The sequence below is a fragment of the Streptomyces sp. NPDC048481 genome (genome assembly GCF_043200075.1).
Lineage (GTDB): Bacteria > Actinomycetota > Actinomycetes > Streptomycetales > Streptomycetaceae > Streptomyces.
The window spans coordinates 57,672-173,014 of the sequence record NZ_JBICXC010000008.1 but is presented as its reverse complement, the minus strand read 5'-3'; the positions used below and the strand labels follow the sequence as shown (position 1 = coordinate 173,014).

The 115,343-nt window shown below is 71.7% G+C and carries 90 protein-coding genes, 3 pseudogenes and 1 riboswitch (1 of these 94 only partly in view); of the genes and pseudogenes, 28 read left to right on the top strand and 65 right to left on the bottom strand.

From position 1 onward, the window contains the following. The first annotated feature begins 49 nt into the window (after positions 1-49). The 3 genes from modA to ACGFSH_RS24120 are packed head-to-tail and all read left to right on the top strand — an operon-like array spanning position 50 to position 2,906. On the top strand, positions 50-886 hold the full coding sequence (gene modA / locus ACGFSH_RS24130) for a molybdate ABC transporter substrate-binding protein (RefSeq protein WP_393351939.1): 837 nt from the start codon (positions 50-52) through the stop codon (positions 884-886). Continuing rightward, positions 883-1,761, top strand: coding sequence for a molybdate ABC transporter permease subunit (gene modB, locus ACGFSH_RS24125; RefSeq protein ID WP_393351937.1), 879 nt, complete (start codon positions 883-885; stop codon positions 1,759-1,761). Before modA ends, modB begins: the two co-directional genes overlap by 4 nt. Continuing rightward, complete coding sequence (locus ACGFSH_RS24120) at positions 1,758-2,906, top strand: ABC transporter ATP-binding protein (RefSeq protein WP_393351935.1); 1,149 nt, start codon at positions 1,758-1,760, stop codon at positions 2,904-2,906. The genes modB and ACGFSH_RS24120 overlap by 4 nt, the downstream gene beginning before the upstream one ends. Before the next feature lie 60 nt (positions 2,907-2,966). Here ACGFSH_RS24120 and ACGFSH_RS24115 read toward each other — a convergent pair. Next, positions 2,967-3,880: pseudogene (locus ACGFSH_RS24115) on the bottom strand (ABC transporter ATP-binding protein). A gap of 377 nt (positions 3,881-4,257) precedes the next feature. Between ACGFSH_RS24115 and ACGFSH_RS24110 the strand changes: the two are divergent. Next, positions 4,258-5,667, top strand: coding sequence for a non-reducing end alpha-L-arabinofuranosidase family hydrolase (locus ACGFSH_RS24110; protein WP_393351933.1), 1,410 nt, complete (start codon positions 4,258-4,260; stop codon positions 5,665-5,667). Between the two features lie 108 nt (positions 5,668-5,775). Here ACGFSH_RS24110 and ACGFSH_RS24105 read toward each other — a convergent pair whose 3' ends face one another. Together ACGFSH_RS24105 and ACGFSH_RS24100 are read right to left on the bottom strand one after the other, a co-directional pair. Continuing rightward, positions 5,776-8,427 carry an RICIN domain-containing protein gene (locus ACGFSH_RS24105; RefSeq protein ID WP_393351931.1) on the bottom strand — a complete coding sequence of 884 codons (2,652 nt, stop codon included), beginning with the start codon at positions 8,425-8,427 and terminating at the stop codon, positions 5,776-5,778. A gap of 740 nt (positions 8,428-9,167) precedes the next feature. After that, positions 9,168-9,773: a helix-turn-helix transcriptional regulator gene (locus ACGFSH_RS24100; protein ID WP_393351929.1), complete on the bottom strand. Its 606-nt coding sequence runs from the start codon at positions 9,771-9,773 to the stop codon at positions 9,168-9,170. Positions 9,774-9,871: 98 nt separating this feature from the next. Here ACGFSH_RS24100 and ACGFSH_RS24095 point away from each other — a divergent pair, with 98 nt between their 5' ends. Next, a complete protein-coding gene (locus ACGFSH_RS24095; protein WP_393351927.1) occupies positions 9,872-10,576 on the top strand; it encodes an ABC transporter ATP-binding protein in 705 nt (234 codons plus the stop codon). Next, positions 10,576-13,407: an FtsX-like permease family protein gene (locus ACGFSH_RS24090; RefSeq protein ID WP_393351925.1), complete on the top strand. Its 2,832-nt coding sequence runs from the start codon at positions 10,576-10,578 to the stop codon at positions 13,405-13,407. The genes ACGFSH_RS24095 and ACGFSH_RS24090 overlap by 1 nt, the downstream gene beginning before the upstream one ends. A gap of 224 nt (positions 13,408-13,631) precedes the next feature. On the opposite strand, the gene ACGFSH_RS24085 is transcribed toward ACGFSH_RS24090, so the two are convergent. The 4 genes from ACGFSH_RS24085 to ACGFSH_RS24070 all read right to left on the bottom strand — a co-directional run bounded on the left by ACGFSH_RS24085 (position 13,632) and on the right by ACGFSH_RS24070 (position 17,888). Beyond that, positions 13,632-14,024: a type II toxin-antitoxin system death-on-curing family toxin gene (locus ACGFSH_RS24085; RefSeq protein WP_393351923.1), complete on the bottom strand. Its 393-nt coding sequence runs from the start codon at positions 14,022-14,024 to the stop codon at positions 13,632-13,634. Further along, complete coding sequence (locus ACGFSH_RS24080; RefSeq protein WP_007445201.1) at positions 14,021-14,215, bottom strand: ribbon-helix-helix protein, CopG family; 195 nt, start codon at positions 14,213-14,215, stop codon at positions 14,021-14,023. Before ACGFSH_RS24080 ends, ACGFSH_RS24085 begins: the two co-directional genes overlap by 4 nt. A 78-nt stretch (positions 14,216-14,293) precedes the next feature. After that, positions 14,294-15,634 carry a class I SAM-dependent RNA methyltransferase gene (locus ACGFSH_RS24075; protein ID WP_393351921.1) on the bottom strand — a complete coding sequence of 447 codons (1,341 nt, stop codon included), beginning with the start codon at positions 15,632-15,634 and terminating at the stop codon, positions 14,294-14,296. Between the two features lie 136 nt (positions 15,635-15,770). Beyond that, on the bottom strand, positions 15,771-17,888 hold the full coding sequence (locus ACGFSH_RS24070) for an APC family permease (protein ID WP_393351919.1): 2,118 nt from the start codon (positions 17,886-17,888) through the stop codon (positions 15,771-15,773). A gap of 448 nt (positions 17,889-18,336) precedes the next feature. Between ACGFSH_RS24070 and ACGFSH_RS24065 the strand changes: the two genes are divergently transcribed. Together ACGFSH_RS24065 and ACGFSH_RS24060 are read left to right on the top strand one after the other, a co-directional pair. Then, a complete protein-coding gene (locus tag ACGFSH_RS24065) occupies positions 18,337-19,008 on the top strand; it encodes a TrkA family potassium uptake protein (protein WP_329414447.1) in 672 nt (223 codons plus the stop codon). Beyond that, positions 19,005-19,685, top strand: coding sequence for a potassium channel family protein (locus tag ACGFSH_RS24060; RefSeq protein WP_393351917.1), 681 nt, complete (start codon positions 19,005-19,007; stop codon positions 19,683-19,685). The genes ACGFSH_RS24065 and ACGFSH_RS24060 overlap by 4 nt, the downstream gene beginning before the upstream one ends. A gap of 292 nt (positions 19,686-19,977) precedes the next feature. On the opposite strand, the gene ACGFSH_RS24055 is transcribed toward ACGFSH_RS24060, so the two are convergent. The 8 genes and pseudogenes from ACGFSH_RS24055 to ACGFSH_RS24020 all read right to left on the bottom strand — a co-directional run bounded on the left by ACGFSH_RS24055 (position 19,978) and on the right by ACGFSH_RS24020 (position 25,652). Then, positions 19,978-20,751, bottom strand: coding sequence for a DUF3159 domain-containing protein (locus ACGFSH_RS24055; protein WP_393351915.1), 774 nt, complete (start codon positions 20,749-20,751; stop codon positions 19,978-19,980). 3 nt (positions 20,752-20,754) lie between these two features. Beyond that, positions 20,755-21,153 (bottom strand): OB-fold nucleic acid binding domain-containing protein, encoded by a 399-nt coding sequence (locus tag ACGFSH_RS24050; protein ID WP_393351914.1) that lies wholly within the window; start codon positions 21,151-21,153, stop codon positions 20,755-20,757. A gap of 73 nt (positions 21,154-21,226) precedes the next feature. Further along, positions 21,227-21,646, bottom strand: a pseudogene (locus ACGFSH_RS24045) (winged helix-turn-helix domain-containing protein); the annotation flags it as partial. Positions 21,647-21,726: 80 nt separating this feature from the next. Next, positions 21,727-22,015, bottom strand: a pseudogene (locus tag ACGFSH_RS24040) (response regulator transcription factor); the annotation flags it as partial. A 323-nt stretch (positions 22,016-22,338) separates the two neighbouring features. After that, entirely contained in the window at positions 22,339-23,520 is a 1,182-nt protein-coding gene (locus tag ACGFSH_RS24035) for an alginate lyase family protein (RefSeq protein WP_393351911.1), read from the bottom strand. Between the two features lie 233 nt (positions 23,521-23,753). Continuing rightward, on the bottom strand, positions 23,754-24,518 hold the full coding sequence (locus ACGFSH_RS24030) for a DUF3710 domain-containing protein (protein ID WP_256915510.1): 765 nt from the start codon (positions 24,516-24,518) through the stop codon (positions 23,754-23,756). Position 24,519: 1 nt separating this feature from the next. After that, entirely contained in the window at positions 24,520-25,071 is a 552-nt protein-coding gene (gene dut, locus ACGFSH_RS24025) for a dUTP diphosphatase (protein WP_393351908.1), read from the bottom strand. After that, positions 25,068-25,652: a PaaI family thioesterase gene (locus ACGFSH_RS24020; RefSeq protein ID WP_393351905.1), complete on the bottom strand. Its 585-nt coding sequence runs from the start codon at positions 25,650-25,652 to the stop codon at positions 25,068-25,070. Before ACGFSH_RS24020 ends, dut begins: the two co-directional genes overlap by 4 nt. 58 nt (positions 25,653-25,710) lie before the next feature. Here ACGFSH_RS24020 and ACGFSH_RS24015 point away from each other — a divergent pair, with 58 nt between their 5' ends. Further along, positions 25,711-26,175, top strand: coding sequence for a DUF3093 domain-containing protein (locus tag ACGFSH_RS24015; RefSeq protein WP_393351902.1), 465 nt, complete (start codon positions 25,711-25,713; stop codon positions 26,173-26,175). A gap of 96 nt (positions 26,176-26,271) precedes the next feature. On the opposite strand, the gene ACGFSH_RS24010 is transcribed toward ACGFSH_RS24015, so the two are convergent. The 4 genes from ACGFSH_RS24010 to ACGFSH_RS23995 form a co-directional block, all read right to left on the bottom strand. Further along, positions 26,272-27,219, bottom strand: a complete 948-nt coding sequence (locus tag ACGFSH_RS24010) for a hypothetical protein (protein ID WP_393351901.1) — start codon at positions 27,217-27,219, stop codon at positions 26,272-26,274. Between the two features lie 13 nt (positions 27,220-27,232). Further along, a complete protein-coding gene (locus ACGFSH_RS24005) occupies positions 27,233-27,529 on the bottom strand; it encodes a DUF4193 domain-containing protein (RefSeq protein WP_003993510.1) in 297 nt (98 codons plus the stop codon). A 394-nt stretch (positions 27,530-27,923) separates the two neighbouring features. Beyond that, positions 27,924-29,171 carry a sensor histidine kinase gene (locus tag ACGFSH_RS24000; protein WP_393351898.1) on the bottom strand — a complete coding sequence of 416 codons (1,248 nt, stop codon included), beginning with the start codon at positions 29,169-29,171 and terminating at the stop codon, positions 27,924-27,926. A 5-nt stretch (positions 29,172-29,176) separates the two neighbouring features. Continuing rightward, entirely contained in the window at positions 29,177-29,830 is a 654-nt protein-coding gene (locus ACGFSH_RS23995; protein ID WP_003993508.1) for a response regulator transcription factor, read from the bottom strand. Positions 29,831-30,244: 414 nt separating this feature from the next. Here ACGFSH_RS23995 and ACGFSH_RS23990 point away from each other — a divergent pair, with 414 nt between their 5' ends. Then, positions 30,245-30,418 (top strand): hypothetical protein, encoded by a 174-nt coding sequence (locus ACGFSH_RS23990; RefSeq protein WP_167467697.1) that lies wholly within the window; start codon positions 30,245-30,247, stop codon positions 30,416-30,418. A gap of 86 nt (positions 30,419-30,504) precedes the next feature. On the opposite strand, the gene ACGFSH_RS23985 is transcribed toward ACGFSH_RS23990, so the two are convergent. Beyond that, a complete protein-coding gene (locus ACGFSH_RS23985; RefSeq protein WP_393351895.1) occupies positions 30,505-31,320 on the bottom strand; it encodes an inositol monophosphatase family protein in 816 nt (271 codons plus the stop codon). A gap of 8 nt (positions 31,321-31,328) precedes the next feature. Further along, positions 31,329-32,456, bottom strand: coding sequence for a ferrochelatase (locus ACGFSH_RS23980; protein ID WP_393351893.1), 1,128 nt, complete (start codon positions 32,454-32,456; stop codon positions 31,329-31,331). 234 nt (positions 32,457-32,690) lie between these two features. On the opposite strand from ACGFSH_RS23980, the gene ACGFSH_RS23975 reads away from it, so the two are divergent. The 3 genes from ACGFSH_RS23975 to sepH all read left to right on the top strand — a co-directional run bounded on the left by ACGFSH_RS23975 (position 32,691) and on the right by sepH (position 36,731). Further along, on the top strand, positions 32,691-33,929 hold the full coding sequence (locus ACGFSH_RS23975) for an MFS transporter (protein ID WP_393351890.1): 1,239 nt from the start codon (positions 32,691-32,693) through the stop codon (positions 33,927-33,929). Next, positions 33,889-35,208: a D-arabinono-1,4-lactone oxidase gene (locus ACGFSH_RS23970; RefSeq protein ID WP_393351887.1), complete on the top strand. Its 1,320-nt coding sequence runs from the start codon at positions 33,889-33,891 to the stop codon at positions 35,206-35,208. Before ACGFSH_RS23975 ends, ACGFSH_RS23970 begins: the two co-directional genes overlap by 41 nt. A 485-nt stretch (positions 35,209-35,693) precedes the next feature. Beyond that, entirely contained in the window at positions 35,694-36,731 is a 1,038-nt protein-coding gene (gene sepH / locus ACGFSH_RS23965; RefSeq protein WP_393351884.1) for a septation protein SepH, read from the top strand. Between the two features lie 188 nt (positions 36,732-36,919). On the opposite strand, the gene ACGFSH_RS23960 is transcribed toward sepH, so the two are convergent. Further along, positions 36,920-37,771, bottom strand: coding sequence for a sulfurtransferase (locus tag ACGFSH_RS23960; RefSeq protein WP_393351882.1), 852 nt, complete (start codon positions 37,769-37,771; stop codon positions 36,920-36,922). A 220-nt stretch (positions 37,772-37,991) separates the two neighbouring features. Here ACGFSH_RS23960 and ACGFSH_RS23955 point away from each other — a divergent pair, with 220 nt between their 5' ends. Then, a complete protein-coding gene (locus ACGFSH_RS23955) occupies positions 37,992-38,795 on the top strand; it encodes a VOC family protein (protein ID WP_393351880.1) in 804 nt (267 codons plus the stop codon). A gap of 115 nt (positions 38,796-38,910) precedes the next feature. Here the strand turns inward: ACGFSH_RS23955 and ACGFSH_RS23950 are convergent, their stop codons facing one another. From ACGFSH_RS23950 to ACGFSH_RS23935, 4 genes are all read right to left on the bottom strand, one after another. After that, on the bottom strand, positions 38,911-39,558 hold the full coding sequence (locus ACGFSH_RS23950; RefSeq protein ID WP_393351878.1) for a thymidine kinase: 648 nt from the start codon (positions 39,556-39,558) through the stop codon (positions 38,911-38,913). 59 nt (positions 39,559-39,617) lie between these two features. After that, positions 39,618-40,811, bottom strand: a complete 1,194-nt coding sequence (locus ACGFSH_RS23945; protein ID WP_393351876.1) for an alkaline phosphatase family protein — start codon at positions 40,809-40,811, stop codon at positions 39,618-39,620. Then, on the bottom strand, positions 40,811-41,398 hold the full coding sequence (locus tag ACGFSH_RS23940) for a DUF5998 family protein (protein ID WP_069767461.1): 588 nt from the start codon (positions 41,396-41,398) through the stop codon (positions 40,811-40,813). The genes ACGFSH_RS23945 and ACGFSH_RS23940 overlap by 1 nt, the downstream gene beginning before the upstream one ends. Positions 41,399-41,553: 155 nt before the next feature. Then, the gene (locus tag ACGFSH_RS23935) at positions 41,554-44,364 is read right to left on the bottom strand and encodes a GNAT family N-acetyltransferase (protein WP_393351873.1); all 2,811 of its coding nucleotides are present in this window, start codon (positions 44,362-44,364) and stop codon (positions 41,554-41,556) included. A gap of 177 nt (positions 44,365-44,541) precedes the next feature. On the opposite strand from ACGFSH_RS23935, the gene ACGFSH_RS23930 reads away from it, so the two are divergent. Then, entirely contained in the window at positions 44,542-44,823 is a 282-nt protein-coding gene (locus ACGFSH_RS23930; RefSeq protein ID WP_007385204.1) for an HPr family phosphocarrier protein, read from the top strand. Positions 44,824-44,967: 144 nt separating this feature from the next. Here ACGFSH_RS23930 and ACGFSH_RS23925 read toward each other — a convergent pair whose 3' ends face one another. The 4 genes from ACGFSH_RS23925 to ACGFSH_RS23910 all read right to left on the bottom strand — a co-directional run bounded on the left by ACGFSH_RS23925 (position 44,968) and on the right by ACGFSH_RS23910 (position 49,730). Beyond that, on the bottom strand, positions 44,968-45,663 hold the full coding sequence (locus ACGFSH_RS23925) for a GntR family transcriptional regulator (RefSeq protein ID WP_393351870.1): 696 nt from the start codon (positions 45,661-45,663) through the stop codon (positions 44,968-44,970). Between the two features lie 188 nt (positions 45,664-45,851). Then, positions 45,852-46,595: a M23 family metallopeptidase gene (locus ACGFSH_RS23920; protein ID WP_393351867.1), complete on the bottom strand. Its 744-nt coding sequence runs from the start codon at positions 46,593-46,595 to the stop codon at positions 45,852-45,854. Between the two features lie 14 nt (positions 46,596-46,609). Beyond that, a riboswitch (cyclic di-AMP (ydaO/yuaA leader) is annotated at positions 46,610-46,776 on the bottom strand. 219 nt (positions 46,777-46,995) lie between these two features. Then, positions 46,996-48,384, bottom strand: coding sequence for a M16 family metallopeptidase (locus ACGFSH_RS23915; RefSeq protein WP_393351864.1), 1,389 nt, complete (start codon positions 48,382-48,384; stop codon positions 46,996-46,998). Beyond that, on the bottom strand, positions 48,381-49,730 hold the full coding sequence (locus tag ACGFSH_RS23910) for a M16 family metallopeptidase (protein ID WP_393351861.1): 1,350 nt from the start codon (positions 49,728-49,730) through the stop codon (positions 48,381-48,383). The genes ACGFSH_RS23915 and ACGFSH_RS23910 overlap by 4 nt, the downstream gene beginning before the upstream one ends. A 271-nt stretch (positions 49,731-50,001) precedes the next feature. On the opposite strand from ACGFSH_RS23910, the gene ACGFSH_RS23905 reads away from it, so the two are divergent. Continuing rightward, entirely contained in the window at positions 50,002-52,467 is a 2,466-nt protein-coding gene (locus tag ACGFSH_RS23905; protein WP_393351859.1) for a DNA topoisomerase (ATP-hydrolyzing) subunit A, read from the top strand. Between the two features lie 139 nt (positions 52,468-52,606). On the opposite strand, the gene ACGFSH_RS23900 is transcribed toward ACGFSH_RS23905, so the two are convergent. Then, the gene (locus ACGFSH_RS23900) at positions 52,607-53,833 is read right to left on the bottom strand and encodes a GTP-binding protein (protein ID WP_393351856.1); all 1,227 of its coding nucleotides are present in this window, start codon (positions 53,831-53,833) and stop codon (positions 52,607-52,609) included. 239 nt (positions 53,834-54,072) lie between these two features. Between ACGFSH_RS23900 and ACGFSH_RS23895 the strand changes: the two genes are divergently transcribed. From ACGFSH_RS23895 to ACGFSH_RS23880, 4 genes are all read left to right on the top strand, one after another. Then, entirely contained in the window at positions 54,073-55,320 is a 1,248-nt protein-coding gene (locus ACGFSH_RS23895) for a citrate/2-methylcitrate synthase (RefSeq protein WP_393351854.1), read from the top strand. A 431-nt stretch (positions 55,321-55,751) separates the two neighbouring features. Then, positions 55,752-56,693 (top strand): sucrase ferredoxin, encoded by a 942-nt coding sequence (locus tag ACGFSH_RS23890; protein WP_393351851.1) that lies wholly within the window; start codon positions 55,752-55,754, stop codon positions 56,691-56,693. A gap of 223 nt (positions 56,694-56,916) precedes the next feature. Beyond that, positions 56,917-58,626, top strand: a complete 1,710-nt coding sequence (locus ACGFSH_RS23885) for an ATP-binding protein (protein ID WP_393351849.1) — start codon at positions 56,917-56,919, stop codon at positions 58,624-58,626. Then, a complete protein-coding gene (locus ACGFSH_RS23880) occupies positions 58,623-59,303 on the top strand; it encodes a response regulator (RefSeq protein WP_393351847.1) in 681 nt (226 codons plus the stop codon). The genes ACGFSH_RS23885 and ACGFSH_RS23880 overlap by 4 nt, the downstream gene beginning before the upstream one ends. A gap of 14 nt (positions 59,304-59,317) precedes the next feature. Here ACGFSH_RS23880 and ACGFSH_RS23875 read toward each other — a convergent pair whose 3' ends face one another. The 3 genes from ACGFSH_RS23875 to ACGFSH_RS23865 all read right to left on the bottom strand — a co-directional run bounded on the left by ACGFSH_RS23875 (position 59,318) and on the right by ACGFSH_RS23865 (position 62,288). Then, positions 59,318-60,376, bottom strand: a complete 1,059-nt coding sequence (locus tag ACGFSH_RS23875; protein ID WP_393351845.1) for an ABC transporter substrate-binding protein — start codon at positions 60,374-60,376, stop codon at positions 59,318-59,320. Positions 60,377-60,619: 243 nt separating this feature from the next. Further along, on the bottom strand, positions 60,620-61,483 hold the full coding sequence (locus tag ACGFSH_RS23870) for an ABC transporter permease (protein WP_393351843.1): 864 nt from the start codon (positions 61,481-61,483) through the stop codon (positions 60,620-60,622). Beyond that, a complete protein-coding gene (locus ACGFSH_RS23865; protein ID WP_393351840.1) occupies positions 61,473-62,288 on the bottom strand; it encodes an ABC transporter ATP-binding protein in 816 nt (271 codons plus the stop codon). Before ACGFSH_RS23865 ends, ACGFSH_RS23870 begins: the two co-directional genes overlap by 11 nt. A 160-nt stretch (positions 62,289-62,448) precedes the next feature. Between ACGFSH_RS23865 and ACGFSH_RS23860 the strand changes: the two genes are divergently transcribed. Next, complete coding sequence (locus ACGFSH_RS23860; protein ID WP_393351838.1) at positions 62,449-63,141, top strand: response regulator; 693 nt, start codon at positions 62,449-62,451, stop codon at positions 63,139-63,141. A gap of 54 nt (positions 63,142-63,195) precedes the next feature. Here ACGFSH_RS23860 and ACGFSH_RS23855 read toward each other — a convergent pair whose 3' ends face one another. From ACGFSH_RS23855 to ACGFSH_RS23830, 6 genes are all read right to left on the bottom strand, one after another. Continuing rightward, the gene (locus ACGFSH_RS23855) at positions 63,196-64,788 is read right to left on the bottom strand and encodes a cation acetate symporter (RefSeq protein ID WP_393351835.1); all 1,593 of its coding nucleotides are present in this window, start codon (positions 64,786-64,788) and stop codon (positions 63,196-63,198) included. Beyond that, on the bottom strand, positions 64,785-65,363 hold the full coding sequence (locus tag ACGFSH_RS23850) for a DUF485 domain-containing protein (RefSeq protein WP_393351833.1): 579 nt from the start codon (positions 65,361-65,363) through the stop codon (positions 64,785-64,787). Before ACGFSH_RS23850 ends, ACGFSH_RS23855 begins: the two co-directional genes overlap by 4 nt. 80 nt (positions 65,364-65,443) lie before the next feature. Then, the gene (locus tag ACGFSH_RS23845) at positions 65,444-66,127 is read right to left on the bottom strand and encodes a response regulator (RefSeq protein ID WP_393351830.1); all 684 of its coding nucleotides are present in this window, start codon (positions 66,125-66,127) and stop codon (positions 65,444-65,446) included. Further along, positions 66,124-67,275 carry a sensor histidine kinase gene (locus ACGFSH_RS23840; RefSeq protein WP_393351829.1) on the bottom strand — a complete coding sequence of 384 codons (1,152 nt, stop codon included), beginning with the start codon at positions 67,273-67,275 and terminating at the stop codon, positions 66,124-66,126. The genes ACGFSH_RS23845 and ACGFSH_RS23840 overlap by 4 nt, the downstream gene beginning before the upstream one ends. Next, positions 67,272-67,796 carry a DUF1453 domain-containing protein gene (locus ACGFSH_RS23835; protein ID WP_393351827.1) on the bottom strand — a complete coding sequence of 175 codons (525 nt, stop codon included), beginning with the start codon at positions 67,794-67,796 and terminating at the stop codon, positions 67,272-67,274. The genes ACGFSH_RS23840 and ACGFSH_RS23835 overlap by 4 nt, the downstream gene beginning before the upstream one ends. A 455-nt stretch (positions 67,797-68,251) precedes the next feature. Further along, on the bottom strand, positions 68,252-70,372 hold the full coding sequence (locus ACGFSH_RS23830; RefSeq protein ID WP_393351825.1) for a type IIA DNA topoisomerase subunit B: 2,121 nt from the start codon (positions 70,370-70,372) through the stop codon (positions 68,252-68,254). A gap of 446 nt (positions 70,373-70,818) precedes the next feature. Here ACGFSH_RS23830 and ACGFSH_RS23825 point away from each other — a divergent pair, with 446 nt between their 5' ends. After that, entirely contained in the window at positions 70,819-71,049 is a 231-nt protein-coding gene (locus tag ACGFSH_RS23825) for a hypothetical protein (RefSeq protein WP_069767438.1), read from the top strand. Positions 71,050-71,181: 132 nt separating this feature from the next. Here ACGFSH_RS23825 and ACGFSH_RS23820 read toward each other — a convergent pair whose 3' ends face one another. The 7 genes from ACGFSH_RS23820 to ACGFSH_RS23790 all read right to left on the bottom strand — a co-directional run bounded on the left by ACGFSH_RS23820 (position 71,182) and on the right by ACGFSH_RS23790 (position 83,100). Continuing rightward, on the bottom strand, positions 71,182-72,048 hold the full coding sequence (locus ACGFSH_RS23820) for a serine protease (protein WP_393351822.1): 867 nt from the start codon (positions 72,046-72,048) through the stop codon (positions 71,182-71,184). A gap of 134 nt (positions 72,049-72,182) precedes the next feature. After that, positions 72,183-73,727, bottom strand: coding sequence for an RNA polymerase sigma factor (locus tag ACGFSH_RS23815; RefSeq protein ID WP_393351820.1), 1,545 nt, complete (start codon positions 73,725-73,727; stop codon positions 72,183-72,185). Positions 73,728-74,188: 461 nt separating this feature from the next. Beyond that, positions 74,189-75,076 (bottom strand): FadR/GntR family transcriptional regulator, encoded by an 888-nt coding sequence (locus tag ACGFSH_RS23810; protein WP_393351818.1) that lies wholly within the window; start codon positions 75,074-75,076, stop codon positions 74,189-74,191. A gap of 163 nt (positions 75,077-75,239) precedes the next feature. After that, positions 75,240-77,579, bottom strand: a complete 2,340-nt coding sequence (locus tag ACGFSH_RS23805) for an ATP-binding cassette domain-containing protein (RefSeq protein ID WP_393351815.1) — start codon at positions 77,577-77,579, stop codon at positions 75,240-75,242. A gap of 106 nt (positions 77,580-77,685) precedes the next feature. Continuing rightward, the gene (locus ACGFSH_RS23800) at positions 77,686-78,444 is read right to left on the bottom strand and encodes an NUDIX domain-containing protein (RefSeq protein WP_393351813.1); all 759 of its coding nucleotides are present in this window, start codon (positions 78,442-78,444) and stop codon (positions 77,686-77,688) included. Positions 78,445-78,583: 139 nt separating this feature from the next. Further along, positions 78,584-80,503, bottom strand: a complete 1,920-nt coding sequence (locus ACGFSH_RS23795) for a glycogen debranching N-terminal domain-containing protein (RefSeq protein ID WP_393351810.1) — start codon at positions 80,501-80,503, stop codon at positions 78,584-78,586. Positions 80,504-81,213: 710 nt separating this feature from the next. Further along, positions 81,214-83,100 carry a DUF4192 domain-containing protein gene (locus ACGFSH_RS23790; RefSeq protein WP_393351807.1) on the bottom strand — a complete coding sequence of 629 codons (1,887 nt, stop codon included), beginning with the start codon at positions 83,098-83,100 and terminating at the stop codon, positions 81,214-81,216. Positions 83,101-83,262: 162 nt separating this feature from the next. Between ACGFSH_RS23790 and ACGFSH_RS23785 the strand changes: the two genes are divergently transcribed. Together ACGFSH_RS23785 and ACGFSH_RS23780 are read left to right on the top strand one after the other, a co-directional pair. Continuing rightward, complete coding sequence (locus ACGFSH_RS23785; RefSeq protein WP_393351804.1) at positions 83,263-85,428, top strand: RecQ family ATP-dependent DNA helicase; 2,166 nt, start codon at positions 83,263-83,265, stop codon at positions 85,426-85,428. 461 nt (positions 85,429-85,889) lie between these two features. Further along, on the top strand, positions 85,890-86,510 hold the full coding sequence (locus ACGFSH_RS23780; RefSeq protein ID WP_393351801.1) for a hypothetical protein: 621 nt from the start codon (positions 85,890-85,892) through the stop codon (positions 86,508-86,510). A 239-nt stretch (positions 86,511-86,749) separates the two neighbouring features. Here the strand turns inward: ACGFSH_RS23780 and ACGFSH_RS23775 are convergent, their stop codons facing one another. The 4 genes from ACGFSH_RS23775 to ACGFSH_RS23760 all read right to left on the bottom strand — a co-directional run bounded on the left by ACGFSH_RS23775 (position 86,750) and on the right by ACGFSH_RS23760 (position 89,474). Beyond that, the gene (locus ACGFSH_RS23775; RefSeq protein ID WP_393351798.1) at positions 86,750-87,211 is read right to left on the bottom strand and encodes a GNAT family N-acetyltransferase; all 462 of its coding nucleotides are present in this window, start codon (positions 87,209-87,211) and stop codon (positions 86,750-86,752) included. 144 nt (positions 87,212-87,355) lie between these two features. After that, positions 87,356-87,988, bottom strand: a complete 633-nt coding sequence (locus ACGFSH_RS23770; RefSeq protein WP_393351795.1) for a hypothetical protein — start codon at positions 87,986-87,988, stop codon at positions 87,356-87,358. Between the two features lie 68 nt (positions 87,989-88,056). After that, the gene (locus ACGFSH_RS23765; protein WP_393351792.1) at positions 88,057-88,758 is read right to left on the bottom strand and encodes a ribonuclease HII; all 702 of its coding nucleotides are present in this window, start codon (positions 88,756-88,758) and stop codon (positions 88,057-88,059) included. Between the two features lie 92 nt (positions 88,759-88,850). Continuing rightward, positions 88,851-89,474: a TetR/AcrR family transcriptional regulator gene (locus ACGFSH_RS23760; RefSeq protein WP_393351790.1), complete on the bottom strand. Its 624-nt coding sequence runs from the start codon at positions 89,472-89,474 to the stop codon at positions 88,851-88,853. 185 nt (positions 89,475-89,659) lie between these two features. Between ACGFSH_RS23760 and ACGFSH_RS23755 the strand changes: the two genes are divergently transcribed. Continuing rightward, complete coding sequence (locus ACGFSH_RS23755; protein ID WP_393351788.1) at positions 89,660-91,207, top strand: MFS transporter; 1,548 nt, start codon at positions 89,660-89,662, stop codon at positions 91,205-91,207. A gap of 549 nt (positions 91,208-91,756) precedes the next feature. Here the strand turns inward: ACGFSH_RS23755 and ACGFSH_RS23750 are convergent. The 3 genes from ACGFSH_RS23750 to ACGFSH_RS23740 form a co-directional block, all read right to left on the bottom strand. Beyond that, on the bottom strand, positions 91,757-92,662 hold the full coding sequence (locus tag ACGFSH_RS23750) for an ADP-ribosylglycohydrolase family protein (protein ID WP_393351786.1): 906 nt from the start codon (positions 92,660-92,662) through the stop codon (positions 91,757-91,759). Beyond that, positions 92,659-93,336: a histidine phosphatase family protein gene (locus ACGFSH_RS23745; protein WP_393351784.1), complete on the bottom strand. Its 678-nt coding sequence runs from the start codon at positions 93,334-93,336 to the stop codon at positions 92,659-92,661. Before ACGFSH_RS23745 ends, ACGFSH_RS23750 begins: the two co-directional genes overlap by 4 nt. 118 nt (positions 93,337-93,454) lie before the next feature. Beyond that, positions 93,455-94,060, bottom strand: a complete 606-nt coding sequence (locus tag ACGFSH_RS23740) for a YdbC family protein (protein ID WP_393351782.1) — start codon at positions 94,058-94,060, stop codon at positions 93,455-93,457. Positions 94,061-94,216: 156 nt separating this feature from the next. On the opposite strand from ACGFSH_RS23740, the gene ACGFSH_RS23735 reads away from it, so the two are divergent. Next, on the top strand, positions 94,217-94,750 hold the full coding sequence (locus ACGFSH_RS23735) for a TerD family protein (RefSeq protein WP_393351779.1): 534 nt from the start codon (positions 94,217-94,219) through the stop codon (positions 94,748-94,750). A gap of 133 nt (positions 94,751-94,883) precedes the next feature. Here ACGFSH_RS23735 and ACGFSH_RS23730 read toward each other — a convergent pair whose 3' ends face one another. Both ACGFSH_RS23730 and nrdR read right to left on the bottom strand, forming a co-directional pair. Beyond that, positions 94,884-97,784: a vitamin B12-dependent ribonucleotide reductase gene (locus ACGFSH_RS23730; protein WP_393351776.1), complete on the bottom strand. Its 2,901-nt coding sequence runs from the start codon at positions 97,782-97,784 to the stop codon at positions 94,884-94,886. Positions 97,785-97,945: 161 nt separating this feature from the next. Continuing rightward, positions 97,946-98,515: a transcriptional regulator NrdR gene (gene nrdR / locus ACGFSH_RS23725; RefSeq protein ID WP_393351773.1), complete on the bottom strand. Its 570-nt coding sequence runs from the start codon at positions 98,513-98,515 to the stop codon at positions 97,946-97,948. 582 nt (positions 98,516-99,097) lie between these two features. Between nrdR and lexA the strand changes: the two genes are divergently transcribed. Then, the gene (lexA, locus tag ACGFSH_RS23720) at positions 99,098-99,877 is read left to right on the top strand and encodes a transcriptional repressor LexA (protein ID WP_329414333.1); all 780 of its coding nucleotides are present in this window, start codon (positions 99,098-99,100) and stop codon (positions 99,875-99,877) included. A gap of 199 nt (positions 99,878-100,076) precedes the next feature. Here the strand turns inward: lexA and ACGFSH_RS23715 are convergent, their stop codons facing one another. The 4 genes from ACGFSH_RS23715 to ACGFSH_RS23700 form a co-directional block, all read right to left on the bottom strand. Next, positions 100,077-102,110: an ATP-dependent DNA helicase gene (locus tag ACGFSH_RS23715; RefSeq protein ID WP_393351771.1), complete on the bottom strand. Its 2,034-nt coding sequence runs from the start codon at positions 102,108-102,110 to the stop codon at positions 100,077-100,079. A 177-nt stretch (positions 102,111-102,287) separates the two neighbouring features. Then, complete coding sequence (locus ACGFSH_RS23710; RefSeq protein WP_393351769.1) at positions 102,288-102,887, bottom strand: GNAT family N-acetyltransferase; 600 nt, start codon at positions 102,885-102,887, stop codon at positions 102,288-102,290. Positions 102,888-102,908: 21 nt separating this feature from the next. Then, positions 102,909-104,876 carry an IucA/IucC family protein gene (locus ACGFSH_RS23705; protein WP_393351766.1) on the bottom strand — a complete coding sequence of 656 codons (1,968 nt, stop codon included), beginning with the start codon at positions 104,874-104,876 and terminating at the stop codon, positions 102,909-102,911. Between the two features lie 246 nt (positions 104,877-105,122). Further along, positions 105,123-106,700, bottom strand: a complete 1,578-nt coding sequence (locus ACGFSH_RS23700; protein ID WP_393351764.1) for a diaminobutyrate--2-oxoglutarate transaminase family protein — start codon at positions 106,698-106,700, stop codon at positions 105,123-105,125. Between the two features lie 286 nt (positions 106,701-106,986). On the opposite strand from ACGFSH_RS23700, the gene ACGFSH_RS23695 reads away from it, so the two are divergent. Continuing rightward, positions 106,987-108,213, top strand: a complete 1,227-nt coding sequence (locus ACGFSH_RS23695) for a trypsin-like serine peptidase (protein ID WP_393351763.1) — start codon at positions 106,987-106,989, stop codon at positions 108,211-108,213. Between the two features lie 87 nt (positions 108,214-108,300). Here the strand turns inward: ACGFSH_RS23695 and hflX are convergent, their stop codons facing one another. The 5 genes from hflX to ACGFSH_RS23670 all read right to left on the bottom strand — a co-directional run. Then, positions 108,301-109,794: a GTPase HflX gene (gene hflX, locus ACGFSH_RS23690; RefSeq protein WP_393351761.1), complete on the bottom strand. Its 1,494-nt coding sequence runs from the start codon at positions 109,792-109,794 to the stop codon at positions 108,301-108,303. A 179-nt stretch (positions 109,795-109,973) separates the two neighbouring features. Continuing rightward, positions 109,974-111,518, bottom strand: coding sequence for a M1 family metallopeptidase (locus ACGFSH_RS23685; RefSeq protein ID WP_393351758.1), 1,545 nt, complete (start codon positions 111,516-111,518; stop codon positions 109,974-109,976). 158 nt (positions 111,519-111,676) lie between these two features. Next, positions 111,677-113,863 carry a RelA/SpoT family protein gene (locus tag ACGFSH_RS23680; RefSeq protein WP_393351754.1) on the bottom strand — a complete coding sequence of 729 codons (2,187 nt, stop codon included), beginning with the start codon at positions 113,861-113,863 and terminating at the stop codon, positions 111,677-111,679. Positions 113,864-114,163: 300 nt separating this feature from the next. Beyond that, positions 114,164-115,033: a diaminopimelate epimerase gene (gene dapF / locus ACGFSH_RS23675; RefSeq protein WP_393351752.1), complete on the bottom strand. Its 870-nt coding sequence runs from the start codon at positions 115,031-115,033 to the stop codon at positions 114,164-114,166. A gap of 119 nt (positions 115,034-115,152) precedes the next feature. Then, positions 115,153-115,343, bottom strand: the 3' end of a protein-coding gene (locus ACGFSH_RS23670) for a hypothetical protein (protein ID WP_393352284.1). It continues 319 nt past the right edge of the window; 191 of the gene's 510 nt are visible here — the last part of the coding sequence; its start codon lies beyond the right edge, outside the window — the gene reads right to left on this strand; it ends in the stop codon at positions 115,153-115,155.

Genomic DNA, 115,343 nt, shown 5'->3' with positions numbered 1-115,343 from the left:
TCGGGAGACAGCAGCCGCGTCCGTCAGGAAGAGAGAGGGAGCACCCGTGATGACCCGTTCCGCGCGCCGGAGCCGCCCGACCCGCCGGACCCTGCGGGCGGCCGGCACGTGCGTAGCGGCCCTGCTGGTCCTGAGCGCCTGCTCGTCGTCCGGCTCCGGCTCGGCCGGGAAGTCGGACGGCTCGGGTTCGGCCTCCGCCTCGGACGAGCTGTCCGGCACGATCACGGTCTTCGCCGCCGCCTCGCTGAAGGAGAGCTTCACGACGCTGGGCGAAAAGTTCGAGAAGGCCCACCCGGGCACGAAGGTCGCCTTCAGCTTCGGCGGCAGCGACACCCTCGCCGCGAGCATCACCGCCGGCGCCCCCGCCGACGTCTTCGCCTCGGCCAGCCCGAAGACCATGGCGATCGTGACGGACAGGGGCGGCGCGGAGGGCACGCCCGCCACCTTCGTGCGCAACCGGCTGGAGATCGCCACCCTGCCCGGCAATCCGGCCAGGATCACTTCCCTGAAGGACCTCACGAAGTCCTCGCTGAAGGTCGTGCTGTGCGACAGGACGGTGCCGTGCGGGGCCGCCGCCCGGAAGGCCCTGGACGCGAGCGGGCTCGAGCTCACTCCGGTCTCCTACGAAGAGGACGTCAAGTCGGCCCTGAACAAGGTGGTCCTGAAAGAGGCCGACGCCGCGGTGGTCTACAGGACCGACGTGAAGGCCGCGGGTGACAAGGTGGAGGGCGTGGACTTCCCCGAGTCGGCCCAGGCCGTCAACGCGTACCCGATCACCCTGCTCAAGGGCTCGGAGAACACCGGGACCGCCAAGGCGTTCATCGCGCTGGTGCGGTCCGCGGCCGGCCAGAAGGTCCTGACCGGCGCCGGGTTCCTCCGGCCGTGACCTCCCCGCCCCCGGACAAGGCCGGCGCCACGGACACCGTGACCGATGGCCCGCGCCGCCGCCGCGTCCGCAGATCCCCGGCGGGCCGCGGCCTCGGCGGCGGCGCCCCGCTGCCCCTGCTGCTGCCCGCGCTGATCGGGCTGGCGTTCCTGGTCCTCCCCCTCGTCGCCCTGCTGATCCGCGCCCCCTGGCGGAGCATGCCCGACCTGCTGACGAGCACCGAGGTGTGGCAGGCGCTCCAGCTGTCCCTGGTCTGCGCGACGGCGGCGACCGCGGTGAGCCTGGTGCTCGGGGTGCCGCTGGCCTGGCTGCTGGCACGGGTCGAGTTCCCGGGGCGCGGCCTTCTCCGGGCGCTGGTCACCCTTCCGCTGGTGCTGCCGCCGGTGGTCGGCGGCGTCGCCCTGCTGATGGCGCTCGGGCGCAACGGGGTCATGGGCCGGTGGCTGGACTCCTGGTTCGGGATCACGCTGCCGTTCACCACCGCCGGGGTCGTCGTCGCGGAAGCCTTCGTGGCGATGCCGTTCCTCGTCATCAGCGTCGAGGGCACCCTGCGCGCCGCCGACCCGCGCTACGAGGAGGCGGCCACGACGCTCGGCGCCTCGCGCTTCACCGCGTTCCGCCGCGTCACGCTGCCGCTCGTCGCCCCCGGCATCGCGGCCGGCGCGGTGCTGGCGTGGGCCCGGGCGCTCGGCGAGTTCGGCGCGACGATCACCTTCGCCGGCAACTTCCCCGGCCGTACCCAGACCATGCCGCTCGCCGTGTACCTGGCGTTGCAGAGCGACCCGGAGGCCGCGATCGCCCTCAGCCTGGTCCTGCTGGCCGTCTCGATCGCGGTGCTGGCCGGGCTGCGCGACCGATGGATGGCCGCCTCATGAGCGACACCGGGAAGACCGCACGCGCCGCGCGCCCCGCACCGGGACCGGCCGACGAGCCCGCCGCGGCCGGGGAGGGACTCGACGCCCGGCTGCTGGTCGAGCGCGGCTCCTTCCGCCTCGACGTGGCGCTGACCGCGGCGCCGGGTGACGTCGTCGCGCTCCTCGGCCCCAACGGCGCCGGCAAGACGACCGCGCTGCGCGCCCTCGCCGGTCTCGTCCCGCTCACCGGCGGCCACCTGCGCCTGGACGGGGCCGAGTTGCACCGCACGCGGCCGGAGTCCCGCCCGGTCGGCGTCGTCTTCCAGGACTACCTGCTCTTCCCCCACCTCACCGCGCTGGACAACGTGGCCTTCGGGCCGCGCTGCCACGGCGCGACCAAGGCGCAGGCACGCGCGCAGGCCGCGAGGTGGCTGGAGCGGATGGGCCTCGCGGGCCACGCCGGCAGCAAGCCACGCAAGCTCTCCGGGGGCCAGGCGCAGCGCGTCGCCCTCGCCCGGGCCCTGGCCACCCACCCGCGCCTGCTGCTCCTCGACGAGCCGCTCGCCGCCCTCGACGCCCGCACCCGCCTCGACGTCCGCGCGCAACTCCGGCACCATCTGGCCGAGTTCGAAGCGGTGGCCGTGCTCGTCACGCACGACCCGCTGGACGCGATGGTCCTGGCCGACCACCTCGTCGTCATCGAGGACGGCCGTATCGTCCAGCAGGGCGGCCCGGCCGACATCGCCCGCCACCCGCGCACCGACTACATCGCCCACCTCGTCGGCCTCAACCTCTACCAGGGCGAGGCACGGGGCCACACGGTCCACGTCGAGAGCGGCCCCGGTACCACGACCGGGATCGCCACCGGGACCGGGACGACCATCACGACCACCGAGGACCTCACCGGCCCGGTCTTCGTCGCCTTCCCGCCCAGCGCGGTCACCCTGCACCGGGACCGCCCCACCGGCTCCAGCGCACGCAACCTCTGGCGGTGCGAGATCGCCGGCCTGGACGCCCGCGGCGACCGGATCCGCGCCGACCTGACCGGCGAACTCCCCCTCGCCGCCGACCTCACGACGGTGGCGGCGGCCGAACTCGGCCTGCATCCCGGTGTCGCGGTCTGGGCGACGGTCAAGGCGGCCCAGACCCACGCGTACCCGGCCTGAGCGTCCGGGCGGAGGCGCGGGGTCCGCGGCCGCACCGGACCGCCGCCCGGGACGTGCGGTTCACGGGCGCGGCCCCGGAGCGGGCGGAGGCTCACGCCGGTGACGGGCTTGCGGCACGGCCGTGGACCTGGCGTACCAGCGGCCGTCGTGGGCTTCGACGCGGATGGGCGGCCCGAAGCACCCGGTGAGGTTCTCCGACGTGAGCACGGATTGCACGGGGCCGGAGACCAGTTCACGGCCTTCCTTCAGCAGGAAGGCGTGCGAGGTGGAGGGCGGCAGCTCCTCCGGATGATGGGTGACGGCCACCGTGGACAGGCCCGGCCTGCCGCTCGCCAGGCGGTGCAGTGCGTCCACCAGATCCTCCCGGGAGGGAAGGTCGAGGGCGTTGAACGGCTCGTCGAGCAGGAGCAGCGACGGGTCGGACATCAGGGCGCGCGACGAGGATCCTGGCGCGCTGCCCGCCCGAGCAGTCGCCGAACGCGCGCCCGGCGAGTTCCTTGCAGTCCAGCTCGGCCAGGAGAACCCGGGCCCGTTCCCGCGTCGTGGCGTCGTAGGCCCCCCACAACGGCTGCACGGTGCCGGTCGCGCCGGTGAGGACGACGGTGTGGGCGGTGGCCTCCGGGGGAACCTTCTGCGCGGCGTCGACGAAGCCGATGCGCGCGCAACTCCCGCACGTCCACCCGGCCGAGGCGGGACCCGAGGACGTCCACGGTTCCGGCCGTGGGATGGATCAGGGCTGCGGCCAGGCCCAGCATGGTGGTCTTGCCGGCCCCGTTCGGCCCGAGCAACGCCCAGTGCTCGCGCCGGTGGACCGTCCAGTCGACCGAGTCCAGGACCACTTTCTGGCCGGTCGTACGACGGTGAACGCTCACCCCCGACAGGGCGATGACGGGGGGCGACGACCCGCGCCGCCACCTGAACGAGGACCTGCTACGGCCGGTACCCGGACGCGCTGGCCGGCTCAGCGCTCCCATAGGTGAGGTGACGTCAGAAGCATGGGTCGCACGAAAACCCGCCGGTAGCAAAGTATTTCGTGTCACGAGGCTAGACACGAGCAACGTCCGTATCCGTTAATCCATCCCATGTATCACTCGAGAGGGTCGATCGAATCGAGACCGCGGCGGATGAGCCCGTGACACGCCATGCCCGCCGGGGCCGTACGCGGCACTGACGTTCGCCGGAACCAGATGATCATCACCCTCTCGACTCTTTGCCCGACACTTCGACCATTGTTCGAGATGACGAACGGATCGTCGATCGGACGACCCCGAGGCCGAGGTGGGGCGCAACAACAGTCCGGAGCCTCCGACGGGGCCGGCCGGAACCGCTCACCCAAGGAATGAGACCCCCCATGCGCAGACGTGGATTCAGCCGCAGGCCCGTGTTCGTGGCGCTCGCGGCCCTCGTGGCTTCGGCGGCCACGATCGTTTCCCACCCGGCTCAGGCGGCCACCAGCGGCGCCTTGCGCGGCGCCGGGTCCGGCCGGTGCCTCGATGTGTCGGGCGCCAGCCAGACCGACGGCACGAACGTGCAGATCTGGGACTGCTACGGCGGTACCAACCAGCAGTGGACGCTGACGGACGCCAACCAGCTGACCGTGTTCGGAAACAAGTGCCTGGACGTCCCCGGTCACGCCACCACGGCCGGCACCCGGCCGGTGATCTGGTCCTGCAACGGCGGTACGAACCAGCAGTGGCGGGTGAACCCCGACGGCACGGTCGTCGCCGTGGAGTCCGGGCTGTGCCTGGACGTCAGCGGCGGCGCCACGGCCAACGGCACGGCGGTGCGGCTGTGGAACTGCACCGGCGGCGCCGGCCAGAAGTGGTCCGGCCTGTCCGGGGCGTCCAACTCGTGTGCCCTGCCGTCGGCATACCAGTGGACGTCGACCAACGCGCTGACGCAGCCGGCGAACGGGTGGGCCTCGCTCAAGGACTTCACCACCGTGACGTACAACGGCAAGCACCTGGTCTACGCGACGTACTCCGACGGCAACTGGCACTCGATGGGCTTCACCCCCTTCACGAACTGGTCGGACATGGGCTCGGCCGGCCAGACCGCGATGAGCCAGTCGGCGGTGGCGCCCAAACTGTTCTACTTCGCGCGCAAGAACATCTGGGTCCTGGCCTCCAACGGGTGGGGCACGGCCTGGCCGTTCGTCTACCGCACGTCGAGCGATCCCACCAACCCCAACAGCTGGTCCGCGGCGCAGCCGCTGTTCACCGGCAGCCTCCCCGTCGGCGCGCCGATCGATCCGACCCTGATCGCCGACGACCAGAACATGTACCTCTTCTTCGCCAACGACAAGGGCGGCATCTTCAAGTCGACCATGCCGGTCGGCAACTTCCCGAGCAGCTTCGGCTCGTCGTACACGACGGTCATGAGCGACACGGAGAAGAACCTGTTCGAGGCGCCGGAGGTCTACAAGGTCCAGGGGCAGAACCAGTACCTCATGATCGTCGAGGCTCGCGGCGCGAGGGAGGACCGCTTCTTCCGTTCGTTCACGGCCACCAGCCTGAACGGCCCCTGGACCCCGCAGGCCGCCACCGAGAGCAGCCCCTTCGCGGGCAAGGCCAACAGCGGCGCCACCTGGACCAACAGCATCAGCCACGGTGACCTGGTCCGCAACAACCCCGACGAGACCATGACCGTCGACCCCTGCAACCTTCAGTTCCTCTACCAGGGCCTGTCCCCCGACGTCCCGCAGGGCACCGACTACGTGAAGCTGCCGTACCGGCCGGGCCTGCTCACCCTGAAGCGCTGACCCGCTTCACCTGGTCACCCGCTCGCGACCGGGCGCCCGAGGCCCGCACAGCGCCTTCCGCCGTGCGGGCCGGGAGGGAACTCCCCCGCCCGGGTGTCCGGGGTCAGGTCAGGACGGGTCGCCGTACTGCAGGCCGCGTCCGTTGGTGCCGACGTAGACCCGGCCGTAGGTGTCGGGGTCGCCGGTGATGACGCCGACGCCGCCGATGGCGCCCCACTGGTGGGCCTGGTCGTTGACGCGGAGCCAGGTGGCGCCCTGGTCGGTTGAGCGGAAGACCCCGCTGACGTCCTTGACGGACCCGATCAGGTACAGCGCCTGGTAGTCGGCGCCCGGCTTGGCCTTGCCGAAGCCCAGGGCGGAGGCGGACTGCACCGTCTTGAGCGTGGTGAAGGTGCGGCCGCCGTCGGTGGAGTGCAGCAGCCCCTTGCCGGAACCGGCGATCCACAGGTCTCCGGCGATGCCGGGGACCGCCGTGAGCCGGCCGGAGGGCAGGCCGGTGGCGCGAGCGGTGAAGGTCGCGCCGCCGTCGGTGCTGGCGTGGAGCGTGCCGCCGGACAGGGAATAGAACGTCCTGGCCGAGGAGCGGTCGGCGACGACTGCGTCGTCAGTGCCCAGGCCGCCGACCCTCGACCAGGTGGACCCCTTGTCGGTCGAGCGGTAGGGGGCCTGGCCGGCCTGCGTCCAGACGATGGTGGAGCCGTCCGCCGCGAGCGCGACACGGCCGTCCTGGGCACTGGCGACCGGCTCAGCCCTGAAGCCGTTCCAGGTGCTGCCGCCGTCGGTGGAGTAGGCGCCGTCCTGAGCGCCGCCCCGGCCGACGCGGACCATGACGGAGGGCTTGGACTGGGCGAAGTCGATGTCGGTGCTGTTGGTCATCATCGGGTTCTGCAACCGCCCGGAGGGCACCGTGGTCAGGGAGTCGTGCCGGAAGCCGCCCTGGTCGCCCATGGACGTGATGACGCTGGCGCCGCCGGGCGGGGCGATCGCGTCCAGCAGCGCCGTCTCCTCCAGTCCCCGGGCGCCCATGCTCCAGTGGCTGGTACCGCCGGTGTCGGACGCGGCCGCGTCCGTGCTGCGCAGGATGCCGTTGCCGGTGCCGTACAGCACATGCCCGGAGTCGAAGGGATCGATGGCCAGGGCGGTCATCCAGTGCCCGGTGTGGGTGCCGACGTAAGGAGCGGCGGAGGCGTCGCGCACCGACCTGTCGGCCAGCGCCTTCCAGGTCGTGCCGCCGTCGGTGCTGCGGTACAGCTCGTCCTGGGGATACCAGCGGCCGAGGGTGGTGACCATGACCGTGGACGGCTTTCGCGGGTCGACGGCCAGACCGGAGAAGCCGTAACTGCCGCTGGACGGCGAGATGTTCTTCCACGCGCCGCCGGCCGGCGTGTACTTCCACACCGAGCCCCCCGTCACGCCGTTGGGCCCGAGGTTGTCGGTGTACGTCAGGTACAGCGAGCCGTCACCGGAGAGGACGCCGTGCTGCGGCAGCCGGCCGGTGGGCTGCCCGGCGACGGCCTGCCAGCTGCCGCCGCCGTCGGTGGAGCGGTACAGGGAGGTGGACCTGTCGCCGACACCGACGTAGACCGTCTTGCTGCCGGCCGGGCCGAACGTCACGAAGGAGATTCCCCCGCCGCTGCTCGCGCCGTCCTTGACCGGGAACGAGGAGACCTGACTCCATGTCACGCCGAAGTCGGTGCTGCGCCACAGGCCGTTCCTGCGGGTGCCCAGCAGCAGGGTGCCGTGGTTCGCCGGGTCGACCACGAGCCGCTCGCCCGCCCCGCGGCCGTCCTCGTTGCCTCCCACCTTGAACGGCAGATCGGTGCGCTGGAAGGTACGGCCCCGGTCGGTGGAGCGCAGGATCGCCCCGTTGCCGGCCCAGTCGTTCGTGTAGGTGCCTGCCCCGAGGTACAGCCGGCCGGGGTCGACGGGGTCGGTGGCCACCGAGTCGATGCCCAGCAGGTTCCAGTCCTTCTCGCCGATCCAGTCGGTGAGCGGGATCCACTCCTCGGCCCCGGTGTCCCAGCGGTAGGCGCCGCCCATGTCGGTGCGCGCGTACAGCAGGCCCTTCTCCTTCGGGTTGAACACCAGACCGGTGACGTAACCGCCGCCCACCACCTGGGCGTTCTTCCACCTGTACGGTCCCGTCGCGGCCGTCGTCCGCGCGCCGCCGGTACCGGCCGCCCCGTCCTCGTCCGCCTTCACCAGCTTCCACTGCTGGTTGGCGGTGCCCCGGCTCGGATACTGGATGAGCCCCGCGCCCTGGGCCGTGGAACCCCCGGAGACGTCCAGGACCAGACCGCTCCTGCGGGAGGTGAGGGTGACGGCGTCGGAACCGCTCACCTCGCTGATCTTCCACTCCTGCGAGGGGGCGGAACTGTCGGTCTGCTGCTCGGCGGCGGCCCCCTGAGCGGTCGAGTCGCCCGCTATGCCGAGCACCTTGCCGCTGTTGCGGTTCACCAGCTCGTAGTAGCCGTCACCGGCCGACCTCAGCTTCCACTGCTGGTTGGCGGTGTTCTGGTCGGTCCACTGCTGGATCCGGGTGCCGTCGGCGGTGGAGAAGCTGCTGACGTCCATCACCTTGCCACTGCGCACGGAGACCAGCCGGTAATAGGCGCCGCCGTCGACCGTCGCGGCCTGCGAGTCCTCCTGCGCGAACAGGAGATACGGCACGAGGACGGCGGGCACACCGAGCACCAGGCCGGTGGCGGTCCAGCGGCGGCGGTGACGCCCGCGGCGCCCGTCGTTCGTGGGGTGGTTCATGGGGCGGCGTTCTCCTTGCATGCTGTTCACGGGGAAATCCGGATCCCTGCCGCCGAACCGGCCGGATCCGCTTCCTTGTGGTCACAGGCCACGCAAAGGGTTGCCATGATCTTGAACCTCTTTCCGGGCCGCCCCGTGATGCGGCGGGAAGACGGCCAGTGCGCGAGGTGTCCAACACCTGGAGGGGTAACCGGCGTCCGGCGTCGACGGCGATGCCCCTGGCCAGGGGCCGAGGACCGAGCCGGCATCCTGACCGCCTCGCTCACCGACCGATCCATGGAACGCGGGGCCGAACCCACTGTTCAGAGACGGAAGGTGACGGGGCGTATGGAAACCTGCGGCACTCGGGGGCCGAGCGCCCGCTCTGCACCGGCCCGTCTCCGCAGGCGCCCCCCACCCCGCGAACCGGCGGGGGGACACAGCCTCTCGGATGGCGACGTTGCGCCTACCAGCAGGCACGCATGATCGTGTCAGGCAGTCGCCCCCGCCGTTCGCCCTCCTGAAAAATCGCCGATGCCGCGATCAGGAAAGCGCGGCGGAACTCCGGGTCCGGCCCGGGGTTTTCCGCCTTCCCGACCTACATCCGTCCACCGCGACCCGAAGAGGCAGGGGCTCCGCTCACCGCCGACGCCGTCCCGCTCCCGGACAGCCGAGCACGTCGCCGCGCGGACGTCGGCAGCCCGCCGACGTCACCGGCGGAGTCCCGGCGTTGCCTCCGAGCGGACTCGCCGGGGCCTCTCTCATCCCGCCCTGCCCCTCGGAGCCTCGTCGGTGCCGGTCCGCGCCTGTGCAGGTGAGTGCTCCTCCGCCTGTGCGGCCTGTGCCGTGGCGAGCGGGCCCAAGTGCTGGGCGGCGCTGTCCAGCAGTCCGAGGTCGGCTTTGGTGTGCGCGATGGCGGCGTCGATCAGGACGGCGACCAGCGGCTCGTCGGCGTGGGCGCGGCGCTGCCGGCCCAGGCCCGCGAGCTCGGACAGGTACGTCTGCCGCTGCGCCTCGATCAGGGTGGCCAGGGCCTGCGGACCCAGCGCGACAGCGCCGAGGAGCTTGAGGAACAGCTCGTCGCGGAAGCCGCCGACGCGCACCCAGGCGGTGGTCGCCCACGAGCGCAGCTCGGCCTCGCCCGCCTCGGTGAGCGTGTAGAGGTTCTTGTCGGGCCGGTCGGTCTGGGCGACCTGCGAGCGCGAGACATAGCCGTCACGGACCAGCCGTTCGAGGATCTGGTAGAGGTGACCGATGTTCAGGCCGCCCCACTGCGGGCCGACGGCCTCCTCGAACCGGGCCTTGAGTTCGTATCCGTGATTCGGTCGCCGGGTCAGCAGCGCGAGCACGGCGTGATGGAGCGGCATACATGTCCCTTCTACATTGTGACAACATACCCCTGAATTGTCGCAATGCAGGGACGGCGACGCAGGTGCCGCTGATGTATGAGGGCGAGGTTGCATCCATGGCTGTGAGCGTGGCGTTACGCGGGGTGAGCCGCCGGTATCCAGGGCTGACCGCCCTGGACGGGATCGACCTGGAGGTCGCGGCCGGCGAGGTGGTGATGCTGACCGGGCCGTCCGGCGCCGGCAAGTCCACCGTCCTGCACGTGACGGGCGGCATGGACCAGCCCGACGAGGGGCACGTCGAGATCGACGGCACACGACTGATACCCAGGGATCTGGACCGTCACCGGCGGCGTGTCGGCTTCGTCTTCCAGCGCTTCCACCTGCTGCCCGCGCTGACCGCGCTGGACAATGTGCTCGCCCCCGTCCTGCCGCGCAGAGTGGACTTCGACCGGCGTGCGCGCGGTATGGAGCTGCTCGAAGCCGTCGGCCTGGACCAGCGGGCCGACGCCCTGCCCTCGCAATTGTCGGGCGGCCAGCAGCAACGCGTCGCCGTGGCACGGGCGTTGATCAACCGGCCGGGACTGTTACTGGCCGACGAGCCCACGGGCAACCTGGACAGCGTCATCGGGCGGGAGATCATCGACCTGCTGATGTCGCTGCGCGAGCGGTACGGGATGACGATGCTGATCGCCACGCACGACGTCGAGGTCGCCGCGGGCGGCGACCGGGTGGTGCGGTTGCAGGACGGCAGGATCACCTCCGACCAGCGGATCACCCCGTCCGGCGACGTGCTGCACCGGCTGGGGGGCCTGCGCCCGTGATGGCGATGATTCTCGACCAGCTACGGCGGCGGCGCGGGCGCGCGCTGGCCCTGGCCGCCGGGATCCTGGTGGCGGCGACCAGCTTCACCCTGCTGACCGCGACCGTGAGCACGAGCCAGGCGGCCACCGTGGGCACGGTACGGAAGAACGCACGCTCCGCGTACGACGTCCTGGTACGGCCGCCCGACTCGCAGACGGACGTGGAGCGGCGCAGCGGTCTGGTCACGCCGAACTTCCTGTCCGGCACGTTCGGCGGCATCACCGTCGACCAGTACCGGCGCATCCGCGGCATGGCCGGGGTCGACGTGGCGGCGCCGGTCGCCAACATCGGCTACCTCATGGTGGCGAGCACCGTCACGGTGGACGTGTCCCGCTTCCTGGACGGCAAGGCGTCCCGGCAGATCCTGCGCATCCGCCCCACGCTCACCTCCGGACTGGGCAGCTACCGCACCTCGGACGAGTACGTCTACCTCACCCGCTCCCCCCTGACCTCGGCCTCGGAGTCGGACGGCCTCTTCGAGTCCGACACCCTGGAGACGGGTGCGGTCGACAAGAGCACTCGGCGGTACCGCATCAAGGGGAAGTACGACGTGTGCTTCTACTTCAACCGGGACAAGACCGAGCAGACCCAGTTCAACCTGGACCTGCCGCTGAAGCCGAACATCATCGCCGAGGACCTCAGGGACAGGTCGCCGTTCGACCCCGACCTGAGTTCGCACATGAACTGCCAGTCCGGGCAGGACAAGGCCACCATCGACATCCCGGTCAGCTACCCCGTGCTGCTCGCCGCCATCGACCCGGTGGCCGAGGACCGCCTGGTGGGCCTCGGCGACACCATCGCCTCGGGCCGGATGCTCACCGAGCAGGACAAGCCGTGGAGGGTGTCCGGCGCCAGGAGCGTCCACGGACAGCACGACCGCTACATCCCGGCGCTGCTCAGCGACACCCCGCTGACCACCGGCACCCTCGACGCCACCGTCGAGCGGCTCGACGTCGGCGACCCGGCCGGGCTGCCGTCGAAACTGGGCAACCCGACAGCCGCCGGCTTCGTCCGGAACCTGCACGGCACCACGGTGGGCCGAACCCGCGTCGACCTGGGCAAGGGCTACCGGAAGGCACTGACCGAGGACTCGGTCGACACCGGCAGCTACTGGACGGTCGGCCCGGTCACCTACCGCCGGACCTCCGACGGCGACCTCGCCGCGCAGTCGCAGCCCCCGCAGAAGCCCGGCCTGTGGATCACCAACTCCAACCGGCAGCCGTTCCCCAACGTCCCCGAGGAGAACCACCAGGGCACCCAGTACCGGAAGGTGACCAGTCACGCCGCCACGAACTGCATCGGACTGGGCACGTGCGACGGCGTCGACTCCGGACGTCTGCCCAATCCCTTCGTCCACCTGGTCGGCCGCTACGACACCGGCAGACTGCCCGGCTTCTCGCCCTTGTCCGACACCCCCCTGGAGACCTACCAGACGCCGCAGGTCACCGGCGCGGACAGCGCGACCCGAGCGAAACTCCACGACCGGCCCCTCCAGCCCGACCGCAACCTCGGCGGCTACGTCAGCCCGCCGCCCACCATGCTGACGACGATGGACTCCATCACCGCGCTCACCAAGAGCCGCCGGGTCCCGAGCCTCCAGGACAAGGCGCCGGTCAGCGCGATCAGGATCCGGGTGGCCGGAGTGACCGGCGTCGACACCGCCTCCCGGGCGCGGGTGAACGCGGTGGCCGGGAAGATCCGGGCCACCTACCCCCGGCTCCAGGTCGACGTCACCGTCGGCAGCTCGCCCGCGCCGCAGACGGTGGCACTCGGCGACACGGCACAGGTGACGGAGCGTTGGGTCGCCAAGGGCGTGGCACTGCGCATTCTCCGGGCGGTGGACACCAAGAGCGCGGTGCTCTTCGTGCTGGTCCTCGTCGTGTGCGCCCTCTTCATCGGCCAGGCCGCGCTGGCCTCGGTGCGCTCACGGCGCACGGAGATCGGCACGCTGCGCTGCCTGGGCTGGAGCGGTGGGGAAGTGCTCCGCCTGGTCCTCGCCGAACTGGCGCTGATCGGCCTCGCCGCGGGAACCGTGGGCACGGTGCTCGCGTACGTGCTGGGCCGGATGCTCGGCCAGCCCGAAGCCGGCGCCAAGTCACTCCTCGTACTCCCGGTGGCGCTCCTCCTGGCCACCGCGGCGGGCCTGATCCCCGCCTGGCTCGCCACCCGGCTGGGCCCGATGGAAGCCGTCCGGCCCCCGGTGACGGCGGCCCGCCGCGCGCACCCGGTGCGCTCGGTGGCCGGACTGGCCATGCTCAACCTGCTGCGGGTGCGGGGCCGCACGCTGCTGGGTGCGGCCGGGCTGGCACTGGGAGTGGCCGCCTTCACGGTGCTGCTCGCCCTGACACTGGCCTTCCGGGGCGAGGTGGCCGGGTCGCTGCTCGGCAGCGCCGTGGTGGCGCAGGCGCGCGAGGCGGACTACCTCAGCGTCGCCCTGTCCCTGCTGCTGGGCGCCGCCGGCGCCATCGACGTCCTGGTCATCTCGCAACACGAACGCGCCGCCGATCTCGCGGTGCTGCGCGCGACCGGCTGGACCGACCGCGAGCTGGCCAAGCTGACCCTCTACGAGGGAATCGGCCTGGCTCTGCTGGGCGGCCTGTCCGGTGCGGTGGCCGGCCTGGCCGGGGTGGTGGCCCTCGGCCGGGGCGTGCTGCAAGGCCACCTGTTCCCGGTCGCCGGCGCCGCCCTGCTGGCCACGCTCGCGGCGACCGCCCTGGTGGTGACGGCCCTGGCGGTGCCGATCCGCAGACTGTCCCGGATCGCCCCCGCCCACCTGCTCGCCACCGACTGAGCCGAGCCGGCACCGTCGGCCGCTTCACAACCGACCCCGGCCCATGATCTCGGGCCGGGGTCGTCCGGTGGTGTCCCGGCCGTGCCGGCGACGGGACAGGCGCGGTCCGTGGCCCGGTGACGGACTCGGGAGGCGGCGGCCGTGACCGAACGCATCGGTGAACGCGGCCGGACGTCATCACCGCACGAAGCCTCGTTCCGCCCCGGACCTCACGGCGTCGAACGTCAGGAGACCGGGAACCAGGTCGAGAGGCGCTTGGCGATGGCCGGCACATCGATGTCGTCCTGCGCGACGTCCTCGACGAACGGGCCGGCGACGGAGACAGGCGGCGGGACGGCACCGGCGCTGACGCCGTTGAACCGCAGGAAGACACGCATGGCGAGCCAGGCGGTGCGCTTGTTGCCGTCGATCAGCGCGTGGTTGCGGGCAACGGAGTGCAGCAACGCCGCCGCCTTCTCGTGCAGCGCGGGATACAGCTCGGCCCCGAACACGTTCGTCCGGGGTCGCTCGATCGCCGACACCAGAAGCCCCATGTCGCGCACGCTGTGCTCGGTGCCGTTGACCATGCGGGCGATGGCCAGGATCTCGTCGACCTGGACGTAACGCACGGTCGTCACTTCAGGTAGTCCAGAATTTCCGCATCGCTGTCCATCAGCTCGGCCAGAACGTCATCGACCTTCAGCTCGGCCCGGTCCTGGGCGTCACGGATGGCCTCGATGGCCAGCTCCTGCTTGCTGCGCCCCTCCCGACGAGCCCGCTCGGTGAGCTTCGCGTCAAGGTCGTCGGGGAGTCGAAGTGTCATCGCCATACAGCCATGATACCTGAGCGGTATCACACTCGTCCGAAGCCGTCGCCCACACAGGCACCTCGCTCACGCATCCGCAGGTCAGAGCGCCTTGTCAGCAGGCTCCAGGATCGCGACACACTCCACGTGATGCGTCATCGGGAACAGGTCGAACGCCCGCAGCGTCCGCACCCGGTAGCCGCCGTCGCGGAAGTACGCCAGGTCCCGGGCCAGCGCGGCCGGGTCGCAGGCGACGTAGGCGATCTTGCGGGCGCCCAGCGACGACAGGTGCTCCACCGTCTTCTTGCCCGCGCCCGCGCGCGGCGGGTCCAGGACGATGAGGTCGACCTCGGTGATCCCGGTGCGCGGGAGGACGCTCTCGACCTTGCCCTGCTCGATCCGCACCCGGTCGAAGCCCGCGAGGTTGTGCCGGGCGTCCTCGACGGCGCGCTTGCCGGACTCGATGCCGAGAACCGCGCCCTTGTCGCCGAGGCGGTCGGCGAGCGCTCCGGCGAAGAGGCCGACGCCGCAGTACAGGTCGAGCGCCATGTCGCCTTTGCGCGGCAGCAGGCCCTGCATGACGGCCTTGACGAGGGTGTCGGCGGCCTGCGGGTGGACCTGCCAGAAGCCGCCGCTGCCGACGCGGTAGGTCCGGCCGTCGGCGCGCTCGCGGACGAAGGCGCGTCCGTGGACGCGGTGGATGCCACCGTCGTGCTCCTCGACGCGCATGACGGAGACCGGCCGGTCGAGTTCGACGAGCGGCAGGCGGGCGCCGGGCCGCGGTTCGAGGATCACCATGCGGTCCTGGGAGCCCGTCGCAGCGATGGCGTCGACGGATCCCATCCCCGACCAGTCGCGCTGCTCGATCCCCAGCTCGCTGACGCCTTCCGCGGCGATCATGCAGCGCTCGATCGGCTCGACCTCGTGCGAGCGGTGGCGTCGCAGGCCGGCGTTGCCGTCGGCGTCGACGGCGTACTGCACGCGGGTGCGCCACTGCGGGACCTGTCCGGCGGGCAGCTTGTCGCCCTCGGCCGGCATGACGGTGCCGTCCCAGCCGGCTTCCTCGGGCGTGAGGCCCGCGAGCCGCTGCAACTGCTCGGCGATCACCTCGCCCTTGAGGCGGCGCTGCGCGCCGGGCTTGGCGTGCTGCCAGTCGCAGCCGCCGCAGCGGCCGGGCCCGGCGTAGGGGCAGGGGGCCTCGACGCGGTCCTTGGACGGCTCCAGTACGCGCACGGCGTCCGCCCGCAGGAAGCGCGCGCCCTCCTCGCCGTCGGTCACCCGCGCCACGACCCGCTCGCCGGGCAGCGTGTGGCGGACGAACAGCACCTGTCCGGCCTCGGTGCGGGCGATGCAGTGGCCGCCGTGGGCGACGGGCCCCACCTCGACCTCGTACTCCTCGCCGACGAGGGACGCCGCCTGCGACTTCTTCGGTTCTGCCTGCATGGCGGGGGGACTCCACAACGTCGAACGAGGAACGGCCGGACAACAGCCCACCAGTCTACGTGGCTGTGGTCCGGCCGTTCACCACGCGCCGATGCGGAGGGCGGGGTGCGGGGCGGGTGTCAGTGCGGGGCGAGGGTCAGTTCTTGTCGTCCGGTCCCGGGGCGCCCGGCCTCGGCGCGCTGCCGGAGCCCGGCGCGGGAGCCGACGCGGAGCCCGACGGTTCCTTGGGGCGGCCCACCTGCGCGGGGCCGCGCCGCACCGAACCCGGGGCGTTCCACTCCGAGCGCCTGCGGGCCCGCTTCTTCGCCGCCTCGGACGACTGAAGCTGGTAGGGGACGGACGTGACCATGACGCCCGGCGTGAACAGCAGCCTGCCCTTGAGCCGCAGCGCGCTCTGGTTGTGCAGCAGGTGCTCGTACCAGTGACCCACCACGTACTCGGGGATGATCACCGACACGGCATCGCGCGGCGACTCCCGGCGCAGGCTTTTGACGTACTCGATGACCGGCCGGGTGACCTCGCGGTACGGCGAGTCGAGCACCTTGAGCGGTACGTCGATCCCGCGCCGCTCCCACTCCGCGCGCAGGGCCTTCGTCTCGGTCGGGTCGACGTTGACGGTGAGCGCCTCCAGGGTGTCGGAGCGCATCAGCTTGGCGTAGGCGAGAGCGCGCAGCGTCGGCCGGTGGATCTTGGAGATCAGCAGCACCGAGTGGACGCGCGAGGGCCGGACGCTGTCGTCGCTGGGGCCCTCGGGGGCGGCGATCTCGGCGGCGACGCCGTCGTAGTGGCGGCGGATCGCGGTCATCACCCCGTAGAAGATCACCATGCCGAGCAGGGCGACCCAGGCACCGTGCGTGAACTTGGTGATGAGGACGACGACCAGGACCAGCCCCGTGAAGAAGGCGCCGAAGGTGTTGATGGCCCGCGAGCGGACCATGTGACGTCGCTCGGCCTGGTCGGTCTCGGTGGACAGGAGCCGGTTCCAGTGGCGGACCATGCCCGTCTGGCTGAGGGTGAACGACACGAACACGCCGACGATGTAGAGCTGGATCAGCCGGGTGGAGTCGGCGCCGTAGATGACGACCAGCAGCATGGCCGCGCCGGCGAGCAGCACGATGCCGTTGGAAAAGGCCAGGCGGTCGCCGCGGGTGTGCAGCTGACGGGGCAGGTAGCGGTCCTGGGCGAGGATCGAGCCGAGCACCGGGAAGCCGTTGTAGGCGGTGTTGGCCGCGAGGAACAGCACCAGGGCGGTGGCCGCGGCGAGCACGATGAAGAAGAAGCTGTTCTTGCCGAAGACGGCCTCGGCGACCTGGGTGATCACCGGGTTCTGCACGTAGTCGGCGCCGACGCCGACCCCGTTCTTCAGCAGGTCCGTGGCCGGGTTCTCGGCCATGCGGACCTTGGTGACGAGCGCCAGCACGATGATGCCGCAGAACATGGTGACCGCCAGCAGCCCCATCGCCGCGAGCGTGGTCGCCGCGTTCTTCGACTTGGGCTTGCGGAAGGCCGGCACGCCGTTGGAGATCGCCTCGACTCCGGTGAGCGCGGCGCAGCCGGAGGAGAACGCGCGCAGCAGCAGGAAGACCAGCGCGAAACCGGCCAGGCCCTGGTGCTCGGCCTTGATCGTGTACTGCGAGGTGGGCGCGCGCATCGTGTCGTCGAGCACCAGCCCGCGGAAGGCGCCCCAGGCGATCATGATGAAGACGCCCGCGACGAACACATAGGTGGGGATCGCGAAGAGCTTGCCGGACTCCTTGACGCCGCGCAGGTTCATCAGCGTCAGCAGCACGATGACGGCGACCGCGCAGGCCACCTTGTGCTCGACGACGAAGGGGATGGCGGAGCCGAGGTTCTCGATGCCGGAGGAGATCGAGACGGCGACGGTGAGGACGTAGTCGACGAGCAGCGCGCTCGCCACCGTCAGGCCGGCCTTGGGGCCGAGGTTGGTGTTGGCGACCTCGTAGTCGCCGCCACCGCTGGGATAGGCGTGGACGTTCTGCCGGTAGGAGGCGACCACCGTGAACATCAGCACGACGACCGCGAGGGCGATCCACGGGCTGAAGTGGTAGGCCGACACGCCCGCGATGGACAGGACCAGCAGCACCTCCCCGGGCGCATAGGCCACGGAGGACAGCGGGTCGGAAGCGAAAACGGGAAGGGCGATGCGCTTCGACAGGAGCGTCTCTCCCAGTCGGTCGCTGCGCAGTGCACGCCCGATCAGAATCCGTTTGGGCACGTCGGTCAGTTTGGACACAACAGAGGATCGTAGGCCTTCGAACACGGGACCGCCCACCCTCCCCCGGGCTCAGCCGGGTGACAGGTCCCCGCGTCTGCCTCCCGGGTGAAATCCGCCGGGCCCGGGTTGCGGATTCCGCAGCCTCGCGGATCGTCATGGCTATATGACAATCCCCCGCCCGCTGACGCCCCCCGGAGGCTCCATGCACACCACCGCGGAGATCATCGGCGCCGTCGGCACCCTCGTCGGCCTCGGAATCCTTACCTTCCTCAGCGTCTGGAGCATCAGCAGGCGCTAGCCGGGCCCGGAGCGGGCGAACCGCGCGCCGACCGTGCACGGGGGTGCCCTGCGAGGACCGCGCCTGTGTAGCTTGGGCGGCGGTCTGAGACCCTGTTCAGGGCCGAGCGCCATGGCCAGGCCGAAAAATTTATGGACTTCTTTACTTGTTGACCTCGGAAGGACGGTCGTGCACATCGTCATCATGGGCTGCGGCAGAGTGGGTTCCGCTCTCGCGCAGACCCTGGAGCAACAGGGGCACACGGTCGCGGTGATCGACCAGGACCCCACCGCCTTCCGACGACTCGGCTCCGGTTTCGGCGGCCGCCGTGTCACCGGCGTCGGCTTCGACCAGGACACCCTGCGCGAGGCGGGGATCGAGGAGGCCGGCGCGTTCGCCGCCGTCTCCAGCGGTGACAACTCCAACATCATCGCGGCCCGCGTGGCCCGCGAGATGTTCGGCATCGAGAACGTCGCCGCGCGTATCTACGACCCGCGCCGCGCCGAGGTCTACCAGCGGCTGGGCATCCCCACCGTCGCCACCGTCCGCTGGACGGCCGACCAGATGCTGCGCCGGCTGCTGCCCTCGGGCGCGGAGCCGCTGTGGCGCGACCCCACCGGCGGCGTCCAGCTCGCCGAGGTGCACACCGCCGCGTCCTGGGTCGGCCACAAGATCAGCACGCTTCAGGAGGAGACGGGCGTGCGCGTGGCGTTCCTGACCCGCCTGGGCGAGGCGATCCTGCCCAGCTCGCAGACGGTCCTCCAGGAGGGCGACCTGGTGCACGTGATGCTGCGCACCGACGAGGTCGAGAAGGTCGAGGCCTCGTTCGCCGAGGGTCCCAAGGAGGACGGTCACCGATGAGGGTCGCCATTGCCGGAGCCGGCGCCGTCGGACGTTCGATCGCCGGCGAACTGCTGGAGAACGGCCACGAGGTTCTCCTCGTCGACAAGGCGCCGACCGCCATCTCGGTCGAGCGCGTCCCCCAGGCCGAGTGGCTGCTGGCCGACGCCTGCGAGATCACCTCGCTGGACGAGGCCGCGCTCCAGCGCTGCAACGTCGTGATCGCCGCCACCGGCGACGACAAGGTCAACCTGGTCGTCTCGCTGCTGGCCAAGACGGAGTACGGCGTCCCGCGCGTCGTCGCCCGCGTCAACAACCCGAAGAACGAATGGCTCTTCAACGAGTCATGGGGCGTGGACGTGGCCGTGTCGACCCCGCGTTTGATGTCGGCCCTGGTCGAGGAGGCGGTGAGCGTCGGCGACCTGGTCCGGCTGCTCCGCTTCAGCCACGGCGACGCCAACCTCGTCGAGCTGACCCTGCCCGAGGAGTCGGCCCTGGCCGGCACCCAGGTCGGCGACGTGGAATGGCCGGAGGACACCTCCCTCGTCACGATCATTCGCGGCACCCGCGTCCTGACCCCGACCCGCGAGGACTCGCTGGAACCGGGCGACGAACTGCTCTTCGTGGCCGCCCAGGCCCGAGAGGAGCAATTGGAGGACCTGCTGTCGGTCCGCAAGGACGACAACACCAGGAGCTGAGCCCGGCGGTCCGTTCCTGTCCGTTCCCTACGACGACGGGGACGGCCGAGGGATCGACTTGGGGGGCGCCTGGAGATCTCCGGGCGCCCCCAGGTGGTTGCCATGGCAGCCGCAGTCGCGCTGTGCGCCGCGCCGTCGAGCCTTCAGCCGCGCGATTGCGCTGTCAGCCCGACGGTTGCGCTGGAAGTCGGTTGGTCGCCCCGTCAGTCGGTTGGTCGCGCTGTCGGCCGGACGGCTGAGCTGTCGGCCAGACGGCAGTTCCTGAGGCGATCGGCCACCCCGGCGCCGGGAACTATCCCTCCCGGCGGTGCCGCCCGCCGGCCTCCGACGCCTCAGCCGCAGTCCCCGCGGCAGCGGCGGCGGCCTCTGCCTTCTCCGCCGCCTCCATCTCCGCGAACACGTCGATCGGCGCGGGCGCCTTCGCCAGGAAGACCCAGGTCAGCCAGACGGCGAGCAGGAACGGCGGGATCTTGAGGGCTACCAGCACCCAGCCCAGCTGCTCGGTGTCCGCCCACAGGTAGAGGGGGAAGAGGATCGCGCACTTGGCGAGCAGGATCAGCCCCCACGCCCAACTGGCCTTGGCGTAGGCCTTCTTGCGCCCCGGGTTACGGGTCCGCCAGGAGAGGTTCTCCTTGAAGACCGGCCCCAGGATCAGCCCGATCAGGGGGACCCCGCACAGGGTCGTGATGATGTAGGCGAGCGCCAGGCCCAGCGTGTAGAGCATGCCGGGCAGGTAGAAGGCCTTGGCGTTGCCGGTCATCATCGCGAAGACGACGCCGAACGCGACGCCGAAGACGCCGCTGAACGCGTGCTTGACCGTGTCCTTCATCACCAGGCGGACCACGACCAGGACCAGCGACACCGCGAGCGCGGCGATCGCGGACATGTGCAGGTTCTTGTTGATCGTGAAGATCGTGACGAAGACCAGGCCCGGCACCACCGTCTCGACCATTCCGCGGACCCCGCCGAACGCCTCGAACAGCGCGGCCTCGGTCACCGCCCGGGCATCGGCCGCGGCCGTGTCCTCCGCGGTCGTGTCTTCGGTCGGCTTGTCGAGCGACGTCACCGGCTACTCCCTACCCAGGGGTCTCAGTTCGTACTTGGGGTTGAACAGCACCCGGCGGCCCCGGCTCATGGAGACCCGGCCCGATGCTATGAGCTTGCGCCCCGGTTCTATGCCCACGATGGAGCGCCTGCCCAGCCACACCACGTCGAGTGCCGCGGTACCGTCGAACAGCTCGGCCTCCAGGGCGGGGACTCCGGCGCGCGGCCGCAGGGTGACCGTGCGCAAGGTACCAGTAACGGTGACGATCTGCCGGTCCCGGCAATCCCCGATCCGCGTGCAGCCCGCCGTCTCGGCGTCCTCACGCAGCTCCTCGGACTCCAGGTCCTCCTGCGACGTGGAGAGCCGGTCGAGCATGCGCCGGAACCGGCCCACCGGCTTTTCGGAACGAGGAACAGCGCTCATATCTGAAGCGTACCGGGGCCTGCCGACAGACCCGTACCCGCGCCGGTCGCCCGCCTCCCGGCCCAGGTGGGACCTACCGTTCGAACCGGTACCCCGTGCCGGGTTCGGTGACGAGATGCCTCGGATGCGAGGGGTCCTCCTCGAGCTTGCGTCTGAGCTGCGCCATGTACACCCGCAGGTAGTTCGTCTCCCTCCCGTATGACGGCCCCCACACCTCCTGGAGCAACTGCCTCTGTCCGACCAGACGGCCGGTGTTGCGCACCAGCACCTCCAGCAGCCGCCACTCCGTGGGCGTCAGCCTCACCTCCTTGCCGGCCCGGTGCACCTTCCTCGCGGCGAGGTCGACGGTGAACCCGTCGGTCTCCACCAGGACCTCGGCCCCGCTGCCGTCGGCGGCTTCGGCGCGGTGGACGGCGGCCCGTAGCCGGGCGAGCACGTCGTCCACGCCGAACGGCTCGATGACGTAGCCGTCCGCGCCCGCCCCGAGCGGCTCGGCCCGCGCCTGCTGGGCCTCGCCCTCCCGGTCGTCCTGGCCCCCGCCCTCGCCGACGCCTCCACCCGCGTCGTCAGCCTTGCCCGAGGAGTGGCCGGCGGACAGGAGCAGGATCGGCGCGCCGGTCCGGGCGCGCAGCTTTCTGATCGCCTCCGGTCCGTCCATGTCGGGCAGGCCGGGATCGAGGAGGACCACCTCCGGGGGGCGGGCCGCGGCGAGCCGGAGCGCGGTGACGCCGTCGTGCGCGGTGTCGACCTCGTAGCCGCGGGCCCGGAGTCCGGCCACCAGGGCACGCGCGGTCTGCGGCTCGCCGTCGACGACGAGCACCCTCGCAGGGGCCTGGGGCGTCCCCCCGGCCGGGCTCTGCATGCGGCCTGCCTCTCGGGTGTCGCGGGTGTCATGCGTTCCACGGGCGCTACGGATGGTGCGGGTGTCGCGGATGGTGAGGCGCCACAAGGGACGCGGGTGTCGGGTGGGTGCGCATGCGGAGGCCTGCTGACGCCTTCCGTGTGCCATGGGCTCATTGTCTTCCTGTCTTCGCTGTCCGTGCGGCGTGCGGCGTCTGCCTGGCGACCGGCGCCTGCGGTACGGGGGGGGCGGGCCGAGGGGCGGGGCGCGCCGCCGACGCACCCTCGACGCCGGCGGACGTCGTGGCCCCTCAGCCCTTCATCGGACGAGCCCCCCGCATCGGTTCACGCGGGGTTGTCCCCGTGGGTCAGGGTCTCCCAGGCGACGAAGAGGTTGTTGCTGCCGGCCGGGCGGTTCCGCAGGGTCAACGTCTGGGTGTTGCTCATCACGATGCCCAGCCGGTTGTGCAGCGCGTTGTAGCCGACCTCGGTGACGGGGCCGAGTTCCTGATTCAGGGATCCGCCGCACAGCCAGCTCGGGACGGCGGCGCCGAGCTGGTACTTGGCCTGGAAGCCGAGCGCCTGCCTCAGGCGCTCGCCGACGTCGGTGCCGTACAGGTCCTGGCCCTGGATCCGGCTGGTCTCGGCGACGTGGGAGATCGCGGAGACGCCGTACCCGGTGTGGGTGAGATCCCGGCAGGTCTCCTGGGTCAGCCCGGTGACGAAGGTGCTCTGTCCCTGCCAGTAGGCGACGATCTTGGCGCGGGTGTTCAGGTTCTGGCTGGGCACGGTCTTCGGCAGCTCGCCGTCGGAGGCGAGGTAGACGTAGGCGGCGGTGCGGGTGCGGAACTTCGCCATGGCCTTGTCGTACGAGGCCTTGTCCTCCAGGAAGACGGAGATGCCGACGGCGGCCTCCGTCATCGACAGCTCCCAGTTGCCGTTGGAATTCGAGCCGTTGATCACCTCGGGCAGGTACACGTCGCGCAGCATGGCCGCGAAGCGCGCGGAGTTCGCCCAGTTGCCCGGGTACGTGTACTTGACGATCTCGGCGGCCCTCGGCCAGGTCGAGCCCGCCCAGCCGGTCTGCAGCGGGGCGTTGCTGTTCGTGTGGTCGGTGATGACGCCCGACCAGGCGTCCATCAGCGCGATGGCCTTCCTGGCGTACCGCTCGTCCCGTGTGATGTACCAGGCGAGGGCGTCGGTGTAGGCGGCGAGAGCGTCCTCGCGTTCGTCCGTGCAGCCGTAATTCGGGTTGGAGTAGGACCCGCACTCGACGACGGCGCGGGGCTTGGGGGTGCGGTTCAGGTCGGCGTACTTGCTCGCCAGGAGCTGGTCGAAGGCTCCCTTCCACGGCTGGGCCGAGGCGTCGACCTTGGCCCGGACGAAGTCCAGTTGCGCCCGGGAGACGGTCACTCCGGGGTGGACGAACGTGGCGGGGGCGGCTTGCGCCGGCGGCGAGTTCGGGGACGCCAGGGCGCCCACGACGGCCAGCGAGGTGAGGGTCACGAGGAATGCGGCTCGACGCACGGAGGCTCCGTTCTTGTTCCTGTATGTGAACACCGAGCGCCCTTATGAACTCAGGCGTTGAGCGGAGACCGTAGGTCCAGACCAATGAGGCGTCAAGCCTTCCTGCACGCGGAAGTGTGGGCGGCGAGGGAACGACGAAGGGCCGCACCCCGGTGAGGGGTGCGGCCCTGTCGGCCGTGCGTTCCACCGAGGCGCCGGGCGTCGGCGCCTTCGGCGGGTCGGTCAGGTGCGGGTCAGCGGACCTCGGTGATCTCCGGTCCGCGCTGGAGCTGGCCCATGCCGCCCGAGAAGCGGGAGCTCTCGTCCTGCTGCTGGATGCCTTCGGGGACCATCTGCGCGTCGTTCGGCAGCTTGAGGACGATCGGGTCGCGGGGCGCCATCGGCCCCTCGCCGCGGACCACGACCGTGTCGCGGAAGATCTGCTCCAGCAGCCCCGCCGCCTGCGGCTGCACCGCGCCCTGGCCCGAGATCACCCCGCGCAGGAACCAGCGGGGGCCGTCCACGCCGACGAACCGCACGACGTGGAAACCGCTCGTGCCGTCCGGCAGCTGCACGGGGACCTGCGCCCGCAGTTCCCAGCCCAGCGGGCCCTCGACCTCGTCGACGATGCCACCCTGCTGGGTGATGCCGGAGCCGATCTCCTCGCGCACCTCGCCCCAGATGCCCTCGCGCTTGGGGGCGGCGAAGGCCTGCAACTGGATGGCGCTGTCGCGCAGGACGACCGTCGCGGCGACGATCGCGTCACCGGCGACCTCGACCCGCAGCTCCATGCCGTCGACCCCGGGCACGAAGAGACCGCCGAGGTCCACGCGGCCCTCGGCGGGGTCGCGCACCTCAGAGTCGTCCCAGGGCCCGTCGGGCCGCGGCTCCGGCTCGAGCCGTACGCGCTCGCGCTCGCCCTCTACGTCGTCCGCCTCAGTGTCGACACTGTCGACGACCTGCTCGGCCTCGCCGGCCGCGTCCTCGGCGGCACCCTTCTTGTTGCGACGTCCGAACACGTCACTGTCCTTCCCGGTCGGATACGACCGAAGCGTATCGATTCCCACCCGTCGCGCCGCCCACGGCGGCCTGACCGCTTGTACCGCTTGCGCCGCCCACGGCGGCATGGCCGCCGGTGGACCCGAAGCCCCCTGCGGCCCGCGCCGAACCGGGAAGCTCCGCCACCTCCTGGAAGCGGACCCTCTCGACCTGCTGGACGACCAGTTGGGCAATCCGGTCGAAGCGCTCGAACCGCACGGATTCGCGCGGGTCGAGATTCACCACGATCACCTTGATCTCCCCACGGTACCCGGCATCAACCGTCCCCGGGGCATTCACGAGGGCCACACCGCATCGGGCGGCCAGCCCCGAACGGGGGTGCACGAAGGCCGCGTACCCCTCGGGCAGGGCGATCGACACCCCCGTGGGCAGTACGGCCCGCTCCCCCGGCGCCAGTTCCCGGCTCTCGGTGGTGCGCAGATCGGCCCCCGCGTCCCCGGGGTGCTCGTACGCCGGAAGCGGTACATCGGGGTCGACGCGCCGGATCAGGACGTCCAGCGGGGGGCGGCTCACGGGTTCACCTCGAAGGCACGGGCCCGCCTGATCTGGTCCGGGTCACTCATGGCGGCCCGGATCTCCTCCTCGCGGCCGTGCTGCACGAAGTGCTCGACCGCTACCTCCACGAAGAGCGCCTCGGCACGGACGGCAAGGGGCCCGTCGGGGCCGCCGATCCGGCCGGCCGCACGCGAGTAGATCTTGCGGCGGGCCACGGCCGTCACCTCGGCCTCCAGGTACAGCGTGGCGCCGACGGGAACGGGCCGCACGAAATCGGTCTCCAGCCGTCCGGTCACCGCGACCGTGCGCAGCAGCCAGTTCAGGGAGCCGAGCGTCTCGTCGAGGGCCGCCGCAAGGATCCCGCCGTGCGCGAGTCCCGGCGCACCCTGGTGGGCCTCCCGCACGGTGAACTCGGCGGTGACGCTCACCCCGTCGCCGACCCGCGTCTCCAGGTGCAGCCCGTGGGCCTGCCCGCCGCCGCATCCGAAACAGTGTTCGTAGTGGGCGCCCAGAAGCTCACCGGGCGCGGGAGCATCGGGGTGGCGCACGGGTTTCACGGCGTCGGCCGGAGGCTCTAGAGCTGCGGAAGTACCACTCACAGCCGCAGACCTTACCCGCGCGTCCGCGATATCCGGACACCGTGCCAAGCTTGGCTCCATGCAGCTCTCCGCCGCCCCCTACGAAGAACGCCTCACCGCGCCCCGCTCGTGGTGGTTCGTCTCGTTCCTCGTGGGCCTGTCCATGGCCCTGATCCTGTTGCCCTTCGGCACGCTGCCGTTGCTCGGCGGCCTGGTCGGCGGCACCGCCGTCGCGGCCGTGGTGGCCAGCTCCTACGGTTCGCTGCGCATCCGGGTGGTGGGCGACTCCCTGATCGCGGGCGAGGCGAAGATCCCGGTCGCCGCGCTGGGAGAGACGCAGATCCTGGACGCCGAGGAGGCGCGCGCCTGGCGCACCCACAAGGCCGACACCCGCGCCTTCCTGCTGCTGCGCTCGTACATCCCCACGGCTCTGAAGGTGGAGGTCACCGACCCGGACGACCCCACCCCGTACCTGTATCTGTCGACCCGGGAGCCGGAGCGCCTGGCGCAGGCCCTCGCGGCGGCGCGGGAAGCGGCGGCGTAGCGGACGGCTTGAGCGGCGGCGCAAGAGGGGGCACAGCCCCGGCCGCCGCCTACTGGACAAGGTCGTCGGCGCAGCGGCTCCGGGCCGGCGGCGGGGTCAGCGCCCGGGCTCCTCGGGGCTTCCGGGGATCTCTCCCATGATCAGCGGGTCCGCCGGTTTCTCCAGCGCGGGAAGTCCCTTCAGCTCGTCCCAGGGGACCTGCATTCTGCGCAGGTCGGCCCGGACTTTCGCGGCGACCCTTCTGGTGTCGCGCCGGTTCATGACCGCGCCGACGACCGCGCCCACCATGAACGGCATCAGGTTCGGCAAGTCGCGGACCATCCGCTTCATGATCTGCTGGCGCAGCTCGCGTTTCATCTGGCCGCCGAGGGCCGAGTTGATCGTGGACGGCTTCAGCACGTCGACGCCGCGTTCACCCGACCACGAGCGCAGGTAGGCGGTGCTGCGGTCCTTGAGACCACCCGGCGGGCGCAGGCCGTAGACCTCGTGGAGTTCGGCGATCAGTTTGAGTTCGATGGCCGCGACACCGGTGATCTCCGCGGCCAGCTCGGTCGGCATCGCGGGCGGCACGGGCAGCATCGCCGCCGCTCCGATGCCCGCGCCGACGGTGGACGTGGCGTTCGCCGCGCCCGTCACGAGTTTGTCGGCGATCTCTTCCGGCCCGAGCCCCGGGAACTGCCGTCGAAGCGTCTGAAGGTCCCGTACGGGGACCCGGGGGGCGAGGTCGATGATCCGGTCGGCCAGGTGTCCCAGGCCCGCCCTGGCCCGTTTGCCGCCCTGTCGGGCGCCTTCCCGGGCCAGGCCCGTGGCCTTGTCCCGGATGACCGCCGCCCGCCGCCTTGCGACGGGGGCGGCGTTCCGCGCCGGCGCCGGTAGGTCACCCCTGTCCGCCGCGGGTTCGAGCGAGGCAGATCCCGCCGGGACTGCTCCCGTGCCGGATGAGCCTCGCTCGTCGTCACGCACGCCGTGAGGGCCGTCGGACGGCCCTTTGTCCGTTCCCCACAGGGGGAAGCGGCGCTTCCGAGGTGGGGTCGAGCCAGTCACGGCCGACCCCGCCTCAGTCGCAGTCGCGGCAGATCGGCTGGCCGTTCTTCTCCCGGGCCAGCTGGCTGCGGTGGTGCACCAGGAAGCAGCTCATGCAGGTGAACTCGTCCTGCTGCTTCGGCAGCACCCGGACGGCCAGCTCCTCGTTCGAGAGGTCCGCGCCGGGCAGTTCGAGGCCTTCGGCGGCCTCGAACTCGTCGACGTCGACCGCGGAGGCGGACTTGTCGTTCCGCCTCGCCTTCAGCTCTTCAAGGCTGTCTGAGTCGACGTCGTCATCGGTCTTGCGTGGGGTGTCGTAATCGGTAGCCATTTCGCCTCTCCCCCTCTGGGTTTTTGCGGTGTCTCCAGCGCACGTAACGCGTGAGAGGCCGGACTTGTGCCCGCCTCGAGGCGGAGATTTTGCCTCACATCAAGGTCTGTTACTCAATCGACACCCAACCGAACTCCTCACGAGTGATCGGCTTGGATGGCGAACGGGACCGTACACGGTCCGATTGCCGCACTTCAAAGGCGCCTCACCGTGTACTTCCCGTGATCAGGACCCTCGAAAACCCGGATTTTCCGGGCTTTACACGGGCACCATGATCACGGAGAGTAGATGGCCGGAAATTCGCCCCTGTGATCGATCACACATGAGGCGGCCCGCTGTCAGCCCGGAAAATTCCGCGCAAAGCGAACATCCCCGTGTGTGTCGCGACATGATCTCAGACAGGGAAGGTGACTCGCATCACGAGTCCACCCCCCTCACGCGGCTCGGCCACGATATGGCCGCCGTGCGCCCGGGCCACGGACCGCACGATGGACAGACCGAGCCCGACCCCCTTGTCGCTGCCCGTCCGCTCGGTACGGAGCCGACGGAACGGTTCGAAGAGATTGTCGATCTCGTACGCCGGAACGACCGGACCGGTGTTCGACACGACCAGAACCGCCTGGCCGTGCCGGACGTCGGTGGTCACCTCGACCCAGCCACCCTCGGGCACGTTGTACCGCACGGCATTCTGCACGAGATTCAGCGCGATCCTCTCCAAAAGGACGCCGTTGCCCTGAACGACCGCGGTTTTCTGCTCACCGCGGATCGTCACGCCCTTCGCCGCCGCCTCGGCGTGCACCTGGTCGACCGCCTGCTCCGCGACCTCCGCGAGGTCGACCGGCCTGCGTTCGACGATCTGGTTGTCGCTGCGGGCGAGCAGCAGGAGGCCCTCCACGAGCTGCTCGCTGCGCTCGTTGGTCGCCAGCAGTGTCCTGCCGAGCTGCTGGAGTTCCACGGGCGCGCCGGGATCGGAGAGGTGCACCTCGAGCAGCGTGCGGTTGATCGCCAGCGGTGTTCTCAGCTCGTGCGAGGCGTTGCCCACGAAGCGCTGCTGGGCGGTGAAGGCGCGCTGGAGGCGCTCCAGCATGTCGTCGAAGGTGTCGGCCAGCTCCTTCAGCTCGTCGTCCGGGCCGTCCAGCTCGATACGGCGGGACAGGTCCGAGCCCGCCACCGCGCGCGCGGTGCGGGTGATCCGACCGAGCGGGGACAGCACACGGCCGGCCATGGCGTAACCGAACGCGAAGGCGATCACGGCGAGGCCGAGGAGGGCCAGCAAGGAACGACTTAGGAGATCATCGAGGGCCGCCTGCCGCTGGTGATCGATGCAGGCGCTGACCGCGGAGTTGAACTGGGTCAGCCCCGACTCCGCGGTGAGCCCGGAGCAGGTCGTGCTGGCCACCTTGATCAGACCGGTGGCGCTCACGATCTTGAAGGGCGGCTGGTTGCCCGTGCTGATGGCCTGCGCCGCCAGCAGGTAGATGATCGACAGCAGCATGATGCCGGCGATCAGGAACATGCCGCCGTACAGCAGGGTCAGCCGTATGCGGATGGTCGGGCGGAGCCAGGGGAAGGGCAACTGGGGGGTTCGGGGGTCCCAGGTGGGCTTGGGGGGCGCCTTGGGGGGCGCGGGCATGGACGTCACGGCGGTCAGATCCGGTAGCCCGAACCGGGAACGGTGACGATCACCGGCGGTTCGCCCAGCTTGCGGCGGAGCGTCATGACCGTCACGCGCACGACGTTCGTGAACGGGTCGGTGTTCTCGTCCCACGCCTTCTCGAGGAGCTGCTCCGCGGAGACGACCGCGCCCTCGCTGCGCATCAGCACCTCCAGGACGGCGAACTCCTTGGGCGCGAGCTGCACCTCCTTGCCGTCGCGGAAGACCTCGCGGCGGTTGGGGTCGAGCTTGATGCCGGCCCGCTCCAGGACGGGCGGCAGCGGAACGCTGGTGCGCCGGCCGAGCGCGCGCACGCGGGCGATCAGCTCGCTGAAGGCGAAGGGCTTGGGAAGGTAGTCGTCGGCGCCGATCTCCAGGCCCTCGACCCGGTCGCTGACGTCGCCGGAGGCCGTCAGCATCAGCACGCGCGTGGGCATGCCGAGTTCGACGATCTTGCGGCAGACGTCGTCGCCGTGCACGAGGGGGAGGTCGCGGTCGAGGACGACCACGTCGTAGTCGTTGACGCCGATGCGCTCCAGGGCGGCCGCACCGTCGTACACGACGTCGACGGCCATGGCCTCCCGGCGCAGTCCGGTGGCCACCGCATCGGCGAGCAGCTGCTCGTCCTCGACGACGAGTACGCGCACGTCGCAGTCCTTCCTGTGTCCACCCGGGCAGCCTTGTCGGACGCACGCGGGCGGGGGTCTCGGTGAGTGTTGCGTCCATCCTGCCCTTTTCGGCCGTAAGTCGGCGGTAAGACGGGTGGGAGGTGGATGAAGGGCGGGTGTGAGGCCCGGGAATGCGAGATTTTCTCGTGCGGTTGAGGTTTCCGTGGAGGGACGCAGGGGGAGGACGGCTTTACACCCCGCGATCACGCTCTGCATGTGCCGCTGCACCATGTGGCACTCCGCGGTCCGCTTGCCGCAGAGCGGGCGTGGGTGTCCGGCACCGTCGCCGCCCGGCAGGGCAGCGCTGGGCACCTGTGAGAGACGTGATCGCCCCTTCCCAACCCGGCACACCCCCGTGCCAACGACCCACGACCCAGGACGAGGGGGCGCAGCATGGACGCATTCACCGCAGGACTTCTGCAGCGCATAAGGGCGACCGAGACCGACCTGACGCGGGCTCGCGACGAGGGCGACGACTTCCTCGTCGAGGTGGAGCAGGCCGAGCTCGACGACCTGCGTCGCCTCGCCGCCGAGCACGGTGTGGAGGTCGGCGCGACGAGCGTCTAGCGGTAGGCGCGCACGCGCCTGGGGCCCCGGCGAATCCAGCGCCGGGGCCCCTCCGCGTGTCCGCCCGGGGCCGGGCGGGTCCGCGCTCAGTCGTGCCAGGCTCCGAAGTCCTCCAGCAGGCGCTGGAGGGGCTCGAAGACGCCCGGGGTGGCGGCGATCGCCAGATCGCGTCCGGGGCGCTCTGCGGGCCGTCCACCGGTCAGCGCGCCCGCTTCCCGGGCGATGAGGTCGCCCGCGGCGAGGTCCCAGGGGTGCAGGCCGCGCTCGTAGTAGCCGTCGAGCCGGCCGACGGCCACGTCGCACAGGTCGACGGCGGCCGAACCGCTGCGCCGGATGTCCCTGAGGAGCGGGATGAGCCGCTGCGCGACGTCCGCCTGGTGGGTGCGGACCTCGGTGACGTAGTTGAAGCCGGTCGAGACCAGGGCCTGATCGAGCGGGGCGGCCGGCCGGCAGGCCAGGACGCGCTCCCCCGCCCACGCGCCGGTCCCTCGCGCGCCGGCGCCGCGCACGGCGTGGAACGTCTCGCCGCGCATCGGGATCCCGACCACGCCGACCACGGTCTCGCCGTCCTGCTCGGCGGCGATGGAGACGGCCCAGGTGGACAGTCCGTAAAGGTAGTTGACCGTGCCGTCGAGGGGGTCGATCACCCAGCGGACGCCGCTGCTGCCCTCGCTGGAGGCGCCCTCCTCGCCGAGGAAGCCGTCGTCGGGGCGGCGCTCGGAGATGATCCCGGTGATCAGTTTCTCGGCCGCGATGTCCATCTCGGTGACGACGTCGATGGGGCTGGACTTGGTGGCGGCGACCGCGAGGTCGGCCGGGCGGCCGTCACGCAGGAGCTCGCCGGCGCAGCGGGCGGCCTCCTGGGCGATGGCGAGCAGTTCTGTGTGCAGGGGGTCGGTCACGCCGTTCCTCACGCGTAGGGGCTGTCGGCGCCCGCTGCGGCGGGCTTGGGTGCACGGGCGGGGCAGCAGCCGGCCGGGCACAGGTGGTGGCTCGGCCCGAGTGCCCCGAGGGCGCACGGGGTGACGTCCAGGCCGTTCTCCACCGCGGCGCGCTCCAGGACGAGTTCGCGGACGGCTGCGGCGAAGCGGGGGTCGGCGCCGACGGTGGCCGAGCGGCGCATGGGCAGGCCCAGCTCGCGGGCCTTGGCCTCGGCCTCGGTGTCGAGGTCGTAGAGGACCTCCATGTGGTCGGAGACGAAGCCGATGGGGGCGACGACGACCGCCGGGACGCCGGCCGCGTGCCGCTCCTCCAGGTGGTCGCAGATGTCGGGCTCCAGCCAGGGGATGTGCGGGGCGCCGGAGCGGGACTGGTAGACGAGCTGCCACGGGTGGTCCACACCGGTGCGCTCGCGGACCGCGTCGGCGACGAGACGCGCGGTGTCCAGGTGCTGCCTGACGTACGCGCCGCCGTCCCCGTGGTCCTCGACCGGGCCGGAGGCGTCCGCGGCCGAGGTCGGGATGGAGTGGGTGGAGAAGGCGAGGTGGGCGCCGTCTCGGACGTCCTCGGGGAGGTCGGCGAGCGAGCGCAGCACGCCGTCGATCATGGGTTCCAGGAAGCCGGGGTGGTTGAAGTAGTGGCGCAGCTTGTCGACCCTGGGCGGCTGGAGGCCCTCGGCCTCGAGCGCGGCCAGGGCGTCGGCGAGGTTCTCGCGGTACTGGCGGCAGCCGGAGTACGAGGCGTAGGCGCTGGTGGCGAGGACGAGGACGCGGCGGCGGCCGTCGGCGGTCATCTCGCGCAGGGTGTCCGTGAGGTAGGGGGCCCAGTTGCGGTTGCCCCAGTAGACCGGCAGGTCCAGGCCGTGGCCGGCGAAGTCCTTGCGCAGGGCGTCCAGCAGGGCGCGGTTCTGTTCGTTGATGGGGCTGACCCCGCCGAACAGGAAGTAGTGCTGCCCCACCTCCTTGAGGCGTTCCTTGGGGATGCCGCGCCCGCGGGTCACGTTCTCCAGGAACGGGACCACGTCGTCCGGGCCTTCCGGGCCGCCGAACGAGAGCAGGAGCAGGGCGTCGTAGGGGGTGGCATCGAGCGCGTCTGGCATGAGTCGATCCTGCCACCCGGCTCCGACAGGCGGGAAACGGCCGGGGCCGGGCGCGCGAGCCCGGCCCACGGGGGTGCGTTAGGGTTGCCTAAGTTCTTGTGTCAGCTGTATGAGGCGCGGTCGCGCCTTACGCTTCTGCCGGGGCCCGGTATGCCGCGCGCCGAGCCCTGCGGAGCCGCCCCTTCGTGCCGCGCCGTGCGTCCCGCGCGCGTGACCGGACCACCGGAGATCCCTGTGCCCAGCCCCTACCGCGCCCTGTTCGCAGCCCCCGGCTCCAAGGGTTTCTCCGCCGCGGGGTTCCTCGGCCGGATGCCGCTGTCGATGATGGGCATCGGCGTGGTCACGATGGTCTCCCAGCTCACGGGCCGTTACGGGCTCGCCGGCGCCCTGTCGGCGACGATCGCGCTGGCGGCCGCGGTCCTCGGGCCGCAGATCTCGCGCATGGTGGATCTGCACGGGCAGCGCCGGGTGCTGCGACCGGCGACGCTGGTCGCCCTCGCGGCCTCGGCCGGGCTGCTGCTGGCCGCGCACTTCGAGTGGCCGGACTGGCTGCTGTTCGTGTGCGCCGTCGGGATCGGCGCCGTGCCCAGCCTCGGCGCGATGGTCCGGGCCCGCTGGGCGGCCCTGTACCGGGGCACGCCGAAGCTGCACACCGCGTACTCCTTCGAGTCCGTGGTGGACGAGGTGTGCTTCATCTTCGGGCCGATCATCTCCATCGGTCTGTCCACGGTCTGGTTCCCGGAGGCCGGGCCCCTGCTGGCGGCCTGCTTCCTCGCGGTCGGAGTCTTCTGGCTGACCGCCCAGCGGGCCACCGAGCCCGCGCCCCATCCGCGCGAGCAGCGGGACCGGGGCTCCGCCCTTCGCTCGCCGGGTCTGCAGGTCCTGGTGTCCACCTTCGTGGCGACCGGAGCGATCTTCGGAGCGGTCGACGTGGTCACCGTGGCCTTCGCCGACGAACGCGGCCACAAGGGTGCAGCGAGCGTCGTCCTGGCGCTGTATGCGGCCGGTTCCTGTCTGGCGGGCATCGTCTTCGGCCTGCTGCGGCTGAAGGGGTCGCCGGAGCGTCGCTGGCTGCTGGGCGTGTTCATGATGGGCGTGAGTATGATCCCCCTCCTACTGGTCGGAAACTTGCCGTTCCTGGCCGTGGCGCTGTTCGTAGCGGGCCTGGCCATCGCTCCCACGATGATCACCACCATGTCCCTCATCGAAGAGCACGTACCGCGCGCGCAACTGACCGAGGGCATGACCTGGATTAGCACCGGGCTCGCGGTCGGGGTCGCGCTCGGCTCCTCCGTAGCCGGCTGGGTCATCGACGCGGCCGGGGCGCGGGCCGGGTACGGGGTTCCGGCGGTGTCCGGGGCCGTCGCGGTCGCGGTCGGTTTCCTGGGCTACCGTCGGCTGAGCAGGCCGGCTCCGGGTCGGGGAGGCACCGTTGAGCAGCACAGCGAGCGCGAAGAACGGCACGTGGCGTAACTGGGGCGGCAACGTCGTCGCCCGCCCCGCGCGGGAGGTCATGCCCGCCTCCGTCGACGAGCTGGCCGAGGCGGTCCGCCGGGCCGCCGAGGACGGCCTGAGGGTGAAGGCGGTGGGAACCGGCCACTCCTTCACGTCGATCGCGGCAACCGACGGCGTCTTGATCCGCCCTCAACTGTTGACCGGCATCCGCAAGATCGATCGCGACGACATGACCGTCACGGTCGAGGCCGGAACGCCGCTCAAGAGACTCAACCTGGCCCTGGCGCGCGAGGGTCTGTCGCTCACCAACATGGGCGACATCATGGAACAGACGGTCTCCGGAGCCACCAGCACCGGCACCCACGGCACCGGCCGGGAGTCGGCGTCCATCGCCGCCCAGATCAAGGGGCTCGAACTCGTCACGGCGGACGGCTCGGTGCTCGTCTGCTCCGAGAAGGAGAACCCCGACGTCTTCGCGGCCGCCCGGATCGGCCTGGGCGCCCTCGGGGTCGTCACCGCCGTCACCTTCGCGGTGGAGCCCGTGTTCCTGCTCACCGCGCGCGAGGAGCCGATGCCCTTCGACAGGGTCCTCTCCGAGTTCGACGAGCTGTGGGCCGAGAACGAGCACTTCGAGTTCTACTGGTTCCCGCACACCGGCAGCACCAACACCAAGCGCAACAACCGCAGTGCCGGCCCCGCGAAGCCGGTGAGCCGGGTCGCGGGCTGGATCGAGGACGAGTTCCTCTCCAACGGCGTCTTCCAGGTGGCCCAGTGGGTCGGGCGGGCGGCGCCCCCGACGATCCCCGCCATCGCCCGGCTCTCCAGCAGGGCCCTGTCGGCGCGCACCTACACCGACATCCCCTACAAGGTGTTCACGTCGCCGCGCCGGGTGCGGTTCGTGGAGATGGAGTACGCGGTGCCGCGCGAGGCGGTGACCGAGACGCTGCGCGAACTGAGGACGGCGATCGACCGGTCGGGGCTGCGGATCAGCTTCCCTGTCGAGGTGCGCACCGCTCCCGCGGACGACATCACGCTGTCCACCGCCTCCGGGCGCGACAGCGCGTACATCGCCGTCCACATGGTCAAGGGCACGGCGTACCAGGGGTACTTCACCGCGGCCGAGCGCATCTTCACGGCGCACGAGGGCCGTCCGCACTGGGGCAAGGTGCACACGCGGGACGCCGAGTACTTCGCCGGCGTGTACCCGCGCTTCGCGGAGTTCACGGCTCTGCGGGACCGGCTGGACCCCCGACGCCTCTTCCAGAACGACTACCTGCGCAGGGTCCTGGGCACCTGACGCGGCCTCACGGACGCGTCGTGCGCGCGGCGTCGGCGGCCTCGTCGCGCCGCTCGGACGACGCCGTCCCGGCCCGGCCGGAAATCGTCGGTCCGTGGCGCGAAGATCGCGTGAAGTGTGCCACGCCCAAGATCGGGAAGGCGCGTGACGGAGGGCCTGAAGTCCTCTCTTGCCAGAAGTCGGGTGGCGCGCCAATCCACGCACGTGGCCCAAATGGAGTACTGTTGCGAGCCCTGGGCCCGGTCTCCCGCCAGGACGTCCGGGGCCTCGCTGGACCGCCTGGAGGGGACTAGTTGCACAGGGTGACGGTGTTGGTCACTTAGCGTGGCGAATAGGTAACCGTGCCATAACGGCGACGCAGGGCCTGTGCCCGACACGCCGGGCAACTCGGCAAGGTTGTGGCAGGCTGCACCCGGGCAGGCCACACTCGACTAGCGGAAGCAGCGACGCACGTGACGTCGGCAGGCACCACCCGGGAGGTCCCCATGCCCGAACTGCGTGTCGTGGCCGTCTCGAATGACGGCACACGGCTGGTGCTGAAGGCTGCGGACAGCACGGAGTACACGCTTCCGATCGATGAGCGTCTGCGCGCCGCCGTACGCGGCGACCGTCCCCGCCTCGGCCAGATCGAGATCGAGGTGGAGAGCCATCTCCGCCCCCGCGACATCCAGGCGCGTATACGCGCCGGTGCGACAGCGGAAGAAGTCGCGCAGATGGCCGGCATCCCCGTCGACCGTGTGCGGCGTTTCGAGGGCCCTGTGCTGGCCGAGCGGGCCTTCATGGCCGAACGCGCCCGCAAGACCCCGGTCCGCCGGCCCGGCGAGAACACCGGTCCGCAGCTCGGCGAGGCCGTCCAGGAACGGCTGTTGATCCGGGGCGCCGAGAAGGACACCGTCCAGTGGGACTCGTGGCGCCGCGACGACGGCACCTGGGAAGTCCTGCTGGTCTACCGGGTCGCGGGCGAGCCGCACTCGGCGAGCTGGACGTACGACCCGCCCCGGCGGCTCGTCCAGGCCGTCGACGACGAGGCGCGTTCGCTGATCGGCGAGTCCGACGACCTGGCCGCGCCGGAGCCCAGCTTTCCGTTCGTGCCGCGTATCGCACGGCTGCCCCGCGACCGCCCGCTGGACCGCACCCTCGACCGGCCCAGCCTGCCGCCCCCGTCCGAACCGGACGAGGAGAGTGCCGGCGAGCGCGAACGCGACTCGCTGACCAGCCTGTTGGAGGCGGTGCCGAGCTTCCGCGGCGACATGGTCGTTCCGGAGCGGCCGACGGCCGAGCCCGTCACGGAGGAGCCCGACGAGCAGGAGGCCGTCGCCGAGGAGCCCCCGGCGCCCGCCGCCTCCGCCGGTTCCGCCTACGCGGACGTCCTCATGCCTCGTTCCGTCGGCAGCCACCGCGACCGTCTGGTCGGCGCCACCGACCGTCAGGCCGAGGCGGACGGCGTCCGCCCGGGGCGCCGGGCCGCGGTGCCCAGCTGGGACGAGATCGTGTTCGGCACCCGGCGCAAGAAGCAGGAGTGAGCCCCCCGGGGCGACAACTCCCCCGGGGCGCACGCCGGTTCGCGAGGCGCCTCGTGCATGTGTGAGGGCCATGTGTGCGGGCCGCACCCGGACAAGGTGCGGCCCTTGCGCGTGCCCGGCTCCCCGCCCTCGCCGGCCGCCCCTCGTCCGCCCGTACGAGAGGTCACGCGAGACGGATCACCGACGGTTCAGCGCGGGTCCGGGCCCACGGCGACCGGCCGGGACGGGTCCGCGGACCACTCCGACCAGGAGCCGACGTACAGAGCGGCCGGAATGCCCGCCACCGCGAGAGCCAGCACCTCGTGGGCGCCGGAGACGCCCGAGCCGCAGTAGACGCCCACCTGCACGCCGTCCGACGCCCCCAGCGCCTTGAAGCGGTCCCTCAGTTCGTCCGCGGGCAGGAAGCGGCCGTCCGGGGCGACGTTGTCGTTGGTGGGCGCGGACACCGCGCCCGGGATGTGCCCGCCGACCCGGTCGATCGGCTCGACCTCGCCCCGGTACCGCTCCCCCGCGCGCGCGTCGAACAACACGCCGGAACGGGCGAGGTCCGCCGCGCCGTCCGCGTCGAGCAGGCCGGTGGCGCCCGGCGCCGGCTCGAAGTCGCCCTCCTTGCGCGTGGGGACGTCCACCGACAGCCCGCCCTGCCACGCCGGCAGCCCGCCGTCGAGGACTCGCACGTCCGGGTGCCCCGCCCACCGCAGCAGCCACCACGCGCGGGCCGCCGCCCAGCCCTGCCCGCCGTCGTACACGACCACCGGCGTGCCGGCCGAGACGCCCGCCCGGCGCATGGCCGCGCCGAACTCCTCGATATCCGGCAGCGGATGACGACCGCGGTCGCCCGCCGGCCCCGCGAGGTCACTGTCCAGGTCCACGTAGACCGCGCCGGGCACATGTCCCGCCTCGTACGCGGCCCGGCCGTCGAACGGCGGCTCCCCTGCCGCCTTGGCCACGCTGAGCTGCCAGCGGACGTCGAGGACCACGGGGGGATTCGCCCCGGTCAGCTCGCCGGCCAGTTCCGATGCGGTGATGATGGCGTTCATGTCCCCCATCCTCGCGTACGGGGTGGCCCCGCCGCTCATGTCCGGCTACTCTGCTCCGCCGGACACGCTCGATCACGAGGCGTGCGGGAACGGACACGTGCCGTACAGGCGATCCAGCTACGACGACCAGCGCGCGTGCACCGGTGAGAAACCCCCGATCAGGCATCCTCCGAGGGCTGAAGCGACGCGGCCGCCACGAGTGGCCGAGGAGAGAGTGACGATGACCGAGGCAGGTGGGCCGGCCGGCCCGACCGGCACAGCACACGCACGCTACGCGCCCGGTACACCCTGCTGGGTGAGCCTGATGGCGCACGGGTTGACGGCGACTCAGGCGTTCTACGGTGAGCTGTTCGGTTGGGAATTCCAACCCGGTCCGCAGCAGCTCGGCCCCTACGTGCGGGCCATGCTGGACGGCCGCGAGGTGGCCGGCATCGGGCAGCTGGCCCCGGACCGTCACCTCCCCGTCGCCTGGACGCCCTACTTCGCCTCGGACGACGTGGACTCCACCGCCGAAACGGTCCGGCTGTGCGGTGGCACGATCGGCGTCGGCCCGCTGGAGGCCGCCGAAGCCGGACGGCTGGCGATCGGCTCCGACCCCTCCGGCGCCGTCTTCGGCGTCTGGCAGGCGGGCGCCCATGTGGGCACCGAGATCACCGGCGTCCCCGGCACGCCCGTCTGGTACGAGCTGACGACCTACGAGACGGCCGGCGTCCGCAAGTTCTACACGACGGTGTTCGGCTACGAGGAGCAGGCGGCGCCCACGGCCGACTTCGATCACGTGACCCTGCGCGTCGGCGGCCGCCCGGTGGCCGGCGTCCACGGGGTCGGCGCGGCGCTGGCCCGGGATCTGGGGCCGCACTGGACGACGTACTTCCAGGTGGCGGACGTGGACGCGGCGCTCACGCTCGTGGCCGGCCTCGGCGGGCGCGTCCTGGAAGCGGCGCACGACAGCGCGCACGGGCGCGTGGCGGCCGTGGCCGACCCCGAGGGCGCGCACTTCTCCCTGATCCAGGACGCGCGCTGAGCATCCGCCCCGGCCCGCCGCCGAACCGGGCCGGGGCCGTCGTCCCGGTCGGGCCGGACCGAGGGCGCGAGGCCTCGTCGCCGACGCGGTGCCCGGCCGGCGGGCCCGGCAGGCTCTAGACCTGCTGGACCGGCAGCACGTCGGGCGACAGGGCCGCCGCCCGCGCCGACGACGCCGTCATCCGGCGCCGGTGGTGACGTCGGCACAGGACCTCGTAGCCGATCGTGTCGGCCTGGTCGACGTCCCCGACGACGACCTGCGCGCCCTCGACGACCATGACGCCGCCCACGGTGCGGGCGTTGTGCGTGGCGCGGGCGCCGCACCAGCACAGCGCCTCGACCTGGAGCACCTCGACGCGGTCGGCGAGTTCGACGAGCCGCTGGGAGCCGGGGAACAGCTTGGAGCGGAAGTCGGTGGTGATGCCGAAGGCGTAGACGTCCATGCCGAGATCGTCGACCACGCGCGCGAGCTGGTCGATCTGCTCCTCGGCCAGGAACTGCGCCTCGTCGGCGATCACGTAGTCGGCGCGGCCGCCCTGCGAGAGGTGTTCCACCAGGTAGGCGTAGAGGTCCTGGCCGTCCTCCACCTCGACCGCGTCGGTGACCAGGCCCAGGCGGGAGGACAGCTTGCCCTGGCCGGCGCGGTCGTCACGGGTGAAGATCATGCCCTCCAGGCCGCGCGCGGAGCGGTTGTGCTCTATCTGGAGAGCCAGCGTCGACTTCCCGCAGTCCATGGTTCCGGAGAAGAACACCAGCTCGGGCATGGGGAGTCGAGCGCCTTTCGGTCAGGGAGAGGGAACTGCGGGGCGAGGCGGTTGCGGCGTCAGGAGCGTACTTCGAGCAGGGGGACGAACTGCTCGGCAGGGGTCATGGAGCCGTGGTTGCCGACCATGGCCGACTCCTTGGGCTCCCGCTCGGAGGCGACGATCAGGACGTCGTCCCGGGCGGCCGCGATCACGTCGCCGAGGCGGGCGTACACCCGCTCGTCGACCTGCGGACCGAACCAGCCCGCGGCGATGGCCTCGTCCCGCGAGGCGATCCAGAACTGCTCGCCGAGCACCTCGCGCCAGCAGGTCAGCACGTCGTCCGCGGCGCCCGGCACGGCGTAGACATGGCGGGCGCGGCCCTCGCCGCCCAGCAGGGCGACGCCCGCGCGCAGCTCCCAGTCCGCGTCGAAGTCGATGCGGTGCTCGTCGTCGAAGGGCACGTCGACCATGCCGTGGTCGGCGGTGACGTAGAGCGCGCTGCGCGGCGGGAGCTGCTCGGCGAGACGCTGGACGAGGCGGTCGACGTACATGAGCTGGCCGCGCCATGTGTCGGAGGCGACGCCGTAGCGGTGTCCGGCGCCGTCCAGTTCGGCGTAGTAGGTGTAGACGAGGGAGCGGTCCCCGGCGGCGAGTTGTTCGGCGGCGAGGTCCATGCGCTCCTCGCCGGTGAGCCGCCCGTGGAACGTTCCGCCGCTGAGCGCGATCTTGGTGAGCGGGGTGTTCTGGAAGGCGGGGGCCGACACCTGCGCGGCGTGCACGCCCGCCCGGTGGGCGAGCTGGAACACGGTCGGGTACGGCTGCCACGCTCCGGGCGCGGTCCACGGCTGCCAGCGGAGCTGGTTCATCAGCTCGCCGGTGTCGGGGTTGCGCACGGTGTAGCCGGGCAGGCCGTGCGCGCCCGGCGGGAGGCCGGTGCCGACGGAGGCGAGGGAGGTCGCGGTGGTCGCCGGGTAGCCGGCGGTCAACGGGCGGCCGGTGCCGCCGCGCGAGCTGCCGAGCAGGGCGTACAGGTAGGGCGCCTCGTCGCGGTGGGCTCTGATCTGCTCCCAGCCCAGGCCGTCGACGAGGAAGACGCAGTTGCGGTCCGCCGGCGTGAGTTCCGGGATCGCCGCGGTCATGCCGGGCACGGCCATGCCGGCGGCCAGCGTGGGCAGCAGGTCGGCGAGGGAGCCGGAGCCGTACTCGGGTACGGGGGCGGAGGCCACGGCGAGCGGCTCGGGGTAGTCCCAGGAGGGGGCGGACCGCTCCATCAGCGGGTGACGTCCGCGGTGGCTTCGGAGAGCGACTGCGCGAAGGCGAGAGCCTGGCGCACCGTCTCCGGGCCGTCCCCGGCCTCGCTCACGCGCAGGCTGAGGTCGTCCGCCGTCGAGCTGCCCGTGTAGCCGTGGTCGGCGTCGCAGTTGGGGTCGCCGCAGGCGGCGGGCTCCAGGTCGATGCGGGAGACGGCGCCCCAGCCGATGGTGAGCACGACCTCGCGGGGCAGTGCGCCCGGCGTGTACGACTCCGGGTTGGCGACCACCCGGCTGAGCACGACCGAGGAGATCCTGCCGAGCTTGACCGACTCCGTGGACGTCGTGGCGTACGGCGTCGGGGAGGTGCTGTCGGCGGCCTGCTCGTCGGTGTGGCTGACGATGAACCGGTTGCCGGTGAGCACGAGCACGGTCACGTGCCGGCGCACCTCGTTCTGGTCGAACGTGGTCTCCTGGTGGACCAGGAACGACCGGATCGGCTCGCCGCCCACGGCGGCCTCCACCGCCTCGGCCACGAGGGCCGGGTAGTAGCCGCTGCGCTCGATCGCCGCGCGCAGCCCCTGGGTCGTCGTACTGGTCTTGGCCATGCCCTCATCCTACGGGGACCCGCTGACTGCGGGGCACCGCTCGGGCGGGCTGCGACGGGCCCCGGCGGGCCCGGGGCGTCCGCGGCCGCCCCTTCGGCGTCCCGGCTGCCGGGAGCGTGGCCCGCGTCCGGGCGAGTGCCGTGTCGTCCGTCGGCTCAGTACGCCGGCAGGGTCCGCGGGCCGAGGTCGTCGCGCGCGGGCGGGGGCGCGAGGCGGACCGACGCGCCGAGGACGCTGACTCCGTGGGGTGCGACGACGACGGGTTCCAGGGTGACGGCGACGACCTCGGGGTGGTCGTCCACCAGCCGTGAGACGCGCAGCAGGAGCTCTTCCAGGGCCGGGGTGTCGACGGGCGTCGAGCCGCGCCAGCCGAACAGGAGCGGGGCCGTGCGGATGGAGCGGACCAGCGACGTGGCGTCGCGGTCGGTGACGGGGACGAGCCGGTGCGCCATGTCGCCGAGGAGCTGCGAGGCGGCCCCCGCGAGGCCGAAGGACAGCACCGCTCCGGCCGCCGGGTCGATGACCGCGCGCACGACGGTGTCGACGCCGCGCGGGGCCATCGCCTGGACGACCGGGCGGAGTTCCTGCGGCTTGCCGAAGAGTTCCGTCAATTCGGCGTAGGCCCTGCGCAGTTGGTCCTCGTCGGCCAGGTCGAGGCGTACGCCGCCCAGGTCGGCGCGGTGGCGCAGGTGCGGGGCGGTGGCCTTGAGGGCGACGGGGTAGCCGAGGTCGCGCGCGGCCCGCGCGGCCTCGTCGGGGGTGGGGGCGGGGATCGCCGGGCGGGTGCGGACGCCGTAGCGGCCGAGCAGCTCGCAGGTCTCCTCAGCGCCGAGGGTGAGGCCCTGTCCGCGCGCGAGGAGCCCGTCGATCAGCCGGGCGGCGCCCTTCTCGTCGATGTCGTCGTACTCGGGGACCTTGCCGGGGTCGGCCGCCTCGCGTCGCCACTGGGCGTACCTCACCGCCTCGGCGAGCGCGCGGACGGCGCGTTCGGCCGCTGGGTAGGCGGGGATGAGGCGGGCTCCCTCGGGCGCCTCGACGGCGGCCGGCTGGGTTTCGGCGTTCTCGGCCGCCGCACGCGCGCGTGCGGCGCCTTCCGCGCGGGGTGCGGTGCTCGCGGCGGCGGACAGAGCGGCCGCGAGGCCGCCGATCTCGACGTGCACGACGAGGACCGGCTTGGCGGGGGCCGCCGCGGCGGCCGAGCGCAGGGCCTGCGCGAGTTCCGCGTCCCCGGGCGAGCGTTCGCCGATCGCCGGGATCGCCGTCACGACCACGGCGTCGCACGTCTCGTCGGCCAGGGCCCGCGCCAGTGCCGCGTGGAAGTCCTCCGCCGAGGCCTCGGTCGTCAGGTCCGACGGCGGCAGCGGGCGCAGTCCTTCGGAGAGGCACGCGTCGTAGGTGAGCAGTCCGAGGGACTCGGAGTTGCCGAGGATCGCGACCCTCGGGCCGGGCGGCAGCGGCTGGCGGGCCAGCAGCAGGCCGGCGTCCACCAGTTCGGTGATGGTGTCGACGCGGATCACGCCCGCCTGCCGCAGCAGCGCCGACACGGTCGCGTGCGGCAGCCGGGTGGCCCGCACGGCGTGGCCCTGCGGGGCGGAACCGGCGCCCTGGACGACGACGAGGGGCTTGGCCGCCGCCGTGCGCCGCGCGAGGCGGGTGAACTTGCGGGGGTTGCCGATGGACTCCAGGTACATGAGGGCGACGTCGGTGTCGGGGTCGTCGTACCAGTACTGAAGGACGTCGTTGCCGGAGACGTCCGCGCGGTTGCCGGAGGAGACGAAGGTGGACACGCCGGTGACGCCGGTGACGCCTCCGCCGCGCCGGTGGAGGCGGGACAGCAGGGCGATGCCGATGGCGCCCGACTGGGCGAACAGGCCGATCCGCCCGGCCCTGGGCATCTCCGGGGCGAGGGAGGCGTTCAGGCGCACCCGCGGCGAGGTGTTGATGACGCCGAAGGCGTTGGGCCCGATGATCCGCATGCCGTACGCGCGTGCCTGGCGCACGAGCCGGCGCTGGCGCTCGCGGCCGTCGGGGCCGCTCTCGGCGTAGCCGGCGGAGAGGACGACGAGTCCCTGCACCCCGTGCTCGCCGCATTCGGCGACGGCCTCGGGGACGTGCTCGGCGGGGACGGCGACGACCGCGAGGTCGACCGGCTCCGCCACCTCCCGCACCGACCGGTGGGCGGGCACGCCGTCGAGTTCCTCGATGCCGTCCGGGAACGCCTTGTTCACCGCGTACAGACGGCCCGTGAAGCCGGCCTCGCGGAGGTTGCCGAGGACGCTGCGGCCTACGCCGCCCGGGGCGCGGCCGACGCCGATGACGGCGACGGAACCCGGCGCCAGCAGCCGTCCCACGGAGTGCGCCTCGGCGCGCTGCTCCCGCGCGCGTTGCACCGCCAGGGAGCGTTCGGTGGGTTCGAGGTCGAACTCCAGGCGGACGACGCCGTCCTCGAAGCTGCGTTTCTGGGTGTAGCCGGCGTCGGTGAACACCTTGATCATCTTGGTGTTGGCGGGGAGCACCTCGGCGGCGAAGCGGCGGATGCCGCGCTCGCGCGCGACGGCGGCGATGTGTTCGAGGAGCGCCGAGGCGACGCCGCGGCCCTGGTGGGCGTCCTGCACGAGGAAGGCGACCTCGGCCTCGTCGGCGGGCGAGGTGGCGGCCATGCCGTCCGGCCCGATGCGGTCGTAACGTACGGTGGCGATGAACTCGCCGCCCACCGTGGCCGCGAGCCCCACCCGGTCCACGAAGTCGTGGTGCGTGAAGCGGTGGACGTCCTTGGCGGACAGGCGCGGGTAGGGCGCGAAGAAGCGGTAGTACTTCGACTCGTCCGACACCTGCTCGTAGAAGCTGACCAGGCGCTCGGCGTCGTCGGCGGTGATGGGGCGGATGCGTGCGGTGCCGCCGTCGCGCAGCACCACGTCGGCCTCCCAGTGGGCGGGGTACTCGGGCCGGTCCGACGCGCTCTGCATGGGCCCCAGAGTACGGCTCGCGTACGACAACGGCGCGAGGCAGTCTGTGGGGGACGGACGCCGGATCGAGGCCGCGATCCGGCGACCGCGGCGGGAGAGGCCGGGCCTGGCTCTCCCTCACACGCGCCACGTGTGGAACACTGGTCTAGACAACCTGAACCTGAAGGGCAGCATCACATGGCTGAGCGCCGCGTCAACGTCGGCTGGGCCGAGGGCCTCCACGCCCGCCCCGCTTCCATCTTCGTCCGGGCCGCCACGGCCGCAGGCATCCCCGTGACGATCGCCAAGGCCGACGGCAACCCCGTCAACGCGGCCTCCATGCTGGCCGTCCTCGGCCTGGGCGCCCAGGGCGGCGAGGAGATCGTCCTCGCCTCCGACGCCGAGGGCGCGGACGCCGCCCTCGACCGGCTGGCCAAGCTGGTCGCCGAGGGCCTCGAGGAACTCCCCGAGACCGTCTGAGCACGTCGCCTTTTCGGCGAAGGGCCCGTCCGAAATCATCGGGCGGGCCCTTCGCGTTTCCCGTTCACGGACGCCATTTCCGTTCACGGGCAGGGAAAAACAACCCCCGTGAATTGTTCCCCCTCTTTGTATACGGCCTCCGCGTTAATTCCGAATTCCCGACGTGTTTACGGGATGTTGCGAGGTCCTCACACGGTCGGCGCGCCCCGGGCCGCCGGGAAAGCGCAGTCGGTGCGCCGGCGTCGAGCGCTCGGTGTGCAGCGCCGTGATCGCCCGCGCGCGCTCCCCGTCCCCGCGCGTCACCGCGTCCACGATCGCGCCGTGCTCCGCCCAGGACTCCACCGGATCGGCCGGGGCGTCCACCGTGTACATCCAGGCGATCTTGTGGCGCAGCTGGGTGAGCATCGACGTCAGGGCGGGGCTGCCGCAGGACTGGGCGAGCGTCTCGTGGAACCAGCCGCCCAAGGAGCGCAGGTCGTCGCTGCTGCCCCTCCTGGCCCGCTCCTGGCCCAGCCGGACGAGTCCGCGCAGCACCTTCAGATGGGCCTCGGTGCGCCGTTCCGCGGCCCGGCAGGCGCCGAGCGGCTCCAGCAGCATGCGCATCTCCAGCAGGTCTTGGGCCTCCTGCTCGGTCGGCTCCGCGACGCACGCGCCCGCGTGCCGGCGCGTGACCACGAAGCCCTCGGCCTCCAGCGTGCGCAGCGCCTCGCGGACGGGGACGCGGGAGACCCCGTAGCGGCGGGCGAGGAGTTCCTCGGTGAGGCGGCTGCCGCGCTCGTAGACGCCCGCGACGATGTCGTCCCGGACGGCCGTGCACACCGAGTGCGCCGGAATACGCATGACGGACCTCCGCCTTAATCCCCGTGAAACGCCGACGAGCGACGCGCTTTCATCGACTCTATTGCAGCGGACGGGAATTTCCGACGGCGGGCCGTAATCCATGAATGTTTTTTGGACGGAGCGCCCCGGGAAACGGCAAAGCCCCGGCCGAAGGGCCGGGGCTCGACGATCTGCCGTCGTGCGTCGGGTCAGACGTTCACGCCGTGGTTGCGGAGATAGGCGACCGGGTCCATGTCGGATCCGTACTCCGGCGTGGTGCGGGCCTCGAAGTGCAGATGCGGGCCGGTGACGTTGCCGGTGGCGCCGGAGAGGCCGATGCGCTGCCCCGGGGTGACCTGCTGCCCCACCGACACCTCGATGGACGACAGGTGACCGTACTGGGTGTACGTCCCGTCGTGCATCCGGATGACGACCTGGTTGCCGTAGGCCCCGCCCCAGCCGGCCTCGACCACGGTGCCGGAGCCGACCGCGTGCACGGTCGTGCCGCTGGCGGCGTGGAAGTCGATGCCGGTGTGGCTGCCGGAGGACCACAGCGAGCTGCTGGCCTGGTAGCCGGTGGAGACGTAGGAGCCGGCGATCGGCACCACGAAGGTGTTCAGGCGCTTGCGCTCGGCCTCGCGGGCGGCACGCACGCGTGCCTCGCGCTCCTCCACGGCCTTCTTGGCGGCGGCCTGCCGGGCGGCCTCCTCGAAGGCGGCCTGCTTCTGCACGGCGACCTGGTCGTCGATCTGCTCGACGACGGACTCGCCGGCGGTGACGACGGGGATCAGCCCGGTCTGCTCGGGGGTGGGCTCGGCGGCGAAGGCCGGGGCCGAGGCGACGGTGGCCATCACACCGGTGGTGGTGAGCGCCGCGACGCCCGCCGCGCGGACGGTGGTGCGCTGCATCCGGCTGGGCCGACGATGCTTCCCGGTGGCGCAGGTGAACGCCATGAAGTCAGCGGTGTCCTTTCCTTCCCTCTCGCCTACCGGGTTAGCTGACGGGTTCGGAGCAGGAAGGTCTCCTACGGACCCCCTCGCGCGTGCGCGGGCGTCCGATTCACCCCAGGGACTTCACAAGTGGGTCCCCGGCTCCCCTGGCTCGCGCCATGCGGGGACTCGGCGATGGCTGTCCGGTGCCGCGGGTGCGGCGCGGTGCCTGACGAACAGCCCGGATGACGCTAAGCGGCGCGGGTTTCAATCCTCAAACGAATCACGGGTTTTGTAGCGCATCCCACAGCACAGACGGGCGACTCCACCCCAATTCGGACACATGAGGGTCTCAATTCCCTCACGCGGAGGCCCCGGTGACGCTCACGTCGACCGGGGCCCACACGCGCGTGCCGTCACCGTGCTACTCCGCGGAGACGACCTTCACCTCACCGATGCCGAGGGCTTCGACCGGCTCCCGGATCTGCGCCGCGTCGCCCACCAGAACCGTCACCAGCCGGTCCACCGGGAAGGCGTTGACGGCCGCCGCGGTGGCCTCGACCGTGCCCGTCGCGGCGAGCTGCCGGTACAGCGTCGCCTGGAAGTCGTCGGGCAGGTGCTGCTCCACCTGGTCGGCGAGCGTGCCCGCCACGGCCGCGGCGGTCTCGAACTTCAGCGGCGCCACCCCGACCAGGTTCTGCACGGCGACGTCCCGCTCCGCGTCGGTCAGGCCCTCGGCGGCCAGGGTGCGCAGCACCTTCCACAGGTCGTCCAGCGCGGGACCGGTGTTGGGGGTGTCCACGGAGCCGCTGATGGCGAGCATCGCGGCGCCCGAGCCGTCCGGCGCGGAACGCAGGACCTGCCCGAAGGCGCGGACCCCGTAGGTGTAGCCCTTCTCCTCGCGCAGGACGCGGTCCAGGCGGGAGGTCAGGGTGCCGCCGAGGCAGTACGTGCCGAGCACCTGCGCGGGCCACACGCGGTCGTGCCGGTCCGCGCCGATCCGGCCGATCAGCAGCTGCGTCTGGACGGCGCCGGGGCGGTCCACGATGACGACCCTGCCCCTGTCGTCGGCGGTCACCGGCGGCACCGGCCGCGGCTCGGCCGCGGAGCCCGTCCAGGCGCCCAGGGTGTCGCCCAGGAGCTCCGCCAGGTCGACGCCGGTGAGGTCGCCCACGACCACGGCGGTGGCCGTCGCCGGGCGGACGTGCCGGTCGTAGAAGGCGCGCACGGCCGCGGAGTCGATCTTCTCGACCGTCTCCGCGCTGCCCTGGCGCGGGCGCGACATGCGCGCGGTGGCCGGGAACAGCTCCTTGGAGAGCTCCTTGGCGGCGCGCCGGGCGGGGTTGGCCAGCTCATGCGGGATCTCGTCCAGGCGGTTGCGGACGAGACGCTCCACCTCGCTGTCGGCGAACGCGGGGGCGCGCAGCGCGTCGGCGAGCAGCCCAAGGCCCTTGGCCAGCCTTGAGGCCGGCACCTCGAGGCTGAGACGGACGCCGGGATGGTCGGCGTGCGCGTCCAGAGTGGCTCCGCAGCGCTCCAGTTCGGCGGCGAACTCCTCGGCGGAGTGCTTGTCGGTGCCCTCGGAGAAGGCGCGCGCCATGATCGTGGCGACGCCGTCGAGACCGGCCGGCTCGGCGTCCAGGGGCGCGTCGAGGATGACCTCGACGGCGACGACCTGCTGGCCGGGGCGGTGGCAGTGCAGCACGGTCAGACCGTTGTCCAGCGCGGCGCGCTCGGGCGCGGGGAACGCCCACGGCTTGGCCTCGCCCGCCCGGGGCTGGGGGTGGAAGTCCATCGTGGCGAGCTCGGTCACCGGGCCGCCTCCTCGTTCTCGTCCTGGTCGGCGGGGGCTTCGGCGGCGGTCGGCTCGTAGACGAGCACCGCGCGGTTGTCGGGGCGCAGACGGGCCTTGGCGACCTCCCGCACCTCCTCGGGCGTCACGTCCAGCACCCGCTGGACCGCGGTGAGGGCGAGCTGCGGATCGCCGAACAGGACCGCGAAGCGGCACAGTTCGTCGGCGCGCCCGGCGACCGTGCCGAGGCGGTCGAGCCACTCGCGCTCCAACTGGGCCTGGGCGCGCTCCATTTCCTCGGCCGTGGGGCCCTCCTCGGCGAACCGGGCGAGCTCCTCGTCGATGGCGGTCTCGATGACGGGCACCTCGACGTCGCCGGACGTCTTCACGTCCAGCCAGCCCAGGGAGGGCGCTCCGGCGAGGCGCAGCAGGCCGAAGCCGGCCGCCACCGCCGTGCGGTCGCGGCGCACGAGCCGGTTGTAGAGGCGGGAGGACTCGCCGCCGCCGAGGACCGTGAGCGCCAGGTCCGCGGCGTCGCACGCGCGCGTGCCGTCCTCCGGCAACCGGTAGGCGGCCATCAGGGCGCGGGCGGGAACCTCCTCCTCGACGACCTCGCGGAGCTGCTCGCCGATGACGTCGGGCAGGCCGCCGTCGCGGGGGGCGGGCTTGCCGTCGTGACCGGGGATGGAGCCGAAGTACTTCTCGACCCACGCGAGGGTCTGCTCCGGGTCGATGTCGCCCACCACGGAGAGCACCGCGTTGTTGGGCGCGTAGTACGTGCGGAAGAACGCGCGCGCGTCCTCCAGCGTCGCCGCGTCCAGATCGGCCATCGAGCCGATCGGCGTGTGGTGGTACGGGTGGCCCTCCGGGTAGGCGAGAGCGGTCAGCTTCTCGAAGGCCGTGCCGTAGGGGACGTTGTCGTACCGCTGGCGGCGCTCGTTCTTGACGACGTCGCGCTGGTTCTCCATCGACTCGTCGTCGAGCGCGGTGAGCAGGGAGCCCATCCGGTCCGCCTCCAGCCAGAGGGCGAGCTCCAGCTGGTGGGCGGGCATGGTCTCGAAGTAGTTGGTGCGCTCGAAGCTGGTGGTCCCGTTGAGGGACCCGCCCGCGCCCTGGACCAGTTCGAAGTGCCCGTTGCCCTTGACCTGCCCGGATCCCTGGAACATCAGGTGCTCGAAAAGGTGAGCAAGGCCGGTACGCCCCTTGACTTCGTGGCGTGAGCCGACGTCGTACCAGAGGCACACCGCCGCGACGGGGGTCAGATGGTCCTCCGACAGCACCACGCGCAGCCCGTTGGCCAGGCGGTGCTCGGTCGCTGTCAGGCCCCCGGAGCCTGCCTGGGCTGTGGCCGTGTGACCCATGGGCATGTACGTCCCTTCCGATCGCGGACGCGGTCGTCGAAACCGCGGTTTTCCTGCCGGTCCTGCCACTGTATGCAAGCGTGCGGACGGTCGGCGAAGTTCCCGGGCGACGTACGCCGAGAGCGAGATCGCGTAGCCTGCGGGCAGCCGTGGAGGAGGTGCCTTCGCGTGCGGGCCCGGACGGCCCACGCCGGGTCCTCGCCCGCTCTGTCAGTGCCACGGTCCACAATGGTCCGCATCAGATCCCGTCACACGCCCCAGCAAGGAGCCGGCAGCGATGGCCCGCCGCAGCACGAAGACCCCGCCGCCCGACGACTCGTACGAGGAGCGCATCCTCGACATCGACGTCGTCGACGAGATGCAGGGCTCCTTCCTCGAGTACGCGTACTCGGTCATCTACTCCCGCGCCCTGCCGGACGCCCGTGACGGCCTGAAGCCGGTGCACCGCCGCATCGTCTACCAGATGAACGAGATGGGCCTGCGCCCCGAGCGCGGCTACGTCAAGTGCGCCCGCGTCGTCGGCGAGGTCATGGGCAAGCTGCACCCGCACGGAGACGCGTCGATCTACGACGCCCTCGTGCGCATGGCCCAGCCCTTCTCCATGCGGCTCCCGCTGGTCGACGGCCACGGCAACTTCGGCTCGCTGGGCAACGACGACCCGCCGGCCGCCATGCGGTACACCGAGTGCCGTCAGGCCGCGGCGACGAGCCTGATGACGGAGTCGATCGACGAGGACACGGTCGACTTCGCGCCCAACTACGACGGCCAGGAGCAGGAGCCGGTCGCGCTGCCCGCCGCCTTCCCGAACCTCCTGGTCAACGGTGCCTCCGGCATCGCCGTCGGCATGGCCACCAACATGCCGCCGCACAACCTGGGCGAGGTCGTCGCGGCCGCCCGCCACCTCATCCGGTATCCCGGCGCGGACCTCGACGCCCTGATGAAGTTCGTCCCCGGCCCCGACCTCCCCACCGGCGGCCGCATCGTCGGCCTCTCCGGCATCCGGGACGCCTACGAGAGCGGCCGCGGCACCTTCAAGATCCGCGCCACGGTGGCGGTGGAGACCGTCACGGCCCGCCGCAAGGGCCTGGTCGTCACCGAACTGCCCTTCACGGTCGGCCCCGAGAAGGTCATCGCGAAGATCAAGGACCTCGTCGGCTCGAAGAAGATCCAGGGCATCGCCGACGTCAAGGACCTCACCGACCGCGCGCACGGCCTGCGTCTCGTCATCGAGATCAAGAACGGCTTCGTGCCGGAAGCGGTCCTGGAGCAGCTCTACAAGCTGACGCCGATGGAGGAGTCCTTCGGCATCAACAACGTGGCGCTGGTCGACGGACAGCCGCTCACGCTGGGTCTGAAGGAACTGCTGGAGGTCTACCTCGACCACCGCTTCAACGTCGTGCGCCGGCGCAGCGAGTTCCGCCGCACCAAGCGCCGCGACCGGCTGCACCTGGTCGAGGGCCTGCTGACGGCTCTCGTCGACATCGACGAGGTCATCCGGCTGATCCGCTCCAGCGACAACAGCGCGCAGGCCAAGGAGCGCCTCATGGAGCGCTTCTCGCTGTCGGAGATCCAGACCCAGTACATCCTGGACACGCCGCTGCGCCGCCTGACCCGGTTCGACCGCATCGAGCTGGAGGCGGAGAAGGAGCGGCTCAACGAGGAGATCGCCGAGCTGACCCGGATCCTCGAGTCGGACGCCGAGCTGCGCAAGCTGGTCTCGGCCGAACTGGCCGCGGTCGCCAAGAAGTTCGGCACCGAGCGCCGCACGGTGCTGCTGGAGTCCTCGGGCTCCACCACCGCGGCCGTGCCGCTGCAGGTCGCGGACGACCCCTGTCGCGTACTGCTGTCCTCCACGGGCCTGCTGGCCCGCACCGCGAACGCCGAGCCCTTCGCCGACAGCTCCGAGGACACGGACGGGCGGCGCACCAAGCACGACGTGATCGTCTCGGCCGTCCCCGCCACCGCGCGCGGGGAGATCGGCGCCGTCACCTCGGCGGGCAGACTGCTGCGGATCAACGTCGTCGACCTGCCGCAGCTCCCCGACACCGCCTCGGTGCCCAACCTGTCGGGCGGCGCCCCACTGGCGGAGTTCGTCTCCCTGGAGGGCGACGAGACGGTGATCTGCCTGACCACGCTCGACGAGTCCTCCCCGGGTCTGGCCATCGGCACGGAACAGGGCGTCGTCAAGCGGGTCGTGCCCGACTACCCGTCCAACAAGGACGAACTGGAGGTCATCGGCCTCCGGGACGGCGACCGGATCGTCGGCGCGGTCGAGCTGCGCACCGGCGAGGAGGACCTGGTCTTCATCACCGACGACGCCCAACTGCTGCGCTACCAGGCGGCGCAGGTGCGACCGCAGGGCCGTCCGGCGGGCGGTATGACGGGCATCAAGCTCACCGAGGGCGCCAGGGTGATCTCGTTCACGGCAGTGGATCCGGCGGCGGACGCGGTCGTCTTCACCATCGCGGGCTCGCGCGGAACGCTGGACGACTCGGTCCAGACGACCGCCAAGCTCACCCCGTTCGATCAGTATCCGCGCAAGGGCCGGGCCACCGGCGGCGTGCGCTGCCAGCGGTTCCTGAAGGGCGAGGACTGCCTGTCCCTGGCCTGGGCGGGCCCCGTACCGGCCAAGGCGGCGCAGAAGAACGGTCTGCCGGCCGACCTCCCCGAGATCGACCCCCGCCGGGACGGCTCGGGCGTGTCACTCCCGAAGACGGTCGCCGTGGTGGCGGGACCGGTCTAGATCGGGGCTTCGGGGCCTCGCCGGCGCCTGCCTCTCCGGTTCACTTCGGAGTTCCGGAGCTTCGGCACTCCGAAGCTCCGGCTCTCCGGCTCTCCGGCTCTCCGGCTCTCCGGCTCTCCGGCTCTCCGGCTCTCCGGCTCTAACGGAAGGTGCGGTCCCCGGGGCCCTCGGGCCGCCCGGAATCCTCGGGTTCGCCGGGGACTCCGGGGTCGACGAAGTCCCCGAGATCGTCGAAATCCCCCGCTTCGTCGGCAAGTCCGTTGCTGCCGGGATCCCCGGATCCGTCGTCGCGGGCCTCGGAGCGCCCGGCGTCCCCGGGGTTCTCGAGATCCTCGGGGTCCTGGACGTACCGAAGCACGCCCCACATCTCGTGTTCGCCCGCGGGCGGGGCGTCGCTCACACAGGCCTCCAGCGCCTGGCCGAGGGCGGCGGCGTCGATGCCGGAGCCGATGAGGACGAGCTCGGTGCGGCGGGGGTCGTCGCCGGACGGCCAGGGCTCAGGGTGGAACCGGAGGAAGCGTCCGACAGCGTGTACGGCGTACCGGTTGACCGGATCATGTGGACCGAAGTCAACGTATCCCTTGATCCGGTACAGCCCTTCCGGCCGGCTGTCCAGGAAGTCCAGCAACCGTCGTGGCGCCAACGGCACTTCGGAGGTGAACGAGAGGCTGTCGTAGGCGGTGTGAAGGTGCTCGGCGTGGTCGTCCGCGTCACGGTCGTGCAGGTCGTCGAAGGTCAGCTGCCCGACGCGCTCCTCACTCGGCCTGCAGTCGAAGAGGAACTCCGGGTCGATGCGGCCGTAGGTGGCGGGGACGACGGCCGCGCCGTCGGCCAGCGAACGCACCAGCTCCAGCACCCGGCCGGCGTCGGGCGCGCGGTCGAGCTTGTTGACCACGACCAGGTCGGCCAGGCCCAGGTGCCGGTCGATCTCGGGGTGTTTCACCCGGGTGTCGTCGAACTCGGCCGCGTCGACGACCTCGACGAGTCCGCCGTACACGATCCGCGGATGGTCGGTGGCCAGCACCATCCGCACGAGTTCCTGCGGCTCGGCGAGACCGCTCGCCTCGATCACTACGACATCGATGCCGAGGGCCGGACGGGCCAGTCGTGCGAGGTAGGCGTCGAGGTCACTGCTGTCGACGGCGCAGCACAGGCATCCGTTGCCGAGGGAGACCGTGGAGTCGCCGAGCGCGCCGGCCACCGCCATGGCGTCGATCTCGATGGCGCCGAAGTCGTTGACGATCGCGCCGATCCGGCTGCCTCCGCTGCGGTGCAGCAGATGGTTGAGCAGGGTCGTCTTGCCGGAGCCGAGGAATCCGGCGAGCACGACGACCGGGATCTGCTGCGGACTGCGGCTCTGTGACACGTACGACCTCTCTTGCGCCTGCTTCTGCACCGGTTCGCGGCCCGGCGCACCCACGGGACGGGCCGCGGCCCAGAATACGAGCCGACCGGGCCGCCGCGGCTCCACGCCCGCCGCGCGCCACCGGCCCCGCCTGCCGCGTCCGGCCGACGGCGATCCGGCGACGGTCCGCGCACCGCCCTGGAACTCCGTTGTCCACAGGCACGGATTCCACACCTGCGCCAGTCGATACCGTGATCCCCATGCGCGATCAGGAAACCGGCCCCGGCCACCCCGAACGACGGCTGAGCACCAGGGAGGCCGCCGACCTGCTCGGGGTGAAACCCGACACCGTCTACGCGTACGTCAGCCGCGGGCGGCTGAGCAGCAGACGCGCGCCCGGCGGGCGGGGCAGCACCTTCGACGCCCGGGAGGTCGAGGCTCTCGCGCGGCGCACGGGGCGCGAGGGCGGCGGTCTGGGCTCGGAACCGTCCGTGCGCACGCATCTCACCCTCATCGACAGGGACCGCTACTACTTCCGGGGCGTGGACGCGGTCGCCCTGACGGCCCGCCACTCCTACGAGGAAGTCGCCGAGTGGCTGTGGACGGGCCTGCTCCACGAGGGGTCCGTCTTCACCGCGCCCGAGGCGTCGGTCGAGGCCGCCCGCCGTGTCGTGGACGCCCTGCCCGAACACACCGGCCCCACCGACCGGTTGCGGGTCGCGGCCGTCGCCGCGGCGGCCGCGGACCCGCTGCGTTTCGACCTGTCCGGGGAGGCGGTACTCGCCACCGCGCGCGTCCTGATCCCCACCCTGGTCGCCGCTCTGCCTCCCAAGCGTCACACCCACCGCGACGGCGACTCGATCGCGGGCCGTCTGTGGGGGCGGCTCAGCGAGCGGCCCGCCGGCAAGGCGCAGTTGCACGTCCTGGACACGGCTCTCGGTCTGCTCGCCGACCACGATCTGGCCGCCTCGACGCTCGCGGTGCGCGTCGCCGCCTCGGCCCGCGCGCACGCCTACGCGGCCGTGTCCGCCGGGCTCGGCGTGATCGAGGGGCCGTTGCACGGCGCGGCCGGCGGGCTCGCCCACCGCATGCTGCTCGACGTCCTGGACCTCGGCAGCGCGGGTCCCGTGGTCGCGCAGGAACTGCGGGCCGGCCGTCGCATCCCCGGTCTCGGCCATCGGCTCTATCCCGGCGAGGATCCACGCGCGGGTGCCCTGTTCGCCCTCCTGGAGGAGATCCCGGAGGCCGCGCCCGCCCTCGCCGCGGCCCGGGACGTCGTGGCCACCACCGCCCGCCACGCCCCGCTGCACGCCAACGTGGACCTGGCTCTCGCCGTCCTCACCGCGTCGAGCGGGATGGAGGCCTCGGCCGCGGAGACGATCTTCGCCGTCGCCAGGACGGCGGGCTGGATCGCGCACGCCCTGGAGGAGTACGGCGAGCGCCCCCTGAGGATGCGCCCGAGCGGACACTACGTCGGCCCGAGGCCGCCCCAGCCCCTGCCCGGGTGAGAGCGGGCCGCCAGGGGGCGTCGCCGGACGACCCCTGGCGGCCCGGCCGCAGCGCGGCCGGACATCCGGAGACCCCGAGCACGCGGAGCACCCCGAGCACCTCGAGCACTCCGAGCACTCCGAGGCGGGTCCGCCCGGGGGTCCTCCCGCACCCCCACGCGGCCGCGCGGATACCGGGCGGACGCGCGGAGCGTGGTCGGCCGCGGGGCGCGCCGACCTGCGGGTTCTTGGCGGGCGCTGACCGTGATCTGCCGCTGCGGCCGACGGTCCCCGGCCGGCGGCCCCAAGGGCGTCGGCCTCTGAGTGCCGAAACCGCGGACCACGGCCAGACGTCGGCCCCCTGCAGAGAGGGTCTTCCCGGACTCGCCTCAGGACGACTGTCGGACCGGGCCGGAAGTCGTCCGGAGCCGAGTCAGGTTAGGCTCACCTCTGTGAGTACGTGCGCGACCGTCTCGCGGGACCTCGACGAGCCCCTCTCCGGAACCGCGGCCACGGCAACCACCTGGCTGCTCCTGGAGCAGCCCGGCCCCTGGGGCGCCAGAGCGCTGGTCTCGAGTCACCTGGACCCCTCCCTGGGCCGCGCCCTGGAGGCGGCCGCGCAGGGCACCGGGGTGCGCATCGCGCTCATCCGGCGTCCCGGCCCCCACGCGGACTTCGGCGCCCCGCCGCTGCGGCAGGTGTACGCCGCCCACACCGTCCCGGGGCGGGTGTGGCTGCACGGCGCCGCGACCCACGATCCGCGCCGGTTGCTGGACCTCGATTTCGCCGCGCTCGGCCAGGGCGACCACCGCACCTTCGACGACGCGCTGCGCGGCAGGCCGCACACGGGCGACCCGCTCGCGCTCGTCTGCACCAACGGCAAGCGCGACCGCTGCTGCGCGCTCCTCGGCCGTCCGCTGGCCGCGCAACTGGCCGCCTCGGGGGTGCGGGGCACATGGGAGGTCACCCATCTGGGCGGCCACCGCTTCTCCCCCACCGTGCTGGTCCTGCCGCACGGATACGCGTACGGCCGCGTCGAGGCCCACACCGTCAGGGAGGTCCTGCACGGTGTCCAGGACGGCCGGATCGTCCTGCGGGGATGCCGGGGCAGTTCCGCGTGGGAGCGGCCCGGCCAGGCGGCGGAACTGGCGGTGCGCGAAGCGACCGGTGAGGACGCGGCGCAGGCCCTGAGCGTCGTGCGGACCGCCGGTGGCGCGCCGCGATGGGAGGTGACCGTCGCGCACACCGACGGGCGCCACTGGGAGGTCGTCGTGGACCAGGTCGCCGCGTCGCCGCCCCGGCCGGAGAGCTGTGGGGCGTCGGTCCTCGGCGCGCCCGCGCGGATGGACGTCGTGGCGGTGCGGGAACTGACGGGCGCGGCATCGGCCGGCTGAGCGATGTGAGCGATGCAGGTTCGCGCGCCCTGGGCAGGGACGCTCCGGGCGCGAGGACCGGGGTTTCGTCGGCCTCCGCGGGCTACGAGGCTTGCGCGCGAACATGACGACCATGACGCCGTCATGCATGGATGCGGCCGAACCGTTTCCTCTTGAGTCGGTCAAGAGATCCCCATCACTCACCCCTACGGTTGTGCGGCCCCGTCCACGTACCGTCTTGGGTATGAGCCCCACTCCCCCCGCCCGCCGCCTGCGCCTCGGGATGCCGCGGCGCATGTTCTCGCAGCTTCTGCTCATGCAGCTGGCGATCGCCGCGGGGGTCGTGGTCCTCGCCACCGGACTGTTCCTCGCCCCCCTCGGCGACCAGCTCGACGACCAGGCGATGCGCCGTGCGCTGGCCATCGCACAGACCACCGCGGCGGTGCCGCAGATCGCCGAGGACCTCCAGCATTCACGTCCGACGGTCGACGGGCCGGTGCAGCAGGAGGCCGAGCGGATCCGCAAGGCCAGCGGTGCCGAGTACGTCGTGGTGATGGACCCGCACGGCATCCGCTGGTCGCACCGGGAACCCGCCGAGGTCGGCGGCCATGTCTCGACCGACCCCGGTGACGCCTTGCGCGGCGAGGACGTCATGGAGATCGACAGCGGGACCCTGGGCCGCTCGGCCCGCGGCAAGGTCCCGCTGCGCGACGACCAGGGCAAGATCATCGGTGCCGTCTCGGTCGGCATCGAGTACGACAGCGTGCGCGCCCGGCTCATCCACGCGATCCCCGGTCTGTTCGCCTACGCCGGGGGCGCGCTGGCGGTGGGGGCGCTGGCGGCCTGGCTCATCTCCCGGCGGGTCCAGCGGCAGACCCGCGACCTGGCCTTCTCCGACATCTCCGCGCTGCTCGCCGAGCGCGAGGCGATGCTGCACGGCATCCGGGAGGGCGTCGTCGCGCTGGACCGGGCCGGCCGCGTCCGCCTGCTCAACGACGAGGCGCAGCGCCTGCTGGGCATCGGCGACGAGGCGGTGGGCGCGCTCCCCGACGCGGCACTCGGCGAGGGACGCACCGCCGACGTGCTGGCCGGCCGGGTGGACGGCACCGATCTGATCGCCGTGCGCGGCCAGCGCGTCCTGGTCGTCAACCGCATGCCCACCGACGACGGGGGCGCCGTCGCCACCCTGCGCGACCGCACCGAGCTGGAGCAGCTCGGCCGTGAACTCGACTCGACGCACGGTCTCATCGACGCGCTGCGGGCCCAGGACCACGAGCACGCCAACCGGATGCACACCCTGCTGGGCCTGCTGGAACTGGAGATGTACGACGACGCCGTGGAGTTCGTCGGCGAGGTGGTCGGCGATCACCGGGCGACGGCGGAACAGGTGACCGAGAAGATCGGTGATCCTCTGCTCGCCGCGCTGCTCGTCGGCAAGGCGACCGTCGCGGCCGAACGGGGCGTCGCCCTGTGGGTCTCCGACCGGACCCGGCTGCCCGACCGGCTGGTCGATCCGCGCGGACTCGTCACCGTCGTCGGCAACCTGGTGGACAACGCGCTCGACGCCGTCGCGGGCACGCCTCACGCGCGTGTGGAGGTCGAACTGCGCGCCGAGGGGCGTACCGCCGTGCTGCGGGTGCGGGACACCGGCCCCGGCATCCCCGTCGAGCAGCGCGAGCTGGTCTTCACGGAGGGCTGGTCCACGAAGAAGCCGCCCGCCCACGGCAAGCGCGGCATCGGGCTCTCTCTGGTGCGCAGGCTCGCCGAGCGGCAGGGCGGCAGCGCGGCGGTGGGCGAGGCGACCGGCGGGGGCGCCGAGTTCACCGTCGTCCTGCCGGAGGCGTTGACGGAGCCCGGCGTCCCGGCCGGCCCGCCTGGGCCGAGGTCCGGCCCGCAGCCCGTCCTGACCGCCCCGGCGGCGGGCGCGGGCGCCGTCGAGGAGGGGTCGCGGTGATCGAGGTCCTGGTGGTGGACGACGACGCCCGGGTCGCCCGGGTCAACGCCGCCTACGTGGAGAAGGTGCCCGGCTTCCGGGTGGCGGGCGAGGCCCACAGCGCGGCCGAGGCGCTGCACCGGCTGGCGACGCTGCCCCGTGTGGACCTCGTCCTGCTGGACCACTACCTGCCCGACGAGACGGGTCTGGAGGTCGTCCAGGAGATGCGCCGGCGCGGTCACCAGACCGACGTGATCATGGTGACCGCCGCGCGGGACGTCGGGACGGTGCAGGCCGCCATGCGCCAGGGCGCTCTGCAGTATCTGGTGAAGCCGTTCGCCTTCGCCGGTCTGCGGGCCAAGCTGGAGGCCTACGCGGATCTGCGCCGCACCCTGGACGGCGGCGGCGAGGCCGAGCAGGCCGACGTCGACCGGATCTTCGGCGCGCTGTCGGCCCGGTCGGAGCCGGGTCTGCCCAAGGGGCACTCCCCCACCACGGCCGAACTCGTACGGCAGGCGCTGATGAGCGCCGAGGGGCCGCTGTCGGCCCAGGAGATCGCCGACCGGACGGGGGTGAGCCGGCAGACGGCCCAGCGCTATCTGAAGCTTCTGGAGCGTACGGGGAGAGCCCGTCTGACCCTGAAGTACGGCGACGCGGGCCGCCCGGAACACCGTTACGTGTGGGCGACCCGCGCCTGAGGGCGCTCGATCCGTCAGCCCGTCGCCTTCTGGACGAACTCGGTCGTGTACGTCTTGTCGAGGTCGACCTCGGCGTTCTGGATGTTCGGGTTGAACGCCTTGAGGACCTTCTCCACCGTCTCCGGGCCGTTCTTGGGCATCACGCCGTCCGTGGTGAACATGGGCAGCGTGTTCTTGATGGCCACCGAGTACAGCATCTTGTTGCCCTGCGAGTAGTCGGCCGGCATCTTGTCGGCGATGTCGCTCGCGCTGTGGGTGGACATCCACTTGAGCGTCTTGACGAATGCATTGGCCAACTTCTGGACGGTGTCCTTGTGGCTGTTGACCCAGCTCGTCTGCATGTACAGGCTTGACGACGGGTAGGGGCCGCCGAGCGCCTCCTGGGATCCCTGCGGCGTACGCATGTCGAGGAGGATCTTCCCGGCCTTCTTGTCCAGGATCGTCGCCACGGTCGGGTCCGTCGTCATGCCTCCGTCGATGGCGCCTTGTTGCAGCGCCGCGATGAAGGTCGGCCCGGCCCCCACGGCGACCGGGGTGAACTCGCTGACCTTGACGCCGTTCTTGACGGCGAGGTACTTGGTGAGGAAGTCGGTGGACGAGCCGAGGCCGGTGATGCCGAGCTTCTTGCCCTTGAAGTCCTTGGGCGAGGCAATGTCGTCCTCGGCCTTCGTCGACACGATCTCCACCTCGCCGGGCGCCTGCGAGAACTGGACGACTGACTCCACCTCCTTGCCCTTCACCTGAAGGTCGAGGGTGTGGTCGTAGAAGCCGACGGCGCCCTGCACCTGGCCGGAGACGAGCGCGGTCTCGGCCTGCACACCGGCCGGTTCGCTCAGCAGCTCGACGTCGAGTCCCTCGGCGTCGAAGAAGCCCAGGCGCTGGGTGAGCATCGCGGGCAGATAGATGACCTTGTCCAGGCCGCCGACCATGATCTTGACCTTGGTGCCCTTGCCGTCGCCCTTGCTGTCGGCGCCGGAGGACGCCGTGGCGGCGTCGTTGGCGCAGGCGGTGAGCGAAGAGAGGGCGAGGAGACCGGCGGCGGCCACGGCCGCGTATCTGGTGGGTGTGCGCATGGCGGGGTTCACGTCCTTGTGAGAAGGCGCTGCGGAAGGCTGCGAGGTTCGCGGGAAGGGAGGGCGGTGCGGGGGACGGCCGGCGCGGAAGGCAGGGCACGCCGGGGCGTCCCGGACGTCCGGGTGTTCGAGGCCGGTCGAGGTGATCGCGGCCGATCCGGATGATCGCGGGCGGTCGGCGCATCGCGGTCGGGTCGGCGGTGGTCCGGGTTGATCAGCGGGTCGTAGGCGGTGGGGCGGCGGTCAGCCGTCCGAGCCCGAGGGCTTCCAGCGGAAGATGCGGCTCTCGGCGAACGTCAGCAGCCCTTCGGCGACCAGGGCGACGACGGCGAGAATGACCATCGCCGCGTACACGCCGGCCGCATTGAAGGTGCCTTGGGACTGGGCGACGAGGAGCCCGATGCCCTTGGTCGCGCCGATGTACTCGCCGACGATCGCGCCGATGAGCGCGAAGCCGAAGCTGACGTGCAGGCTGGTGAAGATCCAGGAGGTGGCGGACGGGATGACCACCTGGAGGGTCACCCTGCGGTCGCTCGCGCCCAGGATGCGGGCGTTGGCGACCAGGTTGCGGTCGACCTCGCGAGCGCCCTGGAAGGCGTTGAAGAAGACCGGGAAGAACACCAGGACGACGGCCGAGGCGACCTTGGAGGCCGGGCCGAGCCCGAACCAGATCACGAAGATCGGGGCCAGCACGATCCTGGGTATGGAGTTGAGCACCTTGATGTATGGACCAAGGATGTCGGCGAGAAAGGTGATCCGCCCGAGGGCTATACCGCACACGACACCGGCGACCACACCGATGATCCAGCCGAGCAGTGCCTCGTAGAGCGTGTACCAGATCTGCTCGCCGAGTGAGCCGAGCGCGGTCCCGTGCGTGAGCCAGGTGTAGATCTGGTCCCAGATCTTGCTCGGCATCGAGAAGTTGAACGGATCGATGACCTCGGCGCGGGACAGCCCTTCCCACAGGGCGAGCACGGCCACCAGGAGCAGGACGCGGAAGACCGTGACGACGATCTTGCGTCTGCGAGCGGCACGCGCGCGTGAATGGGCGCGATCCGGTGCCGGGACGGCGTCGGCCACCGGTTTGCTGAGAAGGTCAGGCGACATTGGCGGCACCTCTCTCACGGGTGATGCGGACCTCTTCGCCGAGGGACTCCCATATCTCGCGGTAGATCTCGATGAACCGCGGCTCCAGACGCACCGACTCGACCTTGCGCGGCCGGGGCAGGTCGATGTCGAAGACCTGCTTGACGGTCGCGGGACCGGCGGTCATCACGACGACCTTGTCGGCCAGCGCGATGGACTCCTCCAGGTCGTGGGTGACGAACACGACGGACGCGCCCGTGCCCTCCCACAGCTCGAGCAGCTCGTCCGACATCAGGGCCCGGGTCTGTACGTCGAGCGCGGAGAACGGCTCGTCCATGAGCAGGATCTCGGGATCGTTGACGAAGGTCGCGGCGAGGGCGACCCGTTTGCGCTGGCCACCGGAGAGCTGGTGCGGGTAGCGGTCCTCGAAGGCGGCGAGTCCGACCCGGCCGAGCCACTCACGGGCCCTGCTCTTCGCCTCCGCCTTCGGCACACCGCGGAAGCGAGGGCCGGCCATGACGTTCGACAGAACCGTGCGCCAGGGAAACGTCGCGTCCTGCTGGAAGACGAAGCCGACCTTGTCGCCGACGCCACGCACGGGCTGCCCGGCGACCAGGACCTCACCCTGGGTGGGCTCCTCCAGGCCGCTGACCAGGGTCAGCGTGGTGGACTTTCCGCAACCGGTCGGTCCGACGACGGCCACGAACTCGCCGTGGCCGACGGTGAGGTCGAGTTCCCGCACAGCGGTGTGCGGAGCCCCCGACGGGGTCCTGAAGACCTTGCTCGCGCCCCGCAGCTCGATGGCGGGGCTGGTGTGTGCGCTCATGGCCGGGGACGGTAGAGGTGACCCGCGAGACAGCATCAGCCTTGTGAGCGCATGCGCTTCTTTTGCTTGCAAAGCCCTGTTGTGCTCGTTTTGCTCGCGCTACAACAGCGAAGCCGAAACACGGGCGCGACGCCCGCCTGGCCCTCAGGAGAGAGGCCCGATGATTGACGTCCTGGTGGTGGACGACGACTTCCGTGTCGCCGAGATCAACGCCAAATACGTGGGGAAGGTTCCCGGATTCCGGGTCGCCGCCCGCGCACACAGTGCTGCCCAAGGGCTCGCCTGCGTGCAACGCGGGAACATCGACCTGGTCCTGCTCGACCACTACCTGCCCGACGGAACCGGCCTCGACCTCGTCCACCGCATGCGGGAACAGGGGCATGGCACCGACGTCATCATGATCACCGCGGCCGGCGACGTGACGACCGTGCAGACCGCGATGCGCCTGGGCGCCCTGCACTACCTGGTCAAACCGTTCACGTTCGCAGCGCTGCGCACCCGCCTGGACTCCTACGCCGCCCTGCGTCGCACGGTGGACCGGGTCGGCGGCCACGGCGTCGCCGGGCAGGAGCAGGTCGACCGCATCTTCGGCGCCCTGCGCACCAGCCCCGGACCGTCCTCGCCCGGTCTGCCGAGCGGCCACTCCGAACCGACCGCCGACCTGATCTGCACCGTCCTGCACCGCGCGAGCCGCCCGCTGTCGGCCCACGAGGTCGCCGCCGAGACCGGCCTCAGCCGCTCCACCGCCCAGCGCTACCTCCGCCAGCTGGAACAGGCCGGGCGGCTGCACCTCTCGCTCAAGTACGGCGACACCGGCCGCCCGGAGCACCGCTACGCGTGGGTGGCGCCGTAGCGGTGCTCCACGCACCCGGGCGCTTCCACCGCCGGCGGCACGGGGCAGCGCCCGTCACGCGGCCCCCGCCCCGGTCAGGGACCGCACCTCGGTCTCCGCGTGCTTGGCCTCGTCCGCGATCTCGGCCGAGGTCACCGTGCCGAGCCAGCCCGCCACGAATCCCAGCGGGATCGACACCAGACCGGGGTTCTGGAGCGGGAAGTACTGGAAGTCCACGTCCGGGAAGAGCGACTCGGGGCTGCCCGACACCACCGGTGACAGCACGACGAGCGCCAGCGCCGGGACCAGGCCGCCGTACACCGCCCACACGGCCCCCCGCGTGGTGAAGCTCCGCCAGAACAGCGAGTACAGCAGCACCGGCAGGTTCGCGGACGCGGCGACGGCGAAGGCCAGCCCCACCAGGAAGGCGACGTTGAGATCGCGCGCCAGCAGGCCGAGCCCGATCGCGACCACGCCGACGCCGACGGCGGCGACCCGCGCCACCGTGACCTCGCTGCGAGGCTGCGCGTTCCGCCGGCGCAGCGAGGCATAGAGGTCGTGCGCGACCGACGCCGACGAGGCGAGGGTGATGCCGGCGACGACGGCGAGGATCGTGGCGAAGGCGACGGCCGTCACGACCGCGAACAGCACCGTGCCTCCCGTGGAGTCCGCGCCGCCCCCGAGGTCGAGTGCCAGCAGGGGCACCGCCGTGTTCCCGGAGGAGTTCGACCCGCGCACGGCCTGCGGGCCGACGATGGCCGCCGCGCCGAAGCCGAGCACGATCGTCATCAGATAGAAGCCGCCGATCAACCCGATCGCCCAGACGGCGGAGCGCCGGGCGGCCTGCGCGGTCGGCACCGTGTAGAAGCGGGACAGGATGTGCGGCAGCCCCGCCGTGCCCAGCACCAGCGCGAGCCCCAGACTCATGAAGTCGAAGCGCGCGGTCCAGTCCCCGCCGTACTTCAGGCCGGGCGCCAGGAACGCGGCGCCGTGCCCGCTGCGGTCGGCCGCCGTGCGCAGCAACTGGTCGAAGTCACCGTGGAAGCGCACCAGGACGAGCACGGTGAGGACGACGGTGCCGCCCAGCAGCAGCACGGCCTTCACGATCTGGATCCAGGTGGTGGCCCGCATCCCGCCCAGCGACACGTAGACGACCATGAGCGCGCCGACCCCGATGACGGCCCAGGACCGCGCCGCATCACCCGTGTTGCCCAGCAGCAGGGCGACCAGACTGCCCGCGCCCACCATCTGCGCCACCAGGTAGAGCACGGACACGGTGACCGACGAGGTTCCCGCCGCGATGCGCACCGGGCGCTCGCTCATGCGCGCGGCCACCACGTCGGCGAGGGTGAACCGACCGCAGTTGCGCACCAGTTCGGCGACGAGGAAGAGCACCACCAGCCAGGCGACGAGGAATCCCACCACGTACAGCAGCCCGTCGTAGCCGAACAACGCGATGAGCCCGGTGACGCCCAGGAAGGACGCGGCCGACATGTAGTCGCCCGCGATGGCAAAACCATTCTCCATCGGGGAGAACAACCGCCCGCCCGCGTAGAACTCCTCGGCCGAGCCGTGCCGGTTGCGACTCACCCAGGTGGTGATCCCCAGTGTCACCGCGACGAACACGCTGAACAGCAGCAACGCCGGTGTCTGATGGTTGCCGGTCATGATGCGCCGCCTCTCGCTCCGCGTGTCAGCTCCTGGGTGTCCCAGCGCAGTTCCAGCGCCGCCCGGTCCCGGCGCAGACGCGCGTGGCGGGCGTAGGCCCAGGTGAGCAGGAACGTGCTGAGGAACTGTCCGAGACCGGCGAGCAGCCCGACGTTCACCGCCCCGGTCACGGGACGCGCCATGAACTCCGGGGCCGTCGTCGCGGCCACGACGTAGGCCAGGTACCAGATGAAGAACCCGAGGACGGCGGGCACCACGAAGCGCCGGTACCGTCGGCGGACCTCTTGGAAAGCCTCGCTGCGCTGCACCTCGAGATAGACCTGCGCCGCCGCCGCGGCACCCGTCTCCCGCGCACGGCGGGCCGCCGGCACCTCGCCGACGTGGGGGCCGGAAGCGGCCGACTCGCCCCAGCCGGAGGCGAGAGCCTCGTACCACGGATCCTCGTAGTGCGGCTCTCCCGGCGCGTCGACGAATGCCCGGCCCGGATCCTCGTGGTGTTCACGCGCGTGCGACGCGGGGCCGCCGGTCTCGGGACCGCCCTCGCCGGCACGGGCACGACCGTTGCTTGACTGCATGCCCAAGGATGGACAGAACGGGAACATCCCCGACTCTTCTTCCCGGAACGCTTCACCCCATCAGGTGACCAATGGGCCATTCACCCTGTGGGTGGTCGTACCAACCCCTTTCGATATGCGTAACGCACGGCCTGCGCACGGCCCTTGAGCCCCGTCTTGGTGAACATGTTGTTGATGTGGGTCTTCACGGTGGCGGTGGAGACGCTCAGCCTGCGTGCGATCTCCTGGTTGCTGAGACCGTCGGCGATCAGCACCAGCACCTCCGCCTCCCGGGTGGTCAGCCCGTCGGGCGGGGCCGGCGGCTCCGCCTGCTCCGGTTCGGGGGCCGACAGCCGTTCCAGCAGCCTCCGTTGGACGCTCGGCGACAGCCCTGCGTCCCCGGACAGCACGCTGTGCACGGCCCGGACGATCTCGTCGCCGCCGGCGTCCTTCGTCAGGTAGCCCCGTGCCCCGGCTTTCAGCGCGGGGAACAGGGACTCGTCGTCCGCGAAGGTCGTGAGCACCACCACCTGCGTCCCCGGGTGGTGGGCGCGGATGCGCCGGGTCGCCTCCACTCCGTCACAGCGGGGCATGCGCAGGTCCATCAGCACCACGTCGGGGGCGAGTTCGGCGACGAGTCGCACCGCCTCCTCCCCGTCGCCGGCGGCCCCCACGACCTCGACTCCCGGCAGCAGTCCGAGCAGCATCACGATGCCTTCCCGGACGACCGTCTGATCGTCCGCGACCACCACCCTGGCGGGCTTCGTCTCCGACTCCTCGGTCATACCGGCACCTTCAGCGTCACCACGAACCCTTCCTCGCCCGGTCCCGCGGCGAGCGAACCGCCCAGCAGCTCGGCGCGCTCCCGCATCCCCAGCAGACCGTACCCGCCTCCGACCTCCGCGAGTTCGCCCGGCGATCCCCCTGTGTCCCGCACGTCCAGGGTGACTTCGCGCGGGCCGTACTCCAGGCTGACGCGGACCTTCGCGCCCGGTGCGTGCTTGCGGACGTTGGTGAGGGCTTCCTGGGCCACCCGGCGCACGGCCTGCGACGCCTCGGCCGGCAGCGGCCGCCGTGCGCCCTCCACGGTGACCTCGGCGTCGTCGGACGAGCGGACGAGGTCGCTCAGGAAGTCCTCCAGCGGCGTCAGTTCCCCCCGCAGCGCGGAGAGCGACTGTCTGGTCTCGTCCAGGCCGTCGCGAGCCATCCCCCGGGCCGCCACCACGCGGGCGAGGATCTGCTCGCGGTCCGCCCCCCGCTCGATCAGCAACCGCGCCGCCTCCAGATGCACGAGCTGCGCCGAGAGACTGTGCGCCAGGACGTCGTGGATCTCCCGGGCGATCCGGGCCCGTTCGGCGAGAGCGGCGGACTCGGCTTCGGCCGCGCGCGCCGCCCGCTCCTGGGCGAGCAACCGCTGCGCATTGCCCCGGGCCTCTGCGTCCAGTCGCAGGGCGTAACCGGCGAGGGCCATCCCCCCGATAACGGACGCCGAGGTCAGGCCGTTGCCGTCGTCGACCATGGCGAAGGCCGCGAACGCGACCGAGGCCACCGGCACAGCGGCCATCAAGGGGAGCCGCTCCAGGGCCGTGATGGCGCAGCCGCAGCACAGGACCACCGCCGGCGAGCGGAATCCCGCGGCCTCGGCTCCGGCGGCCAGCCCGAGGAGCATCATGACGAGGCCCAGGGAGGGCCACAGCCGGTGGTCGAGCGTGGTCCGGAACAGGGCCCACGCCAGCCCGCCGGCCACGAGGACTCCGCCCGCGCCGGCCACCGTGGTCCACCCGTGCACACGGCTGTCGTGGAAGGCCGCCCACATCAGGCCGGTCAGCACCAGGACCCTCACCGCCCAGGCGAGCAGCCGCCTGGGACGCGACACGTCCTTGGGGCTCAGCGCCTCCCGGGACGGCCAGCGGGTCCACCCGTTCTCCGTCACACGCGCTCCTTCCACGCGGGCCGGGACACGCCGGCACCGAATGCCGCGGCCGGTACGGGAACCTGGGCCAGAGGCCGCGTACGCCAGATCAGGATGCCCGAGCGGACCAGCAAGGTGGCGGCGAGGGCCAGCATCAGCGCGGAGCTGTCCTGGTGGACGCCCAGCAGCCTGCCGAGTCCGAAGAGCCCGAGCCGCAGCCCGATGCCGACGGCCCACACGGCGGCGCTCGCCCTGGTGCTCCTGCTCCAGACGGCGCCGTCCGGCTCCGCCCAGACACGGGTGGTCCAGGCCCAGGCGGCGCCCATGGCCAGGCCGACGATCACTTCGGCGCCGAGCACCAGGGCCGCCGTGGCGGGGTGACGGCCATCGAGGAGGTGAGGTTCGCGCAAGGCCAGGACAGCCAGGACGCAGGGCAGGAGCCACCATCTGCGGTCCGTGTCGACGCGGCTCGCGCGGAACTGCCGCACGATCACGACAGCGATCACGGCCACGATCACCAGTGCGTCGACGAGCCCGGACATCGCAGCCTCCGTGAGCGGAAAGGGAGAGCCGGCAGCGAGTGCCGCCGACGCCTTCGACGCTACGGAAATCCGTCCGGGCGCAGATCGGAGCCGGGGTGGATCGTGGGTGGATCTCGGTCAGCGGAGGTCTCCACCCGGGGGTGGAGACCCCGTCCGCCAGCCGACCGCGCCCAGCCGGAGACGAGTCGACTGCCGTGGCCCGGAGAGCCGACGAGGCGGGCGGACGTCAGTCCCGGCGAGTCTGCGAGCACCTCCGGTGGCCGGCCCTACGGCCGGTCCGCCCCGGTCAGCAGGGCCGAGCGGAGCCTTCGCCCGGCTTCTGACCGGGCTCGCACAGCCGAACGCGCCCGGCCCCGACCGCAGCGGACCCCCGACGCGGTCGGGGGTCCGGGCACGTCGGGGTCGAGGCGCGTCAGGGGCGAGGCGCGGCCGATCCGGGCTCGGCCGGGCCATCGTCACGCGTCGATGCGAGACCGGTCCAGCGTCGCCGCGGAGCTGGAGATGAACTCCTTGCGCGGTGCCACGTCATTGCCCATGAGCAGGTCGAACACCTGCTCCGCCGACTCCAGGTCGGAGAGGTTGATGCGGCGCAGGGTGCGGTGACGCGGGTCCATCGTGGTCTCGGCCAGCTGATCGGCGTCCATCTCGCCGAGACCCTTGTAACGCTGGATGGAGTCCTTGTACCTGACGCCCTTGCTCTGGAACTCCATGAGCTTGTCGCGCAGCTCCCTGTCCGAGTACGTGTACACGTACTTGTCCTGGCCCTTCTTGGGCTGGACCAGCTCGATGCGGTGCAGCGGCGGCACCGCGGCGAACACCCGGCCGGACTCGACCATGGGCCGCATGTAGCGGTGGAAGAGCGTCAGCAGGAGCGTCCTGATGTGGGAGCCGTCGACGTCGGCGTCGGTCATCATGATGATCTTGCCGTAGCGGGCCGCGTCGATGTCGAACGTCCGCCCGGAGCCCGCTCCTATGACCTGGATGATCGCGCCGCACTCGGCGTTCTTCAGCATGTCGGTCACGGACGACTTCTGGACGTTGAGGATCTTGCCCCGGATCGGCAGCAGTGCCTGGAACTCGGAGTTGCGGGCCAGCTTCGCCGTGCCGAGCGCCGAGTCTCCCTCGACGATGAACAGCTCGCTGCGCTCCACGTCGTCGCTGCGGCAGTCGGCCAGCTTCGCCGGCAGGGACGAGGACTCCAGAGCGGTCTTGCGGCGCTGTGCGTCCTTGTGCTGCCGGGCCGCGATGCGCGTGCGCGCGGCGGCCACCGCCTTCTCCATGACGACCCGTGCCTGGGCCGCCGCGTCGCGCTTGGTGGAGGTGAGGAACGCCTTGAGCTCCCTGGAGATCACCGTGTTCACGATGCGCCGGGCCGCCGAGGTGCCGAGGACCTCCTTGGTCTGCCCCTCGAACTGGGGCTCGGCCAGACGCACGGTGACGACCGCGGTCAGCCCCTCCAGGGCGTCGTCCTTGACGATGTCGTCCTCGGCGACGCGCAGCAGCTTCTTGGCGCGCAGCACCTCGTTCATCGTCTTGGCGACGGCCTGCTCGAAGCCGGCGACATGGGTGCCGCCCTTGGGCGTGGCGATGATGTTGACGAAGGACCGCAGGTTGGTGTCGTAACCGGTTCCCCAGCGCAGCGCCACGTCGACGCCGAGCTCGCGGGTGACCTCGGTCGGGGTCATCTGCCCGTGGTCGTCCAGGACCGGGACCGTCTCCTTGAACGTGCCCTGGCCGGTGAAGCGCAGGACGTCGCAGACGGGCTTGTCGGCGGCCAGGTACTCACAGAACTCGCTGATGCCGCCGTCGAAGCGGAAGGACTCCTCGCCCTTGCTGCCGCCGTCGCCGAGCCCGTACTCGTCGCGTACGACGATGGTCAGGCCGGGGACCAGGAAGGCCGTCTGGCGGGCCCGCTGGTGGAGGTTGTCCAGGGAGAGCTTGGCGTCCTTGAGGAAGATCTGGCGGTCCGCCCAGTACCGCACGCGCGTGCCGGAGCGGTTCTTGGCGATCCGCTTGACCTTGCGCAGTCCGCCGGTCTCGAACTTCGCGTCGGGGCCGTCCGCGGCGAAGGCGCCCGGGACGCCGCGTCGGAAGCTGATCGCGTGGGTGTGGCCGCCACGGTCCACCTCGACGTCGAGCCGGGCGGACAGGGCGTTGACCACGGAGGCGCCGACGCCGTGCAGGCCGCCGGAGGCGGCGTACGAGCCGCCGCCGAACTTGCCGCCGGCGTGCAGCTTGGTCATGACGACCTCGACGCCGGACAGGCCGGTCTTGGGCTCGACGTCGACGGGGATGCCGCGGCCGTTGTCGCGGACCTCCACCGAGGCGTCGTCGTGGAGGATCACCTCGATGTGGTCGCAGTATCCGCCCAGGGCCTCGTCGACCGAGTTGTCGATGATCTCCCACAGGCAGTGCATCAGGCCGCGGCTGTCGGTCGAGCCGATGTACATTCCCGGGCGCTTCCGCACGGCCTCGAGGCCTTCGAGGACGAGCAGGTGCCGCGCGGTGTAATTGGAACCGTCCCGGTCTGCTCCTGCCAGCAGCGCTGTGGACGGCACGGACATTTCGGCGGTCACGCGGTTCGCTCCTCGCTGAATTTCAGTTGGGGCCCTTCTGGGTAAGGGCGCGGCTCGGGTTGCCGCCACGAGGGTACCGAGGCCTGGTAGAGCCGTTGGCACGCCACCCTCGCGTCTGAACTCACACTAGTCCAGCATCGTATGCATGTTCGATCCCTCGATGGAGTGAAGTACATGTCACGTTCCCTTCGGGGCATGAACCATTTAGGCTCCGGGCACGTCCTCATGAACAAACCGGCAAGCCAGCCGGAGGGACCGGACCATGACCGACAGCGCGAAACCGTAAGCACCACAGACCACGCGATACGGCACATTCGCCGCCAAACCGGCAGCAGACGGCCGCCTCGGAAAAGTTTTTTCGAGGAAAAGCCACGAGCGGGAACGTTTTGGGGCTGGTTGGATGTTGACCCTGGTACGACAGCTCGTCGAGCTAGAGAAGAGGCGACGTGACTACTGTTCTGACCCCCGCGAGCCCGCTGACGGCCGCTGACCGCTGCGACCGCTGCGGCGCCCAGGCGTACGTGCGCGTCGTCCTGCTCAGCGGCGGAGAACTGCTCTTCTGCGCCCACCACGGCCGCAAGTTCGAGCCGGAACTCAAGAAGATCGCCGCTGAGATACAGGACGAGACGGAGCGGCTGACGACCGTTCCCGTGTCCGCCTCCGAAGAAGAGCGCTGATCCGACGCGTCCACGACGAGCCAGACCGGCACAGGCCGGCGTACGGGCGGCCGTCCCCGATTCCGGGGGCGGCCGCCCGCGCATGTGAAGGCGGCGGGCCCGGCCTCACGCAGGCCCGCCGCAGGAACCCGCTCAGGCACCCTCAGGGGCCTCGTGAGGGCTTCTGGTGCCGGCATCCCAGTGCAGCGTCCGCAGGGCGTCCGAGACGCGTGTGTAGACGCCTGGGCTGCCGGGCCGCCCGCAGCCGCTGCCCCAGGACACGAGTCCGATGAGCCGGCCCTGAGCGACCAGCGGCCCGCCACTGTCGCCCTGACACGCGTCGGGACCGCCCCGCGCCTCCCCCGCGCACACCATGCTCCGCGCGTCGTAGGCACCGTCGGCGGACCCGGGGTACGCCCGCTCGCAGAGCGTGTCGGCCAGGACGTGCACCCCCGCCGCCCGCAGGCTGTGGGCGTAGGCCCCGAATCCCGTGGTGTCCCCCCAGCCGTATACGACGGCTTCCGAGCCCGGCGCGTAGGCCGGGTCTCCGGCGGCGGCCATGGGGGCGACCACGGTCGTCGCGAGCGGTTCGGCCAGGCTGAGCACGGCGAAGTCTCCGGCGTTGCTGGAGCTGTCGTAGCCCGGGTTCACCCAGACGCTGCGCACCGCGATCTCCTGCCCCGCTGCCGAGTGCAGATCCGTACGGCCCGCGACGACCCTCAGGTCGGACAGTTGCCCCGGCGGCACGCCCAGGACGTCCTCGCCCATGCAGTGGGCCGCCGTGAGGACGGTGGACCGGCCGACGGCGACACCTCCGCAGAACTGGCCCGAGCGCGTACCTCCGAACCGGTCACGGCTGGACAGGGCGACGACCCACGGGGCCTGGGCGACGTCGATGGGGACACCCCCCAGGACGATGCCGTCGGAGGCCGCCGGGGCGGCGGAGGCCAGCGGTATGGCCATCGCGGCGGCCGCCAGGATCAACGGCCGGGACAGCGCCCGGACCAGACAACGACGCATGCGCGCTCCTCACTCGAAGTGATCGATGAACACCCACAGTGATTCAGGGCGTCCGGAGCCGCACCCGCGCGTCCATGCCGAAGGCCCGGCCCCCAGCGGGGTCCGGGCCTTCGGCGCGCTGTTACTGCGACCGTTTAGTCGAGGTAGTCGCGCAGTACCTGCGAACGGGACGGGTGGCGCAGCTTCGACATGGTCTTGGACTCGATCTGGCGGATGCGCTCGCGCGTCACGCCGTAGACCTTGCCGATCTCGTCAAGGGTCTTCGGCTGGCCGTCGGTGAGACCGAATCGCATGGAGACGACGCCCGCCTCCCGCTCGGACAGGGTGTCGAGCACCGAGTGCAGCTGCTCCTGGAGGAGCGTGAAGCTGACCGCGTCGGCCGGCACGACGGCCTCGGAGTCCTCGATGAGGTCGCCGAACTCGCTGTCGCCGTCCTCGCCCAGAGGGGTGTGCAGCGAGATGGGCTCGCGGCCGTACTTCTGGACCTCGATGACCTTCTCCGGGGTCATGTCGAGTTCCTTGGCCAGCTCCTCCGGGGTGGGCTCGCGGCCCAGGTCCTGGAGCATCTGGCGCTGCACGCGCGCGAGCTTGTTGATGACCTCGACCATGTGCACCGGGATACGGATGGTGCGGGCCTGGTCGGCCATCGCGCGGGTGATGGCCTGACGGATCCACCAGGTGGCGTACGTGGAGAACTTGTAGCCCTTGGTGTAGTCGAACTTCTCGACCGCGCGGATCAGACCGAGGTTGCCCTCCTGGATGAGGTCCAGGAAGAGCATGCCGCGGCCGGTGTAGCGCTTGGCCAGGGAGACCACCAGGCGGAGGTTGGCCTCCAGGAGGTGGTTCTTGGCGCGGCGGCCGTCCTCGGCGATGATCTCCAGCTCGCGCTTGAGCTTCGGCGCGAGCTTGTCGGCGTTGGCCAGCTTGTCCTCGGCGAACAGACCGGCCTCGATGCGCTTGGCGAGCTCGACCTCCTGCTCGGCGTTGAGCAGCGGGACCTTGCCGATCTGCTTGAGGTAGTCCTTGACCGGGTCGGCGGTGGCGCCCGCGGCCGCGACCTGCTGCGCGGGCGCGTCGTCCTCGTCCTCGTCGGACAGGACGAAGCCGGCGCTCTCGGTGCCACCCTCGGGCTCGCCCTCGGCCTTGGGAGCGTCTTCGAGGACCTCTTCCTCGACCAGCTCGGCGTCGTCCTTCTTGGCGGTGGTCTTCTTCGCCGCCGTCTTCTTCGTGGCGACGGTCTTCTTGGCCGCCGTCTTCTTGACGGCCGTCGTCTTCTTGGCAGCCGCCTTCTTGGCGGGGGCGGCTTCCTCTGCGTCGTCCACAGCGGGGGCGGCGGGAGCGGCCTCGGTGGTGGCGGTGGCCTTCCGCGTGGTCACCGTCTTCGCCGCGACCGTCTTGGTGGCGGTGCGCTTGGCCGGACTCTTCGCTGCGACGCTCTTTCGGGTGCGCTTGGGCTCCGCGGCACTGACCATCAGCGTCACACCCTCTTCCTCGAGGATCTGGTTGAGGCTGCGCAGTACGTTCTTCCACTGAGTGGCCGGAATCTGGTCAGCTTCGAAGGCCCGACGCACATCGTCGCCGGCGATCTGCCCCTCAGCCTTTCCCCGCTCAATGAGCGCCATGACAGAGACGGACTCGGCGATCTCCGGCGGGAGCGTACGGGATGTGCTGGCCGACACGAACAACCTCTCGGAACGTTGGAAAACGGCTTCCGGCCCCGTTCGCAGAGGAACAGGGGCCGACCACCGACCTGGGGACGGGTCGACGGTGCGGGCGGGGACCGGGAGGATTCACAGCGCCTTGAACGGCGTCCGTATTCCCTCCGCGGCAGTCACCTCTTAGGTCATCGCGTTGTTTCCACAAGCGTTACGCCCAATCTTCGTGGCCCGAGTCACACCCCGTAAGTAGCTAAAAACGGTCAGACACGGGCAGAGGCGGTCACTCGTGGTGTCTACCCGAGCCTCCGCGGCCGAATCCCCCTTGTGCCCCGTCGCATCCCTGGCCGAATCTCCCCCACTCGGCCGTCGGACCCCGCAGGCCCCGTGGCGGGTCCTGCGGGGTCCGACGAGAGGACGGGCGCGTCGCGCGGCGGGTCGAGGCGGGACAGGATGTCCGCGGACCGTTCCCCCCGCGGAGGCGGTCAGTGCTCGCGCGGCGCCGGCACGACGCGCTCCACCTCGGGATGCACGGTGAGCAGCTGCCGCATGGCCGCCTCCGCCGCGGCGCCGTCGCCCGCGGCCAGCGCGTCCACGATCCTGCCGTGATGGGAGAGCGAGGCGTCGTTGGGGCGCTCGCACCCCGCGACCGGACCGCCGGAGACCTGCAGGGCGGAGGACACGATCCCCGAGAGGTGCTCCAGCATGCGGTTGCTCGCGACCTGGATGAGCAGGGAGTGGAACTCGGTATCGGCCCGGGAGTACGTCAGCACGTCCCCCTGACCCACCGCGTGGGCCATGATCTCGACCATGTCGGACAGGCGCTGCTGGACGTCGGCCCGCCCGTGGCCGGCGGCGAGGCGCGCGGCCAGCGGCTCGATCGTCCAGCGCAGCTCGCTCAGCTCGCGACGCTGGTCGTCGCGCTGGGGGCCGAAGGCGCGCCACTCGATGATGTCGGGATCGAGGAGGTTCCAGTCGCTCACGGGACGCACACGGGTGCCGACGTTCGGTCGGGCACTGACCAGGCCCTTGGCTTCGAGGACGCGCAGCGACTCCCGGACGACGGTCCGGGACACCTCGAACCGCTGCCCGATCTCCTCGGGAACCAGCGGGCGGTCGGCCCCCAGGTCGCCCGAGACGATCATCTGTCCGAGCTGCTGGACGAGTTGGCCGTGCAGCCCGCGGCCTCGGCTGCCCGTGGCGCGGCGCCCCATGCGGCCCAACTCGGGGTCGGCGGACTCCCAGACGGGAGCTCCGACGCGGTCGGCGGCGGGGGCCTCGGCGTAGGGGTAGCGGTCGAGCCCGCCCGGGCCGGCCAGACCGGAGTCGGCGGAGCGGGCGGCGGTCATCATGGTGTGCGCAAGGGTACTCACGGATCCTTTGTCGGCGCTGCCTCCAACTGCCTTGAGGTCTTTGGTGAAAAGCACACGAAAGGGTGATCGCTCACCCCGTCGCAATTGACGCCTTATCGGAAAGAAACGGGCTTTCTGTGGGGAGTTGCGCACATGCCAGGACGGGATCGGCCGGGGACGGTCGTCATCGGACCCTGCTGCGCAGCGTGGTGACCACATACGCGCACACCAGGGCGGTGAGAGACAAGGTCATCGCCCCGCCGACGGGTTGAGCGATCACGCGTGCCGCGGCCGCCAGATACCGCTCTCCCCCGAAGGGCCACTGCACGAGGAGCGTCTCCCGCAGCCGCACGGACGTACCGGCCGCCGTCCGCACGGACGTGCTGCCGACGAGCCCCTGTACGACGGGCACGACGACCACCGGCACGGCAAGCACCGCCGACAGCCCGGCCGTCGTGGAGCGGAAGACCCCGGCCGCCAGCACACCGGCCCAGGCGCAGCCGACCACGAGGGCGAGCCAACTCGCACTCAGCGCCATCCAGTCCGCGGGAACTCGGGTGAGCTCCCGTCCGTAGACGAGATAGAGCACCTCGGCGTCGCAGCCCACCGTGAGAAAGGCCAGCGTCACGGCGGTGAGGGCGGCGACGACGAGTTTGGCGGTGAGCACCCCGAGCCTGCGGGGGACGGTGCCGCGGTCCGCGGCCAGGGCGGGGTGGCGGAACTCGTCGCCGAAGGACAGCGCGCCGAGCAGCCCTGCGCCGAGCGCCACCGGCGGCAGCGGCAGCTCCACGGGCCAGGCGGCCAGCAGCCGCGCCTGCGGGGTGTGTCCGGCGTGGGCCAGGAACAGGGTGGTGACGGCGGAGACGAGCAGGACGACGGCACCGGTGACGAAGCCGGTGCTGATCCCGGCGGCGCGACGGAGTTCGTAGCGCAGGGGACGCAGGGGGCTGGGAGCGGCACGTACGGAGATGGGGGGTGGCAGGTCGGGCAGGGCGTCGGGGGTGCGGGAGCCTGAGACTCGGGGCGTGCGCCGTGCGGACGGCAGGACGGGGGGCGCGGTGGACCGGCGTGCCTCCACGGCGAGGGCCGCGGCCGCGGTGGGCGCGTCCGCGGTCGGCGTGTGCACGGCCGCCTTCGCGCTCGGCGCGTTCGAGGACGACCCGTTCGCGGTCGGTGCCTTCGTGCAGGACCCGTTCGCGGTCGGCGTGTTCACGGAGGCGGCGTTCGCGGGCTGAGTGCTCGGGCAGGACGCATTCGCCGTCGGCGTGCTCACCGGCGCGACGTTCACGGTCGTCGCGTTCGGGGATGCGGGCTCGGTTTCCCTGTTCGCGGCTGCGGCATCGGGCCGAGGGCCTCCTCCCCGAAGCTGAGAAAGGTCAGCAGAAGGCGCCTCGGCGAGTCGGTGGGCGGCGGTGGACGGCCGTCGCGGTTCACCATGGGCCGCAGGAGACTCGACAGCGGCAAAAGTCCGCGTGCTCTCCGGCATGCCTGCGCCCTGTGACGGCTCCGGACCGTCCGAGCCCTTCGCGTGGACGCCCACGACGGTTCGCGCGGCGGACGGCGGGCTCGGCTGCGCGACACCCGAGCTGTGCGTCCCCGCTTCCGCGCGCGCGGCGTGCGGGGACACCGGGTCCGGCCCGGCGGCCCCCGGGCCCATGTCCCCTGTTTCATCGGCCAGTTGGTGGACGAGAACCCCGTGCCGGAACGCCGTCTCGCCGATGAGGGCGCACGTGCTGCCGTACACGGAGAGGCGGTTGTCGTCCTCCTGAACGACCTCGACCGAACGCCGGCCCACCCGGGCCTCCTGGGTGAGGAGGGCGGCCAGGCGGACGGCATGGGGAGTACGCACCGCCACACGGGGGCGCAGCCGCGTGCGGGCGAAGTCGGCGGCCTCCTGATCGGCGACGAGCCGTCCCCTGTGGAGGGTGACGACGTGGTCGGCGGTGCGGGCCGCCTCCTTGGGATCGGCCGTGGTGGTCAGGACCGTGCCGCCCTGGGAGGCGTGTGCGCGCAGCATGCCGAACAGCCACCGGCTTTCCCGCTCGGACAGCCCGTCGGCCGGGTTGTCGAGGACGAGCGTGTGCGGATCTGCGAGGAGGGCACAGGCCAGACCGAGCCGCCGGTCGACGCCGCGGGAGAGGGTGCCGAGGCGTTCGTCGCGCAGGCTGACCAGGCCGACGACCTCCAGCACCTCGTCGGCCCGCCGGACGGGCACGCCGACGGCCGCGCACAGCATGCGCAGATGACCGCGGACCGTTCGGGCGGGATGCCCCGGCACGTCACCGAGGAGGACGCCGACCTCGCGCGAAGGGTGCGCGATGCGGTGCAGGGGACGGCCTCTGAAGTAGGCGAGGCCACGGCCCTGTTGGAGTTCTAGCAGTAGTCTCAGCACGGTGGTCTTGCCCGCGCCCGGCGCTCCGAGCAGCACGGTGACGCGGCCCGCGCGCGCCTCGAAGGAGACGTCGTCGACGGCGGGCGGAAGCGCCTTGCGGGAGTTACTGGTCAGTCCGAAGGCCTGGATCACCCGAAGCAAGATAGCGCGCTATGTCCGTTTTTTCCGTTCACCGCACGGTCGGGTTCGTGAGCGCCCCCACCCGGCGGGCGGCCCACGGACGCCACCTGTGCGCCCCTCAGACCTCGGGGCGCAGCATGGGCGGGTTGAGCAAGGTCGCGCCGCCGGCACGGAAGAGCTGGGCCGGGCGGCCGCCCTGCCGGGTGGTGGTGCCGCCGGTGGGCACCAGGAAGCCCGGCGTACCGGTCACCTTGCGGTGGAAGTTGCGCGGGTCGAGCGCCACGCCCCACACCGCCTCGTAGACCCGGCGCAGCTCGCCCACCGTGAACTCCGTGGGACAGAACGCGGTCGCGAGGGACGAGTACTCGATCTTGGATCGCGCTCGCTCCACCCCGTCCGCGAGGATCTGCGCGTGATCGAAGGCGAGCGGTGCGGCCGTCTCGTCGTCGCGGCCGTGGCCCGCCTGCTGCAGCAGTTCCTCGACGGGCGCCCAGCGCGCGTTGCTGGCGTCACCGCCCGCCCGCGGAGCCGGGAGGTCCGGGGCCAGTGCGAGATGCGCGACGCTGACGACACGCATCCGGGGGTCGCGTCCGGGATCGCCGTAGGTGGCGAGCTGCTCCAGGTGGGCGCCGTTGTCCTGAGCGGGGACGGAAGGGCCGTGGGCGTGCAGACCGGTCTCCTCGGCCAGTTCCCGCGCCGCCGCCTGCGTCAGGTCCTCGTCGGCTCGCACGAACCCGCCGGGCAGTGCCCACCGTCCCTTGTACGGCGCCTCGCCCCTGCGCACCGCCAGCGCGCACAGGGCGTGACGGCGCACGGTCAGCACGACCAGGTCCACGGTGACGGCGAAGGGCGGAAAGGCTGACGGGTCGTAGGGCATGCGGTGATCATAGTCGTCTCCCTGACGATAAACACTCCTTTCGCCGGTCGCATCGACGGCTGGTCCGCCGCGGCCCCGCCCGGTCGTCGCGGCCCGGGCCGCTCCCCACCTGGTCGACGTCTTCCGAGGTCATAGGGGGTCACACCCCCAGTTGCAGGCCTTCGGCAGCCTCCTCCACCATGGCGAGTCCGAGCCGACTGACCCGTACGGAGAAGGGCGCGTCCGCGACCCGCAGCCCCGTCAGCCCGATCTCTCCCAGCGGCGCGCTGGGCAGCGGGCGCAGGGTGACCGTTCCGGCGGGGGCGTCGGGGCGGACGCCGACGAGTGTGGTCAGAAGCAGGACCCCGGCCGCCGCCGCGGTGGCCGCCGGGCGGCAGGCGGCCGGATGAGGAAGGGGCGCGTTTCCGGCGGCGCGCTGCTCCCCCGCGTACATCTCGGGCAGGCGATGGCCGAAGGCGTCGGACGCCGCCAGTACGCCACGCAGCAGGGCCACGCTCTCCCTTTCGTAGCCCGTGGCCGCCAGGCCGGCGACGGCGATCGCCGTCTCATGGACCCGGACCGCGCCGCTGCGGTGACCGAACGGGTTGTGACCCGCCTCCTTCACCCCCAGCCCGCGAAGGCCCCAGCCGGAGTCCATGGCGGGGCTTCCGAGCAACCGGGCCAGTTGTTCGGTCTGCACCTTGTCCAGCAGCCCCGGGGCGTGGGCGCCGCCGCCGAGCAGCCCGGTGTCGAGGATGTGGACGGTCGTCGCGCAGAGGTGCGGCAACGGCCGCCCGTCGGGGCCGAGGGCGGCCGCGGGCCGGCCGCCCGCCCCGTCGTCGATCCAGAAGTCCCGGCGGAACACCGCGCGCGCTGTCCTGGCCCATTCCCGCAGCCCGCCGTCGCCCGCTCCCCCGCAGGCGTCGAGCAGGTCTGCGCCCAGGAGCGCGGCACGGTGGGCGTGGGCCTGGGTCTCGCAGCGGACGGGACCGTTGGGCTGCGGGTCCCGCAGGTAGGGGCCGTCGCCGACCGAGGCGCGCAGCCATGTCAGACAGCGTTCGGCTGCTGGGAGCAGTTCCTCCGTGTCGCTGTCGGGCAGACCCCACCGGCGGGCCTCCGCGAGAAGCACCGGGAAGAGCAGCGTGGCCTCCGTCCCTGTACAGGCGGGCGGCAGGTGCACGCCCGCGTCCCGTCGCGGTCCGGGGATCAGCCCGCACCTCGGTCCCGAGCCGGTGACCTGGGTGCGGGCGAGCGTGCGCAGCGTTCCCGCGGCGAGACGGGTGCCCAGTGGCAGTGTCATCCGGGCCGCGGCGAGCGCCTCGGCCGGAGCCAGCCCGCAGCGCCAGGGTGCGCCGGCCGCCAGGTGGGCGTCCGCGGGACGCTCGGGATCGCGCACCAGCAGGGCCCGCAGATCCTGGACGCTCCGCGCCAGCAGAGCTCTGACACGGGGGTCGTCGCCCGTGGCCTGCGCCGACGCCAGAGGGCTCGTCGCCGCGCGGCCGACGGCGCGCACCGGGCCGGCGCCCTCCAGCCGGACCCTCAACTCCACGTGGACGCTGCCTCCCGGGGGCACTTCGAACTCCCAGCGCAGCAGCCCCGCGGAGGCGATCGCGTCGGCGGGCGCGGGCTCGGCGATGACGCTCGAGGTCCCGGCGGCACAGGACCAGCGCAAACCCGAGTCGTAGACGCTGGCGGGCAGTTCGGGACCGGCGGCCCCCGCGGCGATCGCCCCCAGGTCGGCCAGATCGGTCCCCAGGGTCACCTCGACCGGGAGGCGCAACGGCCGTGCGGCGGTACTGCGCAGGGTGATCCGCTCCGTGCCGTCCGCGGACCGGATCCGCTCGACGATCACGTCCGGATCCGGGCCGCCGTGCGGGGTGACCCGCAGGGTGCCGACGAAGCGCGCGGAGTCGGCCAGCGTCATCCGGGCCTGCACTACCAGGGGTTCTCGTCCTGCCACCCGCAGCTGGCACCGGGACAGGACCCGCCGCCCCGCCCGGTAGAAGCCCTCCAGGCCGTGTCCCGTCAGCTGCCCCTGTTCCGTCGAGATGGCGAGACCGGGCAGGGCGACACAGATCATCGCCGTGTGGGCGGGCGGCAGGCCCGCGACGCGCGGTGCGCCGGGTGACGCCTGCGACGGGGTACTGCTTCCGGCGATGGCCGTCGGCGGACGGCCGACCGTGCCGGGCGGCTGAAGCCGGTGGGGCGGGGTGCGGTGATCCGGAGGTTCTCGGTCAGGAGGGCGTCGGTCGGGAAGTTGCCGGCCGGGAGACAGCCGGTCGGCATCCGTGTCATGGGGCGCCCGGCGGACGGCGGCGGAGCTTTCATCGGGACCGGAGAGTGCGTCGATGCCGAGATGAACGTCGGCGGCGGAGGACGGAGTCGGCTGGTGCATGCGGTGACTTCTTCTGCTCTCTGTACGCCTCGTGCTGGATCGAGGCCTGATGGGAGGCTCCGGCGGGGCGGGTGAGCTGCGGTGGCGTGTCCGAGCCGGCAATCCGCCACTCAGGTGAACGGGGCGGGACTCCCCCAGGTCACGCCCCCGGCCGGAAGGCCCCACCGAATGGCGGCCGCCTCCACAGCGCTCCGGCCGGGCAGGACGAATCGGACATGGCAGGGCTGCACGCGGCAGGGCTGGACGGGACGGGACCGGACGTGGCGGGGGCGGGCGCGAGGGCGATGGGCAGGGAGGGGATGGACAGGCGGGAATCGGCTGGGGAGAGTCGGTCGGGGCCGAGTCGGCCAGGGGAACTCGGGGTCCCGTCGGCGCGCGCGTGCAGCGACGGAGCGTCAGGTATTGCCCGGGGTTTCGCCCGCCCGGAATCGCACGCCTTCCCCTCCGTCACGCTGACGTCGTACGGGGAGAGCCGCTCCGGGCCGCGTGCGTGATCCCGCACGGCTCGGGGGACCGGGACGCACGGCGTTCGTCGGCGCCGAACGGTGACGGGGCGCGTGCGTTCGAGGGCCCTGCCCTTCCCTGCCTCCTTCCGCAGCCGAAGCGGGCTCGGTCCCCACAGCGGTGGGACGGGGACGGCGACGCCTGCGGAGGGTCGGGTGGACGGCAGGCGGCAAAGACCCTGGGGTCCTGACCGGTGAGTCGTGCCGGTCCGAGCCCTCGGCGTCCGCGGTGTCCTCGACGACAGGAGGACGGACCATGCCGTCGGTCCCGTCGACGCCGCCCCCGTCGCCCGGGTCGTCGCGCCCGCCGGGCACGGCGGTCACTCCGGCTCCGTCGGATTCGGCGGCTTCATCGGGTTCAGCGGCTCGATCGGCCTCCATGGGCGCGGGGTGCCCGTCGGTCCCGCGCTCCCAGGCCAATACCGCACGACGTCCGCGTCCGTCGTCTGCTTCGCCGCCTGCGCCTCCTTCGTTCCCGTCCTCTCCGTTGCGTCCGTCGCGTGCGACTCGCCCGTCTCGTTCGGCGCGTAGGCAGCGTCGTACCGCCTCGGGGTCGAGGCCTTCGTTGCAGGCCTGGTGCAGCAGGCGGGCGAAGAGATAGCCGGGGTCCACGCCCAGGGCCATGGCGAACGCCTCCCTCGCCTCGAGTTCGTCACCGCCGGACCAGGCGACCCACCCCGCCAGGGTCAGCGGCGCGGCCGCGTGTTCCGCGTAGGGCCCGACACAACGTCGTGCCACTGCTCGCCACAGACGCAGCGCGGGAGCCGCCTCGTCGCCCTCCATCCACTCGGCCGCCCGGTCGCGCGTCGTACGGTCCTGAAGGCCGAGGATCAGAGCCGCGGCCTCATCGCATCCGATCAGCTCGTCGTCCCGGTGGTCGGCGAGGAGCACGCCCGACACCACGGGCGCCTCGGCGAGCCGCCGCATGGCTTGTGCGGCGAGCTGGAGCGTCTCGGCGGCCACCGCGGCACGACTCTCGTCGTCGAGGATCCTCGGGACCAGCTCCATGGCGGCGGTGTCCAGCGCGACTTCCTGCTCCAGCGCCGCGCCGGTCTCCAGCGGCTGCAGCCTGGCCCGCAGCTCGCGCAGGGTGCCTCGGACCTGGATCCCCGCGTAGGTCGCGGCGGCGGCCAGCACCGAGGTTCCCGGCAGGCCCATCGGGACGCCCTCGACCGGGCAGCAGCCCTCGCCGGCGCAGCAGTACGACCAGAAGCGGCCGTCCGCGATGCAGAGCGCTTCGATCACCGGGATGTCGAGACGGCCGCACGCGAGACGCAGCTGCTCGGCGAGCGGCTTCAGGCGTTCCATGACCTGGCGGCCGGTCTCGCCCCGCGCCGGATCCTGGCACAGATAGGCGACCATCTGCGCGGGACGGTTGCCCCTGCGTTCGCTGCCCCTGACCAGGCCCTCTGCCAGTTGCTGTGCGACGGCGCCCCAGTCGTCCGGGCTGGCCGGGATGCCGAGCCTGGCCCGGCCGCCGAAGCGTCCTCGCCCGCCGCGGTCGTGCAGGGCCACCAGCACGATGCTGTCCTCGGGCCGGTATCCGAGCAGGTAGGGCAGCGCGTCGGCGAGTTCGTCCGGAGATCGCAGAGTGACCCGGTGGACGGCCTGGGCGGTGCCGTACTCGGCCTCACCGTCGTACATCGGGTGACTCACGTGTGCGGTGTGGCCGCCGGTCTCCGTCCACTGCCCTTGGTGAAGTTCTTGGGCTTCCCAGTCGTCGCGTCGGGCGATGTCGCCGTTGTCGGAGGAGCCCGTGGATTCGCTGTGATTCGTCATGCGCAGACGATCTCGCGGATGACGAAATCCCGCTCGACCTGTGGATAACTCCGATCACGGACATGTCAGGCAAGCCGGGCCGTCGGGACCCGAAACCCCTCGGAGCCCTGCTCCCACAACGGCCGTGACCGGATTGTCAGCGCCGTCCTGTTGTATGGAGGCATGGAGCACACGAGCAACACGGATCTCCGGGCTGACGCCGACGCCGTCCTCGCCCGCCTCGTCGGCGACGCCTCGGGCGCGGCCCGGCTGCGGGAGGACCAGTGGCGGGCGATCGAGGCGCTGGTCGCCGACCGGCGTCGGGCCCTGGTGGTCCAGCGGACGGGATGGGGGAAGTCCGCGGTCTACTTCGTGGCGACCTCCCTGCTCCGCGCCCGTGGCTCCGGTCCCACCGTGATCGTCTCCCCCCTGCTCGCCCTGATGCGCAACCAGGTCGACGCCGCGGCCCGGGCCGGTATCCGTGCGCGGACCATCAACTCCTCGAACACGGAGGAGTGGGAGACCGTGCAGGGCGAGATCGCGGCGGGCGAGGTCGATGTCCTGCTGGTCAGTCCGGAGCGCCTCAACAACCCGGACTTCCGTGACCAGGTGCTGCCCGCGTTGTCCGCCGCCACCGGGCTGCTCGTGGTCGACGAGGCCCACTGCATCTCCGACTGGGGCCACGACTTCCGGCCGGACTACCGCCGGCTGCGGACGATGCTCACCGATCTCCCGCAGGGCGTACCGGTCCTCGCGACGACCGCGACCGCCAATGCGCGCGTGACCGCGGACGTCGCCGAGCAGCTCGGCACCGGGGGCGCCTCGGACGCCCTCGTGCTGCGCGGTCCGCTGGATCGCGAGAGCCTCAGCCTGAACGTGCTGCGGCTGCCCGACGCGGCGCACCGGATGGCCTGGCTCGCCGACCATCTCGACGAACTCCCCGGCTCAGGGATCGTCTACACGCTCACGGTGGCCGCGGCGGAGGAGGTCACCGCCTTCCTCCGGCAGCGCGGCCACGTCGTCGCCTCGTACACGGGCCGCACCGAGAACGCCGACCGACAGCAGGCGGAGGAGGATCTGCTGGCCAACAAGGTGAAGGCGCTGGTCGCGACCTCCGCTCTCGGTATGGGCTTCGACAAGCCGGATCTGGGGTTCGTCGTACACCTCGGTTCCCCCTCCTCCCCCATCGCGTACTACCAGCAGGTCGGCCGTGCCGGACGCGGCGTCGAGCACGCGGAGGTGCTCCTGCTGCCGGGACGGGAGGACGAGGCGATCTGGGAGTACTTCGCGTCGCTCGCCTTCCCGTCCGAGGAGCTGGTGCGACGCACTCTCGACGTCCTCGCCCAGGCGCAGCGCCCCGTGTCCCTGCCCGCCCTGGAACCCTTGGTGGAACTGCGCCGTTCCCGTCTGGAGACCATGCTCAAGGTTCTCGACGTCGACGGGGCGGTGAAGCGGGTCAAGGGCGGCTGGCTGTCCACCGGCCGGCCGTGGCAGTACGACACCGAGCGGTACGCGTGGGTCGCGCGGCAGCGCAGGGCCGAGCAGGAGGCGATGCGGCAGTACGCGTCGACGACCGAGTGCCGGATGGAGTTCCTCCAGCGCCAGCTGGACGACGAAGGCGCCAAACCGTGCGGCCGGTGCGACAACTGCGCGGGAGCCCGATACGCAGCCGACACGTCCTCCGCCGCACTGGACGCCGCACGGACGGACCTGGGCCGTGCGGGCGTCGAGGTGGAGCCCCGCCGGATGTGGCCCACCGGGCTGGCCGCCATCGGCATGGACCTCAAGGGGCGCATCCCGGCGAGCGAGCAGGCGGCGCCCGGGAGGGCCCTGGGGCGCCTGTCGGACATCGGCTGGGGCAACCGGCTGCGCCCGATGCTGACCCCGCAGGCCCCGGACGCGCAGGTTCCGGACGACGTGGCCAGAGCCGTGGTCGAAGTGCTGGCGGACTGGGCGAAGGGGCCCGGCGGTTGGGCCTCCGGAGCGGCGGACGCCTCACCGCGCCCGGTCGGCGTGGTCACCGTCGCCTCCCGCACACGACCGCGGCTGGTCCACTCGCTGGGCGCGCGGATCGCGGAAGTCGGCCGGCTGCCCCTGCTGGGCGAGGTGGAGTACACCGCCGACGCCACGCCGATCTCCCGCAGCAACAGCGCCCAACGCCTCAAGGCCCTCGACGGCATGCTGCAAGTGCCCCCCGCGCTCGCCGCGTCCCTCGCCGAGACCCCGGGCCCGGTCCTCCTCGTGGACGACTACACGGAGACGGGCTGGACCCTCGCGGTCACGGCCCGGATGCTGCGACGGGCGGGCGCGCAAGGGGTGTTGCCGCTGGTTCTGGCCTTGCAGGGCTGACGCAGAGACGCCGACCGCCACATCCACAGGCCGACCCCTGGTCCGTGCGGCGGCCGGCATCGGCAGCGGAAGACCGGCGGCCGACGATCGACGGCCGGCGACCCACCGCCGGGTCACGCCCGAGCGGCCGCCGAGGCAGCCCGTCGCCGCGTGACGGACCGGCCCGCGTCCTCGGCCTCTGCGGGAGAACGGGCGTCGGATCTCCCGTCCTGGACGCACTTACAAGCCTTGAACGTCGACTCGTGCATCCTCCGGCGAAACACTGGGTAGGGATATAAGCCTCTCACCGCCATATACCGGTCGGTGGCCCCAATTGCTCGTTGCCGCATCCAAGTTCGGCAGGAAGAATTGAAGTCCGCTCCCCGCACGGCTCGGCCCGCAGTCCGGTTGGGCTCTGCTGCGGCGTGCGCTCCCCCGAATCCGACCCGCCCGCAGTGTGGGCCGTAGCCGAAGGGAGGATCGTGACCTTCGGATTCGCTCCGTCCTCGGCGGCATCGTTGTCGACGTCCACGTCCGCCACCTCCGCCAACCGCTTGCTCGAGCCTGCCGAGTGGGCCGCGGCCGGGATACCCCTGCTGCGCAACCCGCGGGAAGTCGTCAGCGGACTGCACTCGCGACACCGGCCGCGGCCGACCACGGCGATCGTGGCGGTCCTCGACCCGGACGAGCGAGTGCGGGCCAGCGCTTCGTTCACCCGACGCCAGGCTTCGAGTGACGGCTGGGTGTTCCGCAACGCGCTGCTGGCCCAGCTACGCCGGGTCATACCTCACGACCTTCGCCTGCGTACCCCGGTGCGTACGGCCGTGCTGCTCTACTGCCGTGACGGCGACGCGCGCTGGACGGAGGAGGACGGGGCGTGGATGTGGGGCCTTCGGGACGCCTGCACCTTGCACGGTCTGCGCTGCGGGGCGTACATCACTCTGACCCGGGACGGCTGGCAGGTCCTCGGCGAGGGGCGCGGCGGACGGCGGCCCAACGCGGATTCGGTTCCGGAGCCCTTCGCCCTGTCCGAGGCTCCGCCGCCGCTCCCGCGGACCGGCGGATCCGCCTCCGAGGTGATGCGTCGCGCGGCCGCCCGGTGACCGGCTGACCGACGAGCGCCCGGCACCCGAGGACTCGACCCGCGCCTCACCAACCGACGGGGCTCTTCGGACGGTTGGACGCCTCGGACGGTTGGGCACGTCGGACGGTGACCTGCATGGCACGGTCGGGCGCATCGGACGATCGGTCGCATGACAGGTCGGGCGAGCGGTCCGCGCACGGGACGGGGCGCCCAGCCCGAGGCGCACGCCCCGAAACCGGGCGCCTGGTTCAGTGCGGTTCAGTGCGGGACCTCGTTCTCGTCCTTCAGGCGGAGATCGATCCAGGGAATCGTCTCGCCCCGCAACAGGTACTCGTCGATCTCCATGAAGCCGCGCTGCCGCGCGAAGCGGAGGCCGTCCGTGTTGGATGCCAGCACCACTGTCTCGATGACCTCGGCTCCGAGCTGCCTCGCCTGCGCGAGACCACGCTCATAGAGTTCCGCACCGAATCCACGGCCACGGTGGCCAGGGAGGACTCGGGCGATGACGGTCGCCACGGGCGTCTCGCCGGTGGGCGGGCGGACCGTCGTGCATCCGATCAGGGTCTCGCCGAGATGGGCGACCTCGAGAACGTGGTGCCGGCACCGCTCACGCACCTCGGCGAGCGACCGGTGGTGCGTGGGGATGACGAGGTTGTGGACGTACTGCCAGTCGTGGACGGTGGCGTCGCCGTCCACCCTGTCGATGCGAAGGCGGGACATCGGCCCAGCAAACCCGCGGGTAGCAGTCGGGGTCAACAGTCACAGGGGGCAGTCGGGGTCGTCCGGACGGGGGTGCCGAAGAGGCGTCGCGTGTCCGCGACGCCTCTTCAGAAGCTCCGTGCCTCGAGGCCTGCCGGGAGGGGCTCAGACGCCCGCGCCCAGCACCCCTTTGATCCGCTGCGGGTCGCCGCAGACGATCAGCAGTGCCGAGGCGCGCGCCAGGGCCAGGGGCAGGACGGTGGCTGCCGCGGTGTCGGGTCCGCCGTTGAAGGCGACGACGACGACCGGGCGCACGCCCGCCCGGGCCACCGCGGCGGCGTCGGCGTAGAAGACGTCGTCCCCGGCGTCGTGCTGCGCCCAGTAGGGCGCCTCGCCGAAGGACAGCTCGTGGGCGGCCCACGGGTGGCGTTCGCCGGTCGTGATCACCAGCACGTCACCGGGAGCGCGCCCGGAGTCCAGGAGGAGGTCCACGGCCTCCTCGGCGGCGTCCAGCGCACCCTCGGCCGAGGCCGGGATCAGCTGGACCTGAGCCGCCGCCGGTGCAGGCGCGGCGGGAGCGGCCGGGGCCGTGGGCCCGGGCTTGGCGGCCGTGTCACGCGGCGCGCGTTGCGCCGGCGGCGTGGGCCGGAGGGGTCCGGGACGACCGGGACGCGACGGAGCCGCGGGACGGGGTCCGGGTACGGGTCGGGGGGTCGGCGCGGTGCGGCCGCTGGCCGGAGTGGCGCGGGGACCCTGGGCACTCTCGTGAATCTGAGGCTCCTCGGGAATGAGAGGCATGAGCTGTTGTCTATCAAACGTTGGTGCGGCACGCGCCAGCGGGTGGCACATCAGTGCGAACGGAACGGTCAGAAGTCGAAGCCGAGTTGACCTTCGACCTCCGGCGCGCTGCCGTTCGCCCAGCTGCGGGCCTTCTTGAGGTGCCGCCACTGGGGCAGCGCATCAAGATACGCCCACGACAAACGGTGGTACGGGGTGGGCCCCCGCTCCTCCAGTGCGGCCTTGTGCACGGGTGACGGATACCCGGCGTTGTCCGCAAAGCCGAAGTCTGCATGCTCGGCACCCAGTTCGGCCATCATTTTGTCGCGCCGGACCTTGGCGATCACCGAGGCCGCCGCGACGGCCACGCACGACTGGTCACCCTTGATCACCGTGCGGACCCGCCAGGGGGTGCCGAGGTAGTCGTGCTTGCCGTCGAGGATCACCGCGTCCGGCCGGACCGGGAGCGCTTCCAGGGCACGTCCGGCGGCGAGCCGCAGGGCGGCCGTCATGCCGAGTTCGTCGATCTCCTCGGGCGAGGCGTGCCCCAGGGCGTACGACGTCACCCACTCCAGCAGCTCCTCGGACAGCTCGTTGCGACGCTTGACGGTGAGGAGCTTGGAGTCGGTGAGGCCGACGGGTGGTCGGCGGAGTCCGGTGACGGCCGCGCAGACGGTCACGGGCCCGGCCCACGCGCCCCGGCCCACCTCGTCGACGCCGGCGATGACCTTGGCTCCGGTCGTGGCGCGAAGGGAGCGCTCGACGGTGTGAGTGGGTGGTTCGTACGGCATGGCGTCCTTAGGTTACGCCGCCTCGATCCCCTCGCGACACCCCGGTCGGCCCAGGCCCCTGACGGGCCACGGCACGGGCGTCGGGGTCGCGCTCAGGGTGCGTCCGGGCGGAGCAGGGGGAGCATGAGCCGGTCCACCATCTCCTCGAGTTCGCGATCTTCCCATTCGCAGGCGCTTATCTTCGAGCGGTACATCATCATGGCCGGCATGGCGTCGAAGACGTAGCTGTTCGCTGCGTCTGCCCGGACCTCACCCCGCCGGATCCCCCTGCTGATGACGTCGTGCAGGAGCCTGATCGTCGGCTCGACGACCCCTTCGAAGATCAGGGCCTGGAAACGCCCCGCCTGATGCGGATCGCATTCGTGAATCACCGAGCGGAGCGCGAGGCCCGGGCGGGAGAACATGGCGTCGCGCGCATCACGGCACAGGGCCAGCAGGTCCTCACGCACGCTCCCCCGGTCCGGTGCGCCGTCCGGCCGCGGCAGCCCCGCCCGCAGGGCCTCGGCCACGAGGTCCTCCTTCGAGGGCCAGCGGCGATACACGGCGGCCTTGCCGGTCTGGGCGCCGGCCGCGACGCCCTCCATCGTGAGGCCGTTCCAGCCGACGGTGCCCAGCTGCTCCAGCGCGGCATCGAGAATCGCACGTTCGAGCACGGCGCCGCGCCGGCGAGGGGAGGCCGCCTGAGCGGGAGCGGCCGTCCAGCGCGAAGTAACCATCTGAGTGTCTCCAGCGAGCAGAAAGAACGGGGAGGGAGCAGCGAGAGGCCGAGGGCGGCAGCGGCGGGGGACTCGCCGGGGGGAAACCGCCCTAAGTGAACGCTTGCGTTCACTACGAGGAACTCACTACCTTTGACGGGCCAGTGAACGCCATCGTTCACTAACGCTTTTGTGGGGGACTCACAGTGACAACCTCTCAGTTGATCAAAGACCAGAAACCGGGTACCGCCCGGCGGGCGGGACATCCGGGCATCGCGCTCGCCGTCATCGCAGCCTGCCAACTCATGGTGGTACTCGACGCGACGATTGTGAACATCGCGCTCCCGCACATTCAAGGAGCGCTGAAGTTCAGCACCACCGACCTCACCTGGGTGGTCAGCGCGTACACGCTCACCTTCGGCGGCCTGCTGCTGCTGGGCGCCCGCGCCGGCGACATCCTCGGCCGGCGCAGGGTGTTCATGGCCGGCATCCTGCTCTTCACCTTCGCCTCGCTGCTCGGCGGACTGGCCCAGGAACCGTGGCAGTTGCTGGCCGCGCGGGCGCTGCAGGGCATGGGAGGCGCCATCGCCTCGCCCACCTCGCTGGCGCTCATCACCACGACGTTCCCCGAAGGCCCCGAGCGCAACCGGGCCTTCGGCGTGTTCGCCGCGGTGTCCGCGGGCGGCGGCGCCATCGGACTGCTCGCCGGCGGCATGCTCACCGAGTGGCTCGACTGGCGCTGGGTGCTGTTCGTCAACGTGCCCATCGGGATACTCATCGCCACGCTCGCCCCGATGTACATCAACGAGTCCGAACGCCACCCCGGGCGCTTCGACATCGCCGGCGCGCTGACCTCCACGACCGGTATGGCCTCCCTGGTCTACGCCTTCATCAGGGCGGCGGAGGAAGGCTGGCGGGACGAGCTGACGCTCGGCGCCTTCGCGGCCGCGGCGGTCCTCCTGGTCGCCTTCGTGTTCACCGAGCGGCGCGCCAAGGAGCCGATCACCCCGCTCAGAATGTTCACCGACCGCAACCGCGCCGGCACGTACGTGATCATGCTGAGCCTCGCCGCGGCCATGTTCGGCATGTTCTTCTACATCGTGCTCTTCGTGCAGAACGTGCTGGGCTACAGCCCCATCAAGGCCGGCCTCGCGTTCCTCCCGGTCACGGTCGCCATCGCCGTCGGCGCGGGGCTGTCGCAGCGGTTCCTGCCGGTCCTCGGCCCCAAGCCGTTCATGGTCGCCGGAACCGCGCTCGTCGTGACCGGTCTCACCTGGCAGGCCTTCATCACCCCGGACAGCTCTTACGTGAACGGCGTGCTCGGCCCGATGGTGATCTTCGGTTTCGGCATGGGGCTGAACTTCGTGACGGCGACGGTCACCGCGGTGGCGGGAGTCGCGCCGCACGAGGCCGGCGCCGCCTCCGGTCTGCTCAACGCCATGCAGCAGGTGGGCGGTTCGCTCGGTCTGTCCATTCTCACGACGGTCTTCGGCACGGCAGCCAAGGACGAGGGCGAGAAGCAGTTGCCGAAGTTCCTCGCAGAGGGATCGCCGGAACAGAAGGCCGAGTTCGCCCGGACGCATCAACTGCCCGCGCCCTGGGGGCACGAGGTGCTCGCTCACGGCATCTCCTCGGCCTTCGTCCCGGCCGCCGGAATGGCCGTGCTCGCTCTGGCGACCGCCTGGTTCGTGATCCGGGTCCGCAAGAGCGACCTCGAGGCGCTGTCCGGCACCGCGGCCCCCGTGGTGGGCTGACCGCACGGCTACACGGGTCGACCCCGGAGTGTCGCCACCGCTCACGGTGGAGGCGCGTCCCCCGCTCCCCGGTCGACCCGTCCGGCCCGCCCACACCCCTGACACCTGCTTCGCCCGCGACGTCCACGACACGATCGTCGGCAGCCTGTACCGCACATCCCACCCCCTGCGTTTCCCGTCGTCCCAGTCCCTGGCCGCTGTGGGCATTCGTCGCACAGCGGTCGTTCGGACAACGCCCGGCGGTCACGCAGAGTTCCCGCCGAATACGCAGAGTTCGCACGCCGACGTGGTGAGGTGGCCCGGGCGGGGCGCGCCGTGCGCCTTTCGCGCCCCCGTGCGGCGACGCCCCGGCCGCCCGGTCAGCCGCGGACGGCCGCCGTCATCGGCAGTACCCGTCCTCACCGGCGCCGCACGAGGCGTCGCCGCCCGGCCGTCGCTCCGAGCGGCCGGTGAGTTCACGGCCTTCAGTTCTCCCGGCCCTCAGGTCTCCCGGCGCTCAGGTCTCCCGGCGCTCAGGTCTCCCGGCCGTCGGGTCTTCCGGCCCTTGCCTCACCCGGAGGCGGACAGCCACTCCGGCAGGTCCTCCACCTGCCGTGTCCACGCGACGGGCGGCGCCCCGGCCTTGCCCGCGGCGAGCACACCGCCGACGATGGCGCACGTGGTGTCCACGTCCCCGCCGACCTGCGCGGTCGTCCAGAAGGCCGTCTCGTAGTCGGTCAGGGACCGTGCGGCCGACCACAGCGCGAACGGCACGGTGTCATGGGCCGACGTGCGTCTGCCGCAGCCCAGGACGGCCGCCACGGTGGCCGCGTCCGCGTAGTCGAGCATGTCCCGGGCGCGCCCCAGTCCCGCGCGAACGGCGCTCTTGGGGACCAGGGCGATGACGCCGTCCAGCAGGGCGTCCGCGGAGGGAGGTCCGCCCGGAGCGCCCGCCAGCGCGGCGGCCGCGGCCACGGCCATGGCCCCCACCACGGCCTCCCGGTGCTGATGCGTGGGGTAGGAGGAGATCTCCGCCTGGTGGGTCGCCTGCTCGGGGTCGTCCGCGTACCAGGCGCCCAGGGGGGCGATCCGCATGGCGGCGCCGTTGCCCCAGGATCCCTGGCCGTTGAAGAGGGCGGACGACAGCTCGCGCCAGTCGTCGCCCTCTCTGACCAGTCTGAGCAGACGGTTGACGGCGGGGCCGTAGCCGCGGTCGAAGTCGTGGTGCTCGGCGAACGACCGGGCCAGCGCGTCCTGGTCGATGCGATGGTGGGCGGTGAGGACGGCCACCACCGAGCAGGCCATCTCGGTGTCGTCGGTCCACTGCCAGGGGCCGGGCGGCAGCTCCTGGCGCTGCAACAGCGGATAGTTCACCGGCACGAAGAACTGTGAGCCCAGGGCGTCGCCCACGGCGAGGCCGCGCAGGCTGGCCAGGGCGCGCTCCAGGCGCCCGGCGGGAGAGGAGTCAGCGATCATCTTTCACCCACTCTATCGCCGGTGATCCCGTAGGGCGCCGGTTCCCGCCAGCGGTCGAAGGGCCGGTCGAGGGCGTACCGGTCGTCGTCCTTCAGAACGAGCATCCGCATCTCCGCGTTCCCCGGATTCGCGAGGGACTCGAATTCGGCCACCGTCCAGTGGAACCAGCGCATGCAGAACAGGCGCATCGCCAGGCCGTGGGTCACCAGCAGGACGTTCGGCGGGTGGTCGGGGGCCTCGAAGCTGCGGAACAGGCTCTCCAGGAAGCCGCCGACCCGGTCGTAGACGTCCGCTCCGCTCTCGCCCTGCGCGAAGCGGTAGAAGAAGTGCCCGTAGGCGTCGCGGTAGGTCTTCTGCAACTGGACGTCGTCGCGGTCCTGCCAGTTCCCCCAGTCCTGCTCACGCAGCCGGGGCTCCTCGCGGACCCGTATCAGCTCGGGATCGAGGTGGAAGGCCTGGAGGGTCTCGTGCGTGCGCCGGTAGGGGGAGACGTACACGCTGACCCGCTCGCGGCCGAAGACCTCCCGCAGGTGCTTTCCCGTCTCCTCGGCCTGCCTGCGGCCCCGCTCGGTCAGGGCCAGTGCGTGGTCGGGTTCACGCTCGTAGACGGTGTCATCAACATTGCCCGTTGACTCCCCGTGCCGGACAAGGACGATGCGCCGTGGTCGTGCCATGCCAAAACCCTAGATCGGTCGGCGGCCGATCGAGCACCCGTGGGCACTCCATACGGCGTAGGTCACACAAACACTCTCCCGGAAGGCCGCGGGCGGCGCACGTCGGACGGCCGTGTCCTCACACCGTCCAGGCCGACTCCAGCTCGACGATGTCGCCGGTCATGGAGGAGACGTCGGCCTCCGTCTGCGCGCGCAGGGCGAGCCGCTCCACTCGTTCGGTCCGGTATTTTCCGTGTTCGGCCTGCGAACGCCACATCGACAGGACCAGGAACTCGGGGCCGGGCGCCTCGGCGAACAGGCCGCGGATCATGCCGGGAGAGCCGGCCATCGCCGGGTTCCACACCTTCTCCTGCATCAGCGTGAAGTGCTCGGCGCGCTTTTCGTGGACCCGGCAGAGGGCGACCCGCACCAGGTCGGAGTCGGTGAAGCGGGGCTCGAAGCCGGTCTTCACGTCGAATCGGTAGTCGAAGAGCCGCACCTGGGGATCCTTGAAGGTGCCCGACTGGGCCGTCGCCAGCCGGTCGTGAGAGCGGGCCATGAAGGAGTCGTAGAAGGCGCGGCTCTCCCAGAAGGTGAAGACATGCGCGACGGAGGGCCGTGCCCTGCTCCAGCCCCCGCCCTGTCCCCGAAATCCCGGCTCCCCCAGAAGCCCCGCCCACTTTCGCTGTCCCCGTTCGAAACCGCGGCGGTCCACCACGGTGCAGCGAATCCACTTGACCAGCACCGCGCCATGGTAAGGCCAGCGGGCGTGGCGTTGGTCACTCTCGCGCACAGTGCTCCGCCACGGCCGTCCACGCGCGCGTGGCAGGATGGACAACCGGCCCTGACGGACGGCCCGTTCGGGGACGACGGCAACGGGGAATCGGGGAGGGGAAGTCCGGTGAGCGGCCTCAACAAGGGCATCCGCAAGATCGAGATGGCGCTGAAGTGGGATCCCAGTCCGGCGGGGCAGCCGCCCACCGACCTGGACGTCGTGGCGGCGACCTACCTGGCGAGCGATCCACACGGCGACCCCGCCTACGTGGTGCACTTCGACAGCCGCTCGCCCGACGGCACGATCTATCTCAACCGGGACAGCAAGGACGGCAAGGGCTTCGGCTGGGACGAGGTCATGACGCTGGAGCTCGACCGTCTGGACGCGCGGTACGCGCGCGTGGTCCTCGGCGTCGTCATCCAGCAGAGCCCTCAGCCCCGGACGTTCGTCGGGGTCCTCAACCCCGGCTTCCGCATAAGGGAGGGCTACACCGTCCTGGACGAGGGCGAGTTCGGCGACGTCCTGGGCGCGACCGCGGCGACCGTCGGTGAGTTCGTGCGCGAGACGTCCGACAGCTGGTCGTTCCACCCGGGGGTACGGGGCTTCGAGGACGACCCGGCGACGTTCACCCGCGTCATGGGCCGGGTGCACCGGTCCTGATCGCGCCGGGCGCGAACGGGCGTCGTCACGCGGGCCCGTCCGATGACGCCGGCGGGCGGGAACGCCGAGGGCGGTGGAGCCGAAGTCCGGCTCCACCGCCCTCGCCGGATCATGCCGATCCGGGCGTCACCGCCTAGCTGCAGCCGCTGGTGGAGCCGCAGCCCTCGCAGATGTAGCAGGAGCCGGCGCGCTGCATCTTCGTGCCGCAGGAGAAGCACAGCGGGGCGTCGGCCTGGATGCCCAGCTGCATCTCCACCAGCTCGGCGCTGGTGTGGGCCTGCTGCGGCACCGGACGGGCCGCCTCGGGCTCCGCCTTGGGCGCGGCGACGGCCTTCAGGTCCGTCTGGCGGGGCGCGGACTGGGCCAGGCCCTCCACGTCCACGTCCTCCTCCTCGAGGTTCGGCTCGTAGGAGCCGGTCTCCAGGTGGCGCTGACGCTCCTCGGCGGAGTGGATGCCGAGTGCCGAGCGGGTCTCGAAGGGCAGGAAGTCGAGCGCCAGGCGGCGGAAGATGTAGTCGACGATCGACTGCGCCATCCGCACGTCCGGGTCGTCCGTCATGCCGGCCGGCTCGAAGCGCATGTTGGTGAACTTCGAGACGTACGTCTCCAGCGGGACGCCGTACTGGAGGCCGACGGAGACCGCGATGGAGAAGGCGTCCATCATGCCGGCGAGGGTCGAACCCTGCTTGGACATCTTCAGGAAGACCTCGCCGAGACCGTCGTCCGGGTAGGAGTTGGCGGTCATGTAGCCCTCGGCGCCGCCGACCGTGAACGAGGTCGTGATGCCGGGACGGCCCTTGGGCAGGCGCTTGCGGACCGGGCGGTACTCGATGACCTTCTCGACCGCGGCACGGATCGTGTCCTCGGCCTTCTCGGTGACCTCGGCCTTCTCCTTCTCCTTGGTCTTCGCGGAGAGGGGCTGGCCGACCTTGCAGTTGTCGCGGTAGATCGCGAGCGCCTTGACGCCCAGCTTCCAGGCCTCGAAGTAGATCTCCTCGACCTCCTCGACGGTCGCCGTCTCCGGCATGTTGACCGTCTTGGAGATGGCTCCGGAGATCCAGGGCTGGATCGCGGCCATCATGCGGACGTGGCCCATCGGGGAGATGGCGCGCTCGCCCATGGCGCAGTCGAACACCTCGTAGTGCTCGTGCGCGAGACCGGGGGCGTCGATCACGTTGCCGTTCTCGGCGATGTGGGCGACGATCGCCTCGATCTGCTCCTCCTGGTAGCCCAGGCGGCGCAGGGCCTGCGGGACGGTGCCGTTGACGATCTGCATGGAGCCGCCGCCGACCAGCTTCTTGAACTTGACCAGGGCGAGGTCGGGCTCGACGCCGGTGGTGTCGCAGGACATCGCCAGACCGATGGTGCCGGTCGGGGCGAGCACGGACGCCTGGGCGTTACGGAAGCCGTTCTTCTCACCGAGGCGCAGCACGTCCTGCCAGGCCTCCGTGGCGGCGGCCCAGACCGGGGTGTCCAGGTCGTCCATGCGCGGGGCCGTCGCGTTGGCGTCGGAGTGCTGCTTCATGACGCGGTTGTGGGCGTCGGCGTTGCGGGCGTAGCCGTCGTACGGGCCGACGACCGCGGCCAGCTCCGAGGAGCGGCGGTAGGCCGTGCCGGTCATCAGGGAGGTGATGGCGCCGGCGAGGGAGCGGCCGCCGTCGCTGTCGTAGGCGTGGCCGGTGGCCATCAGCAGGGCGCCGAGATTGGCGTAGCCGATGCCGAGCTGGCGGAACGCGCGCGTGTTCTCGCCGATCTTCTGGGTGGGGAAGTCCGCGAAGCAGATGGAGATGTCCATCGCGGTGATGACGAGCTCGACGACCTTCTGGAAGCGGTCCGCCTCGAAGGACTGGGTGCCCTTGCCGTCGTCCTTGAGGAACTTCATCAGGTTCAGCGAGGCGAGGTTGCAGGACGTGTTGTCCAGGTGCATGTACTCGCTGCACGGGTTCGACGCGGTGATCCGGCCGGACTCGGGGCAGGTGTGCCAGTTGTTGATCACACCGTCGTACTGGATGCCGGGGTCGGCGCAGGCCCAGGCGGCCTCGGCGAGCTTGCGGAACAGCGCCTTGGCGTCGACCTTCTCGATGATCTCGCCGGTCATGCGGGCGCGCAGGCCGAACTCGGCGCCGTTCTCGACGGCCGTCATGAACTCGTCGTTGACGCGGACGCTGTTGTTGGCGTTCTGGTACTGGACGGACGTGATGTCGTCGCCGCCCAGGTCCATGTCGAAGCCCGCGTCGCGCAGGGCGCGGATCTTCTCCTCCTCCTTCACCTTGGTGGCGATGAAGTCCTCGATGTCCGGGTGGTCCACGTCGAGGACGACCATCTTGGCCGCACGACGCGTGGCGCCACCGGACTTGATGGTGCCGGCGGAGGCGTCGGCGCCGCGCATGAAGGACACCGGGCCGGAGGCGTTGCCGCCGGAGGAGAGGAGTTCCTTGGAGGAGCGGATCCGCGAGAGGTTCAGGCCGGCGCCGGAGCCGCCCTTGAAGATCATGCCCTCTTCCTTGTACCAGTCGAGGATCGACTCCATGGAGTCGTCGACGGCCAGGATGAAGCAGGCGGAGACCTGCTGGGGCTGCGGGGTCCCGACGTTGAACCAGACGGGGCTGTTGAAGCTGAAGATCTGGTGCAGGAGGGCGTAGGCCAGCTCGTGCTCGAAGATCTCGGCGTCGGCGGGCGAGGCGAAGTAGCTGTTGTCCTCGCCGGCCTTCCGGTACGTCTTCACGATGCGGTCGATCAGCTGCCGGAGGCCGGTCTCGCGCTGCGGGGTGCCCACGGCACCGCGGAAGTACTTGCTGGTGACGATGTTGACCGCGTTCACCGACCAGAAGTCGGGGAACTCGACGCCACGCTGCTCGAAGTTGACCGAGCCGTCGCGCCAGTTGGTCATGACGACGTCACGACGCTCCCAGGCAACCTCGTCGTAAGGATGCACTCCGGGGGTCGTGTGGATGCGCTCGATGCGCAGGCCCTTGGTGTTCTTAGCGCCCTTGGCTCGGGAACCTCGTGCCGGACCGCTCGCCGTCTCTGTCATGCCGCCTCCCTCTACGGGCGAAAACGCCCTGAAATGCCACGTTGTTCCCGTGACACGTTGTTCTGTCTCGTGCTGTGGGCGCCCACGCGCTACCGCCCACACCAGGTCTTCGTCGGCCGCCGCCCTGCCGCCGCGGAGGGGCTCCGGGCGCGGCCCGTCGGTCAGTCGGCGGCCTGGGCCGGCTCGGGGACCTGCACGGTCCCTCCGCGCCCGCCGTCGTCCTTCCGGCTCCCCGCGACATCCCCTGCTTCGTCCGGGCGGTCGCCTTCGTCCGGGGCGGGGGGTCCCGTCTGGTCCCTGAGTTCCGCGATCGCCGCCTCGAAGTCCTCGAGCGAGTCGAACGCCCGGTAGACGGAGGCGAACCGCAGATAGGCGACGAGGTCCAGCTCCTGCAGCGGACCGAGTATGGCCAGCCCCACGTCATGGGTGGTCAGCTCGGCGCTTCCGGTCGCCCGTACCGCCTCCTCGACCCGCTGGCCGAGCTGGGCGAGGGCGTCCTCGGTGACGGGCCGCCCCTGACACGCCTTGCGGACACCGTTGATCACCTTGGTGCGGCTGAACGGTTCGGTGACCCCGGACCGCTTGACCACCATCAGCGAGCACGTCTCCACGGTCGTGAAGCGGCGGGAGCAGTCGGGGCACTGACGCCGCCTGCGGATCGACGTGCCGTCGTCCGTCGTACGGCTGTCGACCACGCGGCTGTCGGGGTGCCTGCAGAAGGGGCAGTGCATGAACTCCAACCCTCCTCACAGCAGACTCAATGGCCTCGCCGGACCTCAGGGGCCCCACGAAGCAGCCCCAAGCATAGGGGATCCATCAGCATCCGAAGACACCGGACCACAACTTCTGGGCCGCTGCGCCAATCCAACCACTACATGTGGGGCTTGGCGCATACATCCAGGCCGTATCGCGTGTCGCGTACTTCGCGCTCACCGCACGCGATCCGGCCGTCACGCCGAGCACCCGGAATCCACCCCGGCACGCGCGTGTACGGGCGTATCGCGACGGCGCTCACGGCGATACCGTGAGCGCCACGGGGAGGAGCGGTGGGACTCTCGCGCAGCAGCGGTCCCGGTCCTCGATCCACCGGAGGCCGGATGGCAGACTGGGGCCACGCCTCACAAGGTCATCGTCTCCGGCGGTGAAGAGTACAACGGTGAGGCCCTCCACCTGCCCGGAGACCGCGTCAGCCATACACCCAGAGACAAGATCAAGTCCGGTTATCCACGTTTTTTCACTCGAACGTGTGTTTGGCGCAACCTTTCGAAAGCCACTACCGTTGTCCAGCAGGGAGACAACCGAGAGGGGCCGACGTGACCACCACCGCAGACAGTGCCACCATCACTGCCCAGGACCGCTCCCAGGGCCGACTCGAGCCGGTGCATGCGATGAACGAAACCGTGAATCCCGAGGCGCACAAGCGCTCGTTGCCCGGCCGGCCTCCGGGCATCCGCGCAGACAGCTCGGGGCTCACCGACCGGCAGCGCCGAGTGATCGAGGTCATCAGGGACTCCGTGCAACGGCGCGGGTATCCGCCGTCGATGAGGGAGATCGGCCAGGCGGTCGGCCTGTCCAGCACGTCCTCGGTCGCCCACCAGCTCATGGCGCTGGAGCGCAAGGGCTTCCTGCGCCGCGACCCGCACCGCCCGCGCGCGTACGAGGTGCGCGGTTCGGACCAGGCCGCCTCCGTGCAGCCCACCGACACCGCCGGGAAGCCGGCCGCGTCCTATGTCCCCCTGGTCGGCCGGATCGCCGCCGGCGGACCCATCCTCGCCGAGGAGTCGGTGGAGGACGTGTTCCCGCTCCCGAGGCAGCTCGTGGGCGACGGCGAGCTGTTCGTCCTCAAGGTCGTCGGCGACTCGATGATCGAGGCCGCGATCTGTGACGGCGACTGGGTCACCGTCCGCCGCCAGCCCGTCGCCGAGAACGGCGACATCGTGGCCGCGATGCTCGACGGAGAGGCCACGGTCAAGCGCTTCAAGCGCGAGGACGGCCATGTGTGGCTGCTGCCGCACAACTCCGCCTACGAGCCGATCCCGGGCGACGACGCGACCATCCTCGGCAAGGTGGTGGCCGTACTGCGCCGCGTCTGAGCCTCGTGACGGGCGGGCACGCACCCGCCCGGCCCCTCTGACTGGGCCCCGGGATCCCTGCGCCGGTTCCGGGGCCCTGCGCTGCGCCGACGCGCCCTGCCCCTCCCCGCGGGACCGCCCGCCTCCTCAGGCGTGTGGGCCCCGCCGCCGGCCGACGCTGGCCCTGCGCCTACACCTCCCTCTGGGTCTCGGCGTCCTGTTACGTCCCGGCCGCGTCCTCGCTCCCCGCCTTCGCCGATGTCCCGGACCGCGCCGCGAGGTCGGACTCCGCCTGCTTCGCCTTCGCGTCGATCGCGGCGAGCGACCTGCGGACCTGGTTGCGGTCCGTGGTGTACCAGAAGTCGGGCAGGGAGGCCTTCAGATAGCTTCCGTACCGTGCAGTCGCCAGTCGCTGGTCCAGGACGGCCACCACCCCGCGGTCCCCCGACGCCCGGACCAGACGGCCGGCGCCCTGGGCCATGAGCAGCGCCGCGTGGGTCGCGGCGACGGCCATGAAACCGTTGCCTCCGGCCTCCTCCACGGCCTTCTGGCGGGCGCTCATCAGGGGGTCGTCCGGGCGTGGGAACGGGATCTTGTCCATGACGACCAGCTGACAGCTCGTGCCGGGCACGTCGACGCCCTGCCAGAGCGACAGCGTGCCGAACAGGCAGGTCTGCGGGTCCGCCGAGAAGTTCTTGATCAGTTCGCCGAGGGTCTCCTCGCCCTGGAGCAGGATCGGGAACTCGGGGAGCCGGGTGCGCAGTTCCTCGGCGGCGAGCTGCGCCGCGCGCATGGAGGAGAAGAGTCCGAGCGTGCGCCCGCCCGCTGCCTGGATCAGCTCGGTCAGTTCGTCGAGCATGTCGGCGCGGTCGCCGTCGCGCGCGGGCCGCGCGAGGTGTTTGGCGACGTACAGGATGCCCTGTTTGGGGTAGTCGAAGGGGGAGCCGACGTCGATGCCCTTCCACCGGGGGACGTCGTCGCCCTCCGTGCCCTCCGGCGCGAGCCCCATCGAGGCGCCCACCCCGTTGAAGTCCCCGCCCAGCTTCAGCGTGGCCGAGGCCAGCGTCACGGACCGGTCCGTGAAGAGCTTCTCCCGCAGCAGACCCGAGACGGACATGGGCGCGACGCACAGGGAGGCACCGAAGCGCTCGTGGCGCTCGTACCAGACGACGTCCCACTCGGAGCCGTTGCAGATGCGCTCCGCCACGTCGTGCACGGATTCGACGGAGGCCAGCGCCTGCTTGCGCACCGCGTCCTCGTCCTGGACGGACTTGTCACGGGTGGCGCCGATCGCGGAGATCACCGTCCGTGCGGCGTCACGCAGCGCCATCAGGGCGTAGCCGAGGTCCTCCGGGATCTCCTCCAGGCGGCCCGGAAGGGCCAGCTCCATGAGCCGCTCGAAGCCCTCGGCGGCGCTCTGCAACTGGTCGGCCGCCTTCTCGTTGACGAGTTTGGCGGCCCGGCGCACGGACCGGTTGACCTGGCCCGGGGTCAGCTCCCCCGTGGCGACGCCGGTGACGCGGGAGACCAGCTCGTGGGCCTCGTCGACGATCAGCACCTCGTGCTGCGGCAGGACGGGGGCGCCCTCGATGGCGTCGATGGCCAGCAGCGCGTGGTTGGTGACGACGACGTCGGCCAGCTTGGCGCGCTCGCGGGCCATCTCGGCGAAGCACTCGGCTCCGTAGGCGCATTTCGTGGCGCCGAGGCACTCGCGGGAGGACACCGACACCTGGGCCCAGGCCCGGTCGGACACGCCCGGGGTGAGGTCGTCGCGGTCCCCCGACTCGGTCTCGTCGGACCAGTCCCGCAGCCGCAACAGGTCCTGGCCGAGCTTGCTGGTGGGCGCGGCCGCCTCGAACTGGTCGAAGAGGCCCTCCTCCTCGTCCTGCGGGACGCCCTCGTGGAGGCGGTGCAGGCACAGGTAGTTCGACCGGCCCTTGAGCATGGCGAACTCCGGCCGCCGGCGCAGCAGCGGATGCAGCGCCTCGACCGTGCGCGGCAGGTCGCGCTCGACGAGCTGGCGCTGGAGGGCCAGCGTGGCAGTGGCCACCACGACGCGCTCCCCGTGGGCGAGCGCGGGCACGAGGTAGCCGAGGGACTTGCCGGTGCCGGTGCCGGCCTGGACCAGCAGGTGTGAGCCGTCGTCGATCGCCTCGGCGACGGCTTCGGCCATGGTCACCTGGCCGGGGCGCTCCGTGCCGCCGACGGCGGCGACGGCGGCGTGCAGGAGTTCGGGGAGTGAGGGCTTCGTCATAGCGCGACCACCCTACGGCGCGGCACTGACAATCGGATGCCCGAGGCGGGCGGCAGGGTAGGGATCAAGACCGTGGATTTCCTGGTGGCGGAGGGGCAGACGAGCGAGCAGTGGCAGAAGGTGACGGCTCCGAGGCCGGAAAGTGACCGGATCGGGCAGATGGACGCCCATGGGTTTTCATCGACGATCGGACGCGTGACGTTCTCGGATCATCAGGGCCGCCCGCTTGGCTGGTAGATCCAGCTCCGCCGAGAACCGGAAGCCGGCGCTCAGGAAGGCGGCGACGGAGGGGACGTTGCGCAGGTCGGGTTCGGCGACGACGCGGTCGCACGCGGGCGATCCGTCGAGGACGAGTGCGGCTACGGCTTCGAGCAGCGGCCCGCCGAGCCCCCGCCCCCGGTCGGCCGCGCCGCCGATGAGGAGGTGGACGCCCATGTCGTGGGGCCGGGCCGGGTAGTGCCGGGCCAGTGGGTCGAGGTCCGCCCGGTAGATCTCCCAGTAGCTCATCGGCCGCCCCTCCAGCAGGCCCAGGCACGGGGCGCTGTGACCGTCGGCGGCGCACTGTTCACGCAGGTGCCGCTCCGTCACGGAGGCCGGCCCCGCCAGATCCCAGAACGCCGCGACCGCCGGGTCGTTCATCCACCGGACGACGAGCGGGAGGTCCCGCTCGATCCGCACGGGGACGAGCCGGAACGCACCCACGCGCGTGACGACGTCTGCCCGGTCGCCGATGGCAGGGCGCGCACCGGGTCGGGCGTGCGTTCCGGCACCGCGCACGGGGGTCTCCTCTCGGACGGTTCAGGACAGCAGCGGGTTGGCGACGGTGACGTAGACGGACTGGGTGTCCACCGGGCCGACGAGTTCGTCGAGTCCGTGCAGCCGGGTGAGCAGATTGGCCTTGCAGCGCAGGACGGGCGAGTCGAGCAGCCGGGCGGGCAGGGAACTGCGGGCGGCCGCCCGCCGTGCACCCGGGTCCGAGCCGGCCACGGCGTCGGCTGAGGGGCGGTCGACGTCGGCGAGGAAGCGCCGGAAGCCCGCGAGCAGCAGACGTTCGTCGGCGAGCCCCTGGGAGCCGAACGCGCCGATGAGTCCCAGCACGTTGTTGATGCCCAGGTAGTAGCAGAAGCGCTCGTCGGTGACGTCGTCGGAGACGAAGGTGTCGCTGCGCCTGCCGATCCCGGGGAGCCGGGCGTCGAGGTCGCTGCGGCGCGACTGGCGGAAGTAGTAGCCCTGGTTGTCGCGGTAGCGGCCGCCCTTGGGCCAGCCGTCCGGGTCCAGCAGGACGAGCGTGTTCTGCTGGTGCGCCTCCAGGGCGATCCCGGCGACGCCGTCGAGCCAGAGCACGGGCCGGACGACGTGCTCCAGGTAGCGCAGGAACCACTCCGCCGCCACCGCCCCCGGCGGCCTGCCGGTGCGCCCGGCGAGACGGGACACGATCACGGCCAGCCGCGAGCGCCGGAGCGGGCCGCCGTCCGCGGGGGTGGAGGGCGTCCCGGACGTGCGGCGGCCCGCATCGCGCGCGTGCGCCGCGTGGGACGCATCGCGCGCGTGCGGCCGGGGCGCGACGAGGCCGGCGAGACAGCTGACGTCGTCCGCCGGGCCGAAGGGGTTGTGGCGGATCATCACGTCGAGCCCGGTGAGCGGGCGGCCGTCCCGGCCGTCGACGGCCAGCCAGGCCGGATCGCGGACGATGTCGAAGCCGGGGTGCGCCGCGTGCCACTCCTCGGCCAGGCCGGACCGCAGCAGTCGGTGCACCTCCACACCCCGGTGCAGTTCCTTGCGGAGGTTCTCGCGGCGCGAGTTGGTGATGTGCACGGCCAACGACAGCTTCAGCATGGCCGGGGCGCCGGGCCGGTACACGGTGCGCACGGAGGAGGTGGGGTGCCACGGCAGGCCGTGCGCGCCCAGATCCCGCAGCAGACCGGCGTCGAACAGCGCCTCGGCCTCGGGACGGCGGCGCATCTCGCCCAGTTGCCAGGGATGCGCGGGCAGGGCGGCGAAACCATCCGGCACCGACAGCCCCGCGCCCGCCAGCCGCGCAGTCAGCCGTCCGGCGGCGACGGGACGGCCGCCCTCGGTCCAGGCGGAGTCCGTGGCGAGGGCGGAGGGAGCGACGCCGAGCCAGTGGAGCGGGAAGGCTCCGCGCGATTCCGGCGAGTACCGCCGCGCCTCGCCGTCCGAGAGCCCTTCCCGGCTCTTGGGGGTCGGGTGCAGCGGGTGCCCCAGCAGCAGCGCCTGCTCGGCGGCCAGGAACAGATCGGGGCCGTCGGCGGGGCGCTCGCCGCGCTCGGTGAGGAACATGACCGTACGGCGGACGGAGTCGGCGACGCGTGCCACGAGGTCCATGCCCTCGCCGGTCAGCCCGGCCGTACCACCGGCCGTACCCCCGGCATCCTCGGCCGCCCCGGCACCGCTCACACCGCCGGCACCGTCCGCGCCGCGCGCGGGCGTCTCGCGGGCCAGGAGGGCGGCGACCGTGACGGCGTCCACGGGCGGGGCCTGTTCGGGGGCGCCGGCCAGGCGAGGCAGGCCGAAACGGTGCCAGCCCGTCCGGGACCAGTAACGGACCGGGACGAGCAGAGCCGCCCCGCTCGCGGGCAACGGCACGCGCAGGACGCCGTCGTCGGGGGCGGACAGGCCGGTCTCGCGGACCCAGCAGCGCAGCAGGCTCTCGACGCCCGCGGCCTGGGCGGCGGTCTGCGGGTCGGGACGGTCCAGGAGGTCGTCGGTGGCGGGGCCCGGCGGTTCGACGGGCGGACACGCCACCTCCCCGCGCGGCGTCGGCAGGGGGTGCGCGACGGGATCGGAGGGCCCTGCGGAGGAGACGGGGCCGGTGGACGCGGAAGAGGAGACGGAGCAGGCAGACGGCCGCTCGAGCGGGGCCGCGGGTGTGCGCGCGAGGGGCGCGGAATCGGCGTCAGTGGGCTGGGGAGAGCTGGTCACGGTCGGTCCTCGGTCGGTCCTCGGTCGGTCCTCATGGGATGCGGAGTGCGGGGCTGCCCGCGCGCGGGGTCATCTCGTCCGCTCGGCACGGCCGCCCTGAGGCGGAACCTGCTCGGAGGACCGGCGCGCCCGGCCCGTGCCGCGGGCGTGGTCCGCAGCCACCGCGGCCATCGCGTCCGCCAGCCGGTCCAGCACCGCGGTGGCCTGCTCGTCGGTGACGGTCAACGGCGGGAGCAGTCGTACGACGCCGCCGTGGCGCCCTCCGAGTTCGACGATCAGGCCGCGCCGCAGGCACTCCCGCTGGAGGGCGAGGGCCAGTTCCGGGGCGGCAGGGAGCGGGTCACGCGCACCGCGGCTATCAGGGCTCCTGTCGGCCTCATGGATCTCCTCGCCCTCGTGAGGTTGGCAGGCGCCACGGGTCAGGTGAGCCCCGTCAATACCGTCAACCCTGTCAATGCGGTCAACCCCGTCAACCCTGTCGCCTCCTTCGGTCAAGTCGGTCCTGTGCGCCTTGGTGTTTCCCGCACTCCCGGGGCGCTCGCCCTCCGGGTCGACCATCTCGACTCCGATCATCAGCCCGCGCCCCCGGACGTCTCCCATGCACGGGAACTCCTCGGCGAGGTCGCGGAGGCTGCTCAGCAGGCGGGCGCCGACGGCCGCGGCGCGTTCCGCGAGGCCGTGTTCGCGGACGAAGGCGAGGGTGGCCGTGCCGGCGGCCATGGCGAGCTGGTTGCCGCGGAAGGTGCCTGCGTGGGCCCCCGGTCGCCAGACGTCGAGGTCCTCCCGGTAGACGACGACGGCGAGCGGCAGGCCGCCGCCGATCGCCTTGGACAGGACCATCACGTCCGGGGTGACCCCGCTGTGCTGCACCGCCCAGAAGGCGCCGGTCCGCCCGACGCCCGTCTGTACCTCGTCGGCGATCAGCGCGATGGAGCGGTCCGCGGTGATCTGCCTCATCCGGCGCAGCCAGGCGTCCGGCGCGGGGATGACACCGCCCTCCCCCTGTACGGGTTCGAGGATCATCCCGGCGGGGGGCCGCACCCCCGACTTGGGGTCGTCGAGCACGGACTCGGTCCAGCGGGCGGCGAGTTCGGCGCCGTGTTCGCCGCCGACGCCGAACGGGCAGCGGTAGTCCTGCGGGTAGGGCAGCCGCGTCGCCCGGACGTCGCCCGCGCCGGAGGAGACCTCCAGTGATCCGGCGGTCATGCCGTGGTAGGCGCCGGTGAACGCCAGCATGCCCGTGCGTCCGGTGGCGGCCCGGACGAGTTTGAGCGCGGCCTCCACGGCGTCCGTGCCGGCCGGTCCGCAGAACTGCACGCGCGCGTGGTCGGCCAGACCGGGCGGCAGGGTGCGGAACAGCTCCGTGACGAAGGCGTCCTTGACGGGAGTCGCGAGGTCGAGGACCTGTAGGGGCGCGCCCGAGTCGAGCACGGTGCGGACGGCCTCCAGCACGACCGGATGGTTGTGCCCGAGGGCGAGAGCGCCGGCGCCGGAGAGGCAGTCCAGGTAACGGCGGCCGTCCGCGCCCTCGACGGTCATCCCGCGGGCCCGCACCGGCACGATCGGCAGAACGCGCGCGTAGGTGCGCGCCGCCGACTCACGCGCCGACTGACGCTTCAGAATGCCCTCGGGTACCGACTCGGTCACGACCACGGCCCACCGTCCTCCCGCAGTTCAGGGGCCGGGCGCGGACAGCGGACCCCCCACCGCTACCAACCGCGGACCGTCTTCGCGGTTACGGGTTGCCACAAGATCCGCGCTGTGACCGAACAGTTGCCGTTCCGTCGGAAGTCCCCCACAGCGAACGCATATCGTGTGGTGGCATCGCACCAGGCCGTGCGACCCGTTCGCACACGGGACGAGGCACCCGTGGATTCCGTCGCGGGGGAACGGCCGGTGTCTCAAGTTCGTTCACTGCAGGGGGAGTCAGACCATGCGATCCACACGGCCGTCGTTCACCGTTCGCCGAAGGAGGAACGCGCGCCGCACCACTTCCCCCGTGCTGGGCGCCATGGCCCTCGTCTCGGTGCTCGCGCTCACCGCGACCGCGTGCGACTCGGGCGACAGCGAGGCCGGCGGACGCACCGAAGCCTCCGCGTCGGCCACCGGCGACGGGAAGATCACGATCCCGGACGACATCAAGGACCGGCTCAAGGAGCACGGGATCGATCTCGACAAGTGGAAGAACGGCGCCTGGAAGAACTGGGACCGGGACGACTGGCTGCGCGAGGCCAAGGACTACGTCAACCCGATCATCAAGGGCCTGTGGGACCCGGACCGGATGCGCGAGGCGGAGGACCCGGACCGCAGCGTCGACGACAGCGACCTCTCCGGTGACCAGGGCGTGACCGACCCCGCGCCGCAGGCGGTGGAGGCCAAGGCCGTGCCGACGAACTACCACGCCAACGCCCCCGAGGCCGGCAAGGTGTTCTTCGACTCGCCCGAGGGCACGATGGTCTGCTCGGCGACGGTCGTCAAGGACCCGGCCCACCCGGGCAAGTCCAACCTGGTGTGGACGGCGGGCCATTGCGTGCACGCGGGCAAGGGCGGCGGCTGGTACCGCAACATCGCGTTCGTGCCGTCGTACAACGATCGGGGCCTGTCGTCCGCCCAGTTGAAGACGGCCACCAAGGAGCAGGCCGCTCCCTACGGGGTCTGGTGGGGCGACTGGACGAAGACGTCGGACCAGTGGATCGCGCAGGGCGGTCAGACCGGCGGCGACGGCGCCTCCTACGACTACGCCGTGATCCATGTGACGCCGGAGGACGGCGGCACGGGCAAGTCCCTGGAGGAGACGGTCGGTTCGGCGCTGCCGGTGAACTTCAAGGCCCCCGCGGTCCCGAAGGTCGACACCATCACCGCGACCGGGTACCCGGCGGCCAAGCCGTACGACGGTCAGAAGCTCTACCGGTGCCAGGACCGGCCGGGACGGTTCTCGCTCAGCTCCGCCGACCCGACCATGTACCGCATCGGCTGCACGATGACCGGCGGTTCGTCGGGCGGTGGCTGGGTCGCGACCGGCTCGGACGGCAAGCCGGCCCTGGTGTCGAACACCTCGATCGGCCCGGTGCGGTCGGGGTGGCTCGCCGGACCGCGGCTCGGCGACGTCGCCAAGGGCGTCTACGACTCGGTGAGCGACAAGTTCGCCGGTCGCCGCTAGCCACTGACAGGACGAAGGCCTGTCCCCCCGCGCGATGAGCGGGAGGACAGGCCTTCGGCGTACGGCGCTGCGGGCCGGTCGCGACCGTCAGGCGGCCGGCGCCGGAACGTACGGTGCGAGGTCCGCCGCGAGCTCCTCGTGCACCCGCACCTTCAGCAGGGTGCCCTCCGCGGTGTGCTCCTCGGAGATCACCTCGCCCTCGGTGTGGGCACGGGCGACCAGGCCGCCGTGGGTGTAGGGCACGAGCGCCTCGATCTCGACCGACGGCCGCGGCAGCTCGTTGTCGATCAACGCGAGCAGTTCGTCGATGCCCTGACCGGTGCGGGCCGAGACCGCGATGGAGCGCTTCTCGATCCGCATGAGCCGCTGAAGTGTCAGCGGGTCGGCGGCGTCCGCCTTGTTGATCACGACGATCTCGGGCACGCCCGTGGCGCCGACGTCCCGGACGACCTCGCGCACGGCGGCCAGCTGCTCCTCCGGGTTCGGGTGCGAGCCGTCCACCACGTGGAGGATCAGGTCGGACTCGCCGACCTCCTCCATGGTGGAGCGGAACGCCTCGACCAGGTGGTGCGGCAGGTGCCGGACGAAACCGACGGTGTCGACCAGCGTGTACAGACGGCCGCTCGGGGTCTCCGCCCGGCGGACGGTCGGGTCCAGGGTCGCGAACAGCGCGTTCTCGACCAGGACGCCCGCGCCGGTGAGACGGTTGAGCAGGGACGACTTGCCGGCGTTGGTGTATCCCGCGATGGCGACGGACGGCACCTTGTGGCGCTTGCGCTCCTGCCGCTTGATCTCGCGGCCGGTCTTCATCTCCGCGATCTCCCGGCGCATCTTCGCCATCTTCTCGCGGATCCGTCGCCGGTCCGTCTCGATCTTGGTCTCACCGGGGCCTCGGGTGGCGAGACCGCCGCCCTTGCCGCCGCCCATCTGGCGGGACAGCGACTGACCCCAGCCGCGCAGCCTCGGCAGCATGTACTGCATCTGCGCGAGCGCGACCTGCGCCTTGCCCTCACGGGACTTGGCGTGCTGGGCGAAGATGTCCAGGATCAGGGCCGTACGGTCGATGACCTTGACCTTGACGACGTCCTCGAGGTGGATGAGCTGGCCGGGACTCAGCTCACCGTCGCAGATCACGGTGTCGGCGCCGGTCTCCAGGACGATGTCCCGGAGCTCGTTCGCCTTGCCGGAGCCGATGTAGGTGGCCGCGTCGGGCTTGTCGCGGCGCTGGATGACGCCGTCGAGCACGAGCGCTCCCGCCGTCTCCGCGAGGGCGGCCAGCTCCGCGAGGGAGTTGTCCGCGTCCTGGGAGGTTCCCGTGGTCCAGACGCCGACGAGCACGACACGCTCCAGGCGGAGCTGCCGGTACTCGACTTCGGTGACGTCCTCGAGCTCGGTGGAGAGGCCTGCCACGCGGCGCAGGGCCGCGCGCTCGGAGCGGTCGAACTGGTCGCCGTCCCGGTCTCCGTCGATCTCGAGGCTCCAGGCGACGTCCTCTTCCATCAGGGCATCGGCCTTGAGACCTTCGGGATAGGCGTGCGCAATGCGCTTGGTGTCCTGGGAAGGGGAAGAAGAGGAGGTCATTGGGTCCTTACGTCGTTGGGAATGCCGGTTCCGCGGCCTTCAGGACTCACAACGCACGGATGCCCCGGGAGATTCCCGCACACCTCGTGCGCCGCGCCGCGCCGACCAGACGATGGTCGCACGGTACGGCCCGTCTCGTCATCGTCTTATTCCGGCGCCCGCGGGGCCGGCGGCCGTCGTCAGGAGCGGGTCCGGGGCGCCGGCCGCGGCTTCGGGGCGGTCCTCGGTCCGGTGTGGGAGGCGCCCTTCGGCTCCGCCTTGGGTTCGGCCCTGGCGACCGGTGCGGCGGGCTTCCAGTCCGGGTGCCCGGGCATCGCCGGCGTCTTCTCGCCGTAGAGCCAGGCCTTGAAGAACCCGCTCAGGTCGCGCCCCGAGATCCCTGCGGCGAGGCGCTCGAAGTCCGCCGTGGTCGCGGTGGAGTCGCGGTGGTTGCGCACCCAGGCCCGTTCCAGGCGCTCGAAGGCGGGGGCGCCGATCTCCTGGCGCAGGGCGTACAGGACGAGGGCCGCGCCGTCGTAGACGTTGGGCCGGAAGATGCTGATCTTCTGCCCGGGGTGCGGGGCCTTGGGCAGCGCCGGAGGGCCGCCGGCGGCGCGCCAGCGGTCGGAGGCGCCGTACGCGGCCTTCATCCGCGCCTCCAGGGTGCGGCCCGCCTTCTCCTGCGCGTACAGCGCCTCGTACCAGGTGGCGTGTCCTTCGTTGAGCCACAGGTCGGACCAGCTGCGCGGGCTGACGCTGTCGCCGAACCACTGGTGGGACAGCTCGTGCACCATGATCGACTCGACGTACCACTTCGGGTAGCCGGGCTCGGTGAAGAGGTCCTTCTCGAAGAGGGACAGGGTCTGCGTCTCCAGCTCGAACCCGGTCGAGGCGTCCGCCATGAGAAGGCCGTAGGTCTCGAAGGGGTAGGGGCCGACCTTGCCCTCCATCCAGGCGATCTGTCCGGGGGTCTTCTTCAGCCACGGTTCCAGCGCCGCGCGGTCCTTGGTGGGCACGACGTCCCGCACGGGGAGGGCGTGGGGTCCCTCGCGGCGTACGATGGTGGAGCGTCCGATCGACACCTGGGCCAGCTCCGTCGCCATGGGGTGCTGGGTGCGGTAGGTCCACGTGGTCGCCGGGCCGACGCGCTCCACGCCGGCCGGCAGTCCGCCCGCGACGGCCGTGTAGTCGTTGGGGGCGGTGACGCGGATGGTGAACATCGCCTTGTCGGAGGGGTGGTCGTTGCACGGGAAGACCAGGTGGGCGGCGTCCGCCTGGTTGGCCATGGCGAGGCCGTCCGCGGTCCTGACCCAGCCGCCGTCCCGGTCGTCGGTGCTCACCGGGTCGCTGGTGTGCCGCACGGTGATCCGGACCCAGCTGTCCGGCGGCAGCGAGCTGCGCGGGGTGACCACCAGGTCGTCGCCCGCGCCGGCGAAGGCGGCGGGCTCGCCGTCGACCTCGACCGAGTCGACCTTGCCGTGGGCGAAGTCGAGGTTGATCCGGTCCAGGGCGGCCGTCGTCCAGGCGGCGATGGTGGTGACCGCCTGGAGCGGCTTGGCGTTGTCCCCGGAGTAGGTGAAGGACAGGTCGTAGGAGGCGACGTCGTACCCGGGGTTGCCCAGGTACGGGAAGAGACGGTCGCCGACGCCGAGCTGGTCCGCTGGAGCGCTCGCGGCGACGAGGCAGACGGAGACGGCCGAGGCGAGCAGCGCGGACTTGAGCCGGACGCGGGGGGTGAGCAGCATGGACCACCGCTACCAGCGCGGACGCGGGTCGCGTGGGCGACGCGCGCCCGGCCCACCCGAACGGAGGGCTCCCGCGCGCGTGAGCGGACGCGCGACGCGGTCCTGACGAACGGTGACGCCGTACGCACCCCCCACGCGCGGGGTGGGTCCTTCGCCGGTTACGCGGTTTCCGCCGAGGCCTGTGCGTGGTGCTGCGCGCGGTCCACGTCGTAGACGCCGGGCACGTTGCGCATGGCGCGCAGGAGGGCGGGCAGGTGGGCGGCGTCGGGCAGCTGGACGGTGTACGTGTGCCGCACCCGCTGCTGGCTCGGGGGCTCGACGGTCGCGGAGACGATCTCGGCGCCTTCGAGGGCCATCGCCTCGGTGAGGTCGGCCAGCAGATGGGGCCGGCCGAACGATTCCGCGACGAGGCTGACCCGGCAGCCGGTGGTGTCGCCCCAGCTCACCTCGACCTCCTCGCGCCCCGCGCTCGCCATGCGCGCCACGGCGGCGCACTCCGCGCGGTGCACGGTGACCACTCCCCCGCGTACCAGGAAGCCGGTGATGTCGTCGAGCGGTACGGGCGTGCAGCATCCGGCGAGCCGGACGGTGGCGTCGGGCCGGCCGACGACGGTGACGGCGGCTCCTGGGGGCGGGGCGGGCGTGTCCGCTGCGGAGGGGTCGGCCGTCGACCGGGCGGTCTCCTCCGCGGCCTTGGCGGCGCCCGGGTCCGGGGCGGGTGCGGAGTCCTGCGGCTCGGCCGGGGCGGGGTGGGTCGCCAGCCACCGCTGGATGGCGATCCGGGCGGCCGGGGTGTGGGCGTGGTCCAGCCACTCCCTGGACGGCTCGGAGGCGGGGTCCTGGCCCATGAGGAGCTGGACGGTGTCGCCGTCGCGCAGAACGGTGCTGAGGGTCGCCAGGCGGCCGTTCACCCGGGCGCCGATGCAGGCGTGGGCGTCCTCGCCGTACTGCGCGTACGCGGCGTCGACGCAGGTCGCGCCCTCGGGCAGGCCGAGCGTGCCGCCGTCCGGCCGGAAGACGGTGATCTCGCGGTCCTGCGCGAGGTCCTCGCGCAGGGTGGACCAGAAGGTGTCGGGGTCGGGCGCGGCCTCCTGCCAGTCCAGGAGGCGGGAGAGCCAGCCGGGCCGGGTGGGGTCGACGCGCTCCTCGTCGCCGGCGGAGCGCTCCCCGGTCTGGTCCTCGGGGGGCGCGGGGTAGGGGTTGCCGAGCGCCACGACGCCGGCTTCCGCGACCTTGTGCATCTGGTGCGTGCGGATGAGGACTTCGGCGACTTGGCCGTCCTCGCGGGCGACCGCGGTGTGCAGCGACTGGTACAGGTTGAACTTGGGGACGGCGATGAAGTCCTTGAACTCCGAGACCACCGGCGTCATACAGGTGTGCAGTTCACCCAGGACGGCGTAGCAGTCGGCGTCCTCGTTCACCAGCACGAGCAGGCGGCCGAAGTCGGAGCCGCGCATCCGCCCGCGCTTGCGGGAGAAGCGGTGCACGGACACGAAGTGCCGCGGGCGGATGAGGACTTCGGCCTGGATGCCGGCTTCGCGCAGGATCGCGCGCATGGCGTCGGCGAACTCCGCCAGCGGGTCGTCCGCGCGGGAGGCGTTCTCGACGACCAGCTCGCGGGTGCGCTCGTACTCCTCGGGATGCAGGATCGCGAAGACGAGGTCTTCCAGTTCGGTCTTGAGGGCCTGGACGCCGAGGCGTTCGGCGAGCGGGATCAGGACGTCCCGGGTGACCTTGGCGATGCGCGCCTGTTTCTCGGGGCGCATCACGCCCAGGGTGCGCATGTTGTGCAGACGGTCGGCGAGCTTGATCGACATCACGCGTACGTCGTTGCCGGTCGCGACGAGCATCTTGCGGAAGGTCTCGGGCTCGGCGGCCGCGCCGTAGTCGACCTTCTCCAGCTTGGTGACGCCGTCGACGAGATAGCGCACCTCGGCGCCGAACTGCTCCCCCACCTGATCGAGCGTCACATCGGTGTCCTCGACGGTGTCGTGGAGCAGCGAGGCGGTCAGGGTCGTGGTCTCCGCGCCGAGTTCGGCGAGGATCAGGGTGACGGCGAGCGGGTGCGTGATGTAGGGCTCGCCGCTCTTGCGTGTCTGGCCGCGGTGCGAGGACTCGGCGAGGACGTAGGCGCGGCGCAGGGTCTCGAGGTCGGCGTCGGGGTGGTGGGCGCGGTGGACCTCGACGACGTGGCCGATCGCGTCCGGAAGGCGGCCGCGGGAGGCGGGGCCGAGCAGCGCGGCCCCGACCAGGCGGCGCAGATCGATCCGGGGACGGCTGCGCCTGCGGGGTGTGGCTGGCGCCACCGGGCCTGGGGTCGCAGGGTTCGTGGCCTCCGCACTCATGGGCACCTCCGGCTGCGTGGACCGGCGGACGGGGTGTCCCAGGGCGGACACGGCTCAGGGGACTGGTGAACGGTCCCCCGTCCGGGCCGGTGCTTGATGCTACCGAGCCCACCACGCGGGACCGACCGCCTCTCGCCGAGCGTGAAACGGATCACCCATTCGAGCGATGGACGTCAGGTTTACGTTTTTGAGCCACCCGTCCTGGCGCCGGTCGCGTTTTCGAACCCGCGGCCCGCCCCGCGGCGTTGATCATGTGCGCCACCGGGTCGCCCCGGCCTCCGATGCCAAGCCGCGCTCAGCTCAGCGACTGACTGTTTCCAGCCACTCGGACTCGATCTCTCCTGTGGCGACGATCACTGCGGGGCCGGTCATCTCGATCTCGCCGTCGGGCAGCTCGGTGATCACGAGGCGGCCGCCGGGCACGTCGACGGTGTACGTAGCCGGCGTCCCGGTGGCCGTCGGGTCGGCGCCGTCCCTGCGCGCGGCGGCCACGGCGACGGCGCACGCGCCCGTGCCGCACGAGCGGGTCTCGCCGGACCCGCGCTCGTGGACGCGCAGGGCGACGTGCCGCGGGCCGCGGTCGACGACGAACTCCACGTTGACCCCGTCCGGGTAGGCGGAGGCGGGAGCGACGGGCGGCGGCGCGTTCAGGTCGCCGGCGTGCGCGAGGTCGTCGACGAAGGCGACGGCGTGCGGGTTGCCCATGTTGACGTTGCGCGCGGGCCAGCTTCGGCCGCCGACGCTCACCGTGACGTCTGCGGTGGGGAGGAGGGCCCTGCCCATGCCCACGGTGACGTCCCCGTTCTTGGCGAGGTGCACGCGCTTGACGCCCCCGCGCGTGGCGACGGCCAGATCGCCCTCGGCGACGAGCCCGGCGTGCTGGAGGTAGCGGGCGAAGACGCGGACGCCGTTGCCGCACATCTCGGCGACCGAGCCGTCGCCGTTGCGGTAGTCCATGAACCACTCCGCCCGGTCCGCCATGTCCTTCGCCTCGGGGTGCGCGGCGGACCGCACGACGTGCAGCAGGCCGTCGCCGCCGATGCCGGCGCGTCGGTCGCACAGGGCCGCGACGGCGGCCGGGGGAAGGTCGACGGCGTTGTCGGGGTCCGGAACGATCACGAAGTCGTTCTCAGTGCCGTGTCCCTTGAGGAAGGCGATCCGCGTGCTCATCCCACGATCGTACGGGGTGGCCACGACACCGGTCCGGGGGCGGCCGTTCCGCGCCCCGCGGTCCCGCAGGTCCCGGCCGCAGACTCTCGAGCGCGGGCGCTCACGCGCGCGTGTACGGCTCAGCGGAGCCGGGCGACCCGCCAGACGGCCAGGGCCACGACCGCCGCGACCATCACGACGTAGGCGAGGGCGAACCGCCAGTCGGGCCGGCGGCCCGAGCCGCGCGCGGGCAGGCCGGGCCACGTGTAACCGACGCGACGGGCGGCCATCATTCCCCAGCCGGCCGCGCAGGAGCAGATCAGCAGCCCGA

Excerpts from the sequence above, each read along its gene's own strand:
- dapF (WP_393351752.1), bottom strand. The coding sequence starts at position 115,033 with ATGAGCACGCGGATCGCCTTCCTCAAGGGACACGGCACTGAGAACGAC.
- ACGFSH_RS23875 (WP_393351845.1), bottom strand. The coding sequence starts at position 60,376 with ATGCGCACACCCACCAGATACGCGGCCGTGGCCGCCGCCGGTCTCCTC.
- ACGFSH_RS23960 (WP_393351882.1), bottom strand. The coding sequence starts at position 37,771 with ATGAACGCCATCATCACCGCATCGGAACTGGCCGGCGAGCTGACCGGG.
- ACGFSH_RS23990 (WP_167467697.1), top strand. The coding sequence starts at position 30,245 with ATGGACGCATTCACCGCAGGACTTCTGCAGCGCATAAGGGCGACCGAG.
- ACGFSH_RS23945 (WP_393351876.1), bottom strand. The coding sequence starts at position 40,811 with ATGGAGCGGTCCGCCCCCTCCTGGGACTACCCCGAGCCGCTCGCCGTG.
- ACGFSH_RS23785 (WP_393351804.1), top strand. The coding sequence starts at position 83,263 with ATGGAGCACACGAGCAACACGGATCTCCGGGCTGACGCCGACGCCGTC.
- ACGFSH_RS23850 (WP_393351833.1), bottom strand. The coding sequence starts at position 65,363 with ATGCAGTCAAGCAACGGTCGTGCCCGTGCCGGCGAGGGCGGTCCCGAG.
- ACGFSH_RS24005 (WP_003993510.1), bottom strand. The coding sequence starts at position 27,529 with ATGGCTACCGATTACGACACCCCACGCAAGACCGATGACGACGTCGAC.
- ACGFSH_RS23820 (WP_393351822.1), bottom strand. The coding sequence starts at position 72,048 with ATGCGTCGTTGTCTGGTCCGGGCGCTGTCCCGGCCGTTGATCCTGGCG.
- ACGFSH_RS23930 (WP_007385204.1), top strand. The coding sequence starts at position 44,542 with ATGGCTGAGCGCCGCGTCAACGTCGGCTGGGCCGAGGGCCTCCACGCC.
- ACGFSH_RS23745 (WP_393351784.1), bottom strand. The coding sequence starts at position 93,336 with ATGGCACGACCACGGCGCATCGTCCTTGTCCGGCACGGGGAGTCAACG.
- ACGFSH_RS23855 (WP_393351835.1), bottom strand. The coding sequence starts at position 64,788 with ATGACCGGCAACCATCAGACACCGGCGTTGCTGCTGTTCAGCGTGTTC.
- ACGFSH_RS24015 (WP_393351902.1), top strand. The coding sequence starts at position 25,711 with ATGCAGCTCTCCGCCGCCCCCTACGAAGAACGCCTCACCGCGCCCCGC.
- ACGFSH_RS23895 (WP_393351854.1), top strand. The coding sequence starts at position 54,073 with ATGCGCGATCAGGAAACCGGCCCCGGCCACCCCGAACGACGGCTGAGC.
- ACGFSH_RS23770 (WP_393351795.1), bottom strand. The coding sequence starts at position 87,988 with ATGCCTCTCATTCCCGAGGAGCCTCAGATTCACGAGAGTGCCCAGGGT.
- ACGFSH_RS23750 (WP_393351786.1), bottom strand. The coding sequence starts at position 92,662 with ATGATCGCTGACTCCTCTCCCGCCGGGCGCCTGGAGCGCGCCCTGGCC.
- ACGFSH_RS23905 (WP_393351859.1), top strand. The coding sequence starts at position 50,002 with ATGGCCCGCCGCAGCACGAAGACCCCGCCGCCCGACGACTCGTACGAG.
- nrdR (WP_393351773.1), bottom strand. The coding sequence starts at position 98,515 with ATGCACTGCCCCTTCTGCAGGCACCCCGACAGCCGCGTGGTCGACAGC.
- ACGFSH_RS23955 (WP_393351880.1), top strand. The coding sequence starts at position 37,992 with ATGACCGAGGCAGGTGGGCCGGCCGGCCCGACCGGCACAGCACACGCA.
- ACGFSH_RS24110 (WP_393351933.1), top strand. The coding sequence starts at position 4,258 with ATGCGCAGACGTGGATTCAGCCGCAGGCCCGTGTTCGTGGCGCTCGCG.
- ACGFSH_RS23765 (WP_393351792.1), bottom strand. The coding sequence starts at position 88,758 with ATGCCGTACGAACCACCCACTCACACCGTCGAGCGCTCCCTTCGCGCC.
- ACGFSH_RS23680 (WP_393351754.1), bottom strand. The coding sequence starts at position 113,863 with ATGAGTGCGGAGGCCACGAACCCTGCGACCCCAGGCCCGGTGGCGCCA.
- ACGFSH_RS23940 (WP_069767461.1), bottom strand. The coding sequence starts at position 41,398 with ATGGCCAAGACCAGTACGACGACCCAGGGGCTGCGCGCGGCGATCGAG.
- sepH (WP_393351884.1), top strand. The coding sequence starts at position 35,694 with ATGCCCGAACTGCGTGTCGTGGCCGTCTCGAATGACGGCACACGGCTG.
- hflX (WP_393351761.1), bottom strand. The coding sequence starts at position 109,794 with ATGACCTCCTCTTCTTCCCCTTCCCAGGACACCAAGCGCATTGCGCAC.
- ACGFSH_RS24060 (WP_393351917.1), top strand. The coding sequence starts at position 19,005 with ATGAGGGTCGCCATTGCCGGAGCCGGCGCCGTCGGACGTTCGATCGCC.
- ACGFSH_RS23790 (WP_393351807.1), bottom strand. The coding sequence starts at position 83,100 with ATGACGAATCACAGCGAATCCACGGGCTCCTCCGACAACGGCGACATC.
- ACGFSH_RS23835 (WP_393351827.1), bottom strand. The coding sequence starts at position 67,796 with ATGTCCGGGCTCGTCGACGCACTGGTGATCGTGGCCGTGATCGCTGTC.
- ACGFSH_RS24095 (WP_393351927.1), top strand. The coding sequence starts at position 9,872 with ATGGCTGTGAGCGTGGCGTTACGCGGGGTGAGCCGCCGGTATCCAGGG.
- ACGFSH_RS23775 (WP_393351798.1), bottom strand. The coding sequence starts at position 87,211 with ATGTCCCGCCTTCGCATCGACAGGGTGGACGGCGACGCCACCGTCCAC.
- modA (WP_393351939.1), top strand. The coding sequence starts at position 50 with ATGACCCGTTCCGCGCGCCGGAGCCGCCCGACCCGCCGGACCCTGCGG.
- ACGFSH_RS23715 (WP_393351771.1), bottom strand. The coding sequence starts at position 102,110 with ATGACGAAGCCCTCACTCCCCGAACTCCTGCACGCCGCCGTCGCCGCC.
- ACGFSH_RS23800 (WP_393351813.1), bottom strand. The coding sequence starts at position 78,444 with ATGCCCTACGACCCGTCAGCCTTTCCGCCCTTCGCCGTCACCGTGGAC.
- ACGFSH_RS24080 (WP_007445201.1), bottom strand. The coding sequence starts at position 14,215 with ATGGCGATGACACTTCGACTCCCCGACGACCTTGACGCGAAGCTCACC.
- ACGFSH_RS24090 (WP_393351925.1), top strand. The coding sequence starts at position 10,576 with ATGGCGATGATTCTCGACCAGCTACGGCGGCGGCGCGGGCGCGCGCTG.
- ACGFSH_RS24075 (WP_393351921.1), bottom strand. The coding sequence starts at position 15,634 with ATGCAGGCAGAACCGAAGAAGTCGCAGGCGGCGTCCCTCGTCGGCGAG.
- ACGFSH_RS23950 (WP_393351878.1), bottom strand. The coding sequence starts at position 39,558 with ATGCCCGAGCTGGTGTTCTTCTCCGGAACCATGGACTGCGGGAAGTCG.
- ACGFSH_RS23795 (WP_393351810.1), bottom strand. The coding sequence starts at position 80,503 with ATGATCTGTGTCGCCCTGCCCGGTCTCGCCATCTCGACGGAACAGGGG.
- ACGFSH_RS23920 (WP_393351867.1), bottom strand. The coding sequence starts at position 46,595 with ATGGCGTTCACCTGCGCCACCGGGAAGCATCGTCGGCCCAGCCGGATG.
- ACGFSH_RS23730 (WP_393351776.1), bottom strand. The coding sequence starts at position 97,784 with ATGACAGAGACGGCGAGCGGTCCGGCACGAGGTTCCCGAGCCAAGGGC.
- ACGFSH_RS23885 (WP_393351849.1), top strand. The coding sequence starts at position 56,917 with ATGAGCCCCACTCCCCCCGCCCGCCGCCTGCGCCTCGGGATGCCGCGG.
- ACGFSH_RS24100 (WP_393351929.1), bottom strand. The coding sequence starts at position 9,773 with ATGCCGCTCCATCACGCCGTGCTCGCGCTGCTGACCCGGCGACCGAAT.
- ACGFSH_RS23935 (WP_393351873.1), bottom strand. The coding sequence starts at position 44,364 with ATGCAGAGCGCGTCGGACCGGCCCGAGTACCCCGCCCACTGGGAGGCC.
- ACGFSH_RS23685 (WP_393351758.1), bottom strand. The coding sequence starts at position 111,518 with ATGCTGCTCACCCCCCGCGTCCGGCTCAAGTCCGCGCTGCTCGCCTCG.
- ACGFSH_RS24120 (WP_393351935.1), top strand. The coding sequence starts at position 1,758 with ATGAGCGACACCGGGAAGACCGCACGCGCCGCGCGCCCCGCACCGGGA.
- ACGFSH_RS23865 (WP_393351840.1), bottom strand. The coding sequence starts at position 62,288 with ATGAGCGCACACACCAGCCCCGCCATCGAGCTGCGGGGCGCGAGCAAG.
- ACGFSH_RS24050 (WP_393351914.1), bottom strand. The coding sequence starts at position 21,153 with ATGAGCGCTGTTCCTCGTTCCGAAAAGCCGGTGGGCCGGTTCCGGCGC.
- ACGFSH_RS23910 (WP_393351861.1), bottom strand. The coding sequence starts at position 49,730 with ATGCCCATGGGTCACACGGCCACAGCCCAGGCAGGCTCCGGGGGCCTG.
- ACGFSH_RS23695 (WP_393351763.1), top strand. The coding sequence starts at position 106,987 with ATGCGATCCACACGGCCGTCGTTCACCGTTCGCCGAAGGAGGAACGCG.
- ACGFSH_RS23870 (WP_393351843.1), bottom strand. The coding sequence starts at position 61,483 with ATGTCGCCTGACCTTCTCAGCAAACCGGTGGCCGACGCCGTCCCGGCA.
- ACGFSH_RS24105 (WP_393351931.1), bottom strand. The coding sequence starts at position 8,427 with ATGAACCACCCCACGAACGACGGGCGCCGCGGGCGTCACCGCCGCCGC.
- ACGFSH_RS23925 (WP_393351870.1), bottom strand. The coding sequence starts at position 45,663 with ATGCGTATTCCGGCGCACTCGGTGTGCACGGCCGTCCGGGACGACATC.
- ACGFSH_RS23760 (WP_393351790.1), bottom strand. The coding sequence starts at position 89,474 with ATGGTTACTTCGCGCTGGACGGCCGCTCCCGCTCAGGCGGCCTCCCCT.
- ACGFSH_RS23980 (WP_393351893.1), bottom strand. The coding sequence starts at position 32,456 with ATGCCAGACGCGCTCGATGCCACCCCCTACGACGCCCTGCTCCTGCTC.
- ACGFSH_RS23860 (WP_393351838.1), top strand. The coding sequence starts at position 62,449 with ATGATTGACGTCCTGGTGGTGGACGACGACTTCCGTGTCGCCGAGATC.
- ACGFSH_RS23845 (WP_393351830.1), bottom strand. The coding sequence starts at position 66,127 with ATGACCGAGGAGTCGGAGACGAAGCCCGCCAGGGTGGTGGTCGCGGAC.